We start from the raw sequence: 115,343 nt of genomic DNA, 5'->3' as shown, positions 1-115,343 counted from the left end.
AGGGCTAAAGCGCTCACCTTCGAAGGCTGGTTCCAGGTAATTCGCATATCAGTCGGACGGTTCACGTCGGCGGTAGGTCCAAGCCACGACGTAGTCCAGCATGAGCTATTGGAAGCCGACGGCTGCGGGTGTCGCCTGCTGGCAGGCGCAGGGGAACCAGGGGAACAACTGGGCGGCTATTGCTGTGCCTCGTCGGACGCAACCGTACCCATCGTCATCGCCAGCAACGACATGCCGCGGTGTTCGTGATCCAGCTTCAGAAGCCTGACCCAGTGCGCGATATGCTTCCCGGCTGCCTCACCTGCCTTTCGCAGATGCTGCGGGGTCGAGAGATCCGTGTCGTTTTCGATTACCGCAGCGATCGACAGCGCGAAGAAGTCGATGATGTCATCTGCAATCAGTGCTCGATCCGGGGAGTTCGCGGCGAGATACTGCATTACGATGGGCGCGATAACCTGGAACAGGTCGATCTTGGCTTGGTCGTCCACCTTCATCGTGTTTGCGGTCATGCTCGTCTCCTCCGTTCCTCACCTGTACCGTTCGAGACTGGGGGGCGAAAGGCGCAGGCCATCGGTCCCACTAAGATCGAAGGCGCGATGATCCGCCCACAAGAGAATAGCTTTGCCGCAAAGTCTTAGCGATTGGCCGGGCGCCTCGAACCGGGAACGGTTCGGCGATCATCGTTTCCGCAACCGCGATCGGCGCCGTTGTCGAGCGGGTAGAAATCGCCGAACCAGTGGAGTGTCGCTACACGGGCGTCAGTAAATTGCCGCTCAGTTGGAGTTGCTCGATGTCACGACGCGGAGGAGCACCGAACAGGCGCGCATATTCGCGGTTGAACTGTGACGGGCTTTCATAACCCACGGCAAAACCTGCGCCGCTTGCCGTCGTGTTCCCTGACAGCATCAGGCGTCGTGCCTCCTGTAGCCGCAATTGTTTTTGATACGCTAACGGCGTCATTTTCGTCACTGCCTTGAAGTGTTCGTGGAGTGACGACGGGCTCATACCCGCGGCGGTGGCGATGTCCCCGATGCGGAGCGGCCGATCGAACCCGGTGCGGATCGTCGCGATAGCGCGGCTGACCTGATTGAGGTGGCTGTCGGCGACTGCCATGTAGCGAAGTGCAGCCCCGTGGGGACCCACGAGCAAACGGTACAGGATCTCCCGTTCGATCAGCGGCGCTAGCGCAGCGATGCTGTCCGGTCGATCCAGCAGACCCATCAGTCGGCACGCCGCGTCGACCAGATCGTCGTCGCTGCGATATACCGCGAGCGCCGGCAGATCGGCTTTCGGCGCCCGGCCGCCTTCCGCCAGGATGAGGTCCGCCAGCACGGACTGGTCGATGTCGATCTTGCAGCAGAGGTACGGCGTGTCACGATCCGCCTGGACGACGTGTCCGACGAGCGGCAGGTCGACCGAGACCAGCAAATAATGGGCGGCATCGTAGAGCAGGCTCTCTCCGCCGAGCGAGACTCGCTTGGCCCCTTGGGCAATTATGCAAAGCGACGCGTCATACACGGCTGGCAGGGGCACGGTCGGCTCATCGGCCCGGAACAGCGACAGTCGATGGATTGGCGTGCTGACCATGCCGGTTCTCGGGACATGGCGCGCAACCAGCGTGGCGAGGTCTGCGATCGTACTCATCATGGGACTGTGTCCGCTGCCAGCCATTCTCACAAGCGGAGGTGAGGTCGTTTCGGAGGATCGTGCAAGGATTGCGGAAGATCGGTCTCACGCTGGTCGGCAGTCCGGTTCCATCTGTGCGCAGCCTGCGAGGCGACACGAAAGGAACCATCATGAACGACGTCATCGACAAGACAGTGCTGATCACCGGCGCCTCAAGCGGTATCGGCGAGGCCACCGTGCGCGAACTGGCGGGCAGGGGCGCGCGCCTCTTCATCGGAGCGCGCAGGACCGATCGGCTCGAAGCGCTGGCGGCCGAACTCGGCGCCAACGTCGCGTGGCAGGTGCTGGACGTGACCGACGCGGCAAGCTTCGCCGCGTTCGCCGATGCGGCTGAAGCGCGGTTCGGGCGCGTTGACGTACTGATCAACAATGCCGGCGTGATGCCGCTGTCGCCGCTCGCTGCGCTGAAGCAGGACGAGTGGACGCGGATGATCGACGTCAACGTTCACGGCGTGCTGAACGGGATCGCTGCCGTGCTGCCGCGATTCATCGCGCAGAAGGCGGGCCACGTCGTCAACGTCGCATCGATCGCCGCGCATTTCGTGATGCCGAGCGCCGCGGTCTACTGCGCCACCAAATACGCGGTCTGGGCGATCACGGAAGGATTGCGCCAGGAGCATGATGACATCCGCACGACGATCATTTCGCCCGGCGTCGTGGCAACCGAGCTGGGCAACGACATCACCGATCCGGATATTGCCACTGCGCTGACCACATGGCGGCAAAAGTCGCTGACCCCCGACGCAATCGCACGCGCGATCCGCTACGCTTTGGAGCAGCCCGAGGGGGTGGACATCAACGAGGTCATCGTCCGCCCGACCGCAGCCGGCATGTAGGCGACGGTGCCAAACTCCGTCCGGGCGGACTTTCTGTCCCCCGGACTGGTCAGGTGGACGACCGTCTCGTCAATGGGTCAGCCAGAACCATTGGCGACAGTCCGGGTTGGAGAATGCGGATCGTCGCCCGGCATGATCGGCCCCAAAAATCAAATTATCCGTGCCTTATTTCGCAGGTCGGGGCGAAAGCCAGCCGCCATCCGCTAGCCAGTCTTGCAGGCGATCCGGCCAGTGCAGAATCGAGATCCGGTTCGACTCGTCGAGATTAAACGCATGGCCACTGTCGGCATACATGTGAAGTTCCGCCGACACGCCACTCTTGCGCAACTGTTCGTAGAGCGTGACCGTCGGTGCCGCGCAGCAAGGATCGCGGCTGCCGGCGACCAGGAACGCTGGGGGCGCGTTGTCGATGGCGGTCGCTGGGATGCCTCGCGGTCCGGGGAAGACCAACACTTGGAAATCGGGGCGAGCGGACTGACGGTCGATCGGATCGGCAGGTCGACGCTCAGCAGGCTCGGGATTGTCCGCGATCAGTGACACGAGTTCGCCGCCTGCCGAAAAGCCCATCGCACCGACGCGCGACGGATCGATGCCATAGTCTGCGGCATGCGCCCGGACCCAGCGCATCGCGCGCCGCGCGTCGTCCGCAGCATCGCCTTCGACCGAATATTTCGAGCCTGGCTCGTTCGCGAGGCGATATTTGAGCACGAACGCTGTCACCCCCATGCGGTTCAGCGCGGTCGCGACCTTCGTGCCCTCGTTCGTCCATACGAGTAATTTGTGCCCACCGCCGGGCATGATCACGATCGCGGCTCCGTTGCGGTTCGCTACGTCGGCGGGAAAGGCGAGCAGCGACGGATCGTGGATGTTGCGGACCCAATAGTCGCGGCCGATCTCCGCCTCGCCGCGGCGTGCCGCCGAACCCGGCGCGCCGTTGGGCCAGAGCTTGATCGCGGTGTAGCGGGGCGGCTGCTCCGGCGCCGGATCCTGTCCAGCCAATGACGTGGTTGCGAAGGTAGCGGAGGCCAGCAGCGCAATGGCGGTAAAAAGGGTGCGCATCACTTCACCTCCGCAGTCACCGCCATCGCCATCGCCGCGAAGCGGATCGGGCTCAACTGGTTCTGGTCGACGATGACGCTCAACCCCTGCGTCTCGAGCGTTTCGGCAGGGCTCACCGTCAGCGATTGCGCGTATGTCGCGCTGGAATATGCACAGAGGCTTACCGAAGCGAGGGCGGTGGCGATGCTCTTGCGGGACACACGTCTCTCCTGTCGAATATCGTGGCCGGTGGCGCGCTTAGTTGCGCGGCTCTCCGGTGGAACTGTCATAAAACTCGTGAGAGGGAGTTTACTGCGCCGGTTTCAGCCAGCCGTGCATCGCCATCCAGCGCGTGAATTCATCGAACCAGCCCGTGCTCGTGGTGGTCTTCGGGTACATGCCGAAGCCGTGACCGCCCTGTTCGAACAGGTGGAACTCGACCGGGCGCTTGGCCGCACGCCAGCTGTCGATCAGCCCATAGCCGCCATTGCCGAAGAAGGGATCGTCCGCCGCGAGCGCAACGAACATCGGCGGCGCGTCGGCCGGCACCGTCATCGCGGCGAGCGGACCGTAGATGTTCCCGATGAAGGCCGGCTTCGCATCCTGTCCGGCGACGGTCGTCGCCATCGTCAGCATCGCACCTGCGGAAAATCCGACCATGCCGATGCGGCTGGGATCGACATGCCATTCGCCCGCACGCTTGCGGACCGTGGCGAACGCTGCCCTCGCATCCGCGATCTGCGGCGCAAGGCCTGCCATCATCGCAGCGGCGTTCGGACGTGGCGGGCGCATACCCTGTGGCACCGGTCGCGCGAATGTTGCAAGATCCTGTGGTGTCGGGTTCAGGCGATACTTCAGGACGAAGGCGGCGACGCCTCTGGCGGCAAGTGCACGCGCCACGTCCCAGCCTTCGTTCTGCATCGACAGCGTCTGGAATCCACCGCCCGGTGCGACGATCACCGCCGTTCCAGTGGCCTTGGCGGGATCCGGCAGGAAGGGGGTTAGGGTCGCGACGGTGACGTTGCGGGCGAACACGCTGCCATATTGGCTGTGCCACGCCTCCGGTGCGGTCGCCCCCGGGAGTTTACCGGTACCAAGCGCGATGGCGTCGGGTTGCGCCGGAGTGGCGATAGACGCCATCTCGTCGTTCTGTGCCAGTGCCGGCGTGGTCGAGGCAATCATCAGGCTGGACAGGCACAGAAGCGGGTGTCCCACCCATCGACGAACGGCGTTTATGCGGAACCCGAATCCCATAGTCGCTCTCCCATTTTATCGTTCTTTTCGTGACGATATCGATAGCGCTACCACAGTACAATAGGTTCTGAACAGGTTTCCCCGGTAACCCGTCTACCCTGAATACTGACGAGAGTTAGAGTGCTCGGGATGACATGATCGCCGCCATGGGAGCCGTCCCGATGGTAGGACTTGGAAGGCATCAAAGGTCCACTGAACATCTCCCCCCAAGGTCATCGCGCGTTGCGAACGATCTCCTGGTCGACTCCCAATATTCAGCAGTGTTGATCATTGCGATGACGCAAAGCGGCGGCTAGCGCTGGTTTGTAATCCATAGAAAGGCCCTGTGATGCTCACCAAGCGCGCGTTTGTAGGAATGCTGATGGCGGGCGCCGCTCTGCCGCTGATCGACCCACAGATCGCCATGGCGGCAACCGGGACCGCCGATGACGACGCGCGGCTCCTGCGCTTTCTCGACGCCGCGTTCGATGCGAGTGTCGCGCTCAGTCCCGAGACACAGACTAGCCTCGGCCTGAAGACCAACTACGACAGGCTCGACGATAATACCGACGCTGCCGCACGGCGCGCACAAGCTTTGCAGGATGCGCAACTCGCCGACCTGCGACGCGGCTTCTCGGTCGATCGGCTTGGACCCGATGCTCGGCTGAGCTATCGATTGTTCGAAGCGCAGGTCGCCACGGATCGCCGCCAGTTCGCGTTCCGTGACTATGCCTTCCCGGTATCGACGAACGGCAGCCCGGCGGGCAATATCCCGGTTTTCCTCATCAACCAGCACCGCATCGCCACGGTAGCCGACGCTCACGCCTATGTGGCGCGGTTGCGTGATTCCCTGCGCGTCATGCGCGAGGTCGCCGCAACCATGCGCAAACAGGCGGCCAAGGGTATCGTGCCGCCAAAGATGGTTTTCACGCCTGCCCGTGGCGATGCCCGCCAAGTTATCACCGGAGCGCCGTTCGATAGTGGCGCGGACAGCAGCCTGCTCGCCGATTTCAAGGCGAAGGTCGGCAAGCTTGGCGTATCCGAGAGCATCAAGGCGGCGCTGATCGCGGATGCGGTAGCGGCATTGAAAGGGCCGTTCCGCCAAGGCTTCGACATACTCTTTGCCGCGCTCGACGAGATCGAGCCACTCGCCAAGGGCAATGACGGCGCGTGGAGCCTGCCGGGCGGCGACGCCTATTATCAAGCGCGGCTCGCCTATTACACGACCACCGACATGACAGCGGAGCAGATCCACCAGCTGGGGCTGGATCAGGTACGATCGATCCACGCCGAGATGACGGCGGTCATGAAACGGGCGGGCTTCACCGGATCGTTGCAGGATCTCTTCGTGGCGCTGCGGTCCGATCCGAAGTTCAAATACCCCAACACCGATGCTGGCCGTCAACTCTATCTCACCGACGCCCGCGCGGCCATCGCGCAGACCATGGCCGCCGCGCCCCGCTTCTTTCGCCGACTGCCAAAGGCGCCGCTGGAGGTACGCGCGGTCGAGACGTGGCGACAGGAAACTGCCGCGGTGGCGTTCTACGATCAGCCCGCCCCGGATGGCTCGCGGCCCGGCATCTTCTACGGCAATCTAGCGGACATGACGCAGGTGCAGAAGACTCAGGTCGAGGGGATCGCCCATCACGAAGGCGCGCCGGGGCATCACTTCCAGATTGCTCGCGCACAGGAGCTGACGGGCGTGCCGAAGTTCCGCCGCTTCGGCTATTACGGTGCGTATACCGAAGGCTGGGGCCTGTACTCGGAACGGCTCGCCAAGGAGATGGGCGCCTATCGCGACCCTTATTCGGAACTGGGGATGCTGGCGTTGCAAGTGTGGCGCGCGTGTCGTCTGGTGCTCGACACGGGCATGCATGCCAAGCGTTGGAGCCGCGATCAGGCGGTCGCCTATTTCACCCAGAATGCACCACTCTCGGCACGCGACGTGGTCAAGGAAGTAGATCGCTACATCAACAACCCTGGCCAGGCGACGAGCTACATGGTGGGCCAGCAGCGTATATCGGCGCTCCGGCATAAGGCGGAGACCGCATTGGGCGCGCGCTTCGACATTCGCGATTTTCACGAGGTGGTGCTGGCGCATGGCGCGCTGCCGCTCGAGGTGCTGGCGGAACAGGTCGATGCCTGGATCGGGGTGGCCTGAGACCTACGCCAAGGCTACCACGCGGCGAGGGGCGGATCGACGAACCTCGCCGCTTGATTAGCGATACAAAGGTCAGAGTTTGATGAGGCCAGACCGGCACGTGAGTTCTGGGACAAGCGCCTGAACGCCTGTATTTGAACACGCATTGACTACGATCAATGGAGCACGCGTAGTGGGTTATCCCGCAAAATCGAGCTATCGCTGCTCGCCTGCATGCTGATACTAAGCGGTCAAACGAGACGGCGACGGAAAGCTCCACGGCATTGACGGTCAATCGGCGACATATCGCCATCATCGCGCCGCCAACGGCCGGGCATATCAATCCGCTGGTGGCATTGGGAACATCGCTCGTCGAAGCAGGGCGTAGAGTCACGATAGTCCATCTGGCCGACGTCGCCTCGCTAGTGCCCAACGGTGGTGTCGGTTTTGCGGCGCTCGACCACCCGGCGGACTGCAAAGGCTTGTTGGCAGCATATTACCGGAAGCTGGCGCAGCCATCGGGCCCTGTCGGACTGACCAGGATGATCCGCGGCACGGCGTCCATGACGGAACTGCTATTGGAGGCTCTTCCAGCGGCACTGTCGAAGCTCGGGGTGGATGCGGTACTCGCCGACTCGGTCGAGCCTGCGGGTGCGCTGGTGGCACGACATCTCCGGCTGCCGTTCGTAACTGCCGTCACCGGCTTACCCTTGCTCCGAGAGCCAATGGTGCCGCCACCGTTTCTCGGGTGGGAATATCGTCCAACTGCGGCAGGCCTTCGTCGCAACAATGGCGGGTACGCCGTCAGCGACCTACTGATGCGGCCGATCGCGAAAGTCGTGTCGTCCTATGCGCGCCGGTGGAAGCTTGACCCCGACCCTAGGCATCAATGGTCGGACCGACTGCACGTCGCACAATGCCCGGCAGGCCTCGATTTTCCCCGTACGGCATTGCCACCGAGCTTCCGATACGGCGCGCCGTGGCGGCTGGACGAACCTTACGTCGATCTTCCGGAAGACGATGGCCGACCCCTGATATTCTGTTCGCTGGGATCGTTGCAGGGGGCACGCCGATCGTTGTTCGCCGCGATGACGGCTGCCTGTGCCGCGGTCGGCGCTCGTGCGGTGGTCGCGCATGGTGGCGGGCTGAGCGAGGCCGAAGTCACCTCGCTACCCGGGAGACCCCTGGTGCGGGCATTCTGGTCTCAGACCCGTATCCTGCCCAAATGTTCGGCGGCGATTTTGCACGGCGGGTTCAATACCGTGCTGGACGCACTGGCCGCCGGCGTTCCGATCGTTGCGGTACCGCTGGCATTCGAACAACCCGCCACGGCCGCGCGGCTGAAGCGGATCGGGGCGGCGCGTATCGTATCGCCCGGCGAAGCAGACAAGGGCGGTCTCGAAGCGGCGTTGCGGCTCGTGCTGTCGGATCCATCGTACCGCCACGCGGCAAATTTGCTCGCCGCTGAAATGGCGGGGGCCGGGGGCGCTGCCGAGGCTGCCGCGCTGGTCGATTCGGCCCTCTTCGACGATGTCGACGCTATGCCGGCAAGGCTGAGTCCATTAGATGGGGAGCCCGCCTGCGCCGCGTAATGTGGCGGCTCGCAATGATGGCAGGTGGTGCGAGAAACAGCCCCATGATGACGTCGACCCCGTAGTGACCGCCGAAGACCGGCGTCGCGACGATCGTAAGTATCGCCCATACCCGGCCCGGAACCGCAAGCCGCGGCATCGCGCCGAACGCCCAGATGAAGATGGCGGCGAGCGTCGCATGGAAACTGGGAAAGCTGACGATTCCCATGAGCATCGTGAGATCGAGCACGCGTAGCGACCCATCGCGAAGCCCAGATATCAGCCCCTGTTCAAGCCAGGCTATGGATGGCCAGAGATGTGCGTACCTGGACGGATCGAATAGATTGCCCATCGCCGGAGTAAGGCCCGAAATCAGTATCGTGACGAAACCGGACAGGATCGCGGCACAGACCATCGTCCTCAGGGTGTCGAATTTCCCCATGCCGCTCAGCGCTACGATGACGACGATCATCTGCAAGGTTAGGCTGTGATACGCCAGTCCAAGCAGCCAAATCACAGGAGGGGATTTGTCGAGCAACGCCAACACGACCGGCCAGTTGAAACCGATCGCGCGATCGGCGGCGGCTAGGCGGGCATCCCACAACTGCCCTGCGTTTGCTGCCAGGGCATACGCCAGAACGACGCCTAGCACCGTGAACAGCGTCATTTGGAGAAACGCTCGCGCGCCGGCGACGAGACGCGGCCGCGCGGTGTACTTGCCGATCGCCAGCCCGAGGGCGAGTGCCATCACCGCTGCCATCGCGGGAGCCGCTCGGATCGGATCCACAGTGAAGCTGTGATGATATTGGGCGACGAGGAAGCTCATCAACATGGCCCCGATTAACACCCAGGAGGGAGTCTCTCGGTGGTCGGCGCGGAACAACAGGGCAGTCATACCGGTCGAACGCAGCGTGCCACCTTGCGGTGCCCGGACAGGTCGATTTCGACCACATTACATGAACATCGCACGATCCGGAGGCGACGTGGTCCGGAGCGCAGAATGGCATCGCCATCACCGGCTGAGGATTTTTTGTCACGGAGCGCCCTCGCATAGCCGGCAGGTAGCGGTTATGTGTGCATCATGCTGAATTCGCTGCACCCGTTCATCGTCATTTCGTGCGATCGAGCAAAGTGACCTGGTTCGAAAAACTCGCGATCGTCGTCTTCATGGTGTTGTTCATGGAGTGCTTCGCGTGGGCGGCGCATCGTTACGTCATGCACGGCTGGGGCTGGGGCTGGCACAAGTCGCATCACGAAGATCACGAGGGCTGGTTCGAAAAGAACGACCTGTATGCGGTCGTCTTCGCGGTCGTGCCGATCGTGTTGTTCGTCGTCGGGCTCTGGTGGGAGCCGTTGTGGTGGGCAGCGCTCGGCATCACGGTGTACGGTGGCATCTATGCCTTCGTGCACGACATGCTCGTGCACCAGCGCGGCGGCTTCCGCTGGGTGCCCAAGCAAGGGTATTTCAAGCGCCTGTTGCAAGCGCACCGCCTGCACCACGCGGTAGAGGGCAAGGACGGTACCGTCAGCCACGGCTTCCTGTTCGCGCGGAAACCTGCGGTGCTGAAGGCACAGCTGCGCGCGAACGCCGATCCGCAGCGACGCGCGGTACGTGCTGACCAAACCGGAAACCTCGTCTCGGCAGACGCGAAGAAGTGAGCGTGACGGTTCGCCAATCGGAGGCCCTGCGGCATCAGACCCGTGTCGGCGTGTCGCTGTCCGCCGCGATCGTCGTAGCGTGGCTGGCGATCCACATAACCGGCATCTTTTTCTGGCGATGGAGCCCGGATGTAATTCCCTTGGCCATCGTGATGGTCATCGTCCAGACTTGGCTGAGTACCGGATTGTTCATCGTCGCGCATGACTCGATGCACGGTGCGCTGGCGCCCGATCGACCACGCCTGAACCGGGCGATCGGCGCGACCTGTCTGTCGCTCTATGCCTGCCTGTCTTACGCATCACTGTTGCCGCAACATCATCTGCATCACAAGGAAACCGGACGAGCGGGGGACCCCGATTTTCACGGTGGCGATCCAAGTCTCAGCGGCTGGTTCCTGCAGTTCTTCAAGACCTATTATTCGCACGGGCAGATCATCCGGATAACCGTGGTCGCGCTGATCTATACGCTGCTGCTCGGGGCACCGCTCGGCAACATCGTCATCTTCTGGGCATTGCCGGCCCTGGGTGCCGTGGCGCAGTTGTTCGTGTTTGGGACGTGGTTGCCGCACCGGGAGCGCGCGACTCCTTTCGCGGACGCTCACCGCGCACATAGCATCGACGTGGGCCCGGTATTGTCGCTGCTGACCTGCTTCCACTTCGGCGGCTATCATCACGAGCATCATCTTTCGCCGGGAACGCCGTGGTGGGGGCTTCCGTCGCGGCGCCGCGCTCTTGCCGGGCGAGCCGCCGATCACAGAGTCGTCGAGGATCACGCATGACGCTCGCCATCATTCTCTCCGCCGTCGCAATGACCGTCATCGTCGGCGTTCGCTATCTCCTTGTGTCGGGCGCGTTCGCCTGGATCACGGTACGCAAGCATCCGGGATTGTACCTCGGGCTGGACCCGCAGGTCCGTCGCGAAATCATCTGGAGCCTCGCGTCCGCAGCGCTTTACGGGATCCCGGCGGGCGTCGTCGCCTGGGGATGGCAGCATCATGGCTGGACGCAGGTATATTCCGACATCCACGCCTATCCGCTCTGGTACCTGCCCGTATCGGTTTTCCTATATCTGCTGCTGCACGATGCCTGGTTCTACTGGACGCACCGCTGGATGCATCGTCCGAAACCGTTCAAGCTGGCGCACGCGCTGCATCATGCCAGCCGCCCTCCGACGGCATGGGCCGCAATGGCGTTTCACCCGATCGAGGCGCTGACCGGCGCGGTGGTCATCCCGCTGCTGGTGTTCTTCGTTCCGATCCATATCGCCGGTCTTGGCATCGTGCTGACGATCATGACGGTGATGGGAGTCACGAACCACATGGGATGGGAGATCTTCCCGCGTTTCATGTGGTCTGGCCCGCTGGGCGGGTGGCTGATCACGGCCAGCCACCACCAGCGGCACCACGAACTCTACGGCTGCAACTACGGCTTGTATTTCCGCCATTGGGACCGGTTGTGCCACACCGACCGCGGCGTCGGCGATTTCACGAAAGAGCATGCGCGCGCGGCACGTCGCGTTGAAGTGGCGAACTCCTAGCCGGATCGATGGACGGGCGTCGAAGCGCCCGCTCGCTCGTCAGTTGATCGGCACACCCCCGGTGACCGCGATCACTGCACCGGTCATGTAGCTTCCCTCCGACGACGCGAGAAGGACATACGCCGGAGCAAGCTCGGCCGGCTGTCCCGCGCGACCGAGCGGGGTATCCTGGCCGAGTTTTTCCAGTTCCTCCGGCGACTTCGCGATGGGCTGGATGGGCGTCCAGATCGGGCCGGGCGCCACGGCGTTGACGCGAATACCCTTCGCAACGAGCAGATTAGACAGCCCGACCGTCAGGCTGGAGATCGCGCCCTTGGTCGCGGCGTAGACGATCATGCTCTTGGTCGCGACCTTGGCCTGCTCGCTGGTGGTGTTCACGATCGCCGACCCTGGCTTCATATGCGGCGCCGCGGCCTTCGCCAGACGGATCATCGCGAACACGTTGGCCGCGAAGGCGCCCTGCATCTCATCGTCGTCGATGCTGTCGAGATCCTCGTTCATCGTCTGCGCTGCGGCGTTGTTGACCAATATATCGATCCCGCCAAGGTCGCTGACGGTCCGCTCCACCAGCGCGACGCAGTGATCGCGGTAGCGAATGTCGCCCGGCAGCAATACGCATCGCTGTCCTGCCTTTTCCACCCAGGCGCGTGTATCTTCGGCGTCTTCGTGCTCGACGGCGAGATACGAGATCGCGACGTCCGCGCCTTCACGTGCATAGGCGATGGCCACCGCCTTGCCGATGCCGGAATCACCGCCGGTGATGAGCGCGACCTTCCCCTTCAGCAGCCCCTTGCCGACATAGCTTTCCTCGCCGTGGTCGGGCTTGGTCTTCATGTTGGAGACAAGCCCGGGGCGCGGCTGCTGCGGTTCACCAGGGAAGCTCGTCGGGTGGCTGGTGCGCGGATCATCGGTCATGGAAAGCGTCCTGCTGTTCGGGTCGCTGAAGGAACGGTCCTCCGATCGTTAAGTGCCGCCTACGTCGAAGTCCGTTGATGATGACCGATCGATCGTCGAGGCCGGTGTACTCAGCGGATATCGGCGCGGCGGGTGGGGGCGTGAAAATCCGCGGGCTTGTCGGCGATCCAGCGCAAGAAGCGACTGATATCCGGGCGTGCTTTCAAGACATCGAGGTCCGCGAACTCCGTCGCCAGATCCTGGTTCGAGACGCTGGCATGAATGATACGGTGACAGATCGGATGAACCGGCATGACCTCCGTACCACCCCGGCTTTTCGGAATGCGGTGATGCCATTCCACCTTTCGCCCCAAGGGCCGCTCGCACAGCCCGCATCGCCCGGCATCTTCGGCAGCGATCGTCCGCGCCTCCGCCTCCAACAATCCTGCCATCCGCTTCACACGTCCGCCCATGGTTCGAATATGGTGAATCGTGGAGGAATGACTAGCAGGTACAGTGGCTTATCAGACGAACCGTGACATGTTTCGCCGGAGGGCTATCCACCAGAAGTAGGTAAAGCCCCGGGCCTTATGGCGCAGCCGAAACCAGTAAAACCGTTTGATGCCGGCATGCGTCTTCACAGGCCGCGTCCAATCGAAGCGAACGGCAAGGATATCCTCGACGACGGCACGAAGCGCGCGTCGGTCGGAGACGAAATACTTGGCGTACAGCGCGCCGTCGCCAAAGCTGTACCCTGCGAGCAACCGTGTCTCGTCTTCAATATCACGGCGACCATGGTGATGATCGACGACCATCAGCGGGTCATAGAGCACCGCAACGCCGAGGCCTGCGGCACGAAACAGGAAATCCGTATCCTCCGCGGAGACGAATGGCCCGCCCGCCCCGAACCGTTCGTCGAAGGATCCCGTCAACCGCGGGACATCCGCGGTGAACGCCAGATTTGCCCCCATGATGAACCCGCCCGGAAACCCGTGCGACGGCGCGACCATGGGATGGTCTTCTAGCTTGATCGTGACGGGGAGATCGGCCGGGTTGCCGAGCAGGATGCGACCGCCGATGATCGCCGGCCCGTTGGCCCTTTCGAACGCGGCGCAGACGGCCGCGAAATAGTCTTGATGCAGGACGCAGTCGTCGTCCGTCATCGCGATCATTCGCCCGGTGCACCGCGCAAGCCCAGTATTTCGCGCGCGGGCGAGCCCAGGATGCGGTTCGTGGACGAGGTGGACCGGGAAAGTCTGTCGCGAGCGCCATTCCGTTAGTCGGTGCGGCGTGTCGTCGACCGAGCCATTGTCGACCAGGACGACCTCCACGGTCGTGTTTCCGGCATACGCTGCCGCGCTCTCCACGGACTCTAGCGTAGCCGCCAGCGAGCCGGCGCGATTGCGCGTGCAGACGAGCAGGCTGACGTCGATGGCGGCAGTCACCGCGCGCCGACGAGCTGCTTGGCAAGAACCATGGCGTGTTCGATCGTCGAGGCCCTCGTCACGATTGCGTCCGGGGCAGGCCAGGCGGCGAGATATGCGGCGATCTTGCCGTAGTCGTTGTCGAGAACGACGTGCGGAATTCCCAGGAGGTCGGCGAGGATGTGACCGTGCAGCCGGTCCGTCACGACAACCCGCCCCTGCGCGAGCAATCGCAGTCCGCGGTCGACACGTGCGACGGCTTGGGCTTCGCGTGCTTTGGCATCGACTCCGACCGGTAGATCGGCATCGTCCCACAGCCAGTCGACGACGGTCGCAGTATCGGCCGATGGTACCGCATAGCCTTGCCGCTCGTCATCGGTGCGCATCAGCATCAGCACGTCGCATTGGGCCGCGTCGCGCGATTGCTCGCCGAGCGCATACGCCGAGTCCGGGGCGAGGTGTGACGGGCAGATCAGATGCTTGCGGGCGAAGTCCAGGCTGCGGGTATCGCGGACGTACAGGACGAAATCCGGATGGTCTCCGACCAGCGCGGCGAACCGATCCACTTCGGAAGGCACGCGAAAATGGATCGACTGCGGTAGCTGCACGACCGGTCGGTCGCGGACCCTTGCCAAGATATCCTCGCGAAACCGCTGGTGATGCGGCCAGATGTCGCCAAGGTTGCCGCCGCCATGCAGGAACAGCACGCCGTCGGGGCAGACACTACGAAAGGCATCGAGATCGAAATCGTGCCAGGTCGAAACGTAGCACGGATCGCGGTCTGTTATCTCCCGCAGCATCGCCAGTTCGCCGAGCCAGATCGCGCTGTCGCCGACGTTCGCATGGTCCGGAAAGTCGACCAGCGCATAGCGAGAACCAAGCTCGACATGCGTCCGGTATAATGCGGAGAGCAGCGCGTGCTGCTCTCCCAGATGGTCGCTGTTCGTCATGCGACCCGCCCTTGTTCGTGACCGACCACGTCACGGTAGAGGTCCTCGCATCGATCGAGCCACCGATCACGGGTAAAGGCCGTCTCGACCCGATCGCGTTGCGCGGCGCGGGGTCGTTGGATAGCCGCCGTGATCGCGTCGGCAAGCGCGGAAACATCTCCGGGTGGTGCGAAACACCCTGTCTCGCCGATGACCTCGCGTAACGCGCCGCGGTCGAATGCCGCCACGGGCAGACCGCATGCCATCGCCTCGACCGCGACCAGGCCGAATGGTTCGTCCCAGCACGGCGTGAACACGAACACCGAAGCGCGACCCATCTCCGCCGCAAGCGCCGATGCATTTAGATGTCCGCCATAACGAATGCGGCCGTCCAGCAGCGGCGCGACGTCGGCTTCCCAATAGTCGCGATCGTCGATTGGACCGAACAGCGTGAGCGGGACGCCGCCCATCCGAGCCGCCTGCGCTGCGCGATGTGGCGCCTTGTCCGGCGTCATCCTGCCGCACCAAACCGCGCTGCCATCGCCTCGCGCGACGAACGGCCACGCGTCGAGGTCGATACCGTTATGCAATACCGAGGCTTCACACGGCGGGCCGTCCGGCCACCAGGCGGCAAGTTGGTGTGCCGAGGTCGCGGTCAGGCGGTGGGTCGGCGCGACGCTGGCGTGCACGAACCAGCGCAGCGCGTCGTAGGGCGGGACGTGCAGCGACGTGACGGTCGGGACCGCCGCGGTCCGCGCCGGCTCGAGCGGGAAGCGGTGCAGGCTGTTATTGTGCACCACGTCGAAACCACCGGCGGCGATCCGGTCGCAGGCAGCGGCATAGCCGTCGTCGAGATGCGCGATCAGCGGCACGAAACCACGGTGCTCGGCCCCCGGAAAGGTGCGTTCGTAATGCTCGGGGATCACGGCATCGATCGTAAATCGCGGATCGCTGTCCCCTGAGGCGAACAGCACGACGTCGTGGCCGCGCGCCTGGAGACCCGCCACCAGATGCCAGCATTGCGATTCCATCCCGCCAGCAAAGGGTTGGGCGATAGGCTGGCGGACATGGCAGAGGACCGCGATCCTCATTCGGCCGCCGCGGCTCTCTCGCTTGCCGCCAATCGGTCTTCGAGCAGGCGAATAACGGTCGCGGTATTGGCATAGGGCTGATGGCTCTGCTGCCCGGTCAGCGCGAGATCGGCGGCGTCGGGGCGGCGCAGGATGCGGATCGGCCGACCTGGGGTCGGATCAATCAGGCCCATCAGGCGGAATGCCTGAAGCCAATGGCCCATCGTCCGGTAGCCCCATTTGGTCTCGAACAGCTCGGCGTTACGCACGACGCTGTCGAGATGGTGCACCGGGGGCATGTGGTGCGGATGATATTGGTGATAGGCCAGACCGCCCTTGATCCACGCGATCTGCACGCCGGCCTCGTCGAGCGCCTTGCCGAAATCGGTATCCTCGCCGCCATAACCGACATAACGCTCGTCGAAGCCGCCCAGACTTAGGAACGTCGTCCGCCGCATCGCGAAATTGAGCGACCAGAAACAGCGATAGTCGGTGCAGATCTCGATGCCCTGCGGCGGGGGACCGCGGCGGTCCGAATGCTTTACCGCGATCTCGGCGAACCGGTCATACTGCCAATCGCCGTCGGTCGCGCCGCCCGGCAGGTACAGGACCTCGCCCATCAGCAGCCCGTCGAACGTGTCGAGGAACCCTGCGTAATCCGCCAGCAGCGTGGGCGTCGGGATACAGTCCATATCGAGGAAGACGATGACGTCGCCGGTCGCCGCGCGGGCCGCGACGTTACGTGCGGAGGCGAGGGGAAGGGCGTCGGCGACGACCTGCATCTGGCGGATCGGGAACGGCGCCTCTGGCAGGTCGTACAGGTCGTCCTGCATCACCGCGACGATCAGCTCGGTCGGCGGCAGCGTCTGGCGCACCAGCCCACGGACGACGTTGACGAGATGGTCTGGACGCCCCTTGCCCAGGGTAACGACGGAAACTTCGGTCATGATGATGGCTCTGCTTGGAATTGGGGACGCGCGGCGGTGGTGGCCGGTCGATCAGAACGCTTGGAGGGGGTAAAAACGTTCCTCGACGATCCGCTCGGTCCGCTCGGTCATCGCTTCCACCCCACCGAACTGGAAGCCGAGCTGCGACGTGTACGCGGCACAGGCGGCGATCCGACGTGCGCGTGTCTCTGGCGTTAGGTGTTCGATCACCGCGGGCATGGCGGCAACGCGGTCTTCGCGATCGGCATAAGGCCAGTCTTCCCATAGCAACACGGTGTAATCGGCAGAGGACCGCCGGATCGCCTCCAGAACGACGTGATGGTCGACATGGTTGCCAAGGCACAGTGGCCCGAGGACGAGATCAGGCCGTTCCGTCGCGAGAAGCTCGGCTAGTGAAGCCGCGACATCGACGACGATCCGGTCGTCGGGCAGCCGTGCCGCGAACAGCATCTTTGCCAAGGTGTAACCACGGTGCGGCGCCTCCAGGAACGGCAGATGGATCGCGCGCGCACCAAGCGCTTCGCACGCCACGTGATCCTCGGCACGGCGCAGCGCCATATAGTCGACGTCCGCGCCAAGCCCCTTGTCGAGCTGGCACGCGAGCGCGAACCCGGTCGGCTGTGCGACGTTGCCGGTAAAGCACGTCGCGACGGTGACATCCCAGCCCTCGTCGACGCGCGACGCCAGCAGCCCGCCGGCGGAGAAGGCGGCATCGTCCAGATGCGGCGATATCGCTAGCAGCTTCATCGATCGCTCACAGGAGATGCGGCTCGCTGCGGAAACGGCAGGGCGTGATCGGCAGGTCGGTGTCGAAGGCGGCTTGCGGCTGGTTACGCAGGTCGCGGTAGATGCCGACGATCTGCTGCCCGACCGCGTCCCAGCTATACACTCGGCGGCATTCTTCCAGCGCGGCAGTCGCCAAGCGCGTGCGGAGGTTCGTATCGGTAATGACGCGGGTCAGCGAGGCTGCCAGCGCCGGCACGTCGCCGGGATCGGTCAGCAGCCCATTCTCGTAGTCGCGGACGCAGTCGACGACGCCGACAGCTTGGCACGAGACGACCGCGAGGCCGCATGCCATCGCCTCGAGGATGGTGTTCGAGAACCCCTCGGCATAGGTCGGCGACACGAACACGTCGTGTTCGCGGTAGAGTTCGGGGACCGCGTCATAATCCGCATAGCCGCTGAACGTCACGCGCGCAGTAAGCCCGAGTTCGGTCGCGAGCGTTTGCGCGGGGTCGACGTCAGGGCCGATGCCGGAGATGGTCGCGTGCCAGTCGCCGCGCACGTCCGGCAGCGCCTGGAGGAAGTCGAGCACGCCTTTGCGGCGGTCGACGCGGCCGTGATAAAGCAGGCGGACCGGACCTTCGGGCGCAACACTGGATGCCGGCGTGAAATGGTCGGTATCGACTGCCCCCGGAACGATCGTGAACCGGTCGAGTGGGGTGCCGAGCCGATCGTGGACTTCGCCCGCGAAACTGTTGCCGCCGATCAGCAGCGCGCCGGCATGATCGAGCACGCGGACCATCGCGAGCCGGTGCGTCTCGCAGCACGAGCCGACCCAATGCCCGTCACCGCCCTGGATCGACACGACGCAGGGCAGTCCGAGCCGGAGGGCTGCGATCATCGTCGCCCAGCCGGTCGGATAGCCATATTGCGCGTGGAGCATGTCGAACGGATTGACGGCATGATCGCGTGCTATGGCCTCGACGATTGCGTCGATATCGCGCTCGAAATCGCCGCCATCCTGTTCGCCCAGCGCTTCGAGGCCGACGACGCGCACGCCCCGAACCGGTGGCGGGGGGCCGCCGCCATATACGCGCGCGCGCGCGGGATCGCCATAATATTGGCTGATCATCGTCACGTCGTGGCCCGCCGCGACAAGCTGGCGCAACAGGTTGATCGCGTAGATCGACATCCCCGATATCGCGGGGAAGAAGCGGCGCGAGACGAAGCAGATCCGCATCAGTTAAGCGCCGCGCGAAGATAGGCGATCGACTCCGGAATAGCCTGATGCGCGCGGGGGCTCTCGCGCGACAATTCGACGCAGACCAGTTTGTCGAAGCCGATCGACTCCAGCGCGGTGAGGATGGCGGGAATGTCCATGTCGCCCTGGCCGAAGGGGAGGTGCGTATGATCCCCGCGGCGCATGTCTTCGACCGCGACGGTACCGAGACGGTCGGCATAGGCGTGCACCGCGGCGTCGGGCGCTATATCCTGCGTGACGAGGCAGTGGCCTGTGTCGAGCGCTAGCCGCAGGTCCGGATGGCGGAGCGCGAGTTGCGCATAGTCCGCGACGGTCTCGATCAGCATGCCGGGCTCGGGCTCGAGGCTGACGGGGATGCCGGTGCGAGTGGCATGTTCGACAACCTTGCCGAGCCCCGCATCGAGCCAGTCGAGTGCGTCTTCACGCGCGATACCAGGCTTCGGTACGCCCGCCCAGAACGACACGGTCTCGGCATTCAGAATCGCTGCGACCTCGAGCGCGCGGGCGAGGAACGCAACGCGGCGGTCTCGGCCCTCTGAGTTTGCCGTGACCAGCGTCGGTTCATGCTTGTCGCGCGGATCGAGCAGATAGCGCGCGCCGGTTTCGATCACCGAGCCCAGCCCGAGCGACCGCAACAGCGCGCCGACCCGCTCCGCCTCGCGCGTCCAATTGTCGGCAAAAGGATCAAGGTGATGATGATCCAGCGTCAGCGCGACGCCGTCATAGCCGGCGTCGGCGATCAGGTGCAGCGCGTCGTCGAGCCGGTGGTTGGCCGCGCCGTTGGTGTTGTAGGCGAACCGCAGCGTCATCGTGCCGCCTCCGTCTCGAGGCTCTGTTCGGACCAGGCAACGTGATGCGCTTCGGGCTCGCGGTAGAGCGGATAGAGCGGGCCGACGATTTCGTCCGCCAGCGCGGTATCGAAGAACGGCTGGCCCCCGAGCCGCGCGACTGCTTCCTCGGTGAGGCGGACGGGCAGGCGCGTCGCGCTTTCTTCGCCGCCGAAGCTGACCAGCGGGCTGTCGAGCGCGACCAGCTTGGCGACGTTGCGCTCGCCGATCCGGTAATAGCTCATCGTCTCGACTTCCATGCCGGGCACGATCACCTTGACGACCGCGACGCTGGCATCCGCGGGGGACATGTCGACGTAGAGAATGTCGAACCCGGCCGCCTCGACCGCCTCTCTCGCCAGTCGTCCCCGCGCGCGCGCATCGGGAACATCCGCGCGGGGCAGGTCGGCAAAGGCGTGGCGGCTGCGCTCGGCGAGCATCGTGCCGGCGAGCCAGTCCCTGAGCGTCGCTGCGTCGACATCGGTCCAACGCTGCATTTCCGAGAACGCGCGGCCATCGCTCGATTTAGCGGCACCGCCGGCTTGCGCCATGAACCGGTCGATATAGCCGGGTGGCGCGATCGTCTCGGCAAGCGCCATCGGGCCGTGCGCGAAGGCTTTGCGCGCGCGGCTGGCGGCGTATTCGGCGATCGCCTTGGCCAGCGCCTGCACCGCGTCGGGGTGCGCCGCCTCGCCGCAGGCCGTTGCCATGATCGGCACCGCGGGTTCGCGCGCATCGACACCGACGCAATAGACGTTGGCGAGGCCGAATTCGTCGGTCGCGAACTTGGGGATCACGCGGACGTCGGCGGCGGCGAACCGGTTGATCAGGTCGCTGATCTCGGCAGGCAGGCTTTCGGAGAGGTCGATCGCGACGCCGCGGTCGAGCGCGCGGAACAGCAACCCGTTGCCGTCGCGCTGGAGGATCTCGCACAATCCGTGGCCGATCGCCCAGTCGAGGTCCGGCCCCGCGCCCATCCCGTTCGAGATAATCGTCGTGAACGGCACGTAGCCGGGCGCCAGTTCCTTGGCGGAATAGGCGGCGAGGTCGATCGGTACGAGGACGCTTGAGCCGTCCGCCCACCGCCTGGCCTCGACCCAGTCGAGCGGCGTATTGCGGTCGACCGGGGATCCTGCGGGAAGGCACAGCGTCAGCGGATCGGCGATCCCGCGCTCGCCGCGTTCGCGGACGAGGTCGGCATAGCTGCCGTGCGTCTTGCCGCGCGCTGACAGGGTGAGCGTCGGCCAGACCATCTCGGCGATCTCGCCCAGCGCACCCAGGATTGCGGCCTCGTCGGTCGCCCCATAGCCGACGCCGTACGGCATGATGCCGCCGAGGTCCGCGGTCTCCGGGAACAGCGCGACCACCCAGACGGGGATGCCGACGCGGTCGATGCCGTCGATCGGAAACGCGACGATGTCGCCGGCAGGGAACGCATCAAGATACAGATGGCAGGCCGCGCCGAGTTGCTCGGGAAGGCCGGTGATAGTGCGGGTCATAGCGGAATCCTCTTCACGCCCGGCGCACGAGCCAGCGCCTCGTCGAGCACGGCGACAGCGACGTCGCGACCGACTTCGGGGGCATATTCGAACGGGGTCAGGACGGCGTCGAACGCCAACGGTGCGATCACGTCTCGGTACTGGCGGATCTCGCCATGCGTCAGCGGGATGTCCTTGTGGAACGCCTTGTGGCTCGAGATCGCGTGGCTGACGCCTGCCGCGTCCTGGTCGATCTTGAACATGTCACCGCAGAACAGGCGTTTACCGACCGCATCGTGGAGCGCCGCCTGGCCTTCGTAATGGCCGCCGACGTGATGCAGCGTATAGCCTGGGGCGATCTCCAGCACGTCGTCATACGGCGTTGTGACGCGGAACGCCTTGGTCATGCCGAGGTCGTCCTTGTGGATCGCAAGCATCTCCGGCGCGCATTCGCGCTGGAGCTGGAACAGCGCGCCATAGCCATGCGCATGACTGGCCGCGAGATAGCGTATGCCGCCCAGCCGTTCGATCTGTTCGAGCATCGCAGGCGAATAATAGGGCGCAGCTTCGAAAGCGATGTTGCCGCCCTCTCGGACGATCAGCCAGCCAGTACCGCCGAGCCCGAGATGCGGTGTCGTGGTGAAGGCCCAGAGATCGTCGGCCACCTGTCGCCAACTGCCGTCATGGCTTGCGGCAACATCCTGTTCGGGGAGGAAGCGCCAACCATCCTCGGGCAGGTCGTTGCGCGTATCGTTGCACACCGGACAGTCGGCGGGCGCGAAATGGCGCTGCCAGAAACCGCAATGCGCGCAGGCATACCAGCTCAGAGGCATGATCGCGCCTCGGTATAGGCGGCGTCGAAAAGGCGCATCAGCGACAGGTCCCTGTGGATCGAGAAATCATGCGCATCGCCGCGGACGGCGGCGGCGAACGCGGCGGCTTGCGCGGTGAATGGCGACAGCGCGGCGTCGAAGGGGAGGGCGGTCTCGTTCCCGGTGCGTGCGCAACGCCGCATCACGGTGCCGCCTTCGGTCTGGCCCATCGTGTCGGTCGCGACGAGCAGGCCGTCCTCGCCGAGGATTTCGAGCCGGCGGCGGGGCAGCACTTCGGGGCAGTTATAGGCGACATGGCTCTGGACCAGGATGCCGCCTGCGGTGCGACCCGACAGGATGCCGCCATCGTCGACCGGATAGTCATGGATGCGCCGCTGCAGGTCGATATGCAGGCGCACGAGCGGTTCGTCGACCAGCATCGCCGCGAGATCGAGGCCGTGCAGTGCGAGGTCGATGACCGCACCGCCGCCCGCGGCCGCCGGATCGGCGCGCCAGTTGCAGCCGCCGCCTTGGCTGGACGGCGACCAGCTCGGGTCGACCCAGCAGGCGTAGACGATCCGTACCGCGATCGGTCGGCCGATGGCGCCGTCGCGGATCGCCTCTGCCATCGCGCGATGTGCGGGGTGATGGCGCTGGTCGAACGCGGTGCCGTAGAGGTGCCCCGCGACTACCGATCCGATGGCTTCGGCATCGGCCAGCGTCGCGGCGATCGGCTTTTCGCACAGCACTGGCACGCCCGCCGCTACGGCGGCCCGCACCGGATCGGCATGAAGATTATTGGGCGTGGCGACGTAGATGCAGTCGAGTGCCGCATCGGCCAGCATCGCCTCGGCGGTATCATAGGCGAGGATGCCGCCGGACAACGCGCTGGCCTGCGCGATCGGCGAGGGGTCGGCGATCGCGACCAGCGTCCCGCCGGCGGCTGCGATGCCCGGCGCCATGTAATCGCGCGCGACCCAGCCGAAGCCGACGATCCCCCAGCGCATGCTTACCACCGCGCCGGCAGGTCGAGGATACGGCGGTTCCGCGCCGCATCACCATCATCCGACAGCCATGTGCACGCATCGCCATATTCCGCGCGGTAGCGATCGGAGGGCCAGTCCGGGGTATCGCCGTCGAGCAACGGATTCGGTTTTAGAACCGCATCGACGAGAGGCATCGCCAGCCCGCCGGTCAGGGCACGCGCAGCGCGGCCATCCGCCTCGACGCCATCCGCCTCAATGATCGACCATGCCTCGATAGCGGAATCGTCAGACCATCGGGTCGCTACGGGCGCATCGCTTGCGAGCAATGCACGACGCAATTCGCGCTCGTCATAAACGACGGCATCTGGAAACAGCGCTGCCCATTCTGCCGAAGCACGTGCCGGTCCCATTGCCCCGCCAGAGACGGCGGCGTTGTGGAGATGGCTCACGGCAAGCACGCCGCCGGGTGCGACGGAATCACGCAGCAGCCCGGCGATCCGCGGCTGGTCGGGCAGGAAATAAAAGGCATCGTGACACGCGACCAGGTCAAACTTGTGCGTCTCCATTGGCCACGGAGCGGCCGCGTCGAACACGACATACTCTGCGGTCGACGCGACCCAGTGCTTTGCAAGCCAGCATTTCGAGAACACGACGTCTGCGCCGACGCACGCGACGCCTCGCGCTGCCAGCTCGCGGAGATAGTGGCCAATCCCGCACGCCAACTCGAACCCGGTCCCGGGCTGCCGCCAGTGCGCCTCGACCAGCGCGAGCCCGGCGAGGTACGTCGGATCGCTCCAGCGATGCGCGAAATAGTCCGCGACGGGCCCCATCCGCAGCAAATTCATCGCCGCACGCAACGACAGCGTGTCACGCTCGCGCACCAGCTGCTTCAGCTCGCCGAGATCGGTCGCAGGGCCGGTCCACCACGCATCCTGATCGGTCAGCAGCGCGACCAGCGCATCGTCCGGGCAGCCTGCGTCGAGATGGTCGAGCGCCACCGCCACCAGCCCCTCGCTGTCGGTCCGCAGATACGGGATGCCGTCGACCACCGGCCAGCGCTCGCCAGGTGCGGCCAGCGAATGCGGCGTATCCGCGACGAGCGGCCGTCCGGTGACGGGCGAACGATAGGTCACAGCAGGCCGACGTCCGCCAGAACGCGGTCGTGGAACGTCTTGACTGGCCCGGCGTGGACCAGTTCGTAGGTATGCAGGACGCTGTCCATCGTCGCCGACGCAGCGCGCGTGTGCTGTTCGATCTCCAAAACACGGTCTAGGACGTCGGCGGCGTGGAACGCGCGTGCCGCGGGCGTCGCGTCACCCGCAATCGGCAAGATCGCCGCGCGAACCTGCGCCGCGACCGCCGGGTCGAGCATCGCCATCGCCTGCTCGCGCGCTGCGTCGATCACGCAGTCGAGCAGGTCGCCGAGCAGCACTTCGCCGGTGAACCCCGCGTCGGGCATCGCCGCATTATGGAAATGATGCGCCATCGACGCGAGGAACACCTCCGCCGGGTCCGCGCCGTAACCGGGTGCCGCGAGCACGCCGTACACCGCGACGATTAGGCAGTGCTCGGCATGGTTCTCCGGCGGCTGGAGCAACAGGCGCGGCCGACCCGGACAGGTGACGCCCGCACGCGGCTGCGTCGCGAGTTGCGTGACGAACCGCGGCACCGGCCCCACCGCCGGTGCGCCCTCGGGCAGTGCATTGCGGAGGTCGGCCGCGAGCGCCGGGTCGAGCAACACCGCCACCTCGTCGAACCCGCGTTCGAGCACCGCACACGCTTCCGCATCGGACAGCCCAAGCTCGGCCAGCGTCGCGCGGTCGAGATCACCCAGTCGCGCCGCGGCGAGCGCGGCGGCGACCGTGCAACGCATCACCGCCGCCGGCGCCTCGCCCGCCGCCAGCGCCGCCCAGCCGCGCGCGAACAAACGCTCGGCGATCGACCCCTCGCGCTCCGCCGACCGGATCCGCTTCAGGTCGCCGAGTTCGCGCAGCAGCGGCAGATGCGCCGCGTCGAACGTCATCGGCGATCGAGCCAGGTGTCGAGGATCAGCTGCTGCTCGCCGAACGCGTGGATCGGCTCGCCGCCGTCGGCGGTCTGCGGCATCTTGAAGAAGATCCCCATCTGGTCCTGCACACCGCCTTCGCCGCGCGTCTGCGCCAGCGCCAGGCACCGCGCGATCTCGATCGCGAGAGGGGCTGCCAGCACCGAATCCTTGCACAAGAAGTTCAACTTCAACTGCATCTTCTGGCCCAGGAAGCCGGTCAGGTCGATGTTGTCCCACGCTTCCTTGTTGTCGCCGCGCGGCTTGTAATAATGGATCATGATGATGTGATCCTCGACCGGATAGCCGAGGATCTGGTCTAGCACCGACTTCTTGGTATCGACCTTCGACGCGAGGCTCTTGGGATCGTCGAGCGCGAGGCCGTCCGAGTTGCCGAGGATGTTGGTCGAGAACCAGCCGTCGACATGCAGCGCACGATCGCGCAGCGCCGGCGCGATCACCGTCTTGAGAAGCGTTTGCCCGGTCTTGCCGTCCTTGCCGGCGATCGGCACGCCGCGCTGGCGGGCGAGTTCGGCAAGCGGTGCGACGTCGGCGGCGACCGACGGCGTGAAATTGGCATAGGGCGTGTCGCTAGCGATCGCGGCATAGGCGTAGAGCATCGCCGGGCTGATCGCCGCGTCGTCGGCATCAAGACCGCGTTCGAAGCCCTCGACGCTAGTCAGCGCGTCCGCACCGAGATCGGCCTTGCGCTCGGTCGAGGCGAGATTGATCATCACGACGCGGTCGAGATTCTGCTCGCTCTTGAACCGCGCGAGATCGTCCTGGATGTGCCGGACGGCGGCACGGTGGCCGGGCGCGGCGATCTTGTTCGCGCCGTCGATGTTCGCGCAGAAATCGGTCGAACCGACGGCCGGCCAAGGTCGCATGTCGGACAGGCTGGACGCGCCGTTGGCGAGCTCGCTTTCGCTCAGCACGCCGTGCTTGAGCGCGGCGGTCGCGAGGTCGTCATGGCTGAGGTCCCAGCCGCCGAAATGGAGATCGCGGTATGCTGCCATGCCGTCGACGTCGCGGCTGGCGAGCGGCAGGCCCGACAGGTCGTTCGACCCCGCGCGGATCATCGCGATCCCCGCGGCCGCGGTGGTGGCCACCGCGCCATTCAGTCCGATCACTGCGATCCCGACCCGTTCGCCCATAATTACGTCCTCTCAAAACTGAGCGCGTGGCTAGCTGTCCGTAAAGTAAAGTCCACCGAAGTCTGCGGAAATTGCCGCTAAACTGCTCCGGGAATTACATATGTTGCTGTCGCGAGAGGGGAAGACGATTAGGCCTCGTCGGGGCGCCACCTCGTCAGGAAGAGCCTTGTTGGGTTGATCAGATTCTCGATACCTAGTCTTGAACGAAAACCGCCAGATTGAAAGTCGGGTCCGCTATCCGCCAGGGGCCGCAATCAGACCATTGGGATCGATGCCGTCGATAGGTCGATAAAGTTTCCCATCCCATGGTCCGATACAACGCCCGGCTATTCGCTGTTGCGACGAGCAGTTCGGGCAGGTTCGGATCACGACGCTTCGCGCGCAGGGCGGTCATCAGCGCCCGGCCAAGCCCTTTCCAGCGGTGGTCGAGAGTTGTCAGGATGCGTCGTAAACGAACGCCTCCGCGGTAACGGCCGCAAATCCGCTTGTCGGCACTCTCCAACTTTCGCAACGACGCACCGCCGTCATGAAGTCCCCGGTAAGATCTACGCGCCACCCTGCGGGAAGCGCTGACGGCAGAGCATCGGGTGGGCTGCTGACCTGGAGCAGATGGCCTGGGCTGCTAACCCCTTGAGCCAGTTCGACGAGGCCCGGCGCAATTCGAGATTCCGTACGTTCTGTTCAGCGCCATCGGGAGTCGATTGGGCTTCTGCTTGATCACGCAGCAACCAACGATCCCACGCCTTTCCAGCGCTAAGCCGGGGCATTGTCGCATTGCCCTTCCGATCCGACCGCGTCATTGTCGCGCACTCAGGGGAGAATGGTGTGCGCGACAACATCCGGCGAGCGTATGGGCTGGCAATGCTGCTCGGGTCGACGGCGGCGAGCGGCCAACAAATGCCGCCCCCGGCCGACTCGCCGACCGCGGGTAGCGCGCAGGGGGACGTGTCGGTCACCATCTACAATAACGACGTCGCGCTGGTGCAGGACGTGCGGTCGCTGGCCCTGGCAGACGGGCGGGTGCGGCAGAGTTTTCCCGACGTGAGCGCGTCGATCAGGCCGGAGACGGTATCGCTGACGGTGCCCGATGCCGCGATCGTCGAGCAGAACTTCGACTATGATCTGCTCAGCCCCTCGAGCCTGATGGAGAAAGCGGTAGGCGAGACGATCACGCTGGTGCGCACCAACCCCGCTACCGGCACCGAGACCCGCGACCGTGCGAAAGTGTTGGCGGTCAATGGCGGCGTCGTCATCGAGGTGAACGGTCATGTCGAGGTGTTGCGCGACGACGGACTGCCCGTGCGCGCGATCTTCGACCGGGTGCCCGATGCGTTGCGAGCCCGTCCGACATTGTCGGTGACGCTGGCCAGCACGCGTGCGGGATCGCGCCCGGCGACGCTGTCCTACCTGAGCCGTGGGCTAGGCTGGAGTGCCGACTATGTCGCATTGTTCGACGACAAGAGTGGGACGGTGGACGTTCAAGGCTGGGTGACGTTGAAGAACACCAGCGGCACGACGTTCGGCAACGCCAGAACGTTGCTGGTCGCTGGCGAGGTCGGCAGCACGGATGATGACGGGAACGGCAATTACACCCCGCGCCGCCGCCGCATGACGACGACTCTGCCTGGAACCGAAAGTACCGCGCGCGGGCAGCTCGGCGACTTCTATCTGTATCCTTTGGCCGAGCGCACCACGATCGCCGACAAGCAGACCAAGCAGGTCAGTTTCCTCGACGCGAAGGGCGTTGCGGCAAGCGCGGGCTATCGGTTCGAGAATGGCTGGCTGGGCAGCTCGGACGAGCCACGAAGCGCGCAGTCGGTGCTCCGTTTCAGCAACTCGGGCGCGGCTGGCCTGGGCGACGCGCTGCCGGCGGGCGTGGTCCGGGTCTATGTCCGCGACGCGCGTGGCCAACCACAGTTCACGGGCGAAAACCGTATCGAGCATACTCCCCAAGGATCGACGATCGCGCTGCCAACAGGCGATGCCTTCGACGTGAAGGTGCAGCCAACCACCGTATCACGGACGCGGCAGGGTGATAGCCGATGGCGTACGGCGATGCGGTATACGCTGACCAATGCACGCGGCCGACCGGTGACGGTCGAACTCGTGCAGGGGGGGCTCGACGGGGGCGACGTGCGCGTCGTTACGGATAGCGCCAAGGGCGAGCGTCGCGACGCCGGCACGATGACGTGGCAAGTCCCAGTGCCGGCCAACGGCACCGCGACGGTGACTGTGACCTTCGACACCCGCTACTGATGCGGCTTTGGCTGCTCCTCGCGCTGTTGACGGGCGTGTTGTTGTCGGGAGGGGCGGAAGCGCAGACCCGCACGGCCATCGTTACGTCGTCCGCGCCCGATCACGTCGCGTTGACGGTATACCGCTCGCCTTACGGCAAGGGCGCGATGAACCTGCGGTATCTCGGTGGCTTCGCCCTGGTGACGGAGACCCGTCGCGTACGATTGCCTCGGGGATCCGCAGTGATCCGGTTCGAAGGCGTGGCGGAGGGGATCGTCCCTGTCAGCGCCATCGTCGACGGCCTACCTGGCGGTACGATCGAAAAGAACCGCGACGCCCGCTTGCTGTCGCCCGCCTCGCTGGTCGATGGCACGCTTGGTCGCGAGGTAACGCTGACCCGCACCGACAAGGTTAGCGGAAGGTTGGTGAGCGAACCCGCGACGATCGTTGCCGGCCCGACACCGGGGGTTATCCTACGCACGACTGCCGGGATCGAGGCGTTGCGCTGCTCGGGTCTGGCCGAGCGGTTGAACTTCGCCCGGGTGCCAGCGAGCCTGTCGAGCAAGCCGGTGCTGAGCGTAACGACGACCAGCCCGGCGGCGCGCACGGTCACGGTGCGACTCTCCTATCTGTCCTCGGGCTTCGACTGGCGAGCGAGCTACGTCACGTCGCTTGCCGCCGACGGTCGCACGGTCGACCTGTTCGCTTGGCTGACTCTCGCCAACGGTAATCCGGAGATCTTCGCGAACGCGGACGTTCAGGCTGTCGCAGGCCGGCTCAACCGCGTCGCGGTCCCGGCGATCCCTGTGACGGCTGGTGCGCTGCGATTGGTCTGCTACCCGCTCGGCACGACGACCTCCGACCTACGGCAAAAGCAATTCGAGCTGGCCGAAGAGATCGTGGTAACCGGATCGCGAGTCATGGAGTTCGCGCTATCTGCGCCGGTTCCGGCACCGCCACCACCACCACCGCCACCACCACCGCCACCCGAGGACCTGGGTGACCTCAAGCTGTACCGCGTGCCGATGCCGACCACCGTCGCGGCCAGGGGACAGAAGCAGGTTGCCCTGATCGTTCAGAAGGCGGTGCCGGTCGAGCGGCGCTACCGGCGAGCGGTGTATCCCGGACAACAACTCGACGGTGTGCCGACGTCGATCGTGCTGGTGCTGAAGAACGATAAACAGCACAGCTTGGGCGTGCCGCTGCCCGCCGGCAGCACTGCGCTCTACGCGGAGCAGGCAGGCGGCCGATTGCTTCTCGGTTTGGGAACGATCGGCGACCGCACAATTGGCGAGACGGTTCGTCTGGCCGCCGGCGTTAGTAGCCGTGTGACGCTAACCCAGGCAGTCGCCGTGCTGAGCCCGCCGGGGGCGCTGGCATCAGGAACCGCGGGTTCGCACGAGGCCGTCGTGACGGCGAGCAACGGCAACTCGTTTCCCGTGAAGCTCGACGTGGCGATCGGCGCCGCAGGCCAGGCGATCGACGCCGACGGCGAGGAGGTTCGTCGTATCGACGGAATTTCTACTTGGTCGCCGCTGCTGCCACCAGGCGGCAAGGCCGTATTGCGTTACCGCTACTGACGTCCTGAGCTGACCAGCACGAAGGCCGTTGTCTCGGGCGGCGGTGTTGGCCTTGAGCGAACACTGTGCCGAACGACTCAACCGGTAATGAGATGGAGGGTGCGGGTGGCGGGGGCGATGGTGACGCCGCGGCCCCAGTCGAACGCGAAGAAATCCTGTTCGACGCCGTCCGCGAAGATCACCCCGCCGTCGTTCATCCGCGACGTGACCGCGAGCGGCACGCCCGCGAGCTTGCCGGCACGAAGTGAGGTCGCGGTTGCCACGCTGGGGAAGGGTTCACGCACGAAGAAGCCGACTGCGCGTTCCTGCGGATCGAGTGGGAGGGCGGCATGCGTCGCCTCCATGATCGAGCGTGCCCAGCCCGTCGCGCCGGTCCCCGACGCAACGATTAGCCCACTCGACGAGTGGTCCTCGGCCTGGTCCCCGCACGTGATCCGGTAGCGCGCGGACTGGTGGCTGCGATGACCGACGAACACCTCGTTCAGCGCCAGCAGCCGCTCGCCGGTATCCAGCCGCGCCTCGACCATCGTCCGCTGCTCGGCCGGCGCCGCACCCGAGACGCTCGCCGGCAGCAGCGCGGACAGGCGCGCGAGCGGCACGCGCATCAGGACGCCGTCGTACAAATCGGGGGCGGGGTTGAGCCCGAGCACGGGTTGCCCGTCGAGATACTTCGCGACGTTGGCGACTAGCCCGTCCTGCCCGACGGCGACGATCACGTCCTCGGGGCCAAACAGGAAGCGGTCGAGGTCGGCACGAGCGACACTCGCCTGCCGCCAGTCATCGGGAACGAGCGAGCGGGCTTGATGCAGCGTGGCGTGGAATCGACGGTGCCGATCCTCGATCACGTCGATGTCCTGGCCGCGCGTATCGAGAAAGAACTTCGCCTGCCCACGCGTCGCGTGCCGCGCGAGCAGGAGGTCATAGTCGGTCTCGCGGGTGACGAAGACCGCGCGCGGCGCGTTGGTCGCCATCAGCGGGGCAGCGCAGTCTGAGCCGTCGGGGCTGGCTGTGCATTACGGAATTCGCCGAGCACGGTCGCGAGGAGGTCGGGCGTGATGTTCAGATGCTCGATCGTATCCAGCTTGCCCGCCAGCTCGCGTGCGGCGAGCCCGAGCATTACGCCGGGTGGCAAGTCGCGGTAGATCGTCATCCGAGCCTGCTCCGCTTCCGCCTTGGCGCTCTCGACCGTGCGGATGCGCTCGGCTTCCGCGCCTGCTTCGACCTGCTGCGCCTCGGCCAGACCGGTCGCGCGGTTGCGTGCGTTCTCGGCCTCCTGCGTGATGAGCAGCATCTCGCGCCGGGCAAGCTCAGTGCGGTTGGCGAGTTCGTTCTCGGCGATCGCACGCTCCTTCTCAACCGCGAGCGCACGGCGTTCGAACGTCGCCTGGTCGGCCTTTTGCTGCAATGCCTCGAACGTCGGGGTCTGGAGCGCGCGTTCGAGTTCGCTCGATGGCGCGAGGTTGGTCAGGCGGACCGCGGTGACCGCGATGCCGATTTCGTTCAACGCGGGATCGTTGGCGAGCGCAGCCTCGAGTTGGTGGCGCAGCGGCTCGGGACCGGCATCGAGCAGCGCCCGCACCGAGCCCTGCGCGAGATATTGCAACGCGGCCTGGTTGACGAGCCCCGCGAGCCGGGTCTCGATCCGCTGGATCGGTTCGCTCTTGTAGGCACCGGTGAGCAGGCCCAGGCTGAAATCGACGCGCGAGGCGAGCAGTTCGGGATCGGCGACGTGCCAGGTCAGCGTTCCCTGGATCGCCACGCTCTGGAAATCCTGGCTGCGGCCCTTCACGAAGATCGCCATCTCGCGGTCGTCCATCGGCAGTTCGGCGATGCTCGCGGTCTCCGGACGGAACCAGAAAACCAGCCCGCGCCCGCTCTGCTTCACCTTGCCGCTGCGGTAGCGGATGACGTGGTTGCTCGCATCGCTACGCAATTGGGCGAGGAAACCGAGGTTCTTTATCGAGGCCATGACGGTTACTCCTGTGTCGAATGGTGGCGGAAGAGTTCGGCGGGACGGAACGAGGCACCGGTCTCGCGTTCGCCGGTCGCCACCAGCGTGTTCGTGGCGAGCATGCGGCGGCGAAAGGCCGGCTTGTTGAGCGATCGCCCGAGGATCGTCTCGTGGACGTCCTGCAGTGCCCGAAGTGTGAAGCGTTCGGGCAGCAGAGCGAAGGCGACATCCGAGTAATCGAGCTTGCCGCGCAACCGCAGCATCGCGAGGCCGAGCATGTCGGCGTGGTCGAATGCGAGCGGCAGCGCGTCTCCATCCTGTGACCGCGCCTCGACCGGCCCGCCGGTCTCGCCGGACCACGGGACAACGAGTTCGGCCAATGTCAGGTCGGGAGAGGCTTTCAGCGCGGCTGCGAAGCGGGCAGGGGGAAGTAGTGCGAAATACGCGACGCTGATAACTCGGGTGCGCGGGTCACGGTCGACCGTGCCGAACGTGTAGAGTTGCTCGACATACGCGTCCGCCATCCGCACTTTCGTTTCGAGCACGCGGTGTGCCGCGGCATCGAGGCTCTCGTCGATGCCGACAAACCCACCGGGTAGCGACCACGCACCAAGGCAAGGATGCTCGGAACGCTGCATGAGCAACGCGGCGGGCCTACCGTTGACGACGCTGGCCAGGATCAGATCGACAGCAACCGATGGGCGATCGTACCGGTGTGGATCATATCCATCGAGGAACTCAGTCTCGTTCATCTCGCACCCATATATCCTTCTGGCATATTACTAATATGCGGGAGGGATATATGTCAAGGGTGGTCACGCTAGAGGCGGATCACGGTTTGGACTGAGGCAAGGAATTCAGCATATGTCTTGGAAGGCGCCGTCCGACAGGTCGGCAGCCACAGACAACGCTTGGATCACGTCAGACGTGATAACGATGACGATCAAAAGGTACCGGCGGGTTTCGCCTGCGCGCGGTTCATTCGAACATGGCGCGGGGCCAGGGCCGCGATATCGTTCACGCCTGCCAGGGTCATTGTGCGGTCGAACTCCTCCGTGAGCAGCGTCAGTACGCGGTCGACGCCTGCCTCTCCGCCTGCCGCCAAGCCGTACAAATAGGGGCGTCCGATCGAACAGGCGGTCGCGCCCAGCGCCAGCGCCTTCACGATGTCCGAGCCGCGCCGGATACCGCCGTCGCAGATGACGTCCGGCGCATCGCCGACGGCGTCGCGCACTGCCGCGATCTGGTCGATCGGCGCAGGCGCGCTATCGAGCTGCCGACCGCCGTGATTGGAGACCATCACGCCGGTTGCGCCCGAGGCAATCGACCGGCGCGCGTCCTCCGGCGTCATCACGCCCTTGATCGCGAGCGGCCCGTTCCATTCGCGCGCAAGCCATTCGACCTCGCGCCAACCGACCGAGCGATCGAACTGGCCGCCGATATAGTCGAACAGGCTCATCGGCCCCGATGCGAGCGCGTCGATCTTGTGGCTGACGTTCGCGAGATCGAATTTCGATCCTGTCAGTGCAGGCAGCGACCATGAGGGATGACGCGCAAAGCTCATGAGCGACTTGAGCGTCAGCTTGGGCGGCAATGACAGTCCGCTGCGCCGGTCTCTCTCCCGGTTGCCGGCGACGGGTGTATCGACGGTCAGCGCCAGCCCGTGGAAACCTGCGTCCCGGCAACGCGCGACGAACTCCGCTGTCAGGCCGCGGTCCTTGAAGATATAGATCTGGAAGACCTTCGGCCCGGCATATGCCTGGGCAAGGTCTTCCAGCCGCGTCGTTCCCATCGTCGACAGGCTGTAGAGGATGCCGTGCCGGGCTGCGGCACGCGCGACGGCGAGTTCTGCATGGCCGTGGAACATGCGGGTAAGGCCGGTCGGCGCCAGCATCAGCGGCCAGCGCGATGGCTGTCCGAACAGCGTCGTGCCGGTCCGGATTGCCGAGACGTCGTTCAGGACGTCCGGTACCAGCTCGTAGTGCGAGAACGCACTGACGTTTTGGCGCAGCGATACCTCGTCATCGGCGCCACCGTCGATATAGTCGAAGATCGGGCGCGGCAGCCGCTTGCGCGCCATCAGGCGCAGGTCGGCAACATTGTTCGCCCGTCGAAGTCGCGTCATGGTTTTGCGCTCATTTGCATGTCTCGGCCATCACAAGATGAAGTCTCGTGGCGTTAACGTGATGGTTCCGCTCAGCCGGATGATGGAATCGGGTGACGGGTCGCCGTCCAGGTTGACCATCACCAGTGTGGCACCGTCTTCGAACGCTATGCGGACCTGGCCTGGTCCGGTGAACGGTGCCGTGCCGATGAACTTGAGCGGCAGTACGGCGAGCGCCGACAGATCGATGCGATCGCCCTCGGACTGCGAAAAGTCGGTGATACGATCTTCGCCGTCTGGCGAGGTGCCGCTATCGCTGCGATCGAGATAGACGAAGCGATCAGCGCCAGCCCCGCCGGTCAGCACGTCAGCGCCGCCATGGCCGATCAGCCGATCTGCCCCGCCCAGCCCAGAGATCCATTCAGCCTTGCCGCTGCCGTCGACCGTCAGCGGCATGCCGCCCGCCGGTCCGTAGGTGGGGGAGATCGAGTCGCCCGTCTTGAACTGTGCGCTGAGTGCGTTGGTTGCCGCCTTCTGGTCGGCCGCCGACAGCCAGTCGGGCAGGCCGAGCGCGGCGGCGTAGGTGGTCGGCCAGTGCGCGCCGATGACGTCGATCGCGCCGCCGAGCCCGGGTAGCCCGGTGAACGCGGGCAAATGATTGTTGATGCCGATCCGCACCACGCCGTTCAGGAGTACCGGATCGTTCGCGGCGGTGAAGTCGACCATGCGCGCCGCTACCAACTCCGGGTCGACCCCGAAGTGCGCCGCGGCCGAGGCGAGCCAGTTGGGCGCGCCGAATGCCAGGAAGTCGGACCGCGCGTCGGTCGCGGCCACGCCGTGCGTCTTGAGCGCGTAGGCCAGGATATATTGGGTATAGCCGGTGCCAAGCGAATGCCCGGTGACGTGAATGCGCGCATTGGCATAGCGCGGATCGTTCAGCAGCCGCTCGTAGACCTGCGTCGCGCGCGTCGCCTCGTCGAGGGGAATGCCCGCGAGGATCGATTCACCCTGAACGGCGTCGAGCCCCTGCGCGCCCGCGAAGGCGAGAATGACGTCCGTGACCTGACCATTGCCGTCAACCTTGTCGACGATGCCGTCGAAGAAGTTGCCGTCGCTGGTCCGTTCGACGCGCGCGTTGACGTAGCCCCCGCCGAGGATGATCGGCGTGGCGAGCAGTTGCCAATAGGCGCCGAACCACACGCGATCCTGCAAGGTTACATGACTCGGCAGGCCGCACTTGGTCGTACCTGGTGCGGGTTCGGTCGAGCCGGCGGAGTTGGTGAGCGCAGTGCAGGGTTCCGGGGCTGACGCGGTCGAGGCGGCGGGTGACGGCGTGGCTACCGATGCATCGACGCCGCCGCTGACGATGCGAATTGGCGCCGACCTCGGCTCAAGTCCCGATCGTGCGGACAGGCTCAGGGTCCCGGCCATCGCCAATCCGGCGCCCGCCACGATCGCTACTGGTAGCAGAAGCTTTTTCACCGTCGCTCTCCCACGCCATACCGCCTCGCCGATGTTCGGGATGGCAAACGCGGCGGGATGACGTCGTCCCGACGCGTCTCCCCGCAGTGATTCGGATCTCAGGGGAGCGCTCGCAATCTGCGCGCGTTCGGCGCAAGCGACGAAACCATTTGCTGTGCCCGTCCGCTGCATGGCTGTGCCCACCGAGAAGCATACGGCACGTCGAACCAGGTTTTGGGGTACGCTTGCGACGCGGCGATCAACGGTTGGGGAATAAGCGCGTGGGTGTACGTCATCGACTGATCGGCAAGGCGGCGCGGCTGGTCTGGCGGATCGCCAAGCCGCGCACGATCGGTGTTCGCGCGCTGTTGCTGGACCGGGACGGGCGGGTCGCGCTGGTACGGCACACCTATGCCGATCACTGGTATCTTCCGGGCGGCGGCGTGAAGAAGGGCGAGAGTATCGCCGCCGCGCTGAGGCGTGAGCTTGCCGAGGAAGTGGCGATCGCCGACCCGGTGATCGAGCGGGTACTCGGCATCTATCACAGTCGCGGGGAGGGCAAGGACGACCATATCGTGATCTTCGTCGTGCGAACCGCGGCGAGCGGGATACTAGACCGTGCCGACCTGCGAGAGATCGAAGAGGCTGGCTGGTTTAAGCTAGACGACCTGCCGGAGACCACATCTCCCGCGACCCGGCGGCGCATCGCCGAATACCAGCAGGGCGCGACCGGAACTGGGGCCTGGTAACGCGGGCGCTCGTCGGCTCGCCGGACTGCACGATAAAAGCAACGATGCGCATAACGTGAGTTCGCGACGTACTTTGCCGGACTGCTACCTTAGTCCTCCGACCGCAGCTGCGGATCGGGAGGAGAGAACATCGTGAGCCAACCCATCGTCTCGACCGCCGACGGTATCGTGCAGGGGAGTGCCACAGGCGACGTGCGGCGGTTCCTCGGCGTGCCCTACGCCGCGGCGCCGGTGGGTGCGAACCGGTTCGCGCCGCCACAACCGGTCGTGCCGTGGCAAGGCGTGCGCGACGCGACGGTGACCGGCCCCAATGCGCCGCAGCGGACCAAGGCGTTTCCCGGCCTCGATACCGTACCGTTGATCGGTGAAGGCTGGGCGCCGGGCGACGACTATCTGACGGCGAATATCTGGCGGCCTGATGACCACCGGACTGGCCTGCCGGTGATGGTGTTCATCCACGGCGGCGGGTTCGTGATCGGCAGCAAGGATGCGCCGGTGCAGGACGGCGGCACGTTCGCGCGCGACGGCGTGATCTGCGTCGCGATCAATTACCGGATGGGCGTGGACGGCTTCCTGCCGATTCCGGGCGTGCCGACCAACCTTGGGCTGCGCGATATGATCGCAGCGCTGAAATGGGTAGGGGACGGGATAACCGCGTTCGGCGGCGATCCGGACAACGTCACGGTGTTCGGTGAGTCCGCGGGCGCGATGGCGATCGCCGACCTGATCGCCTCGCCGCTCGCCAGGGGATTGTTCCGGCGCGCGATCGTTCAAAGCGGCCATGGCGGCATGACTCGCTCGGTCCCGGTGATGCAGCGACTGGTAAAGAAGCTGGCCAAGTTCCTGAAGATCACCCCCGACGCGACCGGCTTTAGCAGCGTGTCGTACGACGCATTGATCGACGCGGTAGAGGCGGTATCCGCACCGACTGCGCGGATCGATCTGCGCGACGAGGCGGGCCACGAACCGGTGTTCGGAATAAGCCGCTTCGTCCCGGTCCACGGCGACGACGTGCTGCCGCAGCGTCCGCTCGATGCGCTGGCGAACGGCGCGGGCGCGGAGGTGGACCTGCTGATCGGTACCAATGCCGAGGAGATGAACCTGTATCTCGTTCCCACCGGCGTGCGTGACAAGATCGGACGTTTGCTGGCGACCTATGTCCTCCACAAGTCGCAACCGCATGCGCGCAAGGTGCTGAAGGCCTACGGGATCGGCACGAAGGGCCGCAAACCCGGACAGGCGCTGACCGATGCGATGAACGATCTCGTTTTTCGCTGGCCCGCGCGGCGATTTGCGGAGGCGCACAAGGGGCGTACGCACATGTACGAGTTCGACTGGCGCTCGCCGATGTTCGGCGGCGAGCTCGGCGCGTCGCACGGCATGGAGCTGCCGTTCGTGTTCGACGCCTTGGCGTGCGCGACCGGCGAGCAGGGGCTGTGCGGACCCAATCCGCCGCAAGATCTGGCCGAACGGATGCACGCGCTGTGGATCCGGTTCGCGACCGACGGCCGCCTGCCCTGGGGCGCATTCGATGCCGAGACGCGGCAGGTCTATTCGTTTGTCCGGCAGGAGGCGCGACATGAGCCCGTCATGCCTGCCGCACCCTTCCTGCCCTGAGGACCGATCATGTATCTCGAACGACTGAAGCTTACCGGTCGCCGCGCGCTCGTGACCGGCGGCGCGGCGGGGATTGGTCTGGCGTGTGCCGAAGCGCTGGCGGAGATGGGCGCGCACGTGACGATCGCCGATCGCGACGAGACGGCGATCGCGGCAGGACATGTCGCGCTCTCAGGCAAGGGCTATGCGGTCGACGGTATTGCGATGGACGTGACCGATTCCGCCCGCGTGACCGCCGTCGCCGACCAGCTCGGGGCGATCGACATCCTCGTCAACAATGCCGGCATCGCGCGCAGCGGGACCCCAGCCGAGGACGTCGCCGACGAGCATTGGCTGAACGTGCTCGACGTCAATCTCAACGGCACCTTCTGGTGTGCGCGCGCCTTTGGCCGGCACATGCTGGCGGCGGGGAAGGGCGCGATAGTCAACGTCGGGTCGATGAGCGGTTTCATCGTCAACCGACCGCAACCGCAGAGCTATTACAACGCATCGAAAGCCGCGGTGCACCAGCTTACCAAGAGCCTCGCTGCCGAATGGGCGCCACGCGGCGTCCGCGTCAACGCGGTCGCGCCGACCTATATCAACACCGTTCTCAACAGCTTCGCGGATCGCGAGGGCAAGATGTACAAGCGCTGGATCGACGGCACGCCGCAGGGCCGTCTCGGCGAACCCGAAGAAGTCGCATCGATCGTCGCGTTCCTAGCGTCGGATGCGGCGAGCCTGATGACCGGCAGCATCGTCCTCGCGGACGGCGGCTATAGCTGTTGGTAGCGCACCGATCGGCGAAGCCCGCGAGCCGGACGGCATAGCCCGAGACCTTTCATACAGGTAAGCTATCGGATAGCTCTGACTGTAGAAGTAGCCGGCAATGGATCGGCGCTCTAAAGGGATGAGGATCCAATGCGCTTTAAGACATTGCTCGCCGCAGGATGCGCCGCCGCCGCCTTCACGACCGTACCGGCCTTTGCACAGGACGCCGCCGATACGGCCAAGACCGCAACGTCCGTCAGCTCCGATGACATCGTCGTCACCGCCCGCCAGCGCCAGGAGTCGCTGAAGGACGTGCCCATCGCGGTGACCGCGATCACCGGCGATCGGCTGAAGGAGCTGCAGGTCAACACCGTCAAGGACGTCGCGTCCTACACGCCGGGCCTCAACATCAATTCGGACAGCGTGGGCCGCGCGTTTGTCTCGATCCGTGGCATCGGTACGACACTGATCGACACCGTGCAGCCAGGCGTCGGCATCTTCATCGACGGCGTCTATCAGCCGAACACGTCGTACCTCAACTCGCCGATCGTCGACGTCGCGCGGATCGAAGTGCTGCGCGGGCCACAGGGGACGCTGTTCGGCAACAACACGCTGGGTGGCGCGATCAACGTCATTACACGCCAGCCGGGCAACGAGTGGGAAGGGCGGTTCGATGCCGCGGTCGCCGGCACGGACAATTACGCTTCGGTCTCGGGCTCGGTCAGCGGCCCTATCGTGCGCGACCTGCTGCAGTTCCGGATTGGTGCGTCCTATCATGAGCAGGACGGCTTCATGCGCAACACGCTGACGATCGGCGACATGAACCCGCTGAAGCAGCAGAGCGTCGGCGGCACGCTGCGCTTCACGCCGGCCGACTGGGCGGTGTTCACCGTCAACGGCAATTACGATCAGACCGCAGGCGGCAGCACATCGTATATCCATGTCGCCGGGCCGACCGATTACCGCCTCGACGGCGCGACCAACGTCCTGAACCGCGCGGTGATCGACTATTACGGCGCGAACGTGAAGGGCGAGTTCGATGCCGCCTCGCTGAAAACCAAGATCACCGCGATCGGCGCCTACAACCAGAAGAATGTCGCCGGAATCAACGACGGCGATTTCGGCCCCGTCGACCTGCTCCGCACCCGCGGCGGTTCGACCTTGAAGACCAAGACCGCCGAGCTGCGCTTCGATACGCAGTGGAGCGATGCGTTCTCGACGTTGATCGGGCTGTACGGTAACCGCTACACGCAGACGAGCGACCAGCTGACGACGATCGATTTCCGTGCGCTGCTGGGGCCGACTTTCCCGGCGCCGGCCTCGACCACGCCGTCGTCGACCTATGTCCGCAACGACACCCGCGCGATCTTCGCCACCGCGTTCCTGAAAGTCGGCACGCTCGATCTCGCCGTAGGCGGCCGGTACGATCACCAGAAGCTGGTTGCGAGCCAGGTCAACGGCATCACGCCGTATACGGCGCCCGAGTACAAGAAGGACCAGTTCCAGCCGCGTGTCACGCTGACGCAGCACTGGACACCGGCGGTGATGAGCTACGCCTCGGTCGCCAAGGGTATCCGCGGCGGTGGCCAGAACGGTCCGGGTACGCGGCCGGAGGATGCGACCTACAAGGGCGACAATGTCTGGACCTACGAACTCGGCACCAAGTTCGACGCGTTCGACCGCCGCCTGACGATCAACGCCGACGTGTTCTACAACGACTACAAGGATTTCATCGGCCAGAACTCGCTCGCGCCCAACACCAGCGGGGGCTTCGTCGCGATCAACCTCAACACCGGCACCGTCGAAAGCTACGGCGCCGAAGTGGAGGCGCATCTGCGCGTGACGAACCAGTGGCGGATCGACGCCGGCGCATCCTATCTCCATGCCCGGATCACCGACGACAGCCAGTATTTCGCGACCACCGGCGTCCACGTATCGAGCGACCGGATCATCTTCACGCCCGATTACAACTTCAACTTCAATACGACCTACACCGTGCCGGTCGGCGACAACGCAGTGCTGCTCGATGCCGGGATCTTCGGGAAGGGCAGCCGCATCGGCTCCTCGCTCGATCCCAATGTGGCGCCGAAACTATCGGCCTATGCGATCACCAACGCCTCGCTCGGCTTCCGTTTCTCGAGTGGCCTTACGGTCACCGCGTTCGGCACCAACCTGTTCAACACCAAGTTCATCGAGAGCTATATCGACAAGTCGGCGCTGGTTCGCGCCGGGCTCGCGCCGCTGGCGTCGAACCTCGCAATCCAGGGCGATCGCCGCCGCTACGGCGTACGCGCGAGCTTCCGGTTCTAGGATGACCATGCATTTCGACCCCATAGAGCGCGCGCCGCTCGACCCGGCGTTCGTCGCGGCGCTCAAGCAGCGGTTCGGCGATGCGCTCCAGATGAGCGACGCGATGCGGCTCCACCACGGCAGCAGCGAGGCGCATTTCGCACCGATGCTGCCCGACGCGGTCGTCTTCGCGCGATCAACCGAGGAGGTGGTCGATCTCGTCAAGCTGTGCACCGCCGCCAAGGTTCCGATCGTGGCGTTCGGTGCTGGCACCTCGATCGAGGGCAATACGCTGGCGGTGCAGGGTGGCGTTTCGGTCGACCTGTCCGAGATGACGCAGATCGTGTCGATCAACGCCGAGGATTTCGACTGCACGGTGCAGGCGGGGGTCCGCCGCGAGCAGCTGAACGAGCATATCCGCGACCTGGGATTGTTCTTCCCGATCGATCCCGGCGCCAATGCGACGATCGGCGGGATGGCCGCGACGCGGGCGAGCGGGACCAACGCGGTGCGCTACGGCACGATGCGTGAGGCAGTCTTGAGCCTGCGCGTGGTGACGCCGGACGGGCGCGAGATCCGCACCAGCCGCCGCGCGCGCAAGTCGGCGGCGGGGTATGACCTGACGCGGCTGTTCGTCGGCTCCGAGGGGACGCTCGGCATCATCACCGAGGTGACGCTTCGGCTGCACGGCATTCCCGAGGCGATCTCGTCCGCGGTGTGCAGCTTCGACACGCTGAACGGCGCCGTCGACACGGTGGTGCAGGCGATCCAGATCGGCGTGCCGCTCGCCCGCGTCGAAATTCTCGACGACATGCAGATGAAGGCGGTCAACGCCTGGTCGAAGCTCGACTATCCCGAACTGACGACGCTGTTCTTCGAATTCCACGGCTCGCCGCGCTATGTCGACGAACAGGCGGAGACGGTCCGCGAACTGGCGGCGGCAAACGGCGGCGGCGACTTCCGCTGGTCCAACCTGCCCGAGGAACGCTCGAAGCTTTGGAAGGCGCGGCACGAGGCGTATTACGCGGCGGTCAACCTGCGCCCCGGCGCTGTCGGTTGGGCGACCGACGTGTGCGTGCCGATCAGCCGCCTGGCGGAGTGCATCGGCGAGACCAAGGCCGACCTCCAGGCCTCGTCGGTCCCGGCGACCATTCTCGGCCATGTCGGCGACGGCAATTTCCACGTCGTCTTCTCTATCGATCCGGAGTCCGAGGCGGAACTGGCCGAGGTGTCGGCGATCAACGCACGGATGGTCGAGCGCGCGCTGGCGATGGACGGCACCTGCACCGGGGAGCACGGCATCGGCATCGGCAAGCAGGACTGGCTGGTCGCCGAACTCGGCGATGCGGTCGATCTGATGCGGACGCTGAAGCATGCGTTGGACCCGCACAACCTGTTCAATCCGGGCAAGATCTTTGCGTTCTGAACTACTCCCCTCCCTTGAAGGGAGGGGCTGGGGGTGGGTCGGCTTATTGGCAGGCGCTAGAGTGCGCCCCGCGCCGACCCACCCCCGACCCCTCCCTTCCAGGGAGGGGGGAAGAAGGATTTGATATGGACAGCCTGCACCTCGTCGACCCTACGCTCCGCCCACTGCTGGATATGTTGCCGCGGATATCGCTCACGGACGACATCCTGCCGGCGATGCGCGACCGGCCCTCGATGTTTCCCCCGGCCGACAAGTCGCTGGCGACGCTGGAGATCCATACGGTTCCAGGGCCTGCCGGAGCCCCGGATATCGACCTGCACGTCTTCCGCCCGGTGGGCGCCACCGGCGTCCTGCCCTGCATCTATCACATCCACGGCGGCGGCTATGTGATGGGCAAGGTCAGCGATTACGATCCGCTGGTCCGTCCGCTGATCGCCGACCTGCAATGCATCATGGTGTCGGTCGAGTATCGCCTCGCGCCCGAGACGAACTTTCCGGGTCCGATCGAGGATTGCTATGCCGGGCTTGCCTGGACGATCGCCCATGCCGAGGAACTCGGCATCGATCCGGCGCGGCTCGGCGTGATGGGGCAGAGTGCCGGCGGCGGGTATGCCGCGGCGCTGGCGCTGATGGTGCGCGACCGTAGGCAGTATGCGCTCGCGTTCCAGCACCTGATCTACCCGATGCTCGACGATCGTACCTGCACAGCACCGCCGCATCCGTACGCTGGCGAGTTTATCTGGACTGCGCAGAGCAATCGCTTCGGCTGGAGTTCGTTGCTCGGCCACGCGCCCGGTGGCGACGACGTGTCGCCCTACGCCGCGCCTGCGCGTGCAACCGATCTCCGCAACCTGCCGCGTACCTATATCGCGACCGGTGCGCTCGATCTCTTCGTCGATGAGGACATCGATTACGCGACGCGGCTGATCCGCGCGGGCGTGCCGGTCGAGCTTCACGTCTACCCCGGCGGCTATCACGCCTTCGATGTCTTCGCCGACGGTCCGGTCTCGCAACAGGCGCGCCGCGACAGCCACGAGGCACTGCGCCGTGCGCTTGCATAAGGAGCTCCCATGACCGATTTCGCCCGACCGGCCTCTCCGCAGTTCGCAAGGACGCTGCTGCCGTTGCTCGCGCTCGCGCTGGCGATGGCGGTCGGCTTCACGATGATGGGCTCGTTCGGGACGGTGCAGGAGGGCGCGAAGGCCGAACTCCACCTCAGCGACTATACGCTGAGCCTGATCCAGGGACTGTCGGCGGCACTGCCGCTCGCGGTGTTCTCGATCCCGATCGGCATCCTGGTCGATCGCTACAACCGCGTGCGGATGATGATCGCGCTCGCGCTCGTGTGGACGCTGGGCACGGTACTCACCGGGTTCGCGCAGAGCGTGCCGCTGCTGTTCGTTGCGCGCATGCTGACCGGGATCGGCACGACCGGCGCGCTGACCGCGGCGCTGTCGCTGTGCGCCGACTTCTGCGTCCCGACGCAGCGGGGCAGGGCGATGCTGGTCGTCAATCTCGGCAAATCGCTCGGTATTGCGCTCGCCCTGGGCTTGTCAGGCGCGCTGTTCGGCCTTTTCGCGCATGGCGGCGCGCCGACGTGGTTCGCAGGCATGATGCCGTGGCGCAGCGTCCATCTCGGCCTTGCGGTCATCAGCGTGTTTGCCATCCTGCCGCTGTTGCTGTTGCGCGAGCCGGCACGACAGGAGGTTGCGGCGGGCACGCATGCCCCGTTCAAGGTCGTGGCCGGTGAGCTATGGGCACGACGCGTGTTCTTGGTCCCGTTGTTCATCGGACAGATCAGCGTTGTGATGGCCGATGCCGCCGCCGGGATCTGGGTCTCGCCGGTCCTGTCACGCAATTTCCACCTGCAGCCTGACCAGTTCGCCGGCTGGATGGGCACGCTGCTCTTTGGCTCGGGCGTCGTCGGTGCGATCGTCGGTGGCCTGTCCGCCGACCGGGGGCAGAAGAGCGGGCGGCGTGGCGGCCTGCTGATCGGTGCGATCGTTGCCGCGGCGGTTGGCGTGCCCGCGGCGTTGTTCCCGATCATGCCCTCGGTTCCGCTGTTCGGGGTCGCCGTCGGCTTGCTCGTGACGTGTGGCGCGGTGACGGGCGTGGTGACTTCGGTGGCATTGACCGTGCTCATTCCCAACGAACTTAGGGGTTTGTGCATCGGCGCGTTCATCGCGATCGCCGGGCTGATCGGCTACGGTCTCGCACCAACGCTGGTCGCGGCGGCAAGCGGCATGCTGGGCGGCGAGGCGCATCTCGCACAGGGTCTCGCGATCGTCGGCGTAGTGACCAGCGCGATCTCCGTCATCGCCTTCACGATGGCAATGCGTCGCGCGCCGGTATCCGCAATTGCCTAACCTGTAAGATAGCTCTTGCGTGAGCTATCCGATAGCTGCATGATCGACCCAATCCCGGCAATCGGGAACAGGAGATCGGTGTTGGGCGAGGGTAGCATGCAGAAGGAACGGGTCACGGTGTCGCCCGAGATGGCGGCCTTCATCGGCGAGGGCCTGGTCGACCCGGCGGCTGTTTCCGCCGACGCGGTGGTCCTCTGCTTCGCGCTCGGCGAGGACGCGCCAGCGCAGGTTACCGTCACCACCGGCACGGTTCCCTCGGAGGAGCGCGCGATCCTCGTCCTTGCGGTCGAACGTGGCGCCTGCCTGCGGGTCTTCGATTATGCGCCCGACGCGAACATCGCGTGCCATCTGCCGAGCGAGTTGCGGATGATGGTCGCCGCGATCCTCGATTGCACGCTGCCCGAACCCTGGCGCAGCACGCATCGTTCGGCGAAATGCATCGAGCTCCTGTCCAGTACGTTCCAGCGGATCGTCGAGGACGACCTCGTACCTCTCGCGGGTGCCGGGCAATTGTCCGCCCGCGACAGCCAGCGGATTGTCGCGGCGAAGCGGATGATCGACGAGCGCTGGGGTGAGAAGATGACGCTCGACTCGATCGCGCGGGCCTGTGGCCTTAACCGGGCAAAGCTCACGCGCGGCTTCCGCGACATGTTCGCCTGCACGGTCGCCGACGCGCTGCTCGACCGACGACTTGGGGCGGCCCGTCAGCTGCTGATCGCGACCGACCTGCCGGTATCGTCGATCGGGTACCAGTGCGGCTATCTCAACAACGCCAGTTTCACGCGCGCCTTCTCGCGGCAGTTCGGCACGACCCCGTCCTCGCTGCGCGCACCGCGGCTCGCGGCATGAGCGCGGCGAGCCTGCGACTGGTCGAGGGCGGTTCGCTCGTCGACCAGGCGGTCCACGCGGTCCGCACGCATATCCGCACGAACGACATGAAGGTCGGCGACACGCTGCCGTCCGAAGGCCATTTCGCGACCGAGCTGGGCGTCAGCCGGCCGGTGTTGCGCGAGGCGTTCGGCGCGCTGGCGGCGCTGCGGCTGATCGACGTGGGCAATGGCAGGCGCGCGCGGGTCGCTGCGATCGACGGATCGGTGATGGCGACCTCGCTCGATCACGCGGTGGCGACGGCGCAGATCTCGATGGTGCAGATCTGGGACGTGCGCCGCACGCTGGAACTGCGCACCGCCGAACTCGCCGCGATCGAGCGCACCGACGACGAGGCGCGGACGATCATTGGTTTAGCCGAGGCGATGGAAGCGGCGGGCACCGATGTCGATGCGCTGACCCGCCACGACATCGCGTTTCACCAGGCGATCGCACAGGCGGGGCGCAACATGCTGTTCCTGCAGATCGTCCGCTCGTTCGCTCCGATGATGGTCCACGCGGTGCCTGCCGCCTGGGCGACGCGAACCACCGCGCGGCAGCGTACCGCCGTGCTGGCGCACCATCACGACCTGGCGAGAGCGATCGCCGGCCGCGATCCCAAAGCGGCGATCGCGGCCATGAGCACGCATTTCGTCGCTTCCATCGGCGATCTGTTCGCGCGTCTTTGAGGTGCGAACAGCCCGCATCATTTTCTCCGGGGTCGGTAACTTTTGAATCTTTCGACTTCGGCGCATGCGCGCGGGCGTTGGCATCATTTACCGCATGGGACGTGGTCGCAGCGGCCGCTGCCATGTCAAAAGCGACGGGCGGAAGAGCAAGATATCGGACATGGCTGGCTTCGCTACCCGTCGCATGCCATTCGCCGTTGTTCGTTCCTCAGCGGCATGCAACATGATGCGTTCATGTTTTTCGGTCTAGCATCTCCACTTCGACGACGGACGACATTCAAGGACGACTGATGCGCGCACCTCGGCTTTCCTGCCTGTTTCTATCGAGCATCGCCGCTAGCCTCCTCGTTGCGACACCGGCGACTGCAGACTCGATTGGGCCTACCGGGCTCGAACGCGTGTTGAGTTTGCTGGTCGCGGAACGCTCCGGTGACTACGGCATCGCTGCCCTGGACCTTCGCGATGGCTCGACCGCGTCCGTCAGGGGGGACACGCCGTTTCCGATGGCGAGCACGGTCAAGATCGCGATCGCCGCCGCCTACCTTGCCGACGTCGACCAAGGTCGCCGCACCCTCGGCGATATGATCGTCGGTCGTCCCGCCGCGAAGGTCATGGAATTGATGATCGTCCATAGCGACAACCAGGCGACCGACCAGTTGCTTGCCGCTCTCGGGGGCCCCGTCGCTATCCAGCAGTGGCTGTCGTCGCACAGGATTACCGGCATCCGAATGGACAGGACCATCGCCCAGTTGCTGAGGGAGCGTGGCCACCTTGCCGACAGCAAGGATGTTGCCACGCCGATCGCGATGGTTACGCTGTTGAACAAGCTCGACAACGGCACCGTCCTGGCGGCCCAAAGCCGTCAATTTCTGCTCGAATTGATGAGCCGCTGCCAGACGGGCACGCGCCGTATCCGCGCCCTGCTTCCCGCGGGTACCAGGGTGGAGGACAAGACCGGTACGCTCGACGGTATCACCAATGACGTCGGGTTCATCACCATGCCGGACGGCCGCCGCGTCGCGATCGTGGTGTTCGCGCGAGGGGGACGCGACCGCCAGCCGGTTATCGCCGAAGTCTCACGCGCGATTTACGACTATTTTGCCGATAGCGCCCGCAACGCGCTCGCTCTCTTCATGCAGATGCGGTAATCCAGGTTCAGTTTCCGGCCTGCTGCGAACTGTGGGCGGCACGGTTTTCGCCAAACCGCAAAGCATGTCGCTGGCCGGATACCTGCCCTCCTCTGTCTCCGGCCTAGGCGGAGGTTTCAGAGGGCGACACCGATGCGCGCATGGTTACGCGCGTCGTAGCGATCGCGCCCAGCACCATCAGCGCGCCGCCTAGATACAGGATGTTGCGCGGTTCGCCGCCCATCAGCGAGTGGTAGAATAGCGGCACGGTCAGGCTCTCGATGATCATCGGGATGACGATGAACATGTTGAAGATGCCCATGTAGACGCCGTTGCGCTCGGGGGGAATCATGTCGATCAGCATGATGTACGGATTGCCCATCATGCTCGCCCAGCCGATGCCGATGCCGAGCATCGCCACGAACAGCGCAGGTTCGGTTCGCAGGCCGGGGATCGCCAGCATCGCCACGCCCGACGCGAGCAGGCACGCGGCATGCGCGTTCTTTGCTCCCCAGCGACGCGCGACCGGCACCAGCGCGATCGCCGCGACGAACGCCACGGCGTTGTAGAAGGCGCCGAGCTGGCCGACGGTGAGCACGGTGTCGCGAAACGCTTCGCTCTTGGCGTCCGACGTGCCGTGCAGCGACCGTGCGACCGCGAAGGTGATGAACTGCCAATAGGCGAACATCGCATACCATTGGCACAGCATCGCAATCGCCAGCTGTCGCATCGGCCGTGGCATCTCGACCAGCGCGGTCTTGAGATCGCGCAGCGTGCCGCCGAGCGTCAGCGGCTCCTTCGCCAGCCGTGCTTTCTCTTCTTCGGGTAGCGGCAGTTCGGGCACGCGGACAACCGACCAGACGATCGTCGCCAGCGACAGCACTGCGCCGATCAGGAACGCGATCCGCGTGATGTCGGGGATGCCGTTGCCGTCGATGGCATCCTTGTTGAAGCCGATCCATACCAGCAGCGACGGCGCCAGATAGGAGAGCGTCTGCGCGAGGCCGGTGAACGCGGATTGCGTCAGGAAGCCGGCGGCGCGCTGGTCGTCGGGGAGGCGGTCACCGACATAGGCGCGGTACGGCTCCATCGTCACGTTGTTGGCGGCGTCGAGCACCCACAACAGGCTGGCGGCGACCCACAGCGTCGGGCTGTACGGCATCGCCAGCAGGCACAGGCTGCACAGTATCGCGCCGACCAGGAAATAGGGGGTGCGGCGGCCGATCCGGGTCGAGGTCCGGTCGCTCATCGCGCCGATCAGCGGCTGGATCAGCAGCCCGGTCATCGGTCCGGCGAGCCACAGCAGCGGCAGGCTCGCCTCGTCCGCGCCGAGATAGCCGTAGATCGGCGCCATGTTGGCCTGTTGCAGACCGAACGAGAATTGCAGCCCGAGGAAGCCGAGGTTCATCTCGATCAGCCGCATCAGCGAGAGGCGGGGCTTGGTCATGAGGCCAAGGTTCATTGTCATGCCTCCTGTGCGAGATGATCCGGCGTGGACCAATCGATCCTCCCCCGCCAGGGGGGGGTGTCGCCGTAGGTGACGGAGGGGGAGGACACGGAACCTGCGTTTCGCATGCCTCCCCCTCCGTCTGACAAGAGCCAGCCACCTCCCCCTTGCGGGGGAGGATTGTGAGTTCGCCGGGTCACGCCGCCGGGCCTGCCCAGATGACGCCCCAGGGTTCGACGTCGAGCGGCGCACCGCATGGCTGTTCGGACAAACGATCCTGGCATCCGGCGAGCCCGTCGACCGAGACCGCGGCGTCGGAGAAGTTCAGGAACACCCGGTCGCTGCCACAACCGATGCCGAGAAGGGCGGCTTCACCCGTCGCAATCGCCAACGGTGAACCAGCCCCGCCACTCGCGACCCTTGCCGCGCGCAACGCTGCCAGATCGCCGCTGATCCGCCGCGCGGCCGGCTCGTCAAGCGCCGTCCAGTCCATCTCGGGCCGGTGCAACCAGCGGCCTTCGTGCGCGCGCTCGGGATCGCTGAGATAGCTCGCGTCGTTGAGCAGCCCCGCTTCGTCGCCCATGTAGGTCGTCGCCAGCCCGCCGCTCGCGATCGACAGCGCGTTGAGCAGTGCGATCCGCCGAAACGCCATTTCGCGCGCATCGTCGTCCGCCGCCGCTTCGAGCCCCGCCAGCGACGCCATCGTCCCGTTCGATCCGTGCAGCACCGAGCCATCCGACTGGAACGGGGCACCGCGCGCCCAGCTGCCGTCGCCGCCTTCGAGGAAGCGCGCCGCTACCTTGAGCCGTGCCACAGGGTCCGGGTCGATCCCGGCGAGATCGCCGATAACCGCGCCCCAGCCGATATCGTCGTGACACCGCGCGTAGCTCAGCCAGTTCGCGCCGCGTGGCAGGCCACCGCTTGCCTCGACGATCGCATGCGGCAGGGTGGCGGACTGTTCGGCCAAAGCGACCCAGCCGGCTACCATCAGCGAGTTGTTATAGACGAGATGGCATTCGGGCTCGAACCCGCCATCCCAGTCGCGTCCTTCGTCGGCGCCGAAATACGGCGGCACAAGCGCGGTCGGGACGATCGCCTCGGCCTTCAGAAGTGTCGCCGGCGCGACGATGTCTAGCGCCGCGCGCAGCGCACGGACGATGAAATGCGCCTCGGGACGGTTGCGGCAATTAGTGCCGATCTGCTTCCAGAGGAACGCGATCGAATCGAGCCGGAACGCCTCGAAGCCGTGGTTCGCCAGCCGCAGCATCGTGTCGACGATCGCGAGCATGACTTCAGGGTTGGACCAGTTAAGGTCCCATTGGAACGGATAGAAAGTCGTCCAGACCTGCCCACCCATTGCCGGCACGTACGTGAAGTTGCCGGGCGCAGTCGTCGGGAACACTTGGGGAAGGTCGGCCTCGTACGCCTGCGCCTCGTCATCGCTCAAGACATGATAAAAGGCACGGTAATGCGGATCGCCCGCGAGTGCCGCCTTCGCCCAGGCATGATCGTCCGCGGTGTGGTTGAGCGCGAGGTCGACGCACAGGCTGATCCGCCCCTCGCGCAACCGCGCGGCGAGGCGCGCGACATCGGCCATCGTCCCCAGCCGCGGCTCGATCGCGAGATAGTCCGCGACCGCGAACCCGCCATCGCTGTCGCCCTCGCGTGCCTTCAGCAACGCGAGCAAATGTAGATACCGAACCCCGAGCGATTCGAGATGGTCGACGCGGTCGATCAGCCCGCCGACGGTGCCGGCGAACCGATCGACATAGGTCGAATAGCCCAGCATGTCGGGCGCGACGAACCAGTCGGGATCGCTCAATCGCGCCTCGTCGAGCGCGACCATCGCCGCTGGCCGTTCGGCCGCCCGATCACGGAGGATCGTCTCCATCCGCAGCCAGAGCGACGCCAGTCGATCGGTGCCGTACAGCCGTTCGAGCTGGCGTTTGAGAAGGGGGGCGAGCGCGTCGAGACGGCGCTCGGTGGAGGTCATAGTCACGCTCACCCGCCCTATCAGAAGCCGACGCGGACCGCGGCGGAGATCGTTCGGCCGGTGATCGAGCGTGCCCGGACGATGCCGTTGGTCGGGATTGCGCCTTCCTCGGCTTCGGTGATGCCCTTCACGTCGAACAGATTGTTGCCGTTGACCGACAGCGTGACGTTCTCGGTCGGGTGCACCGACACGAACGCGTTGACCTGCGTGTAGCCGGGCATCTTGAGGACGTTATTGTCCTGCGCGAAGCTGTCGGTGGTGCCGATCACGTTCGCGCCGACGGTCAGACGGCCGACATCGACCTGCGGGGTCGCCTGGAAGATGAACTTAGCCTGGCGACGCGGGCGGTTGCCCTCGACTGCGGGGTTGAGAACGTCCTTGGTGATCTCGGCATCGGTGTAGGTGCCGCCCGCCGACAGCGAGAACGGCCCGCGTGCGATCCGGCCCTCGAGCTCGACGCCCTTCGCTTCATATTCGCGGTTAAAGAAACGCTGTGTCGTCGCCTCGAAGTTCTGCTCTTCGGTGCGTGCCCAGAAGCCGGTGGCGTAGAGCGAGAGACCGTTCTGGCGGAACTTGAACCCGCCTTCGAGCTGACGGACGAAATCGACTGCCGCGCCCTCGTCGGTCAGGCCGCCCGTGGTCGTGTTGATCGAGGGGCCGAACAGCAGGCGATCGGCGTTGGCGCGACCGCCGCGGCTGTAGCGTGCGAATACTGCGGTGCTGTCGGTCAGGCGATAGTTCGCGCCGCCCGAGTAGGACAGATAGTCGTAGTTGTAGTTGAGCGGCGAGCGGCGTGTCGGGATGATCGCGACCTGACGCTCGGGCGCCGAGATCACGCCGTTGCCGTTGATGTCGAACGTCGTGATGCCGCTGCCGAAGCCCGCACCCAGATCGGCGCCGGCGACGCTGCCACGGGCCCGACCGAAATCGTAGCGCAGAGAGCCGTCGATGTTAAAGCGGCCGATCTCCAGACCGAGCTGAGCAAATGGTGCATAGGTCGTGTAGTCGAGATCGTACGACCGGCGGCAGCAATTGCCGAAGCCGAATGCCGAATACCCCGGCGTACCGTTCTGCGTGACCGGAACGCCCGCCGCGGTGCGGACGTCGACCAGCTGCGAGCGACCGTCATCGGCGACGGTCTGGACGAACGAGTTCCACAGCCAGTCGCTCTTGATGTCCTGGCGCGAGGCGTAGAAGCCGCCGGTGATCGCCAGCGTTCCCGAACCGAGCGGCACCGAGCCGTTGAGGCGGATGTCGTTGGTGATGTTGTTGAGGCTCTTCAGGTCGACGTCGAACAGCACGACGTTGGCGAGCAGGCCATTGCCGTTGAGCGACGCCGGGTTGGTGATCCGCTGGCCGTTCTGCGGTCCGCTCGCGTAGAACAGCTGCGCGCCGGCGCCACCGATGCCGTTGGCGATCGTCTGCGCGGAGCCGACGGCCGACGGGAACGGCGAGGTGAAGCCACCCGAGATGTCCGAATAGCGGAACCGCTCGACGATGTTCCAGCCGTCCGCGACGGGGATCTGCGTCTCGAGACCCGCCGAATACACGACGGGATGCTGGCCGTCGCGGATCGAACGCGTGACGAGCTGATTGTTGCCGTCGAGCGTCTGCACGGTGCGGATGTCGGCGCTGTGCAGCGTGCCGTTGTTGATCGAGAAATTGGTGATGTTGTTGTAGGTCGGATCGCTGTTCGTGCCGGTTACCTGTACCGGGCTGGGCAGATAGCCGATCGCGCGGTCGTCGAGATACTTGCCGTACAGGCGGACATAGCCGCCATTGCCGAACGACTTGGTGATGTTCCCCTTCAACTGGCCGCCCTTGACGCCGTCAAAGCCGACTTCGCGCTGGCCGTCACCGATCCGGTAGAAACCGCCGAAATGATAGGTCAGCGTGTCGGACAGCTTGCCGCCCTGGTCGAAATCGACGCGGAACTCGCGGTAGTCGAGCCCGCTGCTGAGCTGGAACGCGCCGCCTTCCTGCTCGCCGGTCTTCGAGATGAAGTTGATGACGCCGCCGGGCGAGTTCGACGCGAAGGTCGAGGCCGAACCGCCACGGACCGATTCGACCGTCCTCACGTTAAAATCGGCGCGGAGGAAGATGTCGGCATTACCGAACGTGATGTCGCCGAATTCCAGGATCGGCAGGCCGTCTTCCTGCAGCTGGAGGAACTTCGAGCCGCCCGATGCGACCGGCAGGCCGCGGACCGAGATGTTCGCGTTGCCGTCGCCGCCGGATGCCTCGACCCGGATGCCGGGGAGGTTGCGGAGGAGTTCGCCCGAGGTGCGCGGTGCCAGCTGGACAAGAGCATCCGACGTGATCGAGCTGGTGGTGATCGACGTGTTGAGCTTGTTCGTGCCGCGCGCGACCGCCGTCACGACGATGTCGTCCTGCGGGATGTCGGCAGCGGGAGCAGTGGCGGTGTCGGCCGGCGTGGCAGCCGGATCAGCCTGCGGTGCGGTCTGTGCGGCCCCAGCGGTGGCGAACGATGCGGCGGCGATGCCGGCCAGCAATGCGTGACGTACTTTCATGCGACTCTCCCTGCGCGACGGCTTTCTGAGAAGCCCAAGGCCGCCTCCTACTCGCGTCGCAATCGATTGCAAGAAATGTTTCACAATCGATTGCAGAAATTAGGCGGACTGTCTCTTTATCAGCGCAGGGGGGACGATCGCGGACTCAGCTGGCTCGCCGGCGACGCGCTTCAGCAAGCGATCGACCATCAATTCCGCTCCGATCGCAAGATCTTGGCGGATGGTCGTCAACGACGGGGACGTGTGCGCTGCCAGCGAGACGTCGTCATAGCCGATGACCGCGGTCGTGGTGGGAACGTCGATCCCCGCCTCGGCCAGTGCGCGCAGCACGCTCATCGCCGCGACGTCCGACGCAGCAAAGATCGCGTTCGGAATTGTGCCGCCCGCAAGATGCTCCGCCACCGCAGCGTGAACCGTTTCGGGGCTCATAGCGGTTGCCAGCACCGAGTAGGCGATACCGGCCTCGTCGGCCGCCGCAGCGAACCCGGCAAGGCGATCGGCAAACTCGGGCGGGGCAGGGTCGCCGACGAACAGCAGCCGCTGCCGGCCTTGCGCGATCAGATGGTCCGCTGCCAGTCGCCCGCCCGCGACATTGTCCGATCCGATCGTCAAATGATGCTGGCCGGGACGGTTCGCACCCCAAACGATCAGCGGGCGGTAGCGCTGCGAAACCCGCTCGATCGCCGCGAACTGGTCCGACTGGCCGACCAGTAGCAAGCCATCGATCCGCCCGCTGTCGACCAACCGTTCGAGCCAGTCCTCGGCATCCGGGATCACGCGCGACAACAGGATGTCATAGCCGCGCTCGACCAGCAGGTCCGCGAGGAATCCGAGCAGCGACAGGAAGAACGGGTCGGTCAGATGCTGCGTCTTCGCGTGGCCGAGCGGCAGGACCAGTCCTATCGCGCCGGTGCTCTTCATCCGCAGGTTGCGTGCAAGCTGGTTCGGTCGCACGTCGTGCTCGCGCGCCAACTCGCGTATCCGCTCGCGCGTCTGCTCGTTCACGGAGGAATGCCCTGCAAGCGCGCGCGACACGGTTGCAGTCGAAACGCCCGCGAGTGCGGCCAGGTCGGCGAGTTTCATTGTAGTGGAGTTCCTCGTCGGTACGCGCGTAGGCCACGTCGTACAGTCAGCACCGCGGGCCTGCAATTGTCGGGCGAATTACCGACGGACTTGCACGATCCGGTAATCGAGAGAATGCCAACAATGATATGGCAAGAGGATCGCCATGCGATCGCGAACACTGCCGTAGCGTCATCGTCCGCTTGCCGAATGCATCATCGTGGCGTTCGACGCGACCTAACGCATCCCCTGCGAGGGGGTGACCGGGGCTGCAAGGTAGCGATCCAGGAACTGCTGGTGCGTCGGCATCCCTGCGACTGCGTCTGCGATCGTGCTGCGGATATTGGTCAAGACGCCGGCTAGCTGCGGGCCGCCCATGATGCTGCCAAGGCGGTGGTGGTCGCGCGGGGTCAGGCGCTGGCCGAGCATCACCTGCACCCAGCTGGCGACACGGAACAGGTCATCGCCGCCCTGATACGCCTGCGCGCCCTCTGTGAAGAGCGCGATGCGCTCCACGAGCGTGTCGGGGATCGGCATGTCCCGGCGCGCTGCCCAGAAGGGTTCGGGACGTTCGTTGAGGTGATAGTGGAGGATGATGAAATCGCGGACGCGCTCGAGCTCAGCCTGCGCCTGATCATTGTACCGCCTAACCAGCGCGGGTGCCATTCCGCCGAACGGGAAGGTCTGCATCAGCCGCGTAATGCCCGTCATGATCAGATGGATGCTGGTCGATTCGAGCGGTTCGACGAACCCGCTGGCGAGGCTGAGCGCGACGCAGTTCCCCATCCATACCCGTCGCCGGCGACCGGTACGGAACCGGATCAGCCGCGGCTCGGTAAGCGGCGCGCCGTCGATCGTGGCGAGCAACCGGGCATGAGCCTCGTCGTCCGACAGATGATCGCTGGCATAGACCAGCCCGTTACCGACGCGGTGCTGCAGCGGGATACGCCAGCGCCAGCCCGCGTCATGCGCGATCGCGCGCGTGTACGGATGCGCCGGGCCCGTCGCGGCGGTCTGCACGGCTAGCGCGCTGTTGGTGGGCAGCCAGTGCGACCAGTCCTCGTAACCGGCGGCGTAGGTGCCCTCAATCAGCAGCCCGCGAAAGCCGGTGCAGTCGATGAACAGGTCGCCCTCGACGCGCTCGCCGGACTCGAGGACGAGCGCGCGGATGAAGCCGGTCTCGCCGTCGCGTTCGACGCTGGCGATCCGCCCCTCGATCCGCTTCAACCCGTTCGCCTCGCTGCGCGCGCGCAGGAAGCGGGCATAAAGGCCTGCGTCGAGGTGATAGGCGTAGTTGATCTGGCCCTCGGAGGGGAGCGCGAACCGCTCCGCCTTGGCCGCCTGGAGTTCCAGGCAATAGTCGCCGATCTCGCTCGCATCCCCGGCGGCTTTGGCGGCAAGCCAGAAATGGTGGAAGTCGCCCATCCAGGTCGATTTGCCGATATCGCCGAACGAATGGATGTAGCGATCGCCGTCGCGTGCCCAGTTCTCGAACGAAATGCCGAGCTTGAAGGTCGCTTGCGTCGCGCGCATGAACTCGCGTTCGTCGAGGCCCAGGATCGTGTGGAACGCGCGCATCGTCGGGATCGTCGCCTCGCCGACGCCGATGGTGCCGATCTCCTCGGATTCTACGAGGGTGATGTCGAGCAGCTGCCCCAATTGTCGCGACAAGGCGGCGGCGGTGAGCCAGCCCGCGGTGCCACCGCCGGCGATGACGACTTTCCTGATGCGCTGCTCGGCCATGTTCGGCTCCTATCGGTTGATGCGCTGGAGGATCTTGGCGCGCAACCGGCGTGCGGACATAGCGTCCAGCGGCGCAAGTTCGCCATGTGCGTGCTCGGGCAGGTGCTCCCTGGCGTGATCCGCAGAGCCGAAGACATAATGGTCGAACATCGCGCGCCATGCCTGCTTCTCGTGATCCGGCCGATCGCGCAGCGACAACAGGCCGTGGAGCAGGGTGTTCATGGGCGTATCCATGAACCGCGGCACCGCGTTCCACCAATAGTTGATCATCACGTTGAAAGGATCCAGCGCCTCGACATTATGCCACCACAACGCCGAGTAGAGCAGCACGTCACCCGGCTCGAGTTCGGCAATTTCGGCATGTGTCAGCGCCTCGGCAAAGCGTGGGTATCGGTCGAGATCCGGTGTGCGAAGGTCGACCATGCTGACCACCTGTCCGGCCGGCGTCGGCTCCAACGGCCCAGGGTAGAGGTTGGCGACCTGATCAGGCGGAAACAGCGTGAAGCGCCGGCGACCGACCATGCAGCATGCCAGATTGTTCGACATGTCGTAATGCGTCGCGGCGGTGGTACGATTGCCGATCCAGATGCTGACCAGCGGTGGGTTCTCGACGAGCTGCGGGTCGCCGAACGGCAGCGCGGCCTGCGCGCGAAGACCAGGTAGGTACAGATCGATGTCGGTCGAGCCGATATAGATGGCGGGGGCTTCCGGATCGCCGAGCCCGTCAAGAAGCTGGTCGAGATACCCGGACAGCGAGCCGCTCTCTCGTTTGAAGTTCAGCGCGGCGCAATCGTCGGAATACCCGAAGCGGCCGCCGATCGCCGGATCGCCGACGTACGCCGTGACGGGACGGCCACCGTCGAACTGCTTCAGCCACGTCATTGCCGGCTTTGCACCTTCCAGCCCGACAGCCACCAGCGGCAAGTGGCTGGCGATCCCACGCAGGATCACCGGAACGCCATCGGCGATCAGGTCGGCGATCGGCACGCTGATCGCGCTCGTGCCATCGATGACACGCGTACGGCGCGTGATACCTGCCACCGGGATCAACCGGTCTGGCTCAGCAGAGATTGCTTGCGCGCAATCAACTGCTGGATGTTGCCGAGCGACGCCGCGGCCAGGATGGCGAGACGCAGCACGCCCGATCCGTGAAGTCGCTCGAGCGGTTCGCCTTTCAGAGCGGCTAGATGCTCGAGGTCGACGACCAGCACGTCGGCTATGGTATAGCGGCGCTCTTCGCTGACATCGACGGTGAGCGTTACCGGCGTGAGCAGGCCAGCCTCGTCTAGCGCGGTATAGGCAGCCGGCGCGGTCTGCAGTCCCTCGTACAGCAGGCGGAGCACGCCGGTGATATGTTCCAGGTACGGTGTGTTGCCGCCATGTTCCAGGAACAACGGCAGGCCGGTGCTGTCGCCGACGCGCCCGTCGTCGAGATCGACGTGCAGCATAGGCTCGCCGACATCGTCTCCGGGGCGCCGGACCATCCCGATCGAGAAGGGGCCGCGCTGCTGACTGGCGGGCACATAGCGGCTTGTCCAATAGTCGCCGGACAGGAACAGGTTCTCGTCGCGGTCCAGCCCCAACAGGGCACAGGCCTGCAATCCCTCGTCGCGGCGGCGGAATATGATGGCGAATTCGCGCTGCACCGCCTCGAACTCCGCGGGAAATACCAGCGTCTGATTGGCAGCGTCGCCGAACGCGGCGCCAGTCCGCGGGCTTACGCGTAAATCGGCATGGTCGACATTGTTGATCTGTACGGGATTCATCCGCTCCGGTCCTGTTGTTGCCTCACGCTTATCAGCGCGACCGCGACCGACAAAGGAAAAGGCCGCTGCACGGCACGGCGGCGGCCTTCTTAGTGGGGTCGGGAGTGGACCAAGATCCACTCCCGCCTTCATCAGAAACGATAGCGCGCGCCGAGATAATAGCGTGGCTTGAGTTCCTGCACATACACCAGGTTCGTCTCGGTGCGGGCATATTGGCGGAACGGTTCGCTGGTCAGGTTGACCGCTTCGAGCGAGACCGAGAACGCCTTCGTGACATCGTAGCTTATGCTGCCGTCCAAGGTACCGAACGCGGCCGTGAACAACGGATTGCGATTGCCGCCCTGGTTCGTAGCCGCGAGATACTTGTCACGCCAGTTGTACGAGACGCGGGCCGAGATACCGCCCTTGTCATAGATTGCCGTCAAGTTGGCGCTGTCGCCCAAACCGCTCAGCGCGAAGATGTTGACGTTCGGATCGGCATAGGGATCCACGTTCACGTCGCCACTCACCTTCGTGTACGAAACCGCGAAACCGAAGCCGGTCTGACCGAAGAAGTTCGTCCAGGCGACTTCGAAGCCGTGGATATTGCCTTCCTTGTTGTTGACCGGGCCGCTGATCGCGAAGTTCACGAGCGGATCATTGGCGTCCCCGACGAGATCGACCGCAAGGGCGAGGGGATTGTAGACCGCATCGCTGATTTCGCCCGTGGCGGGATTGAGCGCGCCGCGGAAGGCCGCCGTCGCCGCTGCCTGATTGCCGCCATTCTGCTGCAGCAGCGCCGCGTAGGCGAACAGATTTCGATCGGTCTGGGTAATCCCATTGTTCCTGAGGTAGGCCTGCGCAATACCCGACCGCGATCCTGGCGCGCCTGAACCCGGGTCGCGCAGCCCGAACAGGTTACCGTTGGTTATCTGGTTGCCGACGAAGTTGCGCACGTTCTTGTTAAAGAAGCCGACCGAGACGAAACTCGTGGGCTTGTAATACCACTCCAGCGACACGTCGAAATTGTCCGAGATCAGCGGCAACAGCGCTGGATCCTGCCGCGTGGCGGGAGCCGGGGCCGCACCGAGTGCTGTCGGACGGTTCGGAGCGTTTGCCGTCACCGATGCGAACAAATTGCCATAGTCCGCCCGGGCCAGCGTACGGCTGAACGAGGTGCGCGCCATGACGTTGTCGAGCACTTCGATATTGAAGTCGAGCGACGGCAGCAGGTTGTCGTACTTCGACTTCACGATCACCGCGGCGCCCGGAGGTCCGCCGATCACGGTGAAGTCATTGTCCGATTGCCAGGCCAAAGCCGTCGGGATCGACTGAAGACCGACCGACTTGACCCGGGTCCGTTCGTAGCGAACGCCGATCAGCGCGTTTGCACGGCGTCCGCCAATGTCACCGCCCCAGGCCATCTGGCCATAGACCGCCAAGTTCTTCTCGCCGACGGTATCGTCCGACGAACCCTGCAAAGCGTCGGGGCGTCCCAGCTTCGCATAATAGGGTGAGAAGATGTCCAGCAGGTCGACCGCATCGCCACGAAACGCGACCAGCGCCGACCCGGTCGAGTTCGGGTTATACTTGTCGAACTTGCAGGTCATGCAATAGGTCTTGATGAGATCGCCGGCGAGCTCCTGGACGCGGCCGGTGTCCGTAATGCTCCAGTCACCGAGGATCTGCTGGTTATTGGAACTGGCCGAGCGGGTCGTTGCATCCACATAGTTGCTGCCGACCACGAAACGGCTATCGTTGCCGAGATCCCAGCCCAGCTCGCCACTGAACTGGTTGACCCTCGACTCCTGCTTGGAGAAGATCCGACGCGCGACCTGCGTGCCCAAGTCGCCGATGTCGAGGATATTGTTGCAATTGCCGCCGCGGCCGCCGTTGGTCGCGTTGCAATCGTTCAGAGTTTCCGACTGCTGCGGGAAGCCGCTGCTGAAGTCGACTTTGTGCGTAGCGCGAACCGGAGCGCCGATCGAGATCGTCGTCGCCGACGTGCCGTTCGCATTGTCCGGATTCGTGGTCGACTTCGAATGGTTTGCGTCAAGCTTCAGCGACAGCACGTCGGTGAAGTTCCACTTGACGTTACCGCCAACCGAGTAAAGCTCGGTCTTCGTGGCGAACCGTTGCTGCTCGTAGCCCTTATCCGCCTGCTTAGCCTCCGCCAAGATGATCGCAGTCTGCATCTTCTTGTTATCGTCGAAGGTTACGTCACTGAACGGCCGCTGGAACCAGTTGGTCTGCTCGCTACGCTCGTCGCTCAACTTGTTGCGCGCATACAAGCCGTCGATCGTGATCTCCAGCCGATCCGTAGGTTTGAACTGGATGTTGGCCTGACCGTTGATGCGCTCGCGGCGGTTCTCGGAGAACTGATAGCGGCTGTCATTCGGAATTTGCACGTACTGCGTAGTAGGACGGTTCGTGATATTCGTCGCCGGCGTGATGTACGCACCCGCCGTATTCAAGAAATCGGCCAGCGGAACGATGTTCCAATAGTTCGGGTTCGACTGGATCGATGTCGACTCGCGCAACTGATAGCTGCCGAAGACGTTGACGCCAAAGGTTTCGCTGGGGTTTTTCCAGTTGATCAGGCCAGACAGTTCGGGCGTGACCTTCTTGAGATTGGCCTCCGCATTCTCGACCGAACTGTCGTACAGTGCCTTGGCGCCAATCGAGCCCGACAGGCCGTCTTCGCGCGCATCGAGCGGCCGGCGGGTGACGACGTTGATCGCAGCGCCGATGCCGCCCGTCGGAATGTTCGCCCGGCCGGTCTTGTAGACTTCCAGCGTGGCGACGCCTTCGGACGCCAGGTTCTGGAAGTCGAACGAGCGGCCGGTGCCGACCGCGAAGGCGTTGCCCGTGCTGGTGTCGATGCTGGTCGAGGCAAGCTGACGGCCGTTCAGCGTCACGAGGTTGAAGCCGCCGCTGAACCCGCGGACCGCGACTTGGGAGCCTTCGCCATTGGCGCGAGTAATCGACACGCCGGTGATCCGCTGCAGCGATTCCGCAAGGTTGGTATCGGGAAACTTGCCGATATCCTCGGCCGAGATGGCATCGACGACGCCCGCGGAATTACGCTTGATGTCGATCGCGCGATTGAGACTGGCGCGGATGCCGGTGACGACGATCTCGTTGGCCGGACCGGCCGTCCCTTCGTCGAGCGTGCCAGTCGCGGGCGCCGCGTCGGGTGCGGTCTGCTGCACGGTCGTCGTCTGAGTGCTCTGGCTGGTCGCGGCAGTGTTCGTCTGCGCGATCGCAGTGCTGGAAGCTGCCAGCCCGGTCACGACCGCGATGGTCGATACCGAATGCGCGAGCGTGCGCGAAAATTTCTTCATAAATCCTCCCCCATTCCCGGCCGCCCTGATCAGGCCGGATTGCACACGGTCGTTGCCGTGTATGATAGGGCTACCATCAGGGGCGCGGGTGTCAACTGCGGGAGGGAAGTAGACCCGTACGGTCCGTCAGAAGTTGATCGGCCGACGTTGCGAACAGCCCTCATGGAATACCATTATTTACAGGGGTTTACCTGATCGGGTTGCTGCGCTTGGATATTCCGTACTGATTTCATCAGTAATGAACCTAATGGAATCTGTCTCAGCTGTGATAAATTGAGCACTATTACGATAGTGTTCGGGCAGTGTGCGGAAGGCCAGCGCTGGGAGGTCGAACTATCCCGGAATGCCAGTCTTTAAGGTCAGCCATTATTACCCAATTGATCCAATATCGGCATGGAGTACCTATCGACATGTAGGTCTACTTCAACGCGAGGCGGGTGGACTTGAAGTAGATTCGTGCAGTTGGATAACGGGCGTATGATCCCGATCGTAAGCGATACCGGTCCTTGCGACACAGGCGACTTAAAGGGACCCCCAACGCGCGATTGAATCGATGAGGGAAGGTGAGGGGGCGCTAGCGGTTCGCCTGTAAAGGCGTGCGGCAGGCTAGTCGCAGTCACCGCTCAGTTCGACGAGGCGCGCCATCGTGGCGCGCCTCCCTTGGTTTACATCCGGAACGATACCGACGCGACGTACGTGCGGCCGTTCTTGTAGAACGCCGTCGGGCGATCTCGCGAGCCGCTATACTGCGTGTAGGTCGAGTCGAGCAGGTTCTGTGCGTTGACCGTCAGCGTGACCGCCTTGGTCAGGTTGAAGCCTGCCGAGAAGTCGAGCTGGCTGTACGGCGCGACCATGTCGATCGAGTTCAGGCGGCCGATCGCGCGGAAATACGACGACCTGTAGTTATAGCTCAGGCGCGCCTGGAACGGTCCATTCTCGTAATACGGGATGACGTTGACGGTGTGCTTCGACAGATAGGGCAGGTTCAGCCCCTCGTCGGTCGAGCTCTCGGCGTAGGAGTAGTTCGCCTGCAGGCCGAAGCCATGCCAGATCTCACCCTGTGCCGAGACCAGCGCACCGTTGACGTTCGCCTTGCCGCCGTTGAGCGGCTGCGACACGAGATAGGACGCGTTGCTCTGCGTCAGCTCGTTGAAGAACGTCTGGCGGCTGAGGCCGTTGAGGATGTAGTCCTTCACTTCGCGGCGGAACAGTTCGAGCGACAACAGCGTACCCTCGCGCGGGTAGTATTCCGCGGACAGTTCGTAGTTGGTCGACTGGTATGGCTTCAGGTTCGGGTTGCCGCCGCTCGCATCGAGCGTGATGTCGTTGCGACCGACCGAACCACCGAGCTGCTCATAGCGCGGGCGCGCGATCACCTTGGCAACGCTGCCGCGGAAGATCAGGTGCGTGCCTGCTTCATACGCGACATTCAGGCTTGGCAGGAACTTCAGATAGTCGTTCTCGACCCGCTGCGGCACGATCGTCGGCAGGCTGCCGTCGGTGCCGGAGACCTGGTCGGCGTAGTTCGACACGTTCTTGGTATAGACCAGGCGCCCACCGATGTTGCCGCGGAAGCCGCTCTGGTCGAAGTTCAGCTGGACGTAGTTCGCCGCGACCGTCTCGTCGACGATGTACGATGCGGTCGGCTTGGCGACGGGGATGTTGATCGAGTTCGCGAGGATGTCGATCACGGTCTGCTGCGACAGGTTGATGTACTTGGTCGCGTTGCCGGTACCGCCGGTACCATCGAACGTGCCGTTCGGCGTCGTCGTTGTGTCGACGCCCAGGCTCGCCAACGTGTAGTTCGACGTCGAGTAGTTGTTGAAGCCGCTCGCGTTCAGGCGGTTGCGGTGATCGGTGAACTTGCCGCCGATGCGGATTTCCTTGAACGGCCCCGCCTCGAACGGAATGACTGCGTCATAGCCGGCGTAGTAATCGCGATCGATCGTCCTGGAGAAATCGATCCCGCCCGCGCGCGCCGCATTCAGCTGCGTGCCGTTGACGATCACCGGCGCGCCGTCGATCGTCTGCAGCTGCGGACTGTTGCTGCGGCGGTAATTGGCCGGGTTGGTCAGGTCGCCAACGTAATCGACGTTCGCGCTGTCCGAGGTGAAGCCGTAGCTGTACGGAAGGTCGGTCCGCACATCGAGCAGATATTCGGGATTGCGCCCGCCGATCGCCTTGCTCCAGCCGCCGGTCGCCGCCACGGTCGCGCCGCCGGGACCTTCCCACTCGGCGACGAAGTTGAGGTTGTCGGTGGTCAGCTTGGTCTTGCGGATCAACAGATCGAGCTGCGCGCTCTGGCTGCCGGCCGAGGCCGCGCCGAAGCTCGCATTGGTGACGACGCCGTTCGCGACCGTCGCCGACTGGAGAACGTCGCCGCTCCATGCGCCGGGGATGACGTACATCGACTGGCTGCTGTTGTTGTAGTTGCCGTCGATATGCAGGCCGTTGAGCGTCAGCGTGATGTCGTCGGTCGGCTTGGCCTGGACCGTACCGACATAGCTGATGCGTTTACGCTCCTGCGTGAAATACGCGTAGTTGATGCCAAACGGCGATACCGCGTTGGCGAGATCCTGCCGCGTGCCGCCGGTCACGGTCGCACCCGGGTTCTTCAGCACCGGCTGACCGCTCGCATCGCGGATCAGCGCGTTGTTCGCATCCTTCTGGAAAAAGCGGTCGCCGGCATTCTCGAACCCGAAGAATTCGACGCCCGAGCGCGTCAGGCTCTGCTTGTCGTAGGTGACGGCGCCGAGCACGCCGAAGGTGCCGCCTTCGTTGTGCCAGCTGTACAGACCCGACGCGCGGACGTTACCCTTGTCGGCGCGGTCGTTGTACGAATAGCCGCCCGATGCGAAGATCGAGTTGGCGGGCGTGTCGAGCGGACGGCGCGTGCGCACGATGACCGTGCCGCCGATGCTGCCTTCCTCAATGCGCGGCTCGGGCGACTTGTAGACTTCGAGGCGCTCGACGAGTTCGGGCGCGAGCAGCGAATAGTTGAAGGTACGGCTGGTCGGGTCGTTGTCGTTGCCGCCCCAATCGGCCGAGGCGACCGCATGGCCGTCGAGCAGCATGCGGTTGAGCGCCGGATCGGTGCCGTGGATCGCGACCTTCTCGCCTTCGCCGAAGCGACGATCGATGCTGACGCCGGGAACGTGCGAGAGGGATTCGGCGACGTTGCGGTCGGGGAACTTGCCGATCGCCTCGGCACTGATGACGTCGACGATCGCGTTGGCGTTGCGCTTTACTGCGATCGCGCTGCGCAGGCTGCCGCGGATACCAGTGACGACGATGTCCGTATCGGCGCCGTCCGCTACGGGGTCCCCCTGGGTCGCGGCTGCGACGGGGGCGGACGATGGCGCGGGCGCCGACTGCGCGAGAACGGATTGCGCGAAAACTGGTACCAGACCGAATATCGCCGCACCGGATGCGAGCAAAACCTGCTTACGAAAAACCATCGTCAAAAGCCCCTTCCCATCGACGCCGCAGCGTCACCCTTCGACACGGTCCTGCCCGTATCGCTCGACTCACCTCACTGGCCGGACCTCTAAAGGGTACTGTCATCACAGCGTGGTATTGGTAATGTATAACCAATCTAACTCCTGACGCTATCGGAAAATTACAGTTTGGTGTCGACTTATGACCCTACAAAACTTGCGATAACCATGAGATGGCGATGCGCCGCGTCGACTGATTAGACTTGAGGCTGGCAGAGGTGACCCGGCAATCTCGAAATGCCGCTACAGAACGACCTTACCAATCTATAGCATACAGCAGGCGGCGTCCGTCGTCCGCATTGTCCCATCCGGCTGCCAAACTCAAAAAACTGCCGGGTTAGTCATCCGGCGAGTGTGGGCAGCTTATGGGATCACGACTGTTCGGCCAGATCGATTGGTCCGAAATGCGACCATCCGTGATCTGCGTATGACGATGCGCTGCGGATCGCGCGCGATCTGATGCCGAAAATCCGAGTTCGGTCCGGGTTTGGGTTGGAAGGCAGGCGAGATCCAGCGTCGCTGACCGGCAATCTATGCCAAACGATCGCGCCCGCCGATCGTCTCCGACTCGTTCGCAGGCCCGCCGATCATGTCGAGGGCTAGCAGCAGCAAACTGGCGAGGCGTTCCATTGAAACACCTCGCCAGTTGGCGATCATCCGCGTGCGTGCGCTCGGTCGACCGGTCGTTCTAACGTCTCAGAAGCTGATCCTCACGCCGACGTTGCCGGCATAGGATCGCTGTTGCGAGGACAACACGCCGGTTCCCGTGGCGTAGAGGACCAGCGCGGAGGCGAGCGGCAGTTGGAGTCCGGCCTTGCCGACGAACGCGCTTTGCGAAGGTCGAGCGCCTGCGATCGTGAACGAGGGATCGGCCAGCGCGACAAAATCGACTCCGATGTCGCGGTCGCGGCGAAACTCGTGGAGGTAGCTCGCTTCGATCATCGGCCGCAGCGCGAGGCCGTTCCCGAACGGGACGCTGCCGTCCATCCGCAACCCGACATTCACCGGGAGCGACGTTGTGGTCTGTTTGCCCGCCTGCAACGCCAGCACGCTGCCACGCTCTGCGAACGCATCGGTGTAGAGACGCGCATATTCCACCGCGACGAACGGCGTCAGGTCGAACGACTGGACTGCGATGCGCTGACCGATTTCGCCGCGCAGGCGCAACTCCGCGGCGTCGTACCGTGCGATTTCGGTTTCGCTGGCGACGCTGCCGATCCCGCCCGCGGTCCGCGTCGTACGGATCGCATAATGGCCATAGCCCAGCGACCCGCGGACATACGTGCCCGTCGGCAGCGCGTACGAGGTGTAGGCCGAGACGTGATAGCTCGACGCCTTGCCCTTGGTCGCGCGCGCCGCGGTGTTGAAGCGGGTGTCGAGCCCGCCCGCGACGAAACCGGCACGCCACCCGGTCGAAACTTCACCGTCAAGTCCGATCACGCCACCCCAGCTGTTGCTGCGGCGATCGACCGTACCGTCGGCGTCCCGGCCATCAGTCCATTCCCGACCACCCAGCGGCCCGCCCCAGAGGTGCATCTGGGTGTCGGTCAGGACCGCACGCTGCTGATCGGTCACGGCATCGCCGAATACCCGCCCGGCAAACAATGCCGCGCTGTTCGCATCGGCAAGGCCTTCACCCGACAGGGTGTCGAGCGCTGCAGTACCCGCCGCCGCCGAGTCCTGGCCCGTGGCGTAGACCGTGTTGAGCAACGTTGCCGCACCGGCACCGCTCGCCAACGGCGCCGCGCTTATCAGCGCCGCCGCGACGCGTTGCTGGTTCGCGGTGACCCCGAGTGGACGATAGTCGATATCGGTCCGGTTGAGGTTGAGGCTTGCCGCCGTCGTCGAATAGTCGAGCACAGCGCGCAGGTTGGTGGGAACGCCCGTGACGTTGGCAAAGCTGCCCGAAACCCCACCGCCTGCCGTGACCAGGGCGATGCGCGTGACCGGTAGCGTGCCGACCGAGCCCTGAACCCGCACCGTGCCGTCGAGCTTCGCCGCACCGGATACGACCGTCCGGCTTGCAAGCGCAGGCGATACCGTCTGCACCAGCGTCGCACCGCTGGCGAGCGTGAGCGGACCGTTGATCGTCAGCGTGCCCGGCGTGGTTCCCATGCCGGGTACCAGCGTGCCGCCGCTGTTGACCGTGACGGCGCCCGTGCTGCCTGTGCCACCAAAGACTGCGCCGGTGTTGACGGTCGTCGCCGAGACGATCGAGCCGGTGACGGCAAGCGTTCCGCCATTGACGATCGTCGGGCCGGCATAGCTGTTCTTCCCGGTCAGGGTCAGGCTGCCGGTGCCATTTTTGGTCAGCCCGCCGGTTCCGCCGATATCGTTGCCCCAGCTGTCGGTGGCCGCATAGCCACCCTGCGCGGCGTCCATCGTCACTGCGACCTGGCCGTTGAACGCGCCATAGCCGTCGTTCGCGGCATAGAGGTTCAGCTGGCCCCATCCGTCCAGCGTGTTGCCGGTGAGCACGGGATAGCCCGAGGGGAGGGCGGTGGTCGCGAGGATATCGGTCCGCTGTGCATCGGTCAGATACCCGAACCGCGTCAGCAGCAGCACTTGCGCCTGCACCGGCACATCCGCGGCGGTCATCGCCTTGACCGGACCGACCGGCGCGAAACCGTAGGTCATCTCGGCAAGGTACGTCGCCTTGTTCTGCGCGACGTTGGCATACGGATCGGCGGCGGTTGCGCCAGACGCGTTGGCGGCGGCGATGCATGCCGTCACGGTCGCGGTGCCGCAGGCGGACGCCAGATAGGACTGGGTCTGGGTATAGGCCTGGTAGACCGCATACGCGCTGGCGTTGGCGGGGTTGGTCCAGTCGAGGCGATTGCCCTTCGCATCATACAAGGCCGCGTAGATGTTGGTCGCGGACAGCGCCGTCGCTTCGATCCGGGCACCCATGATGTCGAGCGGCGAATGCATGCCCGCCAGGATGCGGTTGGTGCCCAGGTCCGCCGCGCGCGCGAGCAATTCCTGCCCTTGCTGCGGGATCAGGAACGCCGTGCCCAGCGCCTGCAGCATGCCCGAGTTGGTATGCCCGCTCGGATAGGCGCCGTCTGCATAGGGGTTGGACGAATTGATGATCTGAAGCATCGGGGTCGGTACGTTGACGTCGGTCGTCACGCGGTATGGCCGCGGCGAGGCACCGATGCCGGGAACATATTCGCCGACCTTGAACGTCGCCGCGGTGAACTTGCCCGCGGAATCGAACGTCCCGAAATTGGGTGCGGTGATCGGCTTGCCGCCATTTGCCGCAACCATGTCCGCCGTTACGACGAACCCGCGGACCCACTGCGTCGTGGAGGCGTAAGGCGCTGGCGTCGTAAAGCTCGACAAATACGACGGCACGATGATCGCCGCGGTGTCCGCCAGCGTCAGCGCGCCGCGATTGGTGTTGACGTTGTAGTTGGCGAACCGCGGATCGAGCGGATCGATCGGTGGGTTCTCGCCCTGATACCGCGCGAACGTCCGCTTCGCGGGCTCGGTCGACGAACTCGCGCGGACCGTGTTGTTGATGAACGCGACCGCGGCGGCCAGCGGCGTGGCGGTACCGTTGCCGAACTTCTCGGCGCCGGGGCTGAAGCTGTTGCCGAGATTGATATTGGCGACATAGTCCGCGAGCGTCGCGGTCGCATAGCTGGTCGGGGTAAGCGTGTTCGGCGCCGACCCGCTGGTCGAGGCACCGGCGCCCGCCATGTAAAGGTTGGTCAGCGCGCCCAGGCCATTCAGGATGCTGTACGCCTGATTGGTGCGATCGTCGTGGATCGCCGCGAGGGTCTGGCTCGGCGTGCGCGCGTTGGTCATCGTGACGACGGTCTTGTAGTTCTGCACCATCACTTCGGGATGGTCGCGGATCAGCTTCACATAGCTGTCGAGCAGCTTCGGAACGATGCTGCCGATCGCCGGATTGCTCTCGTTGACGTAGTTGACCGGTGGCGATGTCGGGATCGTCTGCGCCGCGATCGACAGCGGCGTCAGCATCGTCGCCGATGCTGCACAGACCATGAATTTACTCAAAGACACACCATTCCCCTTACGCGTTTCGAAGCGGGGCATGGCATCGTGCGGCGACGGTTTTATGCGACTTATGTTGCAGGTGCGTCATAATGACGGGGGTCGCGGAATGATCGCTTGGGCGGTCAGGTTGCTGGACGATAAGTCCGACATCACGCTAACTGTGACAAAGTGAGTACCGCCAAAGCGGGTGCTTGTGGCGCTCAATTTATCTTCCGCAGTGCGGCGAAAAACTGTCCGATGGCCATTGGACGCCCTCATCAGACCTTCGAGTCATGGCGGGATTGGCCACGCTCAGATGCCGCGTCGGACGTGCCGCAAACGCGTGATCGCCGTCTCACAGAGACCGTCCCGCCGTTCGACGAGGGGCAGCGCACCCTCGTCAAACAGCGGAGCGCTATCAGGCGGCCTTTGCGGCCATCCGTGCGGCGAGCTTTTCTTCCTCGGTCCAGACCTTCCGCTCGCGCGGTGCCTTCGCCGGCTTGACCTGCTTGACCGGACCGCCACCCAGCACGGGGGCGCGCTTAGTCGAATGGCGCGCCACTTCGCAGTGCCATTCGTGATCGTCCTGGACGGTCAGGGTGCGACCGATCTCGCGCTCGACGTCGTGCAGCCAGGCACGCTGCTCGGCGTCGCACAGCGTGATCGCAAACCCACTGCGACCGGCGCGACCGGTGCGGCCGATCCGGTGGACATAGCTTTCCGGGAGGCTGGGCAGGTCGTGGTTGAACACGTGCGTCACGGTGTCGACGTCGATCCCGCGCGCGGCGATATCGGTCGCGACAAGCACCTGGACGGTACCGGCGCGGAAGGCGTCGAGCGCACGCTCGCGCTGCCCCTGCGACTTGTTGCCGTGGAGCGCCTCGGCAGTGATGCCGGCCTCGCCGATGAACGCGCAGACATCGTTGGCGATGTTCTTCTGCAACGTGAAGACGACCGCCTGACCCATGTCGGGGGTCTTGAGCAGTGCCAGCAGCGCCGCTTTCTTGTCGGTCGCATCTAGGAACATCACCGACTGGTCGATCCGGTCGACGGTGGTCGACGGCGGGGCGATCTCGACCTTCGCCGGATCGCGCAACAGGCTCTCGGCCAGCGCCGCGATCGACTTCGGCATGGTCGCAGAGAACAGCAACGTGTGGCGATCCGTCGGCAGCGTCGCGACGAGCCGCTCGATCGGCTTGGCAAAGCCCATGTCGAGCATCTGGTCGGCTTCGTCGAGCACCAGCGCCTCGAGCTGCGACAGGTCGCAGAGCCCCTGATCGACCAGATCCAGCAAGCGCCCCGGTGCGGCGACGATGATGTCGACCCCTGCTTCGAGCGCCTTGACCTGATGGAACTGGCTGACGCCGCCGAAGATCGTCATCACGCTCGGCTTTAGATGGCGACCGAAGCTCTCGAACCCTGCGGCGATCTGCGACACGAGTTCACGCGTCGGCGCGAGTACCAGGATGCGCGCGCCGCCCTTGGGCGCAGGGCGGGGGTCGGCAGCGAGGCGATGCAGCAGCGGCAGCGCGAAGGCGGCGGTCTTGCCCGTGCCGGTCTGCGCCATGCCGAGCATGTCGCGTCCCTGCAGCAGCATCGGGATCGACTGCGCCTGGATCGGGGTGGGGTGGGCATAGCCTTCCTCAGCTAGCGCCTGCAGCAAAAACGGCGCGAGGGAGAGATCGGCAAAGGTCATGGTCATGGTCACGCGGCGCCTCCAGCGCTGAGCTAAACTGCGCCTTGTAGGCAAGCATCTTGTGAGCGCGGGCTGGTAGGTGCGATGCTGCACTGCGTCAATGTCGAAAGCGAGACGCGGGTGGTTGCGGTGACGCACGGCCTGAGCCAGACCCGAGGCTTACCGGCCGGGTTGCTGATCCCGCCAGATCCAGCGCAACACGTCAGGCAGGATCGATCCGCCGTCGGCGTCCGAATGCGTGCCCTCGGTCCAGGCATGGTTGATGGCGTACCGCGGCCCCGCGTGCTTTTCCGCGTCCGCATGCGCATTGGCCCATTCGAGCGCTTTCAGCATCTGCTGGTTCGCAAGGAACCAGTTGCCGTGTTCGTTATCCAGGTCGTTTCGTCCGTCCTGAAGAAAGACGCGCAAGGGGCGGATCGCGCTTTTCCGGATCAGGCCGGGATAGGTATCCCCGCCATAAGCCTGCGGCGTACCGTCCGGGCGGAGCTTCAGGCCGATCGACGTATAGCTGCCGATGAAGCTTATCACGTTGCCGAACGCGTCCGGATGGCGCCACGCGACGGTCCATGCTGCGATCGCACCACTCGACGTGCCGCCGATCGCGCGTCGCTTCGGATCCGCCGAAAACCGCCATCGCCGCGCCACGGCGGGCAGCAACTCGTCCAGCGTCATCCGGGCATAGGCGTCGGAAACCGCGTCATATTCCTCCGGCCGATGGTCCGGGTTCTGCATGCCGAGCGTATCGGGATACCGGGCGGAGACATTGCCTGGCGTGACGAACACGCCCAGCGTCTGCGGAATGGCCTTCTGCTCGATCAGCGTGTCGAGAACCGCGGGAAGCTTCAGCGACCCTTCCGGGTTGACCGCGCGCTGACCATCCTGGAACAGCAGCAGATTGGGTGGCCTCGACGCGTCGTAGCCTGCTGGCACATACACCCAATAGCGCCTGACCGTGCCCAGATAGACCCGGGAGTGAAGTTCGAACGGGCCCTCGACCCTGCCGTGCGCCAGCGAAGTTTGAGCCACGGCGTCGGCCACCCTGACGGCAGCTACCGACGTCGTACCCGATGCCAGCGCCAGCAACATCGTCGCCATGATGATCGTCCGCATCGCCGTTCCCCAATCGTCGGAGCGGTTCTACCACACGGGGATCGGCAAGATAGACGGGGTAATCGATCGCGCCCTCGGACCTCCGCCACACTCGACGCTAGCTTAGAGTCGTCAGCCGCGAATGGGTTAGGTCAAGGCGGTCCATACGACGGGCGCGCGCTTGTCGGAACGCCTGGTGCGAGCGCCGCATCAACTCATCATTTGCCGTCGCCGCTGCGAGCGCATCGGTGCAGGTCCCACGCCGCCATCGCGTGCCTGATTGCGGCGCGGATCGTTTCCGCAGGGATACCGTCGCGCGCCTGGATCGAGATACCGAGCACCAATCCATCGTACAGCGCGACCAGTCCTGCGACGTCGGCACCGGGGTCGAGATCGCCTGCGTTCACGCCAGCGGTGATACACCGACGCAACGCTCGCCGTGTGGCGTCGCGCTCGGTTCGGGTCAGGGCACGCGTCGATGCACTGGCTTCCGACGAGATCGTCGCCGACAGTGTGATCATGCAGCCCAGCGGGTGCGCGACGTCGGTCTGTACCGCAACCGACCCGATCAATGCTTGTTCGAGCCGCGCGCGCGGCGGGACCCGTTCGTCATCGAGCGCGTCGATGATGCTGCCATGCCGATCCAGGTACCGTGCCAGCGCTTCCCGGTAGAGCGCTTCCTTCGAGCCGAACGCCGCGTAGAAACTTGCCGACGAGATGTCGCCCATTGCGTGGCGCAGCGTCAGCAGGGACGCACCCTCATACCCGTGCTCCCAGAACAGGTGCATCGCGCTGTCCAGCGCCGCATCCCGGTCGAAACCACGCGGTCGTCCGCTCCGTGCCATAAGTCTTCGCTCCCGACGTTATGGACTAATCGATCCATTATTCGTTGACAAGCCGCGTTCGGTCGTCGACTGCACTGGACCAGTCGATCCAGAAGTGAGTATTTCGTGCGTCCAAATCCTATTCCGACCGACGTCGGCGCGAGCGAGACGCTGCCGATCTCAGCCTTGCTGGCGCTGGCGATGACCGGCTTCACCGCGATCCTGACCGAGACGCTGCCCGCCGGTCTGTTGCCGCACATGGCAGCGGGGCTGGACGTATCGGAGTCGCTCGCGGGGCAGACGGTCACGGTCTATGCGGTCGGGTCGCTGCTCGCGGCGATCCCGCTGACGCTGTACACGCAAGGCTGGCGTCGCAAGCCGACGCTGCTGGTCGCGATCGTCGGGTTCCTGCTCTTCAACTGCGTGACCGCGGTGTCGACTTCCTACGCGCTGACGCTGGTCGCGCGGTTCATGGGCGGCGTCGCGGCGGGGCTCGGCTGGGGGATCATCGCCGGCTATGCGCGGCGGATGGTCGTCGCGCCGTTGCGCGGCAAGGCGCTGGCGATCGCGATGGTCGGTACGCCGCTTGCGTTGTCGATCGGCGTTCCGCTGGGGGCGATGCTGGGCACCACGCTTGGCTGGCGCATGGCGTTCGGGCTGATGTCGATCACGACGCTGGTCCTGATCGGCTGGGTGCTGTGGCAGGTGCCGGATTTCCCCGGACAGCCGGCGGAGGAGCGACTGTCGATCGCGCGGGTCTTCCGCACGCGCGGCGTACGCACCGTGCTCGTCACGCTGTTCGCGTGGATCACCGCGCACAACATCCTCTATACCTACATCGCGCCGGTCGCCGCATTGTCGGGCGTGCAGGGCAGGCTCGACCTGCTGCTACTAGGGTTTGGCGTTGCCGCGCTGATCGGCATTTGGGTAACGGGCGTGCTAACGACCGGGCCTTGCGACAGCTGGTGTTGGTCAGTTTGACGGCGCTCGCGGCGGTATCGCTCGCCCTCGGGCTGTTTGCGGCCCGCCCCGTCGTGACGATCGCGGCGACGATCCTCTGGGGCCTGTCGTTCGGCGGCGCCGCGACGCAGCTCCAGACCGCGCTGGCCGATGCTGCGGGGGACGGCGTCGATCTGGCGAACGCAATGCTGACGACGACGTGGAACGGCGCGATCGCCGCGGGCGGGATCGTTGGCGGCGTGATGCTCGACCATCTCGGCGCCGGGTCGCTCGCCTGGGCCGTGTTGGCGCCGACGTTGCTGGCGCTCTGGCTCGCATCGCGCGCCCACCGCCACGCCTTCAAGCCCGGCCCAAGGGCATTCGATTGATGCGCCGGTCGCGCGCCTAACTCAGGGGATTTCGATGAAAGCCTATCAAATCGGCGCGCAGGACGGCATCGACGCGCTCGTCGCAACGACCCGGCCGGACCCAGTTGCCGGCCCCGGCGAGGCGCTGGTCGCACCGCGTCTCGTCGGGCTCATCAGCCGCGACGTACAACTCTTGCGCGGTACCTATGGTCCTCGCCAACCCGAGACCCGCATCCCGATGTCCGAAGGCGTCGGCGAGGTCATCGCGATCGGGGAGGGCGTGACCGAGATCGCGGTCGGCGACCGCGTCGTCTGCGGCCATTTCGCGAGCTGGCGCGACGGCGCGTTCCGGGCGGACGTCTTTGCGCACGATATCGGCATCACGCATGACGGCTGGCTGGCCGAGCGCATCGTCCTGCCCGCGGCGGCGCTCATCCGGGTGCCCGATGCGCTGGCCGATGCCGATGTCGCCGGGCTTGCGTCCGCGGCGCTGACGGCCTGGAACGCGCTGGTCGAGATCTGTCACGTCGAGGCTGGCGACACCGTTCTGTGCCTCGGCACCGGCAGCGTCTCGCTTGCCGCGCTGAAGATCGCCAAGGCACGCGGTGCCCGGGTCGCGATCACCTCGTCCCACGATGCGAAACTTGAGACGGCGCGGACGCTCGGGGCGGACATCAGTGTCAACTACCGGACCTCCCCCGATTGGGCAGCCGAGGTGATTGCCAAGACGGACGGCAAGGGTGCCGACATCGTGATCGAAACCGGCGGCGTCGATACACTGGGCCAGTCGATCGCTGCGGCCGCGGCAAACGCACGGATCATCGTCGTCGGCGTGTCGCCGGGCGAAGGGCCGGCGATCCCCGATTATCTGTCGCTCATCATCAAGAACGTGACGATCCGCGGCATCGCCAACGGCAGTCGCGCGATGTTCGTCGACCTGCTCGACGCGATGGTGGCGAACGGAATAACGACGGTGGTCGACCGGACCTTCGCCTTCGACGACGCGCCGGAAGCCGTCCGCTACTTCGCCGCCGCCAAGCATCTCGGCAAGGTGATGATCGCGTTCTGATCGCGCGCACCCGCCGACATCACGCGATCCTGTCGGCAAAGGCGCGAGGCACGCGAACGACTGTGCCATGGCGCGCGTTTTCGGGAAACCGGATGCGCGCGCTCTCGTCGGTCCAGTGGACGAAATCCGTGGTCGAGGCGCCACCGAAGCGATGCTGCTCGTATACGTCGTAATAGACCATGTAGCGGTCGCCGAGCCGTATCGCCGTCGATCCCTCCGTCATCGGTTTGGTGAACGGCGCGCTGACTGGCCCGAACGGACCGGTCGGCGAGGCCGCGGACCGGCTGACCAGCCACCGCCGCGTTTCGGTGTCATGCGTCTCGTCCTTGTAGATTAGTCGCAACCCGCCGTCGGCCAGCTTCAGCCAGGTGAAGTCGATCGAGTCGGTCCCGGGATCGAACAACAACTTGGTCGGCGTGAACGTACGGAAATCCTTGGTGCGCGTATAATAAGGACGCAGCTTGATCCCCGCGAACTTTTCGCCCGCAGTCGCCCCGAAACGGCCGTCGATGCTGCTCGACCACATGATGACGAAGTCGCCCCGCGCGCGATCGTAGATCGCCTCGGGCGCCCAGCTGTTACGGACGCCGACAAAGCCTTTCATCACCGGAATGGTCTGTTGCGGCGACCAGTGCATCAGGTCGCGCGACGTGGCGTGGCCTATGACGGGGCCGAACTAGTCGCTCGTCCAAACGAGATGCCAGAGCCCGTCCGGTCCCTGCAACAGGTTGGGATCGCGCATCAGCCTGTTCTCGCCGACCATCGGCGTCAGGAAGCCACGACCATTGCCCAGCGCGCGAAAGACATACCCGTCGTCGCTGCGGGCTAGCTTGAGCCCCTCGCGACCCTCATCCTTGTCGGTGAAATAGCTGAGCAAGAACACGTCGTCTGGCGCGGGACGCGCGGAGACGGGCAGGGCGGCACACCCGATTGCAGCACCGATACCGGCAAGGGCCGTACGCCGGTCGATGAAGTCCATGGTCGAATGCTCCGATACGGCGCATGCGCCCGAGTTCAACGATCAGTGTGACAGCTGGATCGGTCATGTAAAGCACGCAGCACTCGGAGTACTCCGCGGCGGGCATAGCCCTACCGCCGATCACGCCCGCATCGCGTACCGTCGACAATGTTCCAGATACCCTGCCTCATGGCTTCCCGCCAATGACACGACGCTCTCCCACAGCCAGTTCGGCGCATCGATCGCGCCGCGACGGTCCGCATCGAGCACGCTCGCCCATTCGTGGCGCGTGTCCGTATCCATCTGGCGTGCGTGCGCCTTGCCGACAACGAAGGCGAGATACCGCGCCGCCTTTACGGCCTGTCCCGCGCTGAACTGCTCGACCTCGAGCTTCAGGTCCTGCGGCGACAGTTCGCGAACGAACAGCGACCGATCGAGCGCACGCGCCGCGACCATCCGGCTACCGAGGTGAGGAGACAGCGCGCGCGCAGCCTCGACGACGCGCGCAGCCTGGTCGGTCGGCATCTTCGCACCCTTTGCGGCAGGCGCGATCGGTGTCGTCGCTTCCTTCAAGTCGATCAGCGCATAGTCCGATCGCCCCTTCGCGTTCTTCAGCCCGACCAGTGCCGCAAACCGCAGCAGCCCGAGCGAACTGCACCCCTTCATCCAGTAGGCGGCGTCGACCAGCCGGACGGTCCGATCCCGGTCCTTCGCGTCGAGCGAGAGAACCAGCGCTGCGACGTCCGGCTCGGTGACCAGTTCGGCGAGCGCATCGCGTTCGGATTGCTCCAGCGGCCAGAACTTGTCGCCGAGCGGGATCATCGGTTCCTGCGTCGCGAACCGCTCCTTGGCGAGGTGCCGCCAGCGGCGTCCGAGCGCGCGACGCTTGACGCTGCGGACCGCCTCGGGCTCGGGTCCGGCATCGTTGCTCGCGGGATCGGCCATCGCGCTGGCATAGCCGGTGACCATCTCCTCGATCATGTGCGCGGTCGTCACGCCGGGCAGGTCGGAGCCTCGCGCCGCGGTCGCGAGCGACAGGCCGAGGCGGATCAGGTCGTGCGCCGGGTTGCCGATCACCGCCTGGTCGAGGTCGCGGATCTGGATCGCGATCCGTCCGCCACCATCGTTGATCGGGCCGAGGTTACCGAGATGGCAGTCGCCGCAGATCCAGATCGCCGGCCCCTGCGGAACGCGTCGCGACGCGGCTGACTCGTCGAGCCATTCGTAGAACTTGGTCGTGTTGCCCCTGACATAGGCATGGGTCGAGCGCGCCATCTTCAGCTGGCGCTTGGCGGCCAGGATAGCCGGTCGCTCGGCCAGTGTCGGTTTCGTCATATCGGTCCTTTGTGCCGCGACGGACGGTCCGTCGGGCAGAATATGCGCGTTACGCTCGGTGGACTTGATGCGGCCAGCTCAACGGTAGCCGGCCGCAGATCGCTTACGAAAAGCCGACGACCGCATGCGGGACATAGGGTTCTTCCAGCCGCGCGATCTCGCGGTCGGTAAGGCCCAGTTCGAGCGCCGCGATCGCATCGTCGAGATGCGCGGTCTTCGACGCACCGATGATCGGCGCGGATACCTCCGGTTTCGCCAGCACCCAGGCGAGTGCCACCTGTGCCCTCGGCACGTCGCGCTCCTTGGCGATCGTCGCGACCGTCTCCACCACCTTGCGGTCAGCGTCGACGGTATGCGCGTACAGCGTCTTGCCGAACTCGTCGGTCTGCGAACGCCCGGTGGTCTCGTCCCAGTCGCGCGTCAAGCGTCCGCGGGCGAGCGGGCTCCAGGGGATCACGCCGACCCCTTCGGCGTCGCACAGCGGCAACATCTCGCGCTCTTCCTCCCGGTACAGCAGGTTCAGATAATCCTGCATCGTCGCGAACCGCGTCCAGCCATTCGCCTCGCTGACGTGCAGCATTGTCGCGAACTGCCACGCGAACATTGACGACGCACCGATATACCGCGCCTTGCCTGCCTTCACGACGTCGTGCAGCGCCTCCAGCGTTTCCTCGATCGGCACGTCGTAATCGAACCGGTGGATCTGGTAGAGATCGACATAGTCGGTGCCGAGGCGCGAGAGACTGGCATCGATCTCGGCCATGATCGCCTTGCGACTGAGCCCGGCGCCGTTAGGGCCCGGACGCATCCGCCCGTGCACCTTGGTGGCGATCACCACTTCGTCGCGACGCGTGAAGTCCTTCAGCGCACGACCGACGATCTCCTCCGACGTGCCATCCGAATAGACGTTGGCGGTGTCGAAGAAGTTGATCCCCGCCTCGACCGCGGCGCGCAGGATCGGCCGGCTGGTTTCCTCGTCGAGCGTCCAGGCGTGATTGCCGCGATCAGGGATGCCGTAGGTCATGCAGCCCAGGCAAAGCCGCGAAACGTCCAGGCCGGTGCTGCCGAGTTTGGTGTAGTCCATGGTTCGTCTACCTCAGAGGTTCACGTGCCGAACGAACGGCACCGCCATGCGGTCCGGTATGAGCGGCGCGATTGCGGAAACGCAGCGTCGCGGATTTTGACGTACGCGGCAAACACGCGAAGAATGCAACGATCATGGTCGTCCGTCGTTCGCCCTGCATCCCCAAACTACACCGAAGGACCGATATGTTCGGACACAAGAAGAAGGTGCGCTATGCCGTCGTCGGCGGTGGCCAGATTTCGCAGCAGGCGTTCATGCCGGGCATCGGTCGCACCGACAATTCGGAACTCGCGGCATTGGTCACGGGCGATCCGGTCAAGGCGGACAAGCTCGCCAAGCTCTACGGTATCAAGGCATGGACTTACGAGCAGTATGACGTGCTGCTCAAGTCGGGCGAGATCGACGCCGTCTATGTCGCGACGCCGAACTTCCTTCATCTGCAATACGCGGTTCCCGCGCTCGAAGCGGGCATTCACGTCCTGCTCGAAAAGCCGATGGCGTCCAGCGTCGCCGAAGCCGAACAGATCATCGGCGCGCAGAAGAAGGGCGGCGGCAAGCTGATGATCGCCTATCGCCTCCACAACGAACCGGGCACGGTCGAGATGATCACCCGCGCCCGCGACGGCGAGTTCGGCGAGTTGTGCAGCTTCGTTTCGGTGTTCGCGCAGAATGTCGCTGAGGCCAATTCGCGCGGTCACAACGGTTACTGGGGCGGTCCGGTGCCGGACATGGGGACGTACCCGCTCAACGCAGTCCGCAACCTGTTCGGGCAGGAGCCCATCGCCGTGCATGCGATCGGTACGAAGACCCCCGGGCGCGGCTTCAACTTTCATGACACCGTAGCCGTGACCCTGCGTTTCCCCGACGAACGCGTCGCACAGTTCAGCGTCAGCTACGCCACCGCATCGGCCGAGTTCTTCGAGCTCGTCGGCACGAAGGCGAGCATCCACGCGTCGCCCGCCTTCATGTTCGGGCCGAAGATCGGCATCACCTATGTCGAGAAGACCAGCGCCGGCAGCAAGACGCACAGCTTCGATCCGGTCGAACAGTTCGGCAACGAGACGCAGTATTTCTCGAACTGCATCCTCGAGGATCTCCAGCCCGAAGCCGACGGCGAGGAAGGCCTGTTCGACATGCGTGTCCTGGCCGCGATCGAGCGATCGCTCGACACCGGCGAGACCGTGACGCTCGAACCGGCTTCGCGAAGCCGCCATGTCGAACCGGACCAGGCGCTCAAGCTCAAGCCGGCGAAGGAACCCAGCGAGGACGAGATGATCAGCATCATCCCCCAATCGGCATGATCGACGCCGGCATCCGTTTCCTTCGCCGCGATGACCAGCGGGGCAGGGGACCGATGCCGGGCGATTGCCGTGGTGCTTCGGCGAAGGTCGTTTTCCGGTGACAGAGCCGCGCTGCGTGATCGGTACCGCCGGCTGGAGCATACCGGCCGCGGATCGGCCGAACTTCCCCGAAACCGGCACCGCGCTACAGCGTTACGCGGCCGTGATGCACGGTGTCGAAGTGAACTCGTCCTTCCACCGGCCACACCGGCAATCGACTTGGGCTCGATGGGCCGCCAGCGTTCCCGACGATTTCCGGCTCGTGGCAAAGATACCCAGGTCGATCAGCCACGATCTTCGCCTGCACGACGCCGCCGCGCCGCTTGATCGCTTTCTCGACGAGGTGTCCGGCCTGGGTGGCAAGCTTGCGCTCCTCCTCCTGCAACTACCGCCAAGCCTCGCCTTCGATCATGCGACGGTCACTCGCTTTCTTGCGGACGTCGGCGAACGAACCGATACCAAGATCGTGTGCGGACCGCGCCACGCCAGCTGGTTCGAGCCCGATGCCGACAGCCTGTTAGCGACCCAGAAAGTGGCGCGGGTCGCTGCCGATCCCGCGCGCATCCCGGCGGCGGCACGTCCGGGTGGCTGGCGCGGGCTCACGTATTACCGGCTGCACGGATCGCCGGACATGTACCGAACCGCGTACGGACTCGACCGCCTACGCGACTATGCGCGCCTGCTTGCCGAGGACCACGCAGCAGGGCGCCCGGCATGGTGCATGTTCGACAACACGGCCGCCTCTGCGGCGCTGGGAGATGCGCTTCAGTTGACCGAACTGGTCGACGCATCGTCGGACGGCAGGGCGGGCTAAAGCCCGATCTTCGCCAGCGCGGCGGACAATTCCGCATTCGACCCAGTGTCGTCCTTGGAAGAAAGCCGGTTCAGCACGGTCTGGACGCGCGTTTGCGCGACCTGAAGCGTCTTGTGCCGCACCTCACGCGTGGCGTTGGTCCGCCAGGATGCACTCTCCCCCAGCAATGCCGCCCATTTGGCCTCTTCCGCGGCCAAGATTGCCAGCGCCAGCCGCAACCCGTCTCGCCGGCCATGCGCATACTCGTTCGACATCAAGCGGTTTTCTCCCTGCGACCCGACACCATTCACCGTCACCGCCAATCAATAGGCCGAGCGCCCGGTTAAGGGCTACCCGATACCAATGGTCAGTCCGCCTTGATGCTGTAGCGCGCATACCGCCTGTCGACGCTCGGTAGAAGCCGCCGTGCAATCGCGAATTCCTTCGTCGCTTCAGGTCGCCGGTCCGATTTCGCCAACACGATTCCGCGCATGAAATGGCTTTCCGCCTGATTGGGCGTCGACGCCAGCACTGCGTCGAGATCGGCCAGCGCCTGCTCGTACTTTCCGAGCCGATACCAGACCATTGCCCGGCTATCGAGCGGACCACTCGTGTCGGTGCTCAACTCGATCGCCCCGGTACAGTCTTTCAACGCGCTGTCGATCATGACCATGCGCGTTCCCTTGGCCCAGCATCGTGCGTTCATCAGCGATGGCGAACCCGGCTTGTCTGCGATCAGGCTGTCGAACAACAGGAGTGCTGCGGTGACGTCGCCATATTCTCCGAGCAGGCCGGCCTTGGCTTCGCGAAACGCGTTGCGCATGCTGCCGCCCAGCGCGATGCGCTGATCGAGCAGCGCCAGCGCGCCGGGCATATCGCCGCCTTCGGCCTTCAGGTCGCTGAGCTGGCCGATCGCCTGTTGCGACGAAGGATCCAGGGCACGCGCTGCTTCCGCGTCCTTGAGCGCCGCTGCCATGTCGCCCAGCTCGTGCGACTCCGTCGAGCGTTGGAGATAGAGATCGATCGTCGGGGTGATCGCGATCGCGTGCGTCAGGTCGGCGACGGCACCGCGACGATCCCCCACGCCGCTTCTGAGCGACGCACGGCTGGTATAGCCGCTGGCTTCGTCGGGATCGTCGGCGATCGACTTCGCAAAGATCGCCTCGATCGCCTTGAGTTGCGTGGCACCGGGCGGGTCGCTGGCGTTGATGTCCCAGCGACGCCGCGTGTCGGCCGAGGCGACGATACGTGGCGCGCGGGCCTTCGCGGTCGTCAGGGCATCGCGCTCCGCCGGAATGCGGGCAACCGCGATCTCGCCGCCGACCGTGTCGATCCGCTCGTCGAGCGTGAACATACCGTTCGCCAGGCTTGCGCTGCGAACGATGTCATACCCGGCGATGTTCGCCTTGAGATCGGGTTCTCCCTCCAGCGCGAAGGCGCGGCCACCGTCGGGAAGGCGCAACCGCAAGCGATAGCGCATGCCGTCGGGCTGGTTGACCAGAACGGGGACGGCTGCCCAGGTGGCCTTGCTGCGGTCGGGATCGAAATTGACCTGATCGATCAGCCTGTCGACCGCGCGCTTGCGGCGACGGTCGTCGGTCGTCCAGATCGTGCTCGTCGCGCCGCGTGCCTTCAACGTGACCGCACCGGTGATCGGATCGGACGTGATCGACGTATCGACGAACTGTCCCTCGCCTAGGAAGCCCTGCAGGAACTGCCCGACGGCCTGGCGCTGCTCCTTCTCGCCCAATTGAGTCTTGGCCATCGTCAGCATCGCCGCCGGTCGCCCGTGGACGATCGCCGTCGCCTCGAACGCGCTGGGCAGGTCGACGCTGGCGGTTTCGTCCGCCTCGACGATCAGGTCGATCACCGGACGCGCATTCGCGTGCGTAGCGATCCTGAGCAGCGCGGCACCGTCGGCGCGAATCGGCAGGACATAGCCGACGTCGGGCGTGTCGTGGATATCCGCAAGCCTCGAACCGGCGCCCGTCCCATCGAGCCACAGGGTCTGCCCGTCGATCGTCGCCTTCACGAAGACATGGTTGAAAGCCGCCGCGCTCGGCAGCCTCTCGGTCACGAAGTCCCCCGATCCGACGGCGGCGAGGACTGGCTCGGCATCGATCCCCATCGCCCGCAGCATCGACAGCAACAGCACGGTCTTCGCCTTGCAGTCGCCGTAGCGAACCTCCCACGTCCGGGCAGGTTTCTGCGGAACATAGTTCCCGCCGTCCATCCCGACGGCAAGATAGCGGATTTTGTCCTGGACGAGTTCCAGCGCGCGTTCGGCCCTGCCGATCGGCGTCGCATCCGCCTTCATGATCGCGTCGACCTCGGTCCGCAACGGGGAGCCGGGCGCGATGGCGTTGGCTTCCGCGCCATAAAGTGGTGCGAAGGTCTTCGAGACGTCCGCCCAGTCGGCGAATGTGGCGAATTCGATCATCGGCGGATGCCGGAACCGACTTGGCGCATCTTGCGGCATCTCGACCGGCTTTGGTGCGGGCAGGGCCAGGTCGAGCACGGTGTATTGCCCGTCGCGGATCGGCACGGCCTTGACGCCGTCGGCCTCCAGCTTCCAGCGCGGTGGCGTCGCGGTCGGCCACGATATGCGTGCGCGGGCAAAGGCAACCCGCGCGGGCAGGGCGATCATCGGAACGACGTTCTGCACGCGGCCACCCAACGCGGCGTCTTTCGATGTCGTCGACGCCCGCAGCCGCAGGATGTCGCCGACCTGAAGACCTTCGACCGCCAGCGTCGCCGTCAGGATACCCGTCAATTCGCGCTGTTCTAGCGCCTGTTCGCGTCGCAGGACCGTGAACTTCTGACCGTTCGCCAGCAAGTCGATACGCTGGCTCCCGCGCCAGATCGCCAGTTCGTGAACGATGATGTCGCCCTTGTCCGGCGCCCAGGGCAAGGCGAGCGACGTCGCCTGCGCCAGCATCTCCGGCGACGTGATGTGCGACGCGACATCTATGTAGGACCACAGCCGCCCGTCCTCGATGCGTTGTTGCGTATCGAAGATCACCAGCGCCGGCGTATCTCCGCCTGTCTTCGCCGCGTCAGGCAGCACGGCCGGAATGATCCAGCTGGGCGCGGGCTGATACAAGGGAAGGTCGCTGGCCTGCGCCGCAGACGTCGCCATGCACCCCAGCGACACCGCCGCAACCACTATACTTCGCACAATTCGGCCCCCCGATAGTCCCCGCGATAACGATATCGGCAAATTCGTCCGCAAGCCCAGAGAAATCGAAGATCGATGATCGACACGCGCAAATCGCCATCACTGTAAGTCGACTCTTGCCGCATCTCGGGAGACGGGATCGATCCGCCAGCTCTCTATTCCGCGGGCAAGTGATCGCTCTTGGGCGGCGTCGGTTCACCGATCGCGTCCAGCATCGCCGTGATCCGCCGAAACTCGTCCCGCAGTGCCGGCACGGCATGGTCGATGAACGCGCGAACGACACCCCGGCTTCCCCGGTCCGGATGAAACACGAGGTGCGCCGGCTGCGGTGGTGGCTCGAATGCTGTCAGGACAGTGACGAGGCGGCCTGTCGCTAGGTCTTCCGCCACCTGATATCCCCGGGTGCGCACCAGCCCGAGGCCGCGAACCGCCGCATCGATACCCGCGCCCGCATTGTTCAGGCTCAGGCGGGTCCGAACCCGGATCGAGCGGACGCGGGCGCTCTCGGCTTCCGATCCGAACGACCAGAGTTCGCCATCGCCTTCGACGTTCAAGCCGATGCAATCGAACCGGCCCAGATCCTGCGGCGTCGCCGGTATGCCGCACCGCGCGATATAGTCGGGCGAGGCGCAGACGAGCGTGCGAACGTCGCCAAGCTTGGTCGCAGTCATCGTCGAGTCGGGCAGCGGTGCGAGCCGAACCGCCATGTCCACGCCTTCGCCGATCAGATCGACGAGGCGGTTGACCAGCAACACGCGCGCACTGGTCGACGGCTCGCGGCGCAGGAACGTTTCGAGCACCGGCATCACCTTCAGCCGTCCGAAGAGTTCCGGGGCGGTCAGGACGAAACTGCCACGCATCGGACCTTCAGACGGGGAGGGCGCGATGTCGCCGAGCCGCAGCAGCACGTCGCGCCATACTGCCACGTGCCGTTCCCCCGCCGACGTCAGGTGCAGCCGACGCGTCGACCGGAGCAATAGCGCTTCGCCGGCAATGCCCTCCAGCAACGCGATGGCGCGCGTCACGCTGGCAGCAGACCGACCATGCCGACGCCCGGCGGCGGCTAGCGATCCCTCATCTACCGAGGCCACGAACAATTTCATCGCATCTAGCCGGTCCATCGTTGCGGATCCTGCAACTGACCCTACCGGCATGCAAGCATTATGATCCGTGTTGAAACGATTATCTGGAGTATTCAACGAAGGACAACGCCATGAGAACGAACCTGACTACGCCGACCCGCCGAGGTGTCATGTCTGCCTTGGCCACGGGTCCTGCAGTCCTGGCGGCGGCGCGCACGACCGTCGCGGACGCTGCGCGTGTCGCCACATCACCGAAGAATGCGGCAGCGGCATCCGTCCGGTATCGCAGGCAGAAAGTCGGCGACGTCGACCTGTTCTACCGAGAGGCAGGGCCGGTCGACGCGCCGGTCATCCTGCTTCTCCACGGGTTCCCGACGGCGAGCCACATGTTCCGCGACCTGATCCCGCAACTGGCCGACCGGTTTCGGGTCATCGCGCCGGACCTGCCCGGGTTCGGCCAGACCAAGGCGCCGCCGCGCGGGACATTCGCCTATACGTTCGATGCCTTGGCGACCGTGGTCGGCGGTTTCGGCGAGGCACTCGGCCTGACGCGGTACGCGCTCTACATCTTCGATTATGGCGCGCCTGTCGGTCTGCGTCTCGCGATGCGCCATCCCGAACGCGTCTCAGCGATCGTTTCGCAGAACGGCAACGCGTACGTCGAGGGCTTCAGCGACCAATGGGGACCGTGGGAGGCGTATTGGCGCGATCCGAGCGCAAGCAACCGCGAAGCCTGCCGGTCTTCTCTCGAGCCCGACACGATCCGGAACTGGCAATACGGCACCGGTGCCGATCCGCTCCGACTATCACCCGACGGCTACGAGCTCGACATCGCCTATATGGCGCGACCGGGTGCGGACGAGATCCAGCTCGACCTGATCCTCGACTACCGGACCAACGTCGCACTCTATCCCGCCTTCCAGGCGTATCTGCGCAAACATCGTCCGGCCTTGCTGGCAGTCTGGGGCCGGCATGACCCGGCGTTCCTGCCAGCCGGCGCCACGGCGTATCGCCGCGACGTCCCGGACGCGGAGGTCCACCTTCTCGACACCGGCCACTTCGCGCTGGAAACGCACCATGCCGAGATCGCGGCGTTGATGCGCGACTTCCTCGCACGGAGGACCTGAGACGATCCCGACGCGTGGCTGCAAAGTCAGCCGCGTTCGGGCTCGGTCGCCGTTTCGCGCGCCGCAAGCCAGGTGGCGAACGGCGTCGCTTCCATCGGGCGGGCGAACCAGAAGCCCTGCGCCTCCTCGCAACCGAGCTGCGTCAGGATAGCGGCTGCCTCTGCGGTCTCGATCCCCTCGGCCACCACGCGGTAGCCGAGCTTGTGGGCCAGCCCGATCATCGTCTCGACGAGGACGAAATCGGGTCCGGCGGCTTCGGTGAGGTTGCGCATGAACGCCTGGTCGATCTTGACGATCCGGGCGGGCAGGCGCTGAAGATAGGCGAGGCTGCTGTGTCCCGTCCCGAAATCGTCGATCGCAAGGCAAATGCCCGCTTTCGCCAGTTCGCGCAGCATCGCCAGCGCTTGGTCGGGCTGATCCATGATGGCGCTTTCGGTCAGCTCGATCTCCAGCCGCTCGGGCCGCAGATCGCGCTTGAACAAGGCAAGTTGGATCCGGTCGATCAGATCCGCCTCGCCGAGATTGGCGGCGGAGATGTTGACCGACAGGACCGGCGCGATCCCAGCACAATTCCAGGCCGCCATCTGATCCATCGCCGCATCGATCACCCACTGCGTCGTCGCGCGCGCCAGCGAGGTCTCTTCGATGATCGGGATGAACTCGGCGGGCGATACCTCGCCCAGTCGAGGATGCCGCCAGCGCAGCAACGCTTCCGCGCCCAGGCACCGTCCCGTGGCGAGCTCGATCCGTGGCTGGTACACCAGTCGCAACTGGTCGCCGGCTTCGAGTGCGGCGCCGAAATCCTGCAACAGGCCGTATTGCCGGCGGTGGGCGATGTCGTTGGCGGGCGAATGCAGCGCGATCGCGCCATCGGCGTTGCGTGCGTCCTGTGCAGCGCTGGCCGCCCCCCTCAGCACGTCGTCGGCCGAAACGCTGCCGATCACGAACGACCGGACGCCGATCGCGACGTTCGTGACGAAGCGTACCGACGACGTGGCATGCATCGTCTCGAAGCTCGACCGGAGCAGCGAAACATAGGCCAGTTCCTCGACACCCGGCGGCGATATGAACGCGAACTGCGCACTGCCAACCTGATACGCAACCCGACCGGGTCCCAGCGCCACGCGCAGCGCCTGCGACGCCTCCCGAATGAAATCGTCGCCGCGGGCAACACCCAACGCGCGCACGATCCGGCTGATCTGATCTTCGCGCGCCATGTCGACCACCACCGCGAACCGGTGCTCGCCCGGATGGTCCCGCTCCAGATCCATCAGGTCGTCGCGGAACTGGTTCCGGGTCGGCATGCCGGTGACCGGATCGATCCGTCCGAAGGCGTGCTGCAGCTCGATCTGCGCCATCACCATCGCCGCCAGATCGACCAGCGCGGCAAGCTCGGCCTCGGTCGCCTTGCGCGGTTCGGTCCCCAATACGCAGAGTGAGCCGAGGCCATAGCCATCGCTGGTGACCAAAGGTGCGCCCGCATAGAAGCGCGTTCCGGCACGGCCAAGCACGCTGTCGGCGTAACACGCGTCGGCTTGGAAATCCTCGATGACGAGCGGCTGGGTCGACTCGGCGACCTGCGCGCATGGGGCCTTGTCGCGCGGGATGCTGCGATGCTCGACGCCGACGCGCGACTTGAACCATTGCCGGTCGCGATCCGTCAACGACACCGCAGCCACTGGCAATCCGAAGATCTGGCTGGCCATCCGGGTTATCCGATCGAATCCCTCGCTGGCTGGGGTATCGAGCAACTTCAGCTGGTACAGGGCGTCCAGCCGAGCCTCTTCGTGATGGTCGCGCACACGATTCCTTTCACGTTCCCCTCTATAATCAAAACCTTAATGGTTTAATCCATGTCAGACTAGATAAATGAAACCTAGGTTTATCTAGCGCTACTCGGGCGGGGCCCTGTTAATTCTGGACTAGCGCCGCCCGGCCCCTATTCTGTTGGCGGGGAGAGCGGGCATGCGATTAGCGAGACTGTGGGCGGCGCTAGCGATCGTCGTCGCGCCGGTTGCCGCGTTCGGGGGCGATACGCCGCACGTCACGCTTGCCACGCCCAACATCTCGGACGGCGCGATCACGCGCTTTACCGTGCGGTTCAGCGACGCGATCGTCCCGCTCGGCGATCCGCGCGCCACCTCGCCGCTGAAGGTCGACTGCGCGGTGTCGGGCGAAGGGCGCTGGGTCGATCAGCAGACCTATGTCTGGGACTTCGCGCAAGGCCTGCCCGGCGGAACGCGCTGTACGCTCGCGACGCGCGAAGGGCTCAAGAGCGCGGCGGGCTACGGCGTCGATGCGGAGAGCTTCACCGTCGATGCCGGCGGTCCCATCGCGCGCGCGGTGCTGCCCGGCGAGGGCGATATCGAGGAGGACCAGGTGTTCCTGGTCGCCGCGAACATGCTCGCGACCCGTGAATCGATCGCCGCCAACGCCTATTGCGCGGTCGACGGGATCGGCGAGAAGATCGCGGTCGACGTGCTCGCGCCCGATCTGCCCGGCAAGCTGCTTGCTGGGATGGGCAACAACTACGCGGTCACCAATTTCCTCGAAAGCGCCGGGCTGCCCAAGACGGTCCCCGCCGATACCGCATCGCGCCAGCGCGCGCTGGCCGGCATTACCGCGCTGAAATGCCGTCGCCCTCTGCCACCGGGCCGCGACATGGCGCTGGTCTGGGGCGCGAACATCGCCAGCGCCGGGGGCAAGCTCGCCGGTGCCGACCAGCGGTTCGACTTCACCGTCCGCAAGCCCTTCACCGCGCGGTTCGAATGCTCGCGCGTCAACACCGCGGCGGGATGCAGTCCGGTCGAGAAGGCATATCTGCGGTTCTCCGCGCCCGTGCCGATGAGCGCGGCGACGCAGGTCCGGCTGACGCTCGCCGACGGCAAGTCGATTGCGCCCGTGTTCAGCGACGAAGAGAAGACCCGCGCGACGATCGAGCAGGTCACGTTCGCCGCGCCCTTGCCGGTCGCGACGCGCGGGACGGTGGCGATCCCCGCCGACCTCAAGGATGAAAGCGGCCGGATACTCGCCAACCGCGAACGCTTCCCGCTGGAGGTGAAGTTCGACGAAGCCCCGCCGCTGGTGAAGTTCGCGGCCGATTTCGGCATCCTCGAGGCGAAACAGGGCGGCGTGCTGCCCGTCACCGTGCGCAACGTCGAGCCTTCGCTGCAAGGCCAGACCGCGGGGATCGGCGGCCAGCGGCTGCGCGTGGGCGGCACCGATGGCGAGATCGCTGCGTGGCTGCGGCGCGTCGAGGAGGCGGGCAAGACCGACTACCAGACGATCGAGCGCAAGGGGGCCGAGCCGCTCCAGATCAACCATACCGGCGAGAAGCCGCTGTTGTTCGGGAGCGGGGGTGGCGGGGCTAGCGGGGGCGCAGGCGATCCGTTCAAGCTCGACCTGCCGGGCAAGGGCAAGGATTTCGAGGTCGTTGGACTGCCGCTCGGCAAGCCCGGTTTCTACGTCGTCGAACTCGCCAGCCCGACGCTGGGGCGTGCGTTGCTCGGTCGCGACGTGCCGCGCTACGTCGCGAGCGCCGCGCTGGTCACCGATCTCGCCGTGCATTTTGAATGGGGGCGCGATGGCTCGCTCGCCTGGGTCACGCGGCTGTCGACCGGCAAGCCGGTGGCGAACGCGGTGGTGCAGGTCAGCGACAGCTGCACGGGCAAGCCGCTCGCGCGCGGGGCGACCGACAAGAGCGGCGGGCTGATGGTCGCGCGCGGGCTTCCCGAACCCGAGACCTATGGCAGTTGCAAGGGCAAGGGTTCGCCGCATCCGCTGATGATCTCGGCGCGCAGCGGCGACGATTTCAGCTTCACGCTGACCGACTGGGGCGAAGGCATCCGGCCGTTCGATTTCGACCTGTCCTATGGCTATTCGGCCGCGACCGACATCATCCACACCGTGTTCGATCGCGCCCTGGTCCGCCAGGGCGAGACGATCCACATGAAGCACATCCTGCGCCGCCCCGACGCGCGCGGTTTCTCGTTGGCGCCGGGCTTCACGGGCACGCTGCGGCTGTCGCATCGCGGCTCGGACACGCAGTTCGAGATGCCCGTGACGATCGGCGCCAACGGTACCGGCGAGACGGTCTGGACCGCCCCCAAGGGCGCACCGATGGGGGATTACGACCTCGTATTCGTCGTCGGCGACACGACAACCGAGTCCGCGCAGTCGTTCAAGGTCGACGAATACCGCCTTCCGACGATGCGCGCGAGCGTGACCGGGCCGAAGACCGCACTGATCAAACCACGCACCGCACAGCTCGATCTGTTCGCAGGCTACCTCTCGGGCGGCGGCGCGCCGGGCTTGCCGGTCGACGTCCGCATCGGCTGGTTCGCGCATAGTGCGACGCCTGTCGGCTACGACAAGTTCAGCTTCGGCGGCGAACCGATCAGCGAGGGCGTCAAGCCGCTCGACGGCGAGGGCGAGGATGCGAAGACGCCGCTGCCGCCGACGCAGATGCTGCCCGCGACGCTCGGCAGCGACGGCACGCGGCGGATGACGGTCGACATGCCGCAGACCCTCCCCGGCACGACCGATATGCAGGTCGAGATGGATTACCGCGATGCCAATGGCGAGACGCTGACCGCGTCGAAATCGATCCCGATCTACGCCTCGGGCGTGCAGCTCGGCGTCGCCACCGATGGCTGGATGATGCGCGCGGACGATCTGCGCCTGCTCTTCGTCGCGCTGGATACCGACGGCAAGCCGATCAAGGGGCAGAAGCTGTCCGTCGCGCTCTACAGCCGCCAGATCCTGACCGCGCGGCGGCGGCTGATCGGCGGGTTCTATGCCTATGACAACCGGATGCGGACGACCAAGCTGTCGGCGTCGTGCAGCGCGACCACAGATGCGCAGGGGCTCGCGCAGTGCAAGGCGGATCCGGGCGTGTCGGGCGAGATCTATGCGGTCGTCACCACCACCGATGCCGAAGGCAACGTCGCCCGCGCGGTGAAGTCGGTGTGGCTCGCGGGGAACGACGACTGGTGGTTCGGCGGCGACAATGGCGACCGGATGGACGTCGTCCCCGAGAAGCTCACCTATGCGTCGGGCGAGACCGCGCGGTTCCAGGTGCGGATGCCGTTCCGCTCGGCGACCGCTTTGGTCAGCGTCGAGCGCGAGGGCGTGTTGTCGAGCTTCGTGACAGAATTGTCGGGCAAGGACCCGGTGATCGAGGTGCCGATGGATGCCGCCTATGCGCCAGACGTCTATGTCTCGGTGCTGGTCGTGCGCGGCCGCGTCGAGAGCGGGTTCTGGAGTTGGATCCACCGGATCGCGCGGACGCTGGGGCTGTCGGACACGCCCGAGGACGCAGCCGAGCCGACCGCGCTGGTCGATCTCGCCAAGCCCGCCTACCGCCTCGGCATCGCCAAGGTGAAGGTCGGCTGGGAAGGCCATACGCTCGCCGTCGCCGTCAAGGCGGACCGCGAGCGTTACGCGCCGCGGGGCACGGCCAACGTCGCGATCCAGGTGCGGAAGCCTGATGGCAGCGCCGCGCGCGAGGCCGATGTCGCGTTCGCCGCGGTCGATCAGGCGCTGCTGCAACTCGCGCCGAACGACAGCTGGAACATCCTCGACGCGATGATGGGCGATCGCCCGCTGTTCGTTCTGACCGCGACCGCGCAGATGCAGGTCGTCGGCAAGCGGCATTATGGACGCAAGGCGCTCGAAGCGGGCGGCGGCGGTGGCGGCGGCGACCTGTCGGGGCTCAACCGCGAGAATTTCCAGCCGGTGCTGCTGTGGAAGGGGCATGTCCCGCTCAATGCGCAAGGGCGTGCGCGCGTGTCCGTGCCGCTGTCGGATGCGCTGTCGTCTTTCAAGCTGGTCGCGATCGCCACCGATGGCGCGCAGGCGTTCGGTACCGGCAGCACCGACATCCGTACCGCGCAGGATCTGTCGCTCTATGCCGGGATGCCGCCGCTGGTCCGCTCGGGCGATTTCTACGGCGCGCGGTTCACGCTGCGCAACGGATCGGACCGCGCGATGACCGTCACCGCGAACGTCGATGTCTTCCCGCGGATCGCGCAGGGCAAGCCGCTGACCGTCACCATCCCCGCGGGTGGCGCGGCACCGGTGGCGTGGAACCTCACCGCGCCTGCGGGGGTCGATACGCTGCGCTGGACGGTGCGGGCGAAGAGCAACGACGGCCGTGCGACCGATCAGGTCACGGTGACGCAGGACGTCATCCCGGCGGTGCCGACCGAGATCTGGGCGGCGACGCTCGCGCAGGTCGGTGAGAATACGCTGATTCCGATCGCGCCGCCGATGGGGGCGCTGCCGGGTCGCGGCAGCGTCGACATCCACCTTGCCGATACGCTGGCGCCGTCGCTCGCCGGGGTCCGCGCGTACATGAGCCGCTATCCGTTCAACTGTTTCGAACAGCGGCTGTCGCGGATCGTCGTGCTTGACGACATGACGGGCTGGGCGACGCTGGCGGGCGAAATCCCGACCTATCAGGCGCCCGACGGCCTGCTGCGCTACTTCCCCGGCGACAGCTTGCAGGGGTCGGAGGCGCTGACCGCTTATGTGCTGTCGATGACGGGCGCGGCGAACCTGTCGCTGCCGCCGGTGCAGCGCGCGCGGATGATCGAGGCGATGAAGGCGGTGCTCGACGGGCGCTTGCGGCATGAGGATTACGGCGACGTCCGCCTGACCAAGGTCGCGGCACTGGCGGCCTTGGCGCGGCAGGGCGAGGCCACCCCGGCGATGCTCGGCCAGATCGGCATGACGCCTGCCGAGATGCCGACCGCGAGCCTCGCCGACTACATCACCGCGCTGACCGCGATCCCCGGTGCGTCGACCGAAGCCAAGGCGCAGGCCGAGGCGGTGCTGCGCACGCGCCTCGTGTTCGAGGGCACCCGGCTCGACTTGTCGGACTCGGCCAACGCGTCCTGGTGGCTGATGTCGTCGGCGGACGAGGCGGCGAACAAGGCGACCGCGGCGGTGCTCGGGCGGCCGGGTTGGCAGGACGATGCGCCGCGGCTGATGGTCGGGACAGCGCTGCGCCAGTCGCGTGGGCATTGGGATACGACCACCGCCAACGCCTGGGGTGCGATCGCCGCGCGGCGGTTCGCGCAGGTCTATCCGGCGCAGGCGGTCACGGGGACGACGATGCTGTCCTATGCGGGGCGTAGCGTTGCGCGCGGCTGGCCGCTGGCGGAACCCGCGCGGACGGTGTCGTTCCCGCTCGCCGCCGCCGGACCGCTTCGCTTGGCGCAAGGCGGCGGGGCGGGGCCGTGGGCGACCGTGTCGATCTCCGCGGCGGTGCCGCTGCGGCAGCCGCTGTTCGCGGGCTATCGCCTGACGCGGAAAGTCGACGTCGTGCAGGCGCGTACCGCCGGGCGGCTGACGACGGGCGATGTGCTCCGCGTGACGTTGTCGGTCGAGGCGACCGCGGAGCGCAACTGGGTCGCGATCAGCGATCCGGTGCCCGCCGGCGCCACGGTGATCGGCGATCTCGGCGGCCAGTCGCAACTGCTCCAGCAGGGCGGCGCGGCAGATGGGGAGGGTGGCGGTCCGAGCTATGTCGAACGCGGCCGCGATACGTGGCGCGCCTATTTCGCCTGGCTGCCCAAGGGGACCACTACCGTGACGTACACGCTGCGGCTCAACGGTGCCGGCCGGTTCCAGATGCCGCCTAGCCGGGTCGAGGCGATGTATTCGCCCGCAATTCGCGCCGCGGTGCCGAACCAGACGATGGTCGTCGCGGATCGATGAAGCAGCGCGCGGCGCTTGTCGGATTGCTGGTGCTGATCCTCGCCGCGGTGGGGTTCGACTGGGCGACGTTCCCGCCGCCGCTGCCGGGCTATGCGCAGGTCCGCGCTGCGTGGAAGCCGTCGGAGGCGTGGCTGTACGATCGCCACGGCGTGCTGATCGACAGCGCGCGCGTCAATTTCGCCGCGCGACGGCTCGCGTGGGTACCGCTCGACCAGATCGCGCCGGTCGTGCCCGCCACCGTCGTCGCGGCGGAGGACGCCCGCTTCCGCAGCCACGGCGGCGTCGACTGGCTGGCGATCCTCGGCTCGGTTGGCGCGCGCGCGAAGGGCGAGCGGGGCAGGGGGGCGAGTACGCTGTCGATGCAGGTCGCGGCGTTCCTGTCGCCGACGCTGGCGATGCCCGGCGCACGCGGTTGGCGCGACAAGCTCCGCCAGATGCGCGCGGCCCGATCGCTGGAGATAACCTGGAGCAAGGACCAGATCCTCGAGGCGTATCTGAACCTGGCGCCGTTCCGCGGCGAGGCGCAGGGGATCGGCGCGGCGGCGCTGTCGCTGTTCGGCAAGACCCCCGCGGCGATGGCACGCGACGACGCGCTGCTGCTGACCGCGCTGCTCCCCGATCCCCAGGCGCCCGCCCCTCGCATCGCCGCGCGGGCGTGTCGCCTGGGTGGCGCAGGCGATTGCAGCCGGTTCGCCAGCGAGGCCGCGTCGATGCTCGGGCCGGTGCGGACGCTGGCACTCGATCCAGGCCTTGCGCCGCATCTCGCCGATCGCCTGCTGACCAAGCCCGGCCTGCGGATTACGACCACGCTCGACGCCGCGCTCCAGCGCACGGTCGCCGCCGCACTGCGTCGCCAGCTGCTCGGGCTCGGCGGATCGCGCGCGCGCGACGGTTCCGCGGTGGTGATCGACAATGCGAGCGGTGACGTCCTCGCCTATGTCGGCGGGATCGGCGGCGCATCGACCGCCCCCGCGGTCGATGCCGCCAACGCCTATCGCCAGGCCGGGTCGACGCTGAAACCGTTCCTTTACGCGCAGGCGATCGAGCGCGGATACCTGACCCCAGCGTCGGTGCTCGACGATTCGCCGGTGCAGCTCGATACCGCGTCGGGGCTCTACGTGCCGCAGAATTACGATCGCGGGTTCAAGGGGCGCGTGTCGGTGCGCAGCGCGCTGGCGGGGTCGCTCAACGTGCCCGCGGTGCGGGCGCTGCTGCTGGTCGGGGTCGAGCCGTTCCGCGATCGGCTCTGGGATACGGGCTATCGTGGGCTCGTTGAGGACGGCGATTATTACGGGTTCAGCCTCGCGCTCGGATCTGCGGAGGTGACGCTGCTCGAACAGGCCGACGCGTACCGGTCGCTGGCGAGTGGCGGCCGCTGGTCGCCGCTGCGGCTCACCGCCGATGCTCCCCACGTTGCCGCTCGTCCGATCACGACTCCCGCCGCAGCCTGGATCGTCGCCGACATGATGGCGGACCCCAACGCCCGCGCCGCTACCTTCGGCCTTGATTCGGCACTGCGCCTACCGTTCTGGACCGCGGTGAAGACGGGCACTTCGAAAGGCATGCGCGACAATTGGTGCGTAGGCTTCTCACGCCGCTATACGGTCGCGGTCTGGGTCGGGAACGTCGAGGGCGATCCTATGCGCGCGGTCTCGGGTACCAGCGGCGCGGCCCCGGTCTGGCGCGACGTGATGCTGGCGCTCGGACGCGACGATGATCAAGGACCGCCGATGCCCGCCGGCGTCGAGCGCCGCCGCATCGCGTTTGCCGACGCGATCGAGCAACCCCGCGCCGAATATTTCCTTCGCGGCACCGGCCAGTCGCTGATCGCCGCCGCGCCCGCCACCGCCCGGCGCGCGCGGATCGTGAACCCCGCCTCGGGCAGCGTCTACGCGATCGATCCCGACATCCCCGCCGACCGCCAGCGCCTTGCGATCGAGACCACCGGCGACGTCCGCGCGCATCACGTCTTCCTCGACAACCGCGACCTCGGCCCCGCCGCCCAGCAACTGCTGTTCTTCGCCCCGCCCGGCCGGCACCGATTGCGGCTCGTCGATGCAGCCGGTCGCGCCACCGACCAGGTCATCGTCACGATCCGCTGAGCGGGACCGATCGTTTTCTCCGCCAGGTCAGCGAACGGCGGTTCAGAACGGCAAGGTCCACCTCTCCGGCAAGCGCCGCCTCGGCCAGTGCGATGGCCCGGTCCAGCAGCGCGCGATCGGCATGCGCGTAGGCGGGGCGGCCTGGTATGCGGTCATACCACACCCCGTCGCACGCAGTGTCGAGGAAGATGCGCTGGAAGCAATGATCCGCCTCGACCGGCCAGCGGCGCGCGCGCGCCACCGCCGGCAAGCTCTTGTGGGTGAGTTTCAGCCACCGGGTTTCGGCGGCAGGACGATCTTCGTACTCCATCCGGTGGCAACGATCGAAACCCGGGAAGGTCGCACCGTCCGCTACCGGATCAGTCGGTCACCGCGGGACAGCGGGGGAAGCGTCGCCAGCGCGGTCGAACGCGATCAGCGTCGGCGCATCGGCAACGAACCTGTCGAGCACGCCGTCGGCGATCTTGATCGGCCCGTCGAACCGCGTTGCGCCAGGAATGCTCTGGATCGCCGCGGCTTCGGCGGCCAGCCGCTTGGCATCCGCGAAATAGCGTCCCGCGGCGCTGCTGCCGTGATCGGCCGCTTCGAGGCCTGCCGCCGTCAACTGGAGCGCACGCCCCCAGCGCTGCATCGCGTCCAGCCACGGCCGCGACTGCGCCGCGAAACCCGGATCGACCGTGCCCGATCGGATGATGTCGGGCGCATTCGTGATCTCGTCGGCACGCGCGGTCAGGTCCGCGATCGCCTCACGCCGCGCCGCCGCGTCGCCGCCGGCCAGTGCCTCCCGCACGCGGTCCAGCGCCGCCTTCAATCGCGGTGCCTGCTCCTGCCAGGGCTGGCTGCCGAAGGTCGGCGCCATGTGCTGCGTATCGAAGAACGTCAGCAGCGCAGCGGTGGCGTGTTCGTCGCCGCCCGCCAGTTCCCGCGCGGAGAAATGCCACGTCCGTTGCGCATCATACGCCTTGTCGTTCCAGCCGAACGCGGCGACGCCGGTCACTGCCGGGCGGCTGGGGGCCTCTTGGTTCATCGGGTTCGACAGGATGCCGGTAAGCTCACCCGACAGCCCCGCCTCGCGCCGCGTATAGGGCGCCATTAACAGTCGGCCGGTAGTTTGCGCATAATCGTTGACCGGATAATTGTCCCATAACAGCGTCTTGCGACCGAACGCCTTGGTCGCCGCCTTGGCGTCGGGGATCGAGATCGCCGGCGGCACGACGTCGGTACCGGTCCACTGCACGACGATCCGCGGGTCGAGATGTTTCCGGAGCGCCGCCTTGTACGGCGTTTCCTTGGCATCGTAGTACTCCGTCGGCACCATGATTAGCGCCCGCGCCGACGGGTCCTTGGCCGCGAGGTTGGCCTGCACCGCATTGAGCAATTGCGACTGCGCGATGCCCGCCGCCTCCGCGCCCGACGGACCGAACGCCGTCTTGTCCCTATCGCAGTTCCACTTGGTATATTCGATGTCGTCGAGCGCAACGTAGAAGCTGCCGACGCCGATCGATCGCATCGCGTCGAACTTGCGTTCCAGCGCCTGCACGTCCGCAGGGTCGGAGAAGCATACCGACGGCCCGGGTGAGACCGCGTAGACGAAATCGACATGGTTCCGCCGCGCGGCCGTCGCGAGCGTCCCCAGCGCCTTCAACGTCGCGGCGGGATAGGCCTCGCGCCAGCGATCACGCGCATACGGATCGTCCTTCGGACTATAGACATAGGTGTTCGCCTTGACCGTGGCGAGGAAGTCGAGATGCTTGGTGCGATCCGCCATCGACCACGGCGCCCCGTAGAAGCCCTCGATCGTGCCGCGGATCGGCATCGCCGGATGATCCTGGATCACCATGGCCGGGATCGCCGACCGCCGGGCAAGCTGGTGAAAAGTCTGTGCGGCATGGAACAGGCCGTCCGCATCGTGTCCGGCCAGCGTGACGACCCCGCCCGACGCCGAGGCCAGGCTCGCGATCGTGTAACCCTCGGCATGATCGTCGGCCACCGCGCGGCTACGGGCGAGCGCATCGCGGACGATCGGCGCGGCGGCGGTGCCGAGCACGACATACGTCCCGTCGATGACAGAGGGCAGGCGCTGGGCGGTGGTGATCGTCTCCACGCCCGATGCCGTCAGGATGCTGCGGACGAGCGCGACCGTCTCGGGATCGACGCCGGGCGCTGCGATCAGCGATACCGAACGCCCGGGCGCGATCGTCCCCGACCCGAGCTCGATCGAGGTCGGCGTCGGGAACAGCGCGGGCATAGTTACCGGACCAGCCGAAGCTGATCCCGACGCGAGACTCGCCAGGCTCGCGGCAACCATCAGCGTGGGCACGAGGCCGAACTTGCCAATCTGTTGCGTCATGCTCGTCTCCGGTATCATAATGGTATTATGAACCCGGGGATACGGTAGCCGCGGGACGACCGCAACCCGTACGGAAACCCTCAGCGGCTAGCGAGCATCGCCGCCATCTTTGGCCGGACGGCGACCCCGTCGAGCCTGTAGCTGACCATCACGCCGATATGGTCGGACAGCATGGTTTTGTCGCCAGCAAGGCCGAACGGCGCGCTCAAGGCGACCGGCTTCACCGACAGCGCATCCGACGCCCGGTACATCAACCAGTCCTTGGCGCGCCCGGTCGAGGTCGCGACGTCGGCGGCTTGCGTCACCAGGCATGTCGGGGTCGACCGGCACCGCTGCTCGCCGCCCGTCAGCGGCATTGCCCCGCCGAACATGTGCTGCGCGAAATACGCGCGGCGCGCGATGTCCTGCCCGACGTTGAAGTCGCCCGCTACGAGCAGCGTCTCGTGCGGCCGTTCCATCGAGCCGATGAACGCGCTCAACAGGTCGATCTGGCGCTTGTACGCATAGAGCGCGCGGGGCTCGGATACGCCGGTGGCGCCGTTCGAATTCAAATGCGTGTCTATCACCGTGACGGGCCCCGCCAATCCGGGAACCGCGATCATCGCCGCCATCGCGCCCTTGTTGGCGAGGCAGTCATAGCCTGCGCAGACCGGATAGCTGATCCGCCGCACCGCGAGGATCGGATAGTCGGAGAAGATCGCGAGCCCGCTGTCGACATGCTTGCCGACCTGTTCGCCGCGGAACATGCTGCCGGCGGATACGAAGCTGCGGTCGGTCGGCGTCTCGGCGGTCGCGGCGGCGTCGGCGGAAGCACCGAACGCGATGTAGCGATAGCCGGCGGCGGCACCGATCGCCTTCGCATCGGGGACGAACGCCTCCTGCAACGCGACGATCCTCGGCTGGTGCCCGGCGGCGCGCATCGCCTTGAGCTGTGCGGCGATCGCCGACAGCGATGCCGTCCGATCCTCCGCGATCGGCCAGGGTAGGCCGTGCACATTGTAGGTCATGACCGATACCGTCGGCTCCCCCCCGCTCGCGGTTGCGCGCGATGCGGCTGCTGCGAGCAATGCGAGGGGAGCGGCAAACCGACCGAGACGACGCGAAACCATTGGCGATCCAATTTCTGTATGTGCGGGGGAGACGCCACGGTCCGGCCGGAACCGCACGTGCCCAGGCATATTTATGACGATGTCAGCGCTTCAGCGGTGCGAACGAGAACAGCCCGCTTCGATAGTTCATCACCACCGTCGTCGGCGTGATCCCGGCATGCGCGACGACCCGCGCCGCCTCTGCGCTCGGTTTGGAATGGCCGAGCCGCGGGTTGCCGGCAAAGCCGATGCCGTCGTGGAGCAGGCTGAACCCGTGACCGCCGCTGCGGGCATGGACGACGCTGAGCGCATACGCACCCTCGCCCGGAACGCGCAGGCACAGCCGTGCCGGACCTGATGCCGGAACCGGGATCACCGCGCGGCGAAACGTCTTGCCTTGCGCCACCAGCACATTGTCGTCGGCCAGGAACTCACCCTCGACCGCGGGATAGACCTCGGCGCGAAGGTTACCCGCGCGGTCCTTGAGCCTTTCGATGGTCACGACGATCGCCGGGCCCGGCTCGTGCGGTCGGCACTGCGCCGCCGCGGTCCCCAGCGCAGGGGTCGAGGCGATCGGCGTTGCGGCGAGGGCCAAGAGCGCGACGATCATGGGTTATGCTCCGGATTGAGAAGTTCGACCGCGGTCAGCGCCGCGCCAAGCAGGAGGTGCGTGACCAGCCAGAGTGCCGCGATCATCGTCAGCATCGCGGCGACGTTGGAGGCCTGCCCGACGGTGAACGCGACGAGGCCGGCGAAGACGATGTCCTTGTTCGGCAACAGCGGCAGGCGGGAGACGAGCAGGCGCAACGTCGCCAGCACCAGCCACCAGGCGAGCGGTGCCGCAGGCAACGCGACCGCCCACAGCGCAGCGGCGAAGACCGTGGTCGCGACGATCCGCAGCAGGTGGATGACCGCGATCCGACCCAGCTCATCGCGCGGCAACGTGAAGAGCCGCTTGCGCATCACGAGCGCGACGACCGACGGCAACGCGATGCTCGCGGCCGATACGATCATCACCTTGGCATCGGTGCCGAGGTTCAGCGCGACCAGCGACTGCCAGCTGACCGCGGCGAGCGCGAGTGTGCAGACATTGGCGACGACCGCGGACAGGATCGACACGTCCTTGATCGCGCCGAACGGGGTGCCGACCAGCGACGCATGCCGCCGCGCCCATGCGTAGAAGTACAGCTCGCCGGAATAGCCCGCGATGATCTCGTTGCTGATTCGCTTGCGCAACAGCGCCAGGAATCCGCGCGGCGGCAGGTTCCACAGGCGGCGATAGATCACCCACTCGCTCGCCGGCAGCGCGAGATAGCCGGCCGCGAAAAGCAGCCAGAACAGCGGCGAGCGCGGCACCATCGCGATCACGCCGCGGACATCGAGATACCGCAGCTGCCACAATGCCGCGATCAGGATCGCCGCGGACAACAAAGGCGTCAGGCCGCGTGCGACGATCCCCTTCCGGACTTCGATCGTCTTGAGCGGAAGCTTGGGGGCGGGCAGGGTCGCCTGGTTGAGGGCGTTGCTCATGCCGCCCTGCGCCGTACGGCGACCGGGACGGCAATCTGATTTCCATGACGCAGCGATGCCGCGATGGCGGGGAAGCCGGGATGTGTCATGGGTTCTGGACGTCACCGCATCGCAGCATCCGCAGCCCGAAAAATTCGCCACAAAAAATAATCTTGGCGGACTGCGGTTCGAACCGCGCGGTGCCGTCTCCGGGGCATGTGTGTGACCAAGCTGCTCGACCTTCTGTCGTGAACGCCCTGCCAAAGGCCGTGCGCCCGCCGTCACCAGACCGGCGCCTCATCGTGTCGATCCACGATGTCTCGCCGGCGTTTGCCGAGCCCATCGAGCGGCTGGCTGAGATGATCGGCGGTATCGTGGGCGGCCCGAGGTTCGCGATGCTGGTCGTCCCCGATCACTGGGGGGCGGCGCCGCTCGACCGGACGCCGGCGTTCGCGCGCCGGTTGCGCGAATGGGCCGATGCCGGCGTCGAGATGTTCCTCCACGGCTGGTTCCACCGCGACACCAGCGCACACAGCAGCACGGCCGCGACGATGAAGGCGCGCTACATGACCGCGGGCGAGGGCGAGTTCCTCGGGCTCAGCGCGGACGAGGCCGAATACCGGATGCGTGCCGGACGCGACATGGTCGAACAGGCCATCGGCGGGCCCGTCGCGGGCTTCATCGCGCCGGCGTGGCTATACGGTCCGGGCGCGAAATCGGCGCTGAAGGCGTGCGATTTCGCGCTCGCGGAGGACCATTTCCGGGTCTGGCGCCCGGCGAACGACGCGGTCGTCGCGCGCGGTCCGGTCGTCACCTGGGCAAGCCGATCCCCCGCGCGCACCGCCAGTTCGCTCGCGGTCGCCGCCGCCGCGCGCACGCTCCCGGACTGGCTGCCGACGTTGCGGGTGGCCGTGCATCCGGGCGACGTCACGAAGGAGTCGCTGATGACCAGTATCGATCGGACCATTCGGTGTCTGGCGGGCCGCCGTACGGTTGCCCGCTACGCCGATCTGTTACCGGGCGCATCTATGTCGGAAGGGGAGGGCCGTCATGAAGATCGTTGATGTCTGCGCCTTTTACACGCCCAGCGGAGGCGGGGTCCGGACCTATGTCGATCGCAAGCTCGTCGCCTTTGCCGAGCGTGGCCACGAGATGGTGGTCATTGCGCCGGGCGAACGCGACGGCGAGGAACGTCGCGGCCCGAACGCGCGGATCCGCTGGGTACGCTCGCTGCGGTTTCCCCTGGACCGATCGTACCGCTTTTTCTCCGATCGATCGGCGCTGCACCGCGTGCTCGACGAAGAAAATCCGGACCTCGTCGAAGTCTCGTCGCCCTGGCGCAGCGCGTCGATGGTCGCGGACTGGAGAAGCGAACGCGGCGCCCGGGCGCGGCTCGCGTTGATCGCGCATGCCGATCCGCTGGCGGCTTATGCCTATCGCTGGTTTGGCGGAGTCGCCACGACGCAGACGATCGACCGCGCGTTCGACTGGTATTGGCGCCACTTACGCCGCCTTGACCAACGCTTCGACATGATCGTCAGCGCAAGCGACAGCCTGAGCGAGCGGTTGCGGGAGGGCGGGCTTCGAAAAGTGCTGACCGACCCGATGGGCGTCGAGCCCGGCCAATTTTCGCCGGCGCTTCGCGACATGACCGTGCGTCGCGAGATGCTGGCGCTATGCGGGCTCCCCGAAGACGCAATGCTGTTGATCGGCGTCGGTCGCCACGCACCCGAAAAGCGCTGGCCGATGATTGCGCAGGCGGCGACCATGGCGGGGGCACAGGCGCCGGTAGGCCTCGTCATCGTCGGTGGCGGATCACGCCAGCGTCCCGTGATCGAGGCGATCAACGGCAATCCGCACGTCCGCCTGCTCGAACCGACCACCGATCGTGCGGCGCTAGCGCGGATGATGGCGAGCGCGGATGCCTTGATCCACGGATGCGAGGCGGAAACCTTCTGCTTCGTCGCCGCAGAGGCGATCGCGTCGGGCCTGCCGCTGATCGCGCCCGACCGCGGCGGCGCCGCCGACCTCGCGCGCAAATCCGGTGGCGTCTTGTACGGATCCAGCGACGCGCTGGCGGCGTCCGAGGCGATCCTTTCGGTCGCCCGCAACAGTCGTACGCCACGCGCGGCAGCCCCGGTCCGCACGATGGACGATCATTTCGACGCGCTGCTCGCGCTGTACGCGAACGAGGATCTGGTGAGGAGAGAAGGATCATGTCGATGACCGCGACCCATTTCGCCCTGCAACCGATACACGTCTCGGATCACGATCCGGTCTGGGGAGCCGAGCCGCCCGAAGCGGCGGTGCCGCTCTGCGATTTTCGGGGCGACGGACGCCTGATCGACGCCTTCGTCCATCCGCGCTCCGCCTGGAGCTGTCCGCTGTTCTACCTTGCCATTCCGGCCTACGCGATCCTGGCCTTTGCTGCCGCGGCGATCCGCCTGTGCGACCGCGTCGGGATTGTACCGAACCACTCAGCGCGCTGACCTGACGCCGACGGTCTTATTTTTCAGGGCGACATCCCGGACGGGCAGGAGCAAGACGCTCTTCCAGCGACGATGAGCCTCGGAGGAATGCCGTAGCCGACCCCGATACAATACTTTCCTCGCACCAGTCCGAAGGCCTGTCCGCCGTACTCGCCGCGAACCGTGGCCGGCTTGTACGGTTCTTCACGGCGCGGACGGGCAGCGTCGCGGAGGCCGAGGACGTCGTGCAGGAAATCTGGCTACACACGGCGCAGCCGTCGCTGGCACAGGCAACGGGACCGATCGCCAATCCGCTAGCGTATCTGCACCGCGTCGGCATGAACATCGTGCTCGACCGTGTCCGTGCGAATGGCCGTCGTCAGCGTCGCGACATTGGCTATGTCGACGCGACGACGTCGATCGTCGGGGTGGAGGCGGTCGACGATGCGCCCTCCGCATTCGACGCGGTCGCCAGCCGCGAGCGGTTCGATCGGCTGGCCGCTGCGCTGTCCGGCCCCCCCGAGGGAGCGATGCGCGTCTTTCGTCGCCACCGTATAGACGGCGTGTCCCATGCCGACATCGCCACCGAACTCGGCATCTCGCGAAGCGCTGTCGAAAAACACATCGCCGTCGCCCTACGACATCTGAGAAAGGCCTTGGATGAATGATTTAGGGGGAGGGGTGCGGTTCGATCCGCGCCGCGGCGTCTATCAAGCAGTCCGATATTCGTCGGGAGAGGTTTGCAGGATTGGCGCGGGTCGCGTCGATCCTGACGCAGGCGGGGGGCATCCGCCGGAAAGGGGGACGCATGACTGACACGCACGCTGCGACGGATAGCGCGGTCGAAGCCGCTGCGACATGGCATTCGCGGCTCGACGCGCCGGATATGGACTGGGACCGGTTTGGCGAGTGGCTGGCGGCCGACCCGGCCCATCGCAATGCCTATGATTCGATCGCGAGTCTCGATGCTGAGTTCGTCGCTGCCGCACCGGCGATCGCCGCACGCCTGCCGGCAAACGACGACCATGCGGACATCGCCGACCAAGACGTCGTACCCCGTGCAGCAGCGCGCGGTCGCCGGTGGCAGTGGGCGGCGCTCGGTTCCAGTGGAGCGCTTGCCGCAGGGCTGGCGTTCATATTGGTCGCGCCGTCGGGCGACGACGCGGCGCAGGCCTATGAGACGGGTCGCAGCGAAACTCGGTCGGTGACGCTTGCCGATGGCAGTCGCATGCAGATCGATCGCGGCTCTCGCGTGTCCGTCAGCGGCGGCGGCAGTCCGGTGATCGAGATCGCACAAGGCGCGGCGAACTTTGCCGTCCGGCACGATCCTTCGCGCGTCCTGATGGTTCGCGCGGGCGGCTACGAGGTACGCGATCTCGGCACAACGTTCGATGTCGTGAGTGCGCGTGGACGTGTCGCCGTCACCGTTGCCGAGGGTATGGTCAGCGTCACGCCCGTCGGGGGCACGCCGTCCGACGCAACGACGCTGCACGCGGGCCAGAGCCTGGATATCACGCCGGACAAACAGATTGCCGAACGGCGGAAGGTCGATCCTGCGCGCGTGTCCGACTGGACCGACGGCCGCCTCGACTATGACGGCGCACCATTGTCACTGGTTGTGGCGGATATCGCGCGGTATGCGGAAAGCCCGTTGACCGTCGATCCTTCGGCGGCGAACCTGCGTTTTTCCGGGGTGTTGACGATTGGTGACGGATCGCGGCTTGTCGATCAGCTGCAGGCAGTGCTGCCGATACGCGTTCGTCGGGTTGCTGGCGTCGTGCATCTGGGTGCCGCCGGCGGACGCTGAACGCGCTCCCCCGACCAGGCGTTCGATCACGATCCCTGCGGGACCTTTACGGTCTGCGCTCGAGTCGCTTGCAAGCCAGACCGGGATCTCGATCGGGATGGCGGGCGGGTTGCCGGATCTCGTCGTCAAGCGGGTCGACCATTCTGCCAACGTCGCGCAGGCCGTGCGCCGCATGTTGGCCGGCAGCCGGCTGCGCGCGGTGCAGGTCGATGCGACCACGTGGCGGATCGAGGTCATTCCGGCAAAACGACCGCGCGAGCCGGCGCGGCGCGGTGACGCCGCGGGGACGCTGGTGAGCGGCGATATCGTCGTCATCGCCAGCAAGCGCGACGAACGGCTGTCCGATCTTCCCGCCTCGATCAGTATCGTCGGTGCACCTACCTCGGGACGGCTGGCGGGACGGCGTGGACTGACGGACGTCATGGCGACGACCGACGGGGCATTCTCTACGAACCTGGGCCCGGGCCGTGACCGGATTTTTCTCCGCGGGGTTGCCGACAGCGCGTTCAACGGCACCAGCCAGTCGCTCGTCAGCCTGTATCTGGACGATGCGCGGATCGGCTATTCGTCACCCGATCCCGACCTGCGGCTCGTCGATGTGGACCGGATCGAGATCTTGCGCGGACCGCAGGGTACACTCTACGGCACCGGTGCACTTGGCGGGGTCGTTCGTGTCGTAACCGCCGCGCCGGACCTGGATCGGCTCGCGGGCGGCGTCGCGGTCGAGGGAACGGGGATCAACAACGGTGCGGTCGGTGGCGCGGTCGAGGGGATGCTCAACCTGCCGATCGTCACCGGGACGGTCGCGCTACGAACATCAGCTTGGGCCGAGACGATGCCCGGCTGGATCGATGATACCGGGCGCGACCGGCGCGACGTAAACCGCACGCGGCGGGTCGGCGGCCGTGCCGCTCTGCGCTGGTCGATCGGCGAGGGGTGGTCGGCCACCCTGAGCGGGGTCGCCCAACGCATCGACGCGCGCGACAGCCAATATGCGACCATTGGCCTGTCGCGCGCCACGCGGATCGCCGAGCCGCAGGACAACGACTTCACATCCGGGGCGCTGACGGTGCGGGGGCCGATCGGCAAACTCGAGGCGCAGGCCACGACGGCCTATGTCGACCAGGAGTTCGGCAGCACCTATGATGCGAGCATCCTGGCATCGTTGCTCGGCGTGGCATCGCCGGTCGCGTATATCGAGGATCGCTCCGCGCGGTTGCTGTCGCAGGAGGTCCGGCTGAGTGACCCGACCGCGCGCCATCCCTGGATCATCGGTGCGACCATCCTGCATTCGACCAGTCTTCTGAAGGGGCGCTTCACGTCGGTCGGCGACGACACCATCGACGCGCGACGCGACGAGGAGGACGTCACGGACCTCGCCGTATTCACCGAGGGTACGCAACGCCTCTCGAACGCGCTCGATTTCAAGCTCGGGCTGCGGGCCTTCTCGACGTCGAGCCATCTCGAACAACAGGCACCCGGCCACGTTCGCGCCAACCGCATCGGCGTTACCCCCAGCGGGACGCTCAGCTGGCATCGCGACGATCTCGGCTTGGTCTGGCTGCGCTATGCCAGCGCGGTAAGGCCTGCGGGGATCAGTCGAACCGCCGATCCGAACAATCTCCGGATTCCCGGCGACGAACTCCAGAGCCTAGAGCTTGGCTGGCGCATCCGCGTCGCACGTGACCGGCTGGCCTTCCACGGTGCCGTGTTCGGTTCGACGTGGCAGCATCTGCGCAGCGATACGGTTGGACCCGACGGACTTCTCGGTACGGTCGATGCAGGCAATGCGGTCAATTACGGCCTGGAGCTAGGCGGCGTCCTGAACCTGTCCCCGATCACGATCGATTTCGGGACCACGCTGCAACGCGCCCGCCTAACGTCGCCGTCGTCGAACACTGGCCTCGATCGCGACGATCGGCGCCTGCCGGTCGTTCCCGACATATCGTCTCGACTGACGGCATCGCGAACCCTCGTCGCGTTCGGCTCGCCCGCCTCGGTTTACGGTGTCGCGCGTTATACCGGTCGCACGCGACTTAGCTTCGATCCCTTGCTGGATCGCCCGGCGGGGAACTACGCGACGATCGACGCCGGCGCGACGATCGACCGCGGGCCGTGGCACTGGTCGATCGCCGTCGACAACCTGCTCGACAGCCGCGGCAACAGTTTTGGCTTCGGCAATCCGTTCACGCTAGCCACGAGCACGCAGACCGTTCCCATCCGGCCGAGGACCATAACCCTGCGCGCCACGATCGGGCTGTGAAGTCTCGAAAGCACGACCAACCACCGCAATTGCCGACCGAATCGCAGCTTGGATTTCGGATTCCGACGTAACCTTTTCGCGCAGCAGATCGCTGCCTGTAAAAAAGGACGTCGCAATGACCTTCGAATATTCCCCCTCCATACCCTCCGAAAGGCACCAAGAGCTTCACGAGGCCTCAATTCATTCCTTGAGCGCGGTGCCCAGCCGGCGCCCGTTCGAGTTCGTCGATCTGGAAACGCATTTCGACGCCGAACTCGAAACCCTCTGGACCTACATGCGCCAACGCAGCCGGCCGAGCTTCAACCCTAATTTGCTCGCCGAGTTCACTCAGTGGCAGAACGACATAGCAGCCGCACGGTCGTCGGCTACCATGCCGATCCGGTATGTCGTCCTCGGATCTCGTTTTCCCGGCGTATTTTCCCTGGGCGGTGACCTCGATCTCTTCTCGGCGCACATCCGCAACGGCGATCGGGAGGCACTCGTCCGCTATGGCCGCGCATGTGTCCATATCCTGCACCGCAACATGCTGAGCCTCGATCAACCGATCATCACGATCGGATTGGTGGAAGGCGATGCGCTGGGGGGTGGGTTCGAGGCACTATTGTCGTTCAACGTCGTGATCGCCGAACGCGGCACGCATTTCGGCCTGCCCGAAACCAATTTCGGTCTCTTTCCCGGCATGGGGGCGCATTGCTTCCTGTCCCGGCGCCTGGGCGCGGCGCGGGCGGAACAGATGATCCTGAGCGGCCGGTCGTACACCGCCGAAGAGCTGTACGAGCTCGGCATCGTCCACGCGCTCGCCGATCCCGGCATGGGCCGTGCCGAAGTCGAGCGCTACATTCGTCAAAACCGTCGGCGACATAGCGGCCACTGCGCGATCTACGAGGCGTCGCGGTCGGTCAATCCGCTGCCGCTCGTCGAGCTGCAGGCGGTCGTGGATCTATGGGCGGATGCCGCGCTCAGGCTTAGCGAGGCGGACCTCAAGTTGATGCGCCGCCTTGTTGGTGCGCAGACAAGGCTGTTGGACAAGGCAGCGTAGCGTCCCGTTCAGGCGCGGCCCAACGCCTTGACGTCTTTGCCGGCAAGCATCGTCATGACCATGCTTGCCGGCATAGGATGTGCCAGCAGAAAACCCTGCACCGCATCGCAGCGGGTACGGCGCAACTGTTCGAGTTGCGCCTGCGTCTCGACCCCTTCGGCCACCGTATGCATGCCCAGCTTGGCTGCCAGTTCGATCACGGTCTGGACGATCGCAACCGATGCCGGGCTCTGCTCGAGGTCCGTGATGAACGATCGGTCGATCTTCAAAGTCTGGAAGGGGAACTTGGTCAGGTAGCTGAGCGAGGAATATCCCGTCCCGAAATCATCGAGCGTGGTCCGGACATCAAGGCGGTTGATCGCGTCCAGCGCCGCCAGCGACGCATCGATATCCTCGAGAAGGACTGATTCTGTCACCTCCAGCTCAAGGCGGTCCGCTGCCAGGCCACTGGCGGCCAGCGCGCTCATGATGACGGTCGGCATGTTCGCCGATCGCAGCTGGATCGGTGACAAGTTGACGGCGACGGTCACGTCCTTAGGCCAGTCGCTGGCGGTCCGGCACGCTTCCCGGATAACCCAGTCGCCGATCACGACGATCAACCCATTCTCCTCGGCGATCGGTATGAACTCGGCGGGCGAAATCGCGCCGTAACGGCGGTTGGTCCAACGCAGCAGCGTCTCGCAAGACAATATGCGCTGGCCGGTCAGGTCGAAGATCGGCTGGAACATGAGATGGAACTCGCCACGCTTCAGCGCACCCTGCATCTCGGCGCCCAGATCGCGCGTCCGTTCGATCTTCTCGTCCATCAGCGGCTCATAGAACCGCATCTGGCCACGGCCGCTTTCCTTTGCGCGGTACAAAGCGAGATCGGCATTCTTCAACAACGTGTCCGCGTCGATGCCGTCGGATGGTGCGACCGCGATTCCAAGCGATGCCCCGACGCACAACGCGCGACCGTCGTGATGGACCGGTTGCTCGACGAGCGCGATGATCCGCTCGCCCTTCGCGACGGCTTCTGTTTGCGAGACGACGTCGCAGATCACCGCGAACTCGTCGCCACCCAACCGGGCTACGATCCCGGTTGCGCCGAATTCGGTGTTGAGCCGCTGTGCCACCCCTGCCAGCAGCGCATTGCCGGCCAAATGCCCGAACGAGTCGTTGATCTCTTTGAACCGGTCCAGATCGATCCAGAAGATGGCGAGGCGTCGGTCGCCGTGACTTAAAGCCTGCAACCGCGACTCGAACTGTTCGCGGAACGCCGTCCGGTTGGCGACGCCGGTCAGGTCGTCGCGGCGGGCGACGGCAGCATGATGTTCGGCGAGCGCCGCCTTCTCGCGGGATACCAGCGTTGCCTTCAGGATGACGCCATAAGTCTGCAGGGTGATGTCCATCATCGCGACGACGAACAGAACGATCACCGCAGCCAGTGCCATTTTCAGCGGCTGCATCGAAACGACCAGCCCGACGGTCAGGGGCAGCGAGGCGAAGCATAATTGGGACAGCGCTATCCAAGGCCGTCCAGCGTTGCGACCCGCAATCCCTGCAGCGTATCCGATCGTCGTCGTCACCGCGAGCAACTGAAGGACGCCGTCGTCGCTATGGACGAGCGTCAAAAGCCCGAATGTGCCGAGCAGGGCCGAATACACCAGCGCGCCCGACCGATAGATAAATTCTTGCCGAGCCGCCCAGCTGTTTTTCGATGATCTCGTGCGGGCGGCCCGACCCGGTCGCTTCAGCGCGTCGATCATTCGTATTCCCGCAACCAGCGCGATCGCCAAGGCGCAGACGACCAGCCATCGATTGCCACTGACGTAGGCGACGATGCCCGTGATACCGCTGCTGGTAATCGCGCCGATGATCAGCGATTGCGGGGATGCGTATAGCGACTCCAGCAGGGTGGCACGAACCGACGCGGCGATCGCCTGGTCAGAATGCCGTAGCTGTCTGAGACGAGAGATTAAGCCACTCATTCAATCGTCCATGGACGTCGAAGATTTAAAAGAAACGAATGAAGCGAGATTTGCCACCGTTCAGTACTTGAGTCAGGGATGTCGAAGACACCGTGATGAAGACCCTGCGCGTCTGCAGAACACGCGGGGTCGAGCCGATCGTTAGTGCGCTCCGCGTATGCGTCAGATCGGTATGCCAATGGCGACAAGGGTCACCGACCCCGAGTGAAGTCGAACGACTGGTTCGGACAGCGACCCTTGACGTCCAACCACATCAGATCAGCCCCTCATGCTGCATTGCCGTCTGGACTGCCGGACGCGCTTTCATCCGTTCCCGGAACGCTTCCAGTGGCGCCGGCACGTCGATCTGGTTCTTCGCCGCCCACAACAGCATCACGAACAGGTAGCAGTCCGCCACGCTAACCGTGTCGCCAAACAGATAGTCGCCCTCGATCGTATCGGCGAGATAGCCCATCCGCTTTACGATCGTCTCGCTGGCTTTCGCCTTCTCCTCGTCGCTACCGCCGGAGAAGAACGGCTTGAAGCTCTTGTGGATCTCGGTCGAGATGAAGGCGAGCGCCATGAGCAGGTGGGTGTGCCCCATCGCTCCGCTTGGTTTCAGGGCACTGTCCTGATGCGCAATCCAGTCGAGGATGGCGATGTTCTCCGTCACCGTCTCGCCCGAGTCCAGGGTGAGGGCAGGGACGTATCCCTTCGGGTTGATCGTCGCATAGTCGGTGCCGCTCTCGGTCCGCTTGGCCTTGAGATCGACCTTCTCGTGTTCGAACGAAAGCCCGGCTTCGTGCAGCGCGATGTGATCTGCGAGGCTGCAAGCGCCGGGGGAATAATAGAGCTTCATCGATGGTCTCCGCGTTGATCTTCCTGAACGCGCCAGCACGCCGATAGCTGCGACCGTCACCCCATCCCCGCTATTGCAGCATCGCCGCGCGCACCCATCTCCGGTCGATGAACGACAATTTGATCCGCCTCGGTCTCCTCGACGAGGACGACATCATTCTCGATGAGGCCGCATTGTCACTGGCACTGCTCGATCATCCGGACACCGATCCGACACCCTATCGCGCTCTGATCGACGCCGTGGCGACACGTCTCGAGACGGTCGGCCGAGGCGCCGGTACCGCGGAAGAGCGTGCCGATGTCCTGTCGGAAGTGCTAGGCGAGGAGTTCGGCTTCGTCGGCGACCGCGAGACCTATGACGACCCCGCCAACGCCGACCTGATCCGTGTCATCGACCGGCGCCGTGGCCTTCCGGTAAGCCTGTCCATTCTCTACGTGGGTGCGGCACGCCGGATCGGATGGACGGCCGACGCGCTCGATGTTCCCGGGCACGTATTGGTGATGGTGGGGGCCGAAGCGGCACCCGTCATCGTCAATCCGTTTCGGGGCGGAATGCGCGTCGATCGCGAGACGCTGGCCGCTTTGGTACTCGCGTCCAGCACCGGACCTGCCGAAGCCGTGTCCCATATCGCGACGATGCCGAACCGCGCAATCCTGGTGCGGCTGTTGCTGAATCAGGCGACGCGCGCCGAGCAGGCGGGGCATGGCCGACGCGCGCTGGAACTGTACGCGCGGATGACCTTGATGGCGCCCGCTTATGGACACGCCTGGTGGGAGCGCGCGCGGCTGGAACTGGTCGACGGCGACGTAACGGCCGCGCGGGGCAGCTTGAGCGCGATGCTGGAGATCACCCGCGATCCCGATTTGCGACGGCGCGTGACGGATACGCTGGGGTCTCTGCCTCCAACCTAGCTCTCCACTTTCGTGTCGGGGCACCGGGTCCCGACCTAACAAAGCTTGGCGTCGGCGCGCTGTCGGCGCTAACCGCGCGGTCATGGCCGCGCTGTCGATCCTCATCGTCCTTCACGATTTCGCGCTGGGCGGCACCGAACGCGTTGCCGTGCGTCTGGCCGAGGCTTGGGCGAAGCGGGGTGTCCAAGTCACCATCTTTGCCGGTTCGGATGCCGGGCCGCTTCGGGCGTTGGCCGGCGAAGCGGTCGAGATCGTCGTTGCCGAGCCTCCGATCCCGCGTGGATCGGCCTCACGCAGGCGGTTGGCGCAGGCCGCGCGCGCGTTCGTCGAGCAGCGACGGTTCGACGGCGTCTTCATTCCCGGTAATTTCCATTGGCCGGTCGCCGCCGCGCTGGCCGGATCGGGCATCCCTGTGGTCGCGCAGGTCAGTGCAGCGCTCGACAAGCCGCAGCGCGGTCGGCTGCGGCAATGGGCGTTCGAGGTTCGGATGCGACACCTTCTTCGCAAAGTGCAGGCCGTGGTCGCGCTGTCGGACGTCGCGCGTGATCAGGCGGACCGGATCCTCCGCCGTCCCGTGACGACGACGATTGCGTTGCCCGCGCTGAGCGACGACGCCGCACCGCCTGTGCCGATCCCCGAAACGCAACCGCCGATCGTGCTCGCTGCCGGACGACTGGTCCCCGAGAAGGGGTTCGCGCGGTTGATCGAAGCCTTTGCGAAACTGCCGAAAGGCGCCGCACGGCTTGTCATAGTCGGGGACGGCCCGGAGGCAGATGCGTTGCGCCGGCAGCGCGAGACGCTGGGACTTGCCGATCGGGTGGAGCTTGTTGGGTATGTTACGGATATCCGGCCCTGGCTCGACGCGGCCCGGCTGTTCGTGTTGGCGTCCGATTTCGAAGGATATCCGGCGGTCCTGGTCGAGGCTCTGGCAGCGGGGCGGCCGGTGGTCGCGACCGACTGTACGCCGGCAACACGACTGCTCGATGCGCCGGGCGCGGGCAGGGTCGTGCCACTGAACGACAGCGACGCCTTGGCTCGCGCGATCGCGGCAACGCTCGCGCAGTCTCCGCCCGATCCGGAGGCACTGGCGGCGTTGGTCGCGCATCATCGGATCGGCGCGGCTGCGGCTGCGTACCTCGATCTGTTTGCAGAGTTGCGCGCGTGAGCATACGCCCGATGCGGATCGCCTATGTGATCAACTCGGTCGAGGGCGGCGGCGCTGCGTCCCCCGTGCCCGCGGTGCTCGGCGTGCTGCGCGACGGCGGTGCCGAGGTCGCAGTGTTCGCGCTGACCGCACGCGACCGTCGCGGCGAGACCGCGATGCGAGCCGCCGGGCTGGACGTGCATGTCCGCGATGGCGGCGAGACCGATCACGCGGCCGCACTCCGCTGGCTCGACGCGATCCTGAAGGACTGGGCGCCGACGCATCTCTGGACCTCCCTTACCCGCGCGACCCTGCTCGGCCAGATCGTCGGGGTCCGACGCGGGTGGCCGGTCGTCAGCTGGCAGCACGCTGCGTTCCTCAAGCCGGCCAACCGCATCTTGCTGCGCGCGATGCAGCGCCTGTCGCGACTGTGGGTCGGCGACTCCACCGCGGTGACGCGACTGACCGCGGAACGTCTCCACGTCCCCCCCGAGCGGCTCGTCCAATGGTCGATCTTCCGCGCGGATCCAGAAGCGCTTCAGGCGACGCCGTGGCAACCGGGCCAGCCGATCCGGATCGGCAGCCTCGGCCGCCTCCACCGCGTGAAGGGCTACGACGTACTGGTCGAGGCGTTGGCATTGCTAGACACGTCGACGCCGTACGAGATGGTGATCGCGGGAGACGGCGCAGAACGGGACGCTCTCGAAGCTCGCGCGGTCGCGCTCGGTATCAAGACGCTGAGGTTCGCGGGCTATGTAGCTGACCCTGCGGCATTCCTGGCAAGCTGCCATCTCTACGTGCAGCCATCGCGCTCGGAAGGCCTGTGCGTCGCCGCGCACGAGGCGATGCAGGCAGGGCTCCCGGTGATCGCTTCGGCGGTCGGCGAACTTCCCGGCAGCATCGTCGAAGGCGAGACCGGCTCCACGGTCCCACCGGGCGATCCGGTGGCGCTCGCCGCCGCGTTGTCGCGAGCGTTGGCCGAGCCGACACAGCTGGCGACGATGGGGCAGGCGGGTCGCGCGCGCGTTCTCGCGACGTTCGGGCCCGAGCGGTTCGCCGCGACCGGTCTAGCTATCCTCGATCGGATGCGCGCCTTTTAGGACGCAGTTTCTTGACCTCTCGGATCGCCTCGATCGAGAGCCCGTGAAGCGACAATTCGGTGCGCTTCATATCGACCAGCGTCACCGGCCCTGCCGCCGACAGCGTATGAAACCCCTCGACGAACGGCGCGGAAGAGGCCGGCGGGACGAGCGCGTCGCCCACCTCGGCCTCGAACCGATCAGGCGTCAAAAGCGTCATCGTCAGCGGCCGGATCGCGCCACCATAGGTCCAGCTGCAATCCTGCACCGGTAGAACGATCCGTCCATCGATCACCAGCGGCATCCCGCCTGGTCGCGCGCTTGCGACATCGACCCGCACAGGGTTCATCGGGTGCGGCGTCCACGGTCCCGCCAACCGGTCCGCATAGGCCACGTGCAGCGCGCTCATCTTGTCCGGCTCGCGGTCGGCCGAGGTGTAGAACAGCCACCACCGCCCGTCATGGAACACCGGCGTCGCATCGACCGCGACATGATCGAGTTCGATGACATGCACTGGCTCCCACTGGGTCGGGAAATCAACCGCGCGGTACAGCGTCAGCCGGTTCGAGCGATGCGCTTCGGGCAGCATCCACGTCTCGCCTTCCGCCTCGAACACCAGCGGGTAGGACAAATGCCAGGGCTCGTTCAGCACCGGCTGGCGATCGACCAGGCGGAAGTCGGCGTCATAGACCAGCACCTCGATCGCGCCGATCCGGACGCGGTAATCATAGGTCTCGACGAACACGTACAGCCGCCCATCGCGCCATAGCCCGAACGGATCCGCGAGAAACTGGAAGCTGCCCATCGGCGGCAGCCACATCAGGGGGAACCCCTCGATCGAGCCGCGCGCGACGATCGCCTCGGCGGTCGCCATCACGATCGCGGGGCGCCAGATATCCTTGCGTAGAGCCACTGTGGTCGATCGATCCCAAACGCCGCGTCCGACAGGGGCGCCGCGCGGGCCTTCTCGCGGCGGATTAGGCTACGCGCAACCCCTGCAGTCCGCCCTGCAGTCCGGTTGCCGTCTCCAGTTCGCGCTCGGGCAGCACTGCCGGGACGGTATCGCCGAGCACGCTCATCACCGCCCGCGCCGCACGGACGGCTGAGCGTTCCGCGGTCAGTTCGAAGCTCCGCTGGAACAGCGCGCGTTGGACCGGACGATAGCGGTCGTGCTGTGCCACCGCGCGGTCGAGCGCGGCGCCAAGGTCGTCGGTGCCGGTGACGACTTCGCCCGCCTGCCAGTGCGCATAGTTCGCATCGCCGTCCCACGCCGTCGCATGCGCGTTGAGGAACAGGCACGGGCGCGGCGTGTGGAGGAATTCGTACACCTGGCTGCTGACGTCG

General features: G+C 65.7%; 92 protein-coding genes (1 of these 92 only partly in view). 36 read left to right on the top strand and 56 right to left on the bottom strand.

Annotated features, from left to right (window positions below):
• Positions 1-176: 176 nt before the first annotated feature.
• Positions 177-509, bottom strand: coding sequence for a hypothetical protein (locus J4O76_RS13440; RefSeq protein WP_253070324.1), 333 nt, complete (start codon positions 507-509; stop codon positions 177-179).
• 238 nt (positions 510-747) lie between these two features.
• On the bottom strand, positions 748-1,644 hold the full coding sequence (locus J4O76_RS13435; protein WP_426282455.1) for an AraC family transcriptional regulator: 897 nt from the start codon (positions 1,642-1,644) through the stop codon (positions 748-750).
• 152 nt (positions 1,645-1,796) lie between these two features.
• On the opposite strand from J4O76_RS13435, the gene J4O76_RS13430 reads away from it, so the two are divergent.
• Positions 1,797-2,522, top strand: a complete 726-nt coding sequence (locus J4O76_RS13430; RefSeq protein WP_426282357.1) for an SDR family oxidoreductase — start codon at positions 1,797-1,799, stop codon at positions 2,520-2,522.
• A 165-nt stretch (positions 2,523-2,687) separates the two neighbouring features.
• Here J4O76_RS13430 and J4O76_RS13425 read toward each other — a convergent pair whose 3' ends face one another.
• From J4O76_RS13425 to J4O76_RS13415, 3 genes are all read right to left on the bottom strand, one after another.
• The gene (locus J4O76_RS13425) at positions 2,688-3,581 is read right to left on the bottom strand and encodes an alpha/beta hydrolase (protein WP_426282356.1); all 894 of its coding nucleotides are present in this window, start codon (positions 3,579-3,581) and stop codon (positions 2,688-2,690) included.
• On the bottom strand, positions 3,581-3,781 hold the full coding sequence (locus J4O76_RS13420) for a hypothetical protein (protein ID WP_426282355.1): 201 nt from the start codon (positions 3,779-3,781) through the stop codon (positions 3,581-3,583). The genes J4O76_RS13425 and J4O76_RS13420 overlap by 1 nt, the downstream gene beginning before the upstream one ends.
• Positions 3,782-3,869: 88 nt before the next feature.
• Positions 3,870-4,742, bottom strand: coding sequence for an alpha/beta hydrolase (locus tag J4O76_RS13415; RefSeq protein WP_426282354.1), 873 nt, complete (start codon positions 4,740-4,742; stop codon positions 3,870-3,872).
• Between the two features lie 427 nt (positions 4,743-5,169).
• Between J4O76_RS13415 and J4O76_RS13410 the strand changes: the two genes are divergently transcribed.
• Together J4O76_RS13410 and J4O76_RS13405 are read left to right on the top strand one after the other, a co-directional pair.
• The gene (locus J4O76_RS13410) at positions 5,170-6,954 is read left to right on the top strand and encodes a DUF885 domain-containing protein (RefSeq protein WP_426282454.1); all 1,785 of its coding nucleotides are present in this window, start codon (positions 5,170-5,172) and stop codon (positions 6,952-6,954) included.
• A 263-nt stretch (positions 6,955-7,217) separates the two neighbouring features.
• Positions 7,218-8,525 (top strand): glycosyltransferase, encoded by a 1,308-nt coding sequence (locus J4O76_RS13405; protein WP_426282353.1) that lies wholly within the window; start codon positions 7,218-7,220, stop codon positions 8,523-8,525.
• On the opposite strand, the gene J4O76_RS13400 is transcribed toward J4O76_RS13405, so the two are convergent.
• Complete coding sequence (locus tag J4O76_RS13400) at positions 8,473-9,330, bottom strand: phosphatase PAP2 family protein (protein WP_426282352.1); 858 nt, start codon at positions 9,328-9,330, stop codon at positions 8,473-8,475. The genes J4O76_RS13405 and J4O76_RS13400 overlap by 53 nt on opposite strands.
• Before the next feature lie 305 nt (positions 9,331-9,635).
• Here J4O76_RS13400 and J4O76_RS13395 point away from each other — a divergent pair, with 305 nt between their 5' ends.
• The 3 genes from J4O76_RS13395 to J4O76_RS13385 are packed head-to-tail and all read left to right on the top strand — an operon-like array spanning position 9,636 to position 11,700.
• Positions 9,636-10,163, top strand: coding sequence for a sterol desaturase family protein (locus J4O76_RS13395; protein WP_426282351.1), 528 nt, complete (start codon positions 9,636-9,638; stop codon positions 10,161-10,163).
• 2 nt (positions 10,164-10,165) lie between these two features.
• The gene (locus tag J4O76_RS13390; protein ID WP_426282350.1) at positions 10,166-10,942 is read left to right on the top strand and encodes a fatty acid desaturase; all 777 of its coding nucleotides are present in this window, start codon (positions 10,166-10,168) and stop codon (positions 10,940-10,942) included.
• Positions 10,939-11,700, top strand: a complete 762-nt coding sequence (locus J4O76_RS13385; RefSeq protein WP_333922156.1) for a sterol desaturase family protein — start codon at positions 10,939-10,941, stop codon at positions 11,698-11,700. The genes J4O76_RS13390 and J4O76_RS13385 overlap by 4 nt, the downstream gene beginning before the upstream one ends.
• 39 nt (positions 11,701-11,739) lie before the next feature.
• On the opposite strand, the gene J4O76_RS13380 is transcribed toward J4O76_RS13385, so the two are convergent.
• The 15 genes from J4O76_RS13380 to J4O76_RS13310 form a co-directional block, all read right to left on the bottom strand.
• Entirely contained in the window at positions 11,740-12,615 is an 876-nt protein-coding gene (locus J4O76_RS13380; protein ID WP_426282349.1) for an SDR family oxidoreductase, read from the bottom strand.
• 110 nt (positions 12,616-12,725) lie between these two features.
• On the bottom strand, positions 12,726-13,046 hold the full coding sequence (locus J4O76_RS13375; RefSeq protein ID WP_426282452.1) for an HNH endonuclease: 321 nt from the start codon (positions 13,044-13,046) through the stop codon (positions 12,726-12,728).
• Between the two features lie 72 nt (positions 13,047-13,118).
• On the bottom strand, positions 13,119-14,039 hold the full coding sequence (locus tag J4O76_RS13370) for a glycosyltransferase family 2 protein (RefSeq protein ID WP_426282348.1): 921 nt from the start codon (positions 14,037-14,039) through the stop codon (positions 13,119-13,121).
• Positions 14,036-14,968, bottom strand: coding sequence for a polysaccharide pyruvyl transferase family protein (locus J4O76_RS13365; protein ID WP_426282347.1), 933 nt, complete (start codon positions 14,966-14,968; stop codon positions 14,036-14,038). The genes J4O76_RS13370 and J4O76_RS13365 overlap by 4 nt, the downstream gene beginning before the upstream one ends.
• Positions 14,965-16,038 (bottom strand): glycosyltransferase, encoded by a 1,074-nt coding sequence (locus J4O76_RS13360; protein WP_426282346.1) that lies wholly within the window; start codon positions 16,036-16,038, stop codon positions 14,965-14,967. Before J4O76_RS13360 ends, J4O76_RS13365 begins: the two co-directional genes overlap by 4 nt.
• Positions 16,035-16,964 (bottom strand): galactosyltransferase-related protein, encoded by a 930-nt coding sequence (locus tag J4O76_RS13355; protein ID WP_426282345.1) that lies wholly within the window; start codon positions 16,962-16,964, stop codon positions 16,035-16,037. Before J4O76_RS13355 ends, J4O76_RS13360 begins: the two co-directional genes overlap by 4 nt.
• Positions 16,965-17,015: 51 nt before the next feature.
• Positions 17,016-17,711, bottom strand: a complete 696-nt coding sequence (locus tag J4O76_RS13350; RefSeq protein ID WP_426282344.1) for a PIG-L deacetylase family protein — start codon at positions 17,709-17,711, stop codon at positions 17,016-17,018.
• Positions 17,712-17,718: 7 nt separating this feature from the next.
• Positions 17,719-18,927 (bottom strand): glycosyltransferase family 4 protein, encoded by a 1,209-nt coding sequence (locus tag J4O76_RS13345; protein ID WP_426282343.1) that lies wholly within the window; start codon positions 18,925-18,927, stop codon positions 17,719-17,721.
• Positions 18,927-19,757: a sugar phosphate isomerase/epimerase family protein gene (locus tag J4O76_RS13340; RefSeq protein ID WP_426282342.1), complete on the bottom strand. Its 831-nt coding sequence runs from the start codon at positions 19,755-19,757 to the stop codon at positions 18,927-18,929. Before J4O76_RS13340 ends, J4O76_RS13345 begins: the two co-directional genes overlap by 1 nt.
• Entirely contained in the window at positions 19,754-21,274 is a 1,521-nt protein-coding gene (locus tag J4O76_RS13335; protein ID WP_426282341.1) for a YcaO-like family protein, read from the bottom strand. Before J4O76_RS13335 ends, J4O76_RS13340 begins: the two co-directional genes overlap by 4 nt.
• The gene (locus J4O76_RS13330; RefSeq protein WP_426282340.1) at positions 21,271-22,086 is read right to left on the bottom strand and encodes a hypothetical protein; all 816 of its coding nucleotides are present in this window, start codon (positions 22,084-22,086) and stop codon (positions 21,271-21,273) included. Before J4O76_RS13330 ends, J4O76_RS13335 begins: the two co-directional genes overlap by 4 nt.
• Positions 22,077-23,072, bottom strand: a complete 996-nt coding sequence (locus J4O76_RS13325) for a Gfo/Idh/MocA family protein (RefSeq protein WP_426282338.1) — start codon at positions 23,070-23,072, stop codon at positions 22,077-22,079. Before J4O76_RS13325 ends, J4O76_RS13330 begins: the two co-directional genes overlap by 10 nt.
• A gap of 2 nt (positions 23,073-23,074) precedes the next feature.
• On the bottom strand, positions 23,075-24,184 hold the full coding sequence (locus tag J4O76_RS13320) for a class I SAM-dependent methyltransferase (RefSeq protein WP_426282337.1): 1,110 nt from the start codon (positions 24,182-24,184) through the stop codon (positions 23,075-23,077).
• On the bottom strand, positions 24,181-25,074 hold the full coding sequence (locus J4O76_RS13315) for a hypothetical protein (RefSeq protein ID WP_426282336.1): 894 nt from the start codon (positions 25,072-25,074) through the stop codon (positions 24,181-24,183). Before J4O76_RS13315 ends, J4O76_RS13320 begins: the two co-directional genes overlap by 4 nt.
• Positions 25,071-26,249, bottom strand: a complete 1,179-nt coding sequence (locus J4O76_RS13310; RefSeq protein ID WP_426282335.1) for an inositol-3-phosphate synthase — start codon at positions 26,247-26,249, stop codon at positions 25,071-25,073. Before J4O76_RS13310 ends, J4O76_RS13315 begins: the two co-directional genes overlap by 4 nt.
• Before the next feature lie 897 nt (positions 26,250-27,146).
• Here J4O76_RS13310 and J4O76_RS13305 point away from each other — a divergent pair.
• Complete coding sequence (locus tag J4O76_RS13305; protein WP_426282451.1) at positions 27,147-28,505, top strand: DUF4139 domain-containing protein; 1,359 nt, start codon at positions 27,147-27,149, stop codon at positions 28,503-28,505.
• The gene (locus tag J4O76_RS13300; protein ID WP_426282334.1) at positions 28,505-30,064 is read left to right on the top strand and encodes a DUF4139 domain-containing protein; all 1,560 of its coding nucleotides are present in this window, start codon (positions 28,505-28,507) and stop codon (positions 30,062-30,064) included. Before J4O76_RS13305 ends, J4O76_RS13300 begins: the two co-directional genes overlap by 1 nt.
• A gap of 77 nt (positions 30,065-30,141) precedes the next feature.
• Here J4O76_RS13300 and J4O76_RS13295 read toward each other — a convergent pair whose 3' ends face one another.
• The 5 genes from J4O76_RS13295 to J4O76_RS13275 form a co-directional block, all read right to left on the bottom strand.
• Complete coding sequence (locus J4O76_RS13295; protein WP_426282333.1) at positions 30,142-31,035, bottom strand: hypothetical protein; 894 nt, start codon at positions 31,033-31,035, stop codon at positions 30,142-30,144.
• Positions 31,035-32,033 carry an SPFH domain-containing protein gene (locus J4O76_RS13290; protein WP_426282332.1) on the bottom strand — a complete coding sequence of 333 codons (999 nt, stop codon included), beginning with the start codon at positions 32,031-32,033 and terminating at the stop codon, positions 31,035-31,037. The genes J4O76_RS13295 and J4O76_RS13290 overlap by 1 nt, the downstream gene beginning before the upstream one ends.
• Before the next feature lie 5 nt (positions 32,034-32,038).
• Positions 32,039-32,767 (bottom strand): NUDIX hydrolase, encoded by a 729-nt coding sequence (locus tag J4O76_RS13285; protein ID WP_426282331.1) that lies wholly within the window; start codon positions 32,765-32,767, stop codon positions 32,039-32,041.
• A 191-nt stretch (positions 32,768-32,958) separates the two neighbouring features.
• Positions 32,959-34,140, bottom strand: coding sequence for an alpha-hydroxy acid oxidase (locus J4O76_RS13280; protein WP_426282330.1), 1,182 nt, complete (start codon positions 34,138-34,140; stop codon positions 32,959-32,961).
• A 30-nt stretch (positions 34,141-34,170) separates the two neighbouring features.
• A complete protein-coding gene (locus J4O76_RS13275; RefSeq protein ID WP_426282329.1) occupies positions 34,171-35,601 on the bottom strand; it encodes a M10 family metallopeptidase C-terminal domain-containing protein in 1,431 nt (476 codons plus the stop codon).
• Between the two features lie 260 nt (positions 35,602-35,861).
• Here J4O76_RS13275 and J4O76_RS13270 point away from each other — a divergent pair, with 260 nt between their 5' ends.
• From J4O76_RS13270 to J4O76_RS13225, 10 genes are all read left to right on the top strand, one after another.
• The gene (locus J4O76_RS13270; RefSeq protein WP_426282328.1) at positions 35,862-36,329 is read left to right on the top strand and encodes an NUDIX domain-containing protein; all 468 of its coding nucleotides are present in this window, start codon (positions 35,862-35,864) and stop codon (positions 36,327-36,329) included.
• 132 nt (positions 36,330-36,461) lie between these two features.
• Entirely contained in the window at positions 36,462-37,946 is a 1,485-nt protein-coding gene (locus J4O76_RS13265) for a carboxylesterase/lipase family protein (RefSeq protein ID WP_426282327.1), read from the top strand.
• Positions 37,947-37,955: 9 nt separating this feature from the next.
• Positions 37,956-38,717: an SDR family NAD(P)-dependent oxidoreductase gene (locus J4O76_RS13260; protein WP_426282326.1), complete on the top strand. Its 762-nt coding sequence runs from the start codon at positions 37,956-37,958 to the stop codon at positions 38,715-38,717.
• A 129-nt stretch (positions 38,718-38,846) separates the two neighbouring features.
• Entirely contained in the window at positions 38,847-41,006 is a 2,160-nt protein-coding gene (locus J4O76_RS13255; RefSeq protein WP_426282325.1) for a TonB-dependent receptor, read from the top strand.
• A 1-nt stretch (position 41,007) separates the two neighbouring features.
• Positions 41,008-42,411 (top strand): FAD-binding oxidoreductase, encoded by a 1,404-nt coding sequence (locus J4O76_RS13250; protein ID WP_426282324.1) that lies wholly within the window; start codon positions 41,008-41,010, stop codon positions 42,409-42,411.
• 125 nt (positions 42,412-42,536) lie between these two features.
• A complete protein-coding gene (locus tag J4O76_RS13245) occupies positions 42,537-43,472 on the top strand; it encodes an alpha/beta hydrolase (RefSeq protein ID WP_426282323.1) in 936 nt (311 codons plus the stop codon).
• 9 nt (positions 43,473-43,481) lie between these two features.
• A complete protein-coding gene (locus J4O76_RS13240) occupies positions 43,482-44,777 on the top strand; it encodes an MFS transporter (RefSeq protein ID WP_426282322.1) in 1,296 nt (431 codons plus the stop codon).
• Between the two features lie 39 nt (positions 44,778-44,816).
• Entirely contained in the window at positions 44,817-45,626 is an 810-nt protein-coding gene (locus J4O76_RS13235; protein ID WP_426282321.1) for a helix-turn-helix transcriptional regulator, read from the top strand.
• Complete coding sequence (locus J4O76_RS13230) at positions 45,623-46,333, top strand: FadR/GntR family transcriptional regulator (RefSeq protein WP_426282320.1); 711 nt, start codon at positions 45,623-45,625, stop codon at positions 46,331-46,333. The genes J4O76_RS13235 and J4O76_RS13230 overlap by 4 nt, the downstream gene beginning before the upstream one ends.
• A 290-nt stretch (positions 46,334-46,623) precedes the next feature.
• Positions 46,624-47,481, top strand: a complete 858-nt coding sequence (locus tag J4O76_RS13225; protein ID WP_426282318.1) for a serine hydrolase — start codon at positions 46,624-46,626, stop codon at positions 47,479-47,481.
• Positions 47,482-47,584: 103 nt separating this feature from the next.
• On the opposite strand, the gene J4O76_RS13220 is transcribed toward J4O76_RS13225, so the two are convergent.
• From J4O76_RS13220 to J4O76_RS13160, 13 genes are all read right to left on the bottom strand, one after another.
• On the bottom strand, positions 47,585-48,922 hold the full coding sequence (locus J4O76_RS13220; protein WP_426282317.1) for an MFS transporter: 1,338 nt from the start codon (positions 48,920-48,922) through the stop codon (positions 47,585-47,587).
• Between the two features lie 181 nt (positions 48,923-49,103).
• Positions 49,104-50,900 (bottom strand): alpha-amylase family glycosyl hydrolase, encoded by a 1,797-nt coding sequence (locus tag J4O76_RS13215; RefSeq protein ID WP_426282450.1) that lies wholly within the window; start codon positions 50,898-50,900, stop codon positions 49,104-49,106.
• Between the two features lie 20 nt (positions 50,901-50,920).
• The gene (locus J4O76_RS13210; RefSeq protein WP_426282316.1) at positions 50,921-53,431 is read right to left on the bottom strand and encodes a TonB-dependent receptor domain-containing protein; all 2,511 of its coding nucleotides are present in this window, start codon (positions 53,429-53,431) and stop codon (positions 50,921-50,923) included.
• A gap of 99 nt (positions 53,432-53,530) precedes the next feature.
• Positions 53,531-54,514 (bottom strand): LacI family DNA-binding transcriptional regulator, encoded by a 984-nt coding sequence (locus tag J4O76_RS13205; RefSeq protein WP_426282314.1) that lies wholly within the window; start codon positions 54,512-54,514, stop codon positions 53,531-53,533.
• Positions 54,515-54,730: 216 nt separating this feature from the next.
• Positions 54,731-56,236, bottom strand: coding sequence for a tryptophan halogenase family protein (locus J4O76_RS13200; RefSeq protein ID WP_426282312.1), 1,506 nt, complete (start codon positions 56,234-56,236; stop codon positions 54,731-54,733).
• 9 nt (positions 56,237-56,245) lie between these two features.
• Positions 56,246-57,283: a cupin-like domain-containing protein gene (locus J4O76_RS13195; protein WP_426282449.1), complete on the bottom strand. Its 1,038-nt coding sequence runs from the start codon at positions 57,281-57,283 to the stop codon at positions 56,246-56,248.
• Positions 57,283-58,002, bottom strand: coding sequence for a SapC family protein (locus J4O76_RS13190; protein ID WP_426282311.1), 720 nt, complete (start codon positions 58,000-58,002; stop codon positions 57,283-57,285). Before J4O76_RS13190 ends, J4O76_RS13195 begins: the two co-directional genes overlap by 1 nt.
• Before the next feature lie 131 nt (positions 58,003-58,133).
• Complete coding sequence (locus J4O76_RS13185) at positions 58,134-61,325, bottom strand: TonB-dependent receptor (protein ID WP_426282309.1); 3,192 nt, start codon at positions 61,323-61,325, stop codon at positions 58,134-58,136.
• A gap of 665 nt (positions 61,326-61,990) precedes the next feature.
• Complete coding sequence (locus tag J4O76_RS13180; RefSeq protein WP_426282308.1) at positions 61,991-64,783, bottom strand: TonB-dependent receptor; 2,793 nt, start codon at positions 64,781-64,783, stop codon at positions 61,991-61,993.
• Positions 64,784-65,518: 735 nt separating this feature from the next.
• Positions 65,519-68,854 (bottom strand): autotransporter domain-containing protein, encoded by a 3,336-nt coding sequence (locus J4O76_RS13175; RefSeq protein ID WP_426282307.1) that lies wholly within the window; start codon positions 68,852-68,854, stop codon positions 65,519-65,521.
• A gap of 391 nt (positions 68,855-69,245) precedes the next feature.
• Positions 69,246-70,529: a DEAD/DEAH box helicase gene (locus J4O76_RS13170; RefSeq protein ID WP_107953091.1), complete on the bottom strand. Its 1,284-nt coding sequence runs from the start codon at positions 70,527-70,529 to the stop codon at positions 69,246-69,248.
• 153 nt (positions 70,530-70,682) lie between these two features.
• Positions 70,683-71,633 (bottom strand): alpha/beta hydrolase, encoded by a 951-nt coding sequence (locus J4O76_RS13165; protein WP_426282306.1) that lies wholly within the window; start codon positions 71,631-71,633, stop codon positions 70,683-70,685.
• A 197-nt stretch (positions 71,634-71,830) separates the two neighbouring features.
• Positions 71,831-72,457, bottom strand: coding sequence for a TetR/AcrR family transcriptional regulator (locus J4O76_RS13160; RefSeq protein ID WP_426282304.1), 627 nt, complete (start codon positions 72,455-72,457; stop codon positions 71,831-71,833).
• Positions 72,458-72,562: 105 nt separating this feature from the next.
• Between J4O76_RS13160 and J4O76_RS13155 the strand changes: the two genes are divergently transcribed.
• From J4O76_RS13155 to J4O76_RS13145, 3 genes are read left to right on the top strand one after another with little or no spacing between them, the layout of a single operon-like run.
• Positions 72,563-73,417, top strand: coding sequence for an MFS transporter (locus tag J4O76_RS13155; protein WP_426282303.1), 855 nt, complete (start codon positions 72,563-72,565; stop codon positions 73,415-73,417).
• Positions 73,390-73,764, top strand: a complete 375-nt coding sequence (locus J4O76_RS13150; RefSeq protein WP_426282301.1) for a hypothetical protein — start codon at positions 73,390-73,392, stop codon at positions 73,762-73,764. The genes J4O76_RS13155 and J4O76_RS13150 overlap by 28 nt, the downstream gene beginning before the upstream one ends.
• Before the next feature lie 34 nt (positions 73,765-73,798).
• Complete coding sequence (locus J4O76_RS13145; protein ID WP_426282299.1) at positions 73,799-74,812, top strand: zinc-dependent alcohol dehydrogenase family protein; 1,014 nt, start codon at positions 73,799-73,801, stop codon at positions 74,810-74,812.
• A 19-nt stretch (positions 74,813-74,831) separates the two neighbouring features.
• Here the strand turns inward: J4O76_RS13145 and J4O76_RS13140 are convergent, their stop codons facing one another.
• The 4 genes from J4O76_RS13140 to J4O76_RS13125 all read right to left on the bottom strand — a co-directional run bounded on the left by J4O76_RS13140 (position 74,832) and on the right by J4O76_RS13125 (position 78,189).
• A complete protein-coding gene (locus tag J4O76_RS13140; protein WP_426282297.1) occupies positions 74,832-75,449 on the bottom strand; it encodes a hypothetical protein in 618 nt (205 codons plus the stop codon).
• Between the two features lie 39 nt (positions 75,450-75,488).
• Positions 75,489-75,791: a hypothetical protein gene (locus J4O76_RS13135; protein WP_426282296.1), complete on the bottom strand. Its 303-nt coding sequence runs from the start codon at positions 75,789-75,791 to the stop codon at positions 75,489-75,491.
• A 120-nt stretch (positions 75,792-75,911) separates the two neighbouring features.
• Entirely contained in the window at positions 75,912-77,105 is a 1,194-nt protein-coding gene (locus J4O76_RS13130; RefSeq protein WP_426282295.1) for a DUF2252 family protein, read from the bottom strand.
• A gap of 103 nt (positions 77,106-77,208) precedes the next feature.
• Positions 77,209-78,189 (bottom strand): aldo/keto reductase, encoded by a 981-nt coding sequence (locus J4O76_RS13125; protein ID WP_426282294.1) that lies wholly within the window; start codon positions 78,187-78,189, stop codon positions 77,209-77,211.
• Positions 78,190-78,374: 185 nt separating this feature from the next.
• On the opposite strand from J4O76_RS13125, the gene J4O76_RS13120 reads away from it, so the two are divergent.
• Both J4O76_RS13120 and J4O76_RS13115 read left to right on the top strand, forming a co-directional pair.
• Positions 78,375-79,490, top strand: a complete 1,116-nt coding sequence (locus J4O76_RS13120) for a Gfo/Idh/MocA family protein (RefSeq protein WP_426282292.1) — start codon at positions 78,375-78,377, stop codon at positions 79,488-79,490.
• A 97-nt stretch (positions 79,491-79,587) separates the two neighbouring features.
• Positions 79,588-80,343, top strand: coding sequence for a DUF72 domain-containing protein (locus tag J4O76_RS13115; RefSeq protein ID WP_426282291.1), 756 nt, complete (start codon positions 79,588-79,590; stop codon positions 80,341-80,343).
• Here J4O76_RS13115 and J4O76_RS13110 read toward each other — a convergent pair.
• The 3 genes from J4O76_RS13110 to J4O76_RS13100 form a co-directional block, all read right to left on the bottom strand.
• Positions 80,340-80,597 (bottom strand): hypothetical protein, encoded by a 258-nt coding sequence (locus tag J4O76_RS13110; RefSeq protein WP_426282290.1) that lies wholly within the window; start codon positions 80,595-80,597, stop codon positions 80,340-80,342. The two genes, J4O76_RS13115 and J4O76_RS13110, sit on opposite strands and share 4 nt — an antisense overlap.
• Positions 80,598-80,689: 92 nt before the next feature.
• Positions 80,690-83,500, bottom strand: coding sequence for a DUF3857 domain-containing protein (locus tag J4O76_RS13105; RefSeq protein ID WP_426282289.1), 2,811 nt, complete (start codon positions 83,498-83,500; stop codon positions 80,690-80,692).
• Between the two features lie 155 nt (positions 83,501-83,655).
• Positions 83,656-84,621 (bottom strand): LysR family transcriptional regulator, encoded by a 966-nt coding sequence (locus J4O76_RS13100; protein WP_426282287.1) that lies wholly within the window; start codon positions 84,619-84,621, stop codon positions 83,656-83,658.
• Positions 84,622-84,713: 92 nt separating this feature from the next.
• On the opposite strand from J4O76_RS13100, the gene J4O76_RS13095 reads away from it, so the two are divergent.
• Positions 84,714-85,709 carry an alpha/beta fold hydrolase gene (locus J4O76_RS13095; RefSeq protein WP_426282286.1) on the top strand — a complete coding sequence of 332 codons (996 nt, stop codon included), beginning with the start codon at positions 84,714-84,716 and terminating at the stop codon, positions 85,707-85,709.
• Between the two features lie 26 nt (positions 85,710-85,735).
• Here the strand turns inward: J4O76_RS13095 and J4O76_RS13090 are convergent, their stop codons facing one another.
• Positions 85,736-87,511 (bottom strand): putative bifunctional diguanylate cyclase/phosphodiesterase, encoded by a 1,776-nt coding sequence (locus J4O76_RS13090; protein ID WP_426282285.1) that lies wholly within the window; start codon positions 87,509-87,511, stop codon positions 85,736-85,738.
• A 163-nt stretch (positions 87,512-87,674) separates the two neighbouring features.
• Here J4O76_RS13090 and J4O76_RS13085 point away from each other — a divergent pair, with 163 nt between their 5' ends.
• The gene (locus J4O76_RS13085; protein WP_426282284.1) at positions 87,675-93,431 is read left to right on the top strand and encodes an alpha-2-macroglobulin family protein; all 5,757 of its coding nucleotides are present in this window, start codon (positions 87,675-87,677) and stop codon (positions 93,429-93,431) included.
• Positions 93,428-95,533: a penicillin-binding protein 1C gene (gene pbpC / locus J4O76_RS13080; protein WP_426282283.1), complete on the top strand. Its 2,106-nt coding sequence runs from the start codon at positions 93,428-93,430 to the stop codon at positions 95,531-95,533. The genes J4O76_RS13085 and pbpC overlap by 4 nt, the downstream gene beginning before the upstream one ends.
• Here pbpC and J4O76_RS13075 read toward each other — a convergent pair.
• The 5 genes from J4O76_RS13075 to J4O76_RS13055 form a co-directional block, all read right to left on the bottom strand.
• Entirely contained in the window at positions 95,520-95,843 is a 324-nt protein-coding gene (locus J4O76_RS13075; protein WP_426282281.1) for a GCN5-related N-acetyltransferase, read from the bottom strand. The genes pbpC and J4O76_RS13075 overlap by 14 nt on opposite strands.
• A gap of 57 nt (positions 95,844-95,900) precedes the next feature.
• Entirely contained in the window at positions 95,901-97,883 is a 1,983-nt protein-coding gene (locus tag J4O76_RS13070; RefSeq protein ID WP_426282280.1) for a beta-N-acetylhexosaminidase family protein, read from the bottom strand.
• An 80-nt stretch (positions 97,884-97,963) separates the two neighbouring features.
• Positions 97,964-98,992 carry an endonuclease/exonuclease/phosphatase family protein gene (locus tag J4O76_RS13065; RefSeq protein ID WP_426282279.1) on the bottom strand — a complete coding sequence of 343 codons (1,029 nt, stop codon included), beginning with the start codon at positions 98,990-98,992 and terminating at the stop codon, positions 97,964-97,966.
• An 82-nt stretch (positions 98,993-99,074) separates the two neighbouring features.
• Positions 99,075-99,581: a DUF2141 domain-containing protein gene (locus J4O76_RS13060; protein WP_426282278.1), complete on the bottom strand. Its 507-nt coding sequence runs from the start codon at positions 99,579-99,581 to the stop codon at positions 99,075-99,077.
• Positions 99,578-100,501, bottom strand: coding sequence for a hypothetical protein (locus J4O76_RS13055; protein WP_426282277.1), 924 nt, complete (start codon positions 100,499-100,501; stop codon positions 99,578-99,580). The genes J4O76_RS13060 and J4O76_RS13055 overlap by 4 nt, the downstream gene beginning before the upstream one ends.
• 227 nt (positions 100,502-100,728) lie before the next feature.
• On the opposite strand from J4O76_RS13055, the gene J4O76_RS13050 reads away from it, so the two are divergent.
• The 7 genes from J4O76_RS13050 (at position 100,729) to J4O76_RS13020 (ending at position 108,057) form a co-directional block, all read left to right on the top strand.
• Complete coding sequence (locus J4O76_RS13050; protein ID WP_426282276.1) at positions 100,729-101,544, top strand: DUF2334 domain-containing protein; 816 nt, start codon at positions 100,729-100,731, stop codon at positions 101,542-101,544.
• Entirely contained in the window at positions 101,531-102,706 is a 1,176-nt protein-coding gene (locus tag J4O76_RS13045; RefSeq protein ID WP_426282275.1) for a glycosyltransferase, read from the top strand. The genes J4O76_RS13050 and J4O76_RS13045 overlap by 14 nt, the downstream gene beginning before the upstream one ends.
• Positions 102,703-102,969 (top strand): hypothetical protein, encoded by a 267-nt coding sequence (locus tag J4O76_RS13040; RefSeq protein WP_426282273.1) that lies wholly within the window; start codon positions 102,703-102,705, stop codon positions 102,967-102,969. The genes J4O76_RS13045 and J4O76_RS13040 overlap by 4 nt, the downstream gene beginning before the upstream one ends.
• A 110-nt stretch (positions 102,970-103,079) precedes the next feature.
• Positions 103,080-103,616: an RNA polymerase sigma factor gene (locus tag J4O76_RS13035; RefSeq protein WP_426282448.1), complete on the top strand. Its 537-nt coding sequence runs from the start codon at positions 103,080-103,082 to the stop codon at positions 103,614-103,616.
• Between the two features lie 140 nt (positions 103,617-103,756).
• Positions 103,757-104,755 carry a FecR family protein gene (locus J4O76_RS13030; protein ID WP_426282271.1) on the top strand — a complete coding sequence of 333 codons (999 nt, stop codon included), beginning with the start codon at positions 103,757-103,759 and terminating at the stop codon, positions 104,753-104,755.
• Entirely contained in the window at positions 104,670-107,018 is a 2,349-nt protein-coding gene (locus tag J4O76_RS13025) for a TonB-dependent receptor (RefSeq protein ID WP_426282269.1), read from the top strand. Before J4O76_RS13030 ends, J4O76_RS13025 begins: the two co-directional genes overlap by 86 nt.
• Before the next feature lie 196 nt (positions 107,019-107,214).
• Complete coding sequence (locus J4O76_RS13020) at positions 107,215-108,057, top strand: crotonase/enoyl-CoA hydratase family protein (RefSeq protein WP_426282447.1); 843 nt, start codon at positions 107,215-107,217, stop codon at positions 108,055-108,057.
• A gap of 8 nt (positions 108,058-108,065) precedes the next feature.
• On the opposite strand, the gene J4O76_RS13015 is transcribed toward J4O76_RS13020, so the two are convergent.
• Positions 108,066-110,027, bottom strand: a complete 1,962-nt coding sequence (locus tag J4O76_RS13015; RefSeq protein ID WP_426282267.1) for a putative bifunctional diguanylate cyclase/phosphodiesterase — start codon at positions 110,025-110,027, stop codon at positions 108,066-108,068.
• A 253-nt stretch (positions 110,028-110,280) separates the two neighbouring features.
• Complete coding sequence (locus tag J4O76_RS13010) at positions 110,281-110,865, bottom strand: glutathione S-transferase family protein (RefSeq protein WP_426282266.1); 585 nt, start codon at positions 110,863-110,865, stop codon at positions 110,281-110,283.
• 107 nt (positions 110,866-110,972) lie between these two features.
• On the opposite strand from J4O76_RS13010, the gene J4O76_RS13005 reads away from it, so the two are divergent.
• The 3 genes from J4O76_RS13005 to J4O76_RS12995 all read left to right on the top strand — a co-directional run bounded on the left by J4O76_RS13005 (position 110,973) and on the right by J4O76_RS12995 (position 114,020).
• On the top strand, positions 110,973-111,776 hold the full coding sequence (locus J4O76_RS13005) for a SirB1 family protein (RefSeq protein WP_426282265.1): 804 nt from the start codon (positions 110,973-110,975) through the stop codon (positions 111,774-111,776).
• Between the two features lie 82 nt (positions 111,777-111,858).
• The gene (locus tag J4O76_RS13000; RefSeq protein WP_426282263.1) at positions 111,859-112,941 is read left to right on the top strand and encodes a glycosyltransferase; all 1,083 of its coding nucleotides are present in this window, start codon (positions 111,859-111,861) and stop codon (positions 112,939-112,941) included.
• Positions 112,938-114,020 (top strand): glycosyltransferase, encoded by a 1,083-nt coding sequence (locus J4O76_RS12995; protein ID WP_426282261.1) that lies wholly within the window; start codon positions 112,938-112,940, stop codon positions 114,018-114,020. The genes J4O76_RS13000 and J4O76_RS12995 overlap by 4 nt, the downstream gene beginning before the upstream one ends.
• Here the strand turns inward: J4O76_RS12995 and J4O76_RS12990 are convergent.
• Positions 113,992-114,912 carry a glucosamine inositolphosphorylceramide transferase family protein gene (locus tag J4O76_RS12990; RefSeq protein WP_426282259.1) on the bottom strand — a complete coding sequence of 307 codons (921 nt, stop codon included), beginning with the start codon at positions 114,910-114,912 and terminating at the stop codon, positions 113,992-113,994. The two genes, J4O76_RS12995 and J4O76_RS12990, sit on opposite strands and share 29 nt — an antisense overlap.
• Positions 114,913-114,976: 64 nt before the next feature.
• Positions 114,977-115,343 carry the final stretch of a hypothetical protein gene (locus tag J4O76_RS12985; protein ID WP_426282258.1) on the bottom strand. It continues 869 nt past the right edge of the window, so the window shows 367 of its 1,236 coding nt (coding positions 870-1,236); its start codon lies off the right edge, out of view; the stop codon is at positions 114,977-114,979.

This window comes from Sphingomonas sp. NFX23, from assembly GCF_049887795.1.
In the GTDB taxonomy this organism is placed as follows: domain Bacteria; phylum Pseudomonadota; class Alphaproteobacteria; order Sphingomonadales; family Sphingomonadaceae; genus Sphingomonas.
This window is presented reverse-complemented; position numbering and strand designations above follow the sequence as displayed.

Excerpts from the sequence above, each read along its gene's own strand:
- J4O76_RS13060 (WP_426282278.1), bottom strand. The coding sequence starts at position 99,581 with ATGATCGTCGCGCTCTTGGCCCTCGCCGCAACGCCGATCGCCTCGACC.
- J4O76_RS13130 (WP_426282295.1), bottom strand. The coding sequence starts at position 77,105 with ATGACGAAACCGACACTGGCCGAGCGACCGGCTATCCTGGCCGCCAAG.
- J4O76_RS13180 (WP_426282308.1), bottom strand. The coding sequence starts at position 64,783 with ATGGTTTTTCGTAAGCAGGTTTTGCTCGCATCCGGTGCGGCGATATTC.
- J4O76_RS13215 (WP_426282450.1), bottom strand. The coding sequence starts at position 50,900 with ATGACCTCCACCGAGCGCCGTCTCGACGCGCTCGCCCCCCTTCTCAAA.
- pbpC (WP_426282283.1), top strand. The coding sequence starts at position 93,428 with ATGAAGCAGCGCGCGGCGCTTGTCGGATTGCTGGTGCTGATCCTCGCC.
- J4O76_RS13260 (WP_426282326.1), top strand. The coding sequence starts at position 37,956 with ATGTATCTCGAACGACTGAAGCTTACCGGTCGCCGCGCGCTCGTGACC.
- J4O76_RS13005 (WP_426282265.1), top strand. The coding sequence starts at position 110,973 with ATGAACGACAATTTGATCCGCCTCGGTCTCCTCGACGAGGACGACATC.
- J4O76_RS13075 (WP_426282281.1), bottom strand. The coding sequence starts at position 95,843 with ATGGAGTACGAAGATCGTCCTGCCGCCGAAACCCGGTGGCTGAAACTC.
- J4O76_RS13245 (WP_426282323.1), top strand. The coding sequence starts at position 42,537 with ATGGACAGCCTGCACCTCGTCGACCCTACGCTCCGCCCACTGCTGGAT.
- J4O76_RS13010 (WP_426282266.1), bottom strand. The coding sequence starts at position 110,865 with ATGAAGCTCTATTATTCCCCCGGCGCTTGCAGCCTCGCAGATCACATC.
- J4O76_RS13280 (WP_426282330.1), bottom strand. The coding sequence starts at position 34,140 with ATGACGCGACTTCGACGGGCGAACAATGTTGCCGACCTGCGCCTGATG.
- J4O76_RS13230 (WP_426282320.1), top strand. The coding sequence starts at position 45,623 with ATGAGCGCGGCGAGCCTGCGACTGGTCGAGGGCGGTTCGCTCGTCGAC.
- J4O76_RS13190 (WP_426282311.1), bottom strand. The coding sequence starts at position 58,002 with ATGAATCCCGTACAGATCAACAATGTCGACCATGCCGATTTACGCGTA.
- J4O76_RS13160 (WP_426282304.1), bottom strand. The coding sequence starts at position 72,457 with ATGGCACGGAGCGGACGACCGCGTGGTTTCGACCGGGATGCGGCGCTG.
- J4O76_RS13355 (WP_426282345.1), bottom strand. The coding sequence starts at position 16,964 with ATGACCGAAGTTTCCGTCGTTACCCTGGGCAAGGGGCGTCCAGACCAT.
- J4O76_RS13070 (WP_426282280.1), bottom strand. The coding sequence starts at position 97,883 with ATGACGCAACAGATTGGCAAGTTCGGCCTCGTGCCCACGCTGATGGTT.
- J4O76_RS13095 (WP_426282286.1), top strand. The coding sequence starts at position 84,714 with ATGAGAACGAACCTGACTACGCCGACCCGCCGAGGTGTCATGTCTGCC.
- J4O76_RS13125 (WP_426282294.1), bottom strand. The coding sequence starts at position 78,189 with ATGGACTACACCAAACTCGGCAGCACCGGCCTGGACGTTTCGCGGCTT.
- J4O76_RS13380 (WP_426282349.1), bottom strand. The coding sequence starts at position 12,615 with ATGACCGATGATCCGCGCACCAGCCACCCGACGAGCTTCCCTGGTGAA.
- J4O76_RS13415 (WP_426282354.1), bottom strand. The coding sequence starts at position 4,742 with ATGATTGCCTCGACCACGCCGGCACTGGCACAGAACGACGAGATGGCG.
- J4O76_RS13065 (WP_426282279.1), bottom strand. The coding sequence starts at position 98,992 with ATGGTTTCGCGTCGTCTCGGTCGGTTTGCCGCTCCCCTCGCATTGCTC.
- J4O76_RS13410 (WP_426282454.1), top strand. The coding sequence starts at position 5,170 with ATGCTGATGGCGGGCGCCGCTCTGCCGCTGATCGACCCACAGATCGCC.
- J4O76_RS13375 (WP_426282452.1), bottom strand. The coding sequence starts at position 13,046 with ATGGCAGGATTGTTGGAGGCGGAGGCGCGGACGATCGCTGCCGAAGAT.
- J4O76_RS13300 (WP_426282334.1), top strand. The coding sequence starts at position 28,505 with ATGCGGCTTTGGCTGCTCCTCGCGCTGTTGACGGGCGTGTTGTTGTCG.
- J4O76_RS13235 (WP_426282321.1), top strand. The coding sequence starts at position 44,817 with ATGATCGACCCAATCCCGGCAATCGGGAACAGGAGATCGGTGTTGGGC.
- J4O76_RS13295 (WP_426282333.1), bottom strand. The coding sequence starts at position 31,035 with ATGGCGACCAACGCGCCGCGCGCGGTCTTCGTCACCCGCGAGACCGAC.
- J4O76_RS13425 (WP_426282356.1), bottom strand. The coding sequence starts at position 3,581 with ATGCGCACCCTTTTTACCGCCATTGCGCTGCTGGCCTCCGCTACCTTC.
- J4O76_RS13085 (WP_426282284.1), top strand. The coding sequence starts at position 87,675 with ATGCGATTAGCGAGACTGTGGGCGGCGCTAGCGATCGTCGTCGCGCCG.
- J4O76_RS13030 (WP_426282271.1), top strand. The coding sequence starts at position 103,757 with ATGACTGACACGCACGCTGCGACGGATAGCGCGGTCGAAGCCGCTGCG.
- J4O76_RS13345 (WP_426282343.1), bottom strand. The coding sequence starts at position 18,927 with ATGCGGATCTGCTTCGTCTCGCGCCGCTTCTTCCCCGCGATATCGGGG.
- J4O76_RS13255 (WP_426282325.1), top strand. The coding sequence starts at position 38,847 with ATGCGCTTTAAGACATTGCTCGCCGCAGGATGCGCCGCCGCCGCCTTC.
- J4O76_RS13350 (WP_426282344.1), bottom strand. The coding sequence starts at position 17,711 with ATGAAGCTGCTAGCGATATCGCCGCATCTGGACGATGCCGCCTTCTCC.
- J4O76_RS13225 (WP_426282318.1), top strand. The coding sequence starts at position 46,624 with ATGCGCGCACCTCGGCTTTCCTGCCTGTTTCTATCGAGCATCGCCGCT.
- J4O76_RS13205 (WP_426282314.1), bottom strand. The coding sequence starts at position 54,514 with ATGAAACTCGCCGACCTGGCCGCACTCGCGGGCGTTTCGACTGCAACC.
- J4O76_RS13135 (WP_426282296.1), bottom strand. The coding sequence starts at position 75,791 with ATGGACTTCATCGACCGGCGTACGGCCCTTGCCGGTATCGGTGCTGCA.
- J4O76_RS13430 (WP_426282357.1), top strand. The coding sequence starts at position 1,797 with ATGAACGACGTCATCGACAAGACAGTGCTGATCACCGGCGCCTCAAGC.
- J4O76_RS13210 (WP_426282316.1), bottom strand. The coding sequence starts at position 53,431 with ATGAAAGTACGTCACGCATTGCTGGCCGGCATCGCCGCCGCATCGTTC.
- J4O76_RS13305 (WP_426282451.1), top strand. The coding sequence starts at position 27,147 with ATGCCGCCCCCGGCCGACTCGCCGACCGCGGGTAGCGCGCAGGGGGAC.
- J4O76_RS13435 (WP_426282455.1), bottom strand. The coding sequence starts at position 1,644 with ATGAGTACGATCGCAGACCTCGCCACGCTGGTTGCGCGCCATGTCCCG.
- J4O76_RS13015 (WP_426282267.1), bottom strand. The coding sequence starts at position 110,027 with ATGAGTGGCTTAATCTCTCGTCTCAGACAGCTACGGCATTCTGACCAG.
- J4O76_RS13145 (WP_426282299.1), top strand. The coding sequence starts at position 73,799 with ATGAAAGCCTATCAAATCGGCGCGCAGGACGGCATCGACGCGCTCGTC.
- J4O76_RS13335 (WP_426282341.1), bottom strand. The coding sequence starts at position 21,274 with ATGACCCGCACTATCACCGGCCTTCCCGAGCAACTCGGCGCGGCCTGC.
- J4O76_RS13385 (WP_333922156.1), top strand. The coding sequence starts at position 10,939 with ATGACGCTCGCCATCATTCTCTCCGCCGTCGCAATGACCGTCATCGTC.
- J4O76_RS13110 (WP_426282290.1), bottom strand. The coding sequence starts at position 80,597 with ATGTCGAACGAGTATGCGCATGGCCGGCGAGACGGGTTGCGGCTGGCG.
- J4O76_RS13315 (WP_426282336.1), bottom strand. The coding sequence starts at position 25,074 with ATGACGTTCGACGCGGCGCATCTGCCGCTGCTGCGCGAACTCGGCGAC.
- J4O76_RS13140 (WP_426282297.1), bottom strand. The coding sequence starts at position 75,449 with ATGCACTGGTCGCCGCAACAGACCATTCCGGTGATGAAAGGCTTTGTC.
- J4O76_RS13045 (WP_426282275.1), top strand. The coding sequence starts at position 101,531 with ATGAAGATCGTTGATGTCTGCGCCTTTTACACGCCCAGCGGAGGCGGG.
- J4O76_RS13290 (WP_426282332.1), bottom strand. The coding sequence starts at position 32,033 with ATGGCCTCGATAAAGAACCTCGGTTTCCTCGCCCAATTGCGTAGCGAT.
- J4O76_RS13120 (WP_426282292.1), top strand. The coding sequence starts at position 78,375 with ATGTTCGGACACAAGAAGAAGGTGCGCTATGCCGTCGTCGGCGGTGGC.
- J4O76_RS13325 (WP_426282338.1), bottom strand. The coding sequence starts at position 23,072 with ATGCGCTGGGGGATCGTCGGCTTCGGCTGGGTCGCGCGCGATTACATG.
- J4O76_RS13185 (WP_426282309.1), bottom strand. The coding sequence starts at position 61,325 with ATGAAGAAATTTTCGCGCACGCTCGCGCATTCGGTATCGACCATCGCG.
- J4O76_RS13310 (WP_426282335.1), bottom strand. The coding sequence starts at position 26,249 with ATGGGCGAACGGGTCGGGATCGCAGTGATCGGACTGAATGGCGCGGTG.
- J4O76_RS13440 (WP_253070324.1), bottom strand. The coding sequence starts at position 509 with ATGACCGCAAACACGATGAAGGTGGACGACCAAGCCAAGATCGACCTG.
- J4O76_RS13365 (WP_426282347.1), bottom strand. The coding sequence starts at position 14,968 with ATGACGAACAGCGACCATCTGGGAGAGCAGCACGCGCTGCTCTCCGCA.
- J4O76_RS13285 (WP_426282331.1), bottom strand. The coding sequence starts at position 32,767 with ATGAACGAGACTGAGTTCCTCGATGGATATGATCCACACCGGTACGAT.
- J4O76_RS13250 (WP_426282324.1), top strand. The coding sequence starts at position 41,008 with ATGACCATGCATTTCGACCCCATAGAGCGCGCGCCGCTCGACCCGGCG.
- J4O76_RS13165 (WP_426282306.1), bottom strand. The coding sequence starts at position 71,633 with ATGCGGACGATCATCATGGCGACGATGTTGCTGGCGCTGGCATCGGGT.
- J4O76_RS13040 (WP_426282273.1), top strand. The coding sequence starts at position 102,703 with ATGACCGCGACCCATTTCGCCCTGCAACCGATACACGTCTCGGATCAC.
- J4O76_RS13220 (WP_426282317.1), bottom strand. The coding sequence starts at position 48,922 with ATGAACCTTGGCCTCATGACCAAGCCCCGCCTCTCGCTGATGCGGCTG.
- J4O76_RS13340 (WP_426282342.1), bottom strand. The coding sequence starts at position 19,757 with ATGACGCTGCGGTTCGCCTACAACACCAACGGCGCGGCCAACCACCGG.
- J4O76_RS13400 (WP_426282352.1), bottom strand. The coding sequence starts at position 9,330 with ATGAGCTTCCTCGTCGCCCAATATCATCACAGCTTCACTGTGGATCCG.
- J4O76_RS13360 (WP_426282346.1), bottom strand. The coding sequence starts at position 16,038 with ATGAGGATCGCGGTCCTCTGCCATGTCCGCCAGCCTATCGCCCAACCC.
- J4O76_RS13200 (WP_426282312.1), bottom strand. The coding sequence starts at position 56,236 with ATGGCCGAGCAGCGCATCAGGAAAGTCGTCATCGCCGGCGGTGGCACC.
- J4O76_RS13330 (WP_426282340.1), bottom strand. The coding sequence starts at position 22,086 with ATGCCTCTGAGCTGGTATGCCTGCGCGCATTGCGGTTTCTGGCAGCGC.
- J4O76_RS13170 (WP_107953091.1), bottom strand. The coding sequence starts at position 70,529 with ATGACCATGACCTTTGCCGATCTCTCCCTCGCGCCGTTTTTGCTGCAG.
- J4O76_RS13055 (WP_426282277.1), bottom strand. The coding sequence starts at position 100,501 with ATGAGCAACGCCCTCAACCAGGCGACCCTGCCCGCCCCCAAGCTTCCG.
- J4O76_RS13240 (WP_426282322.1), top strand. The coding sequence starts at position 43,482 with ATGACCGATTTCGCCCGACCGGCCTCTCCGCAGTTCGCAAGGACGCTG.
- J4O76_RS13000 (WP_426282263.1), top strand. The coding sequence starts at position 111,859 with ATGGCCGCGCTGTCGATCCTCATCGTCCTTCACGATTTCGCGCTGGGC.
- J4O76_RS13100 (WP_426282287.1), bottom strand. The coding sequence starts at position 84,621 with ATGGACCGGCTAGATGCGATGAAATTGTTCGTGGCCTCGGTAGATGAG.